At 71.9% G+C, this 113,942-nt stretch carries 96 protein-coding genes and 2 riboswitches (1 of these 98 running past the window's edge); of the genes, 64 read left to right on the top strand and 32 right to left on the bottom strand.

Going from position 1 to position 113,942, the window contains the following annotated elements; all coding sequences use genetic code 11:
* Nucleotides 1-213: 213 nt before the first annotated feature.
* Nucleotides 214-765, bottom strand: a complete 552-nt coding sequence (locus tag ACF062_RS16145) for a hypothetical protein (protein WP_392138583.1) — start codon at nt 763-765, stop codon at nt 214-216.
* A gap of 111 nt (nt 766-876) precedes the next feature.
* On the opposite strand from ACF062_RS16145, the gene tsaB reads away from it, so the two are divergent.
* From tsaB to ACF062_RS16125, 4 genes are read left to right on the top strand one after another with little or no spacing between them, the layout of a single operon-like run.
* On the top strand, nt 877-1,533 hold the full coding sequence (gene tsaB, locus ACF062_RS16140) for a tRNA (adenosine(37)-N6)-threonylcarbamoyltransferase complex dimerization subunit type 1 TsaB (RefSeq protein ID WP_223776241.1): 657 nt from the start codon (nt 877-879) through the stop codon (nt 1,531-1,533).
* A 32-nt stretch (nt 1,534-1,565) separates the two neighbouring features.
* On the top strand, nt 1,566-2,048 hold the full coding sequence (rimI, locus tag ACF062_RS16135; protein ID WP_223779150.1) for a ribosomal protein S18-alanine N-acetyltransferase: 483 nt from the start codon (nt 1,566-1,568) through the stop codon (nt 2,046-2,048).
* Nucleotides 2,041-3,159, top strand: coding sequence for a tRNA (adenosine(37)-N6)-threonylcarbamoyltransferase complex transferase subunit TsaD (tsaD, locus tag ACF062_RS16130; RefSeq protein WP_392138582.1), 1,119 nt, complete (start codon nt 2,041-2,043; stop codon nt 3,157-3,159). The genes rimI and tsaD overlap by 8 nt, the downstream gene beginning before the upstream one ends.
* Complete coding sequence (locus tag ACF062_RS16125) at nt 3,156-3,413, top strand: hypothetical protein (RefSeq protein ID WP_392138581.1); 258 nt, start codon at nt 3,156-3,158, stop codon at nt 3,411-3,413. Before tsaD ends, ACF062_RS16125 begins: the two co-directional genes overlap by 4 nt.
* Nucleotides 3,414-3,416: 3 nt before the next feature.
* On the opposite strand, the gene ACF062_RS16120 is transcribed toward ACF062_RS16125, so the two are convergent.
* Nucleotides 3,417-4,004 (bottom strand): class I SAM-dependent methyltransferase, encoded by a 588-nt coding sequence (locus ACF062_RS16120; protein WP_392138580.1) that lies wholly within the window; start codon nt 4,002-4,004, stop codon nt 3,417-3,419.
* A gap of 22 nt (nt 4,005-4,026) precedes the next feature.
* Nucleotides 4,027-4,785 (bottom strand): TetR/AcrR family transcriptional regulator, encoded by a 759-nt coding sequence (locus tag ACF062_RS16115; protein ID WP_392138579.1) that lies wholly within the window; start codon nt 4,783-4,785, stop codon nt 4,027-4,029.
* Nucleotides 4,786-4,858: 73 nt separating this feature from the next.
* Here ACF062_RS16115 and ACF062_RS16110 point away from each other — a divergent pair, with 73 nt between their 5' ends.
* Nucleotides 4,859-6,373, top strand: coding sequence for an MFS transporter (locus ACF062_RS16110; RefSeq protein WP_392138577.1), 1,515 nt, complete (start codon nt 4,859-4,861; stop codon nt 6,371-6,373).
* Between the two features lie 61 nt (nt 6,374-6,434).
* Here ACF062_RS16110 and ACF062_RS16105 read toward each other — a convergent pair whose 3' ends face one another.
* On the bottom strand, nt 6,435-7,694 hold the full coding sequence (locus ACF062_RS16105; protein WP_392138575.1) for a methyltransferase domain-containing protein: 1,260 nt from the start codon (nt 7,692-7,694) through the stop codon (nt 6,435-6,437).
* A gap of 82 nt (nt 7,695-7,776) precedes the next feature.
* Here ACF062_RS16105 and ACF062_RS16100 point away from each other — a divergent pair, with 82 nt between their 5' ends.
* From ACF062_RS16100 to groL, 3 genes are all read left to right on the top strand, one after another.
* Complete coding sequence (locus tag ACF062_RS16100; protein WP_392138573.1) at nt 7,777-8,703, top strand: polysaccharide deacetylase family protein; 927 nt, start codon at nt 7,777-7,779, stop codon at nt 8,701-8,703.
* A gap of 488 nt (nt 8,704-9,191) precedes the next feature.
* The gene (groES, locus tag ACF062_RS16095; protein WP_017239619.1) at nt 9,192-9,500 is read left to right on the top strand and encodes a co-chaperone GroES; all 309 of its coding nucleotides are present in this window, start codon (nt 9,192-9,194) and stop codon (nt 9,498-9,500) included.
* Nucleotides 9,501-9,616: 116 nt separating this feature from the next.
* The gene (groL, locus tag ACF062_RS16090) at nt 9,617-11,245 is read left to right on the top strand and encodes a chaperonin GroEL (protein ID WP_392138571.1); all 1,629 of its coding nucleotides are present in this window, start codon (nt 9,617-9,619) and stop codon (nt 11,243-11,245) included.
* 236 nt (nt 11,246-11,481) lie between these two features.
* Here the strand turns inward: groL and ACF062_RS16085 are convergent, their stop codons facing one another.
* Nucleotides 11,482-12,255 (bottom strand): SDR family NAD(P)-dependent oxidoreductase, encoded by a 774-nt coding sequence (locus tag ACF062_RS16085; RefSeq protein WP_392138569.1) that lies wholly within the window; start codon nt 12,253-12,255, stop codon nt 11,482-11,484.
* 58 nt (nt 12,256-12,313) lie between these two features.
* Nucleotides 12,314-12,991, bottom strand: a complete 678-nt coding sequence (locus ACF062_RS16080) for an MOSC domain-containing protein (RefSeq protein WP_392138567.1) — start codon at nt 12,989-12,991, stop codon at nt 12,314-12,316.
* 82 nt (nt 12,992-13,073) lie between these two features.
* Here ACF062_RS16080 and ACF062_RS16075 point away from each other — a divergent pair, with 82 nt between their 5' ends.
* The gene (locus ACF062_RS16075) at nt 13,074-14,003 is read left to right on the top strand and encodes a LysR family transcriptional regulator (protein WP_392138565.1); all 930 of its coding nucleotides are present in this window, start codon (nt 13,074-13,076) and stop codon (nt 14,001-14,003) included.
* 80 nt (nt 14,004-14,083) lie between these two features.
* Here the strand turns inward: ACF062_RS16075 and ACF062_RS16070 are convergent, their stop codons facing one another.
* Nucleotides 14,084-14,413: a WhiB family transcriptional regulator gene (locus tag ACF062_RS16070; RefSeq protein WP_392138563.1), complete on the bottom strand. Its 330-nt coding sequence runs from the start codon at nt 14,411-14,413 to the stop codon at nt 14,084-14,086.
* A 389-nt stretch (nt 14,414-14,802) separates the two neighbouring features.
* On the opposite strand from ACF062_RS16070, the gene ACF062_RS16065 reads away from it, so the two are divergent.
* From ACF062_RS16065 to ACF062_RS16050, 4 genes are all read left to right on the top strand, one after another.
* A complete protein-coding gene (locus tag ACF062_RS16065; protein WP_003948568.1) occupies nt 14,803-15,414 on the top strand; it encodes a response regulator transcription factor in 612 nt (203 codons plus the stop codon).
* A gap of 266 nt (nt 15,415-15,680) precedes the next feature.
* The gene (locus ACF062_RS16060) at nt 15,681-16,256 is read left to right on the top strand and encodes a sigma-70 family RNA polymerase sigma factor (RefSeq protein WP_127909693.1); all 576 of its coding nucleotides are present in this window, start codon (nt 15,681-15,683) and stop codon (nt 16,254-16,256) included.
* 127 nt (nt 16,257-16,383) lie between these two features.
* On the top strand, nt 16,384-17,901 hold the full coding sequence (gene guaB, locus ACF062_RS16055; RefSeq protein WP_223776251.1) for an IMP dehydrogenase: 1,518 nt from the start codon (nt 16,384-16,386) through the stop codon (nt 17,899-17,901).
* A 111-nt stretch (nt 17,902-18,012) separates the two neighbouring features.
* Nucleotides 18,013-19,137, top strand: coding sequence for a GuaB3 family IMP dehydrogenase-related protein (locus ACF062_RS16050; protein ID WP_223776252.1), 1,125 nt, complete (start codon nt 18,013-18,015; stop codon nt 19,135-19,137).
* Between the two features lie 71 nt (nt 19,138-19,208).
* Here the strand turns inward: ACF062_RS16050 and ACF062_RS16045 are convergent, their stop codons facing one another.
* Complete coding sequence (locus ACF062_RS16045) at nt 19,209-20,462, bottom strand: nucleotide sugar dehydrogenase (RefSeq protein WP_223776253.1); 1,254 nt, start codon at nt 20,460-20,462, stop codon at nt 19,209-19,211.
* 228 nt (nt 20,463-20,690) lie between these two features.
* On the opposite strand from ACF062_RS16045, the gene ACF062_RS16040 reads away from it, so the two are divergent.
* From ACF062_RS16040 to ACF062_RS16005, 8 genes are all read left to right on the top strand, one after another.
* A complete protein-coding gene (locus tag ACF062_RS16040) occupies nt 20,691-22,400 on the top strand; it encodes a glycerol-3-phosphate dehydrogenase/oxidase (RefSeq protein ID WP_392138560.1) in 1,710 nt (569 codons plus the stop codon).
* A gap of 440 nt (nt 22,401-22,840) precedes the next feature.
* Nucleotides 22,841-24,931 (top strand): serine/threonine-protein kinase, encoded by a 2,091-nt coding sequence (locus ACF062_RS16035; protein WP_392138558.1) that lies wholly within the window; start codon nt 22,841-22,843, stop codon nt 24,929-24,931.
* Between the two features lie 128 nt (nt 24,932-25,059).
* Nucleotides 25,060-27,954, top strand: a complete 2,895-nt coding sequence (locus tag ACF062_RS16030) for a protein kinase (protein WP_392138556.1) — start codon at nt 25,060-25,062, stop codon at nt 27,952-27,954.
* Between the two features lie 185 nt (nt 27,955-28,139).
* Nucleotides 28,140-29,663: a serine/threonine-protein kinase gene (locus ACF062_RS16025; protein ID WP_392138897.1), complete on the top strand. Its 1,524-nt coding sequence runs from the start codon at nt 28,140-28,142 to the stop codon at nt 29,661-29,663.
* 123 nt (nt 29,664-29,786) lie between these two features.
* Nucleotides 29,787-31,349, top strand: a complete 1,563-nt coding sequence (locus tag ACF062_RS16020) for a protein kinase (RefSeq protein WP_392138554.1) — start codon at nt 29,787-29,789, stop codon at nt 31,347-31,349.
* 121 nt (nt 31,350-31,470) lie between these two features.
* On the top strand, nt 31,471-33,222 hold the full coding sequence (locus tag ACF062_RS16015) for a protein kinase (protein WP_392138552.1): 1,752 nt from the start codon (nt 31,471-31,473) through the stop codon (nt 33,220-33,222).
* Nucleotides 33,223-33,364: 142 nt separating this feature from the next.
* Nucleotides 33,365-34,981, top strand: coding sequence for a succinic semialdehyde dehydrogenase (locus ACF062_RS16010; RefSeq protein ID WP_392138551.1), 1,617 nt, complete (start codon nt 33,365-33,367; stop codon nt 34,979-34,981).
* Nucleotides 34,982-35,056: 75 nt separating this feature from the next.
* On the top strand, nt 35,057-36,880 hold the full coding sequence (locus ACF062_RS16005) for a GMC family oxidoreductase N-terminal domain-containing protein (RefSeq protein ID WP_392138549.1): 1,824 nt from the start codon (nt 35,057-35,059) through the stop codon (nt 36,878-36,880).
* A gap of 105 nt (nt 36,881-36,985) precedes the next feature.
* On the opposite strand, the gene ACF062_RS16000 is transcribed toward ACF062_RS16005, so the two are convergent.
* Nucleotides 36,986-38,077: an LAETG motif-containing sortase-dependent surface protein gene (locus ACF062_RS16000; protein WP_392138547.1), complete on the bottom strand. Its 1,092-nt coding sequence runs from the start codon at nt 38,075-38,077 to the stop codon at nt 36,986-36,988.
* A gap of 260 nt (nt 38,078-38,337) precedes the next feature.
* On the opposite strand from ACF062_RS16000, the gene ACF062_RS15995 reads away from it, so the two are divergent.
* The 3 genes from ACF062_RS15995 to ACF062_RS15985 all read left to right on the top strand — a co-directional run bounded on the left by ACF062_RS15995 (nt 38,338) and on the right by ACF062_RS15985 (nt 40,538).
* Nucleotides 38,338-38,703: a hypothetical protein gene (locus ACF062_RS15995; RefSeq protein ID WP_223776263.1), complete on the top strand. Its 366-nt coding sequence runs from the start codon at nt 38,338-38,340 to the stop codon at nt 38,701-38,703.
* A 124-nt stretch (nt 38,704-38,827) separates the two neighbouring features.
* A complete protein-coding gene (locus ACF062_RS15990) occupies nt 38,828-39,679 on the top strand; it encodes a hypothetical protein (RefSeq protein WP_392138545.1) in 852 nt (283 codons plus the stop codon).
* Between the two features lie 148 nt (nt 39,680-39,827).
* The gene (locus ACF062_RS15985; protein WP_392138543.1) at nt 39,828-40,538 is read left to right on the top strand and encodes a hypothetical protein; all 711 of its coding nucleotides are present in this window, start codon (nt 39,828-39,830) and stop codon (nt 40,536-40,538) included.
* Nucleotides 40,539-41,269: 731 nt separating this feature from the next.
* Here ACF062_RS15985 and ACF062_RS15980 read toward each other — a convergent pair.
* Nucleotides 41,270-41,578, bottom strand: coding sequence for a chorismate mutase (locus ACF062_RS15980; RefSeq protein ID WP_392138542.1), 309 nt, complete (start codon nt 41,576-41,578; stop codon nt 41,270-41,272).
* A 480-nt stretch (nt 41,579-42,058) separates the two neighbouring features.
* Between ACF062_RS15980 and guaA the strand changes: the two genes are divergently transcribed.
* Nucleotides 42,059-43,645 (top strand): glutamine-hydrolyzing GMP synthase, encoded by a 1,587-nt coding sequence (guaA, locus tag ACF062_RS15975; protein ID WP_392138540.1) that lies wholly within the window; start codon nt 42,059-42,061, stop codon nt 43,643-43,645.
* 200 nt (nt 43,646-43,845) lie between these two features.
* Here guaA and ACF062_RS15970 read toward each other — a convergent pair whose 3' ends face one another.
* Nucleotides 43,846-44,325, bottom strand: a complete 480-nt coding sequence (locus tag ACF062_RS15970; protein ID WP_392138538.1) for a pyridoxamine 5'-phosphate oxidase family protein — start codon at nt 44,323-44,325, stop codon at nt 43,846-43,848.
* 169 nt (nt 44,326-44,494) lie between these two features.
* Between ACF062_RS15970 and ACF062_RS15965 the strand changes: the two genes are divergently transcribed.
* The 3 genes from ACF062_RS15965 to ACF062_RS15955 all read left to right on the top strand — a co-directional run bounded on the left by ACF062_RS15965 (nt 44,495) and on the right by ACF062_RS15955 (nt 47,428).
* Nucleotides 44,495-45,280 (top strand): class II aldolase/adducin family protein, encoded by a 786-nt coding sequence (locus ACF062_RS15965; RefSeq protein WP_392138536.1) that lies wholly within the window; start codon nt 44,495-44,497, stop codon nt 45,278-45,280.
* 172 nt (nt 45,281-45,452) lie between these two features.
* Nucleotides 45,453-46,718 carry a hypothetical protein gene (locus ACF062_RS15960; RefSeq protein WP_392138534.1) on the top strand — a complete coding sequence of 422 codons (1,266 nt, stop codon included), beginning with the start codon at nt 45,453-45,455 and terminating at the stop codon, nt 46,716-46,718.
* A gap of 161 nt (nt 46,719-46,879) precedes the next feature.
* A complete protein-coding gene (locus tag ACF062_RS15955) occupies nt 46,880-47,428 on the top strand; it encodes a DoxX family protein (protein ID WP_392138532.1) in 549 nt (182 codons plus the stop codon).
* Nucleotides 47,429-47,435: 7 nt separating this feature from the next.
* Here ACF062_RS15955 and ACF062_RS15950 read toward each other — a convergent pair whose 3' ends face one another.
* Nucleotides 47,436-47,675: a hypothetical protein gene (locus ACF062_RS15950; RefSeq protein WP_392138531.1), complete on the bottom strand. Its 240-nt coding sequence runs from the start codon at nt 47,673-47,675 to the stop codon at nt 47,436-47,438.
* Nucleotides 47,662-49,023, bottom strand: a complete 1,362-nt coding sequence (locus ACF062_RS15945) for a PspC domain-containing protein (RefSeq protein ID WP_392138529.1) — start codon at nt 49,021-49,023, stop codon at nt 47,662-47,664. Before ACF062_RS15945 ends, ACF062_RS15950 begins: the two co-directional genes overlap by 14 nt.
* Nucleotides 49,024-49,206: 183 nt before the next feature.
* Here ACF062_RS15945 and ACF062_RS15940 point away from each other — a divergent pair, with 183 nt between their 5' ends.
* Complete coding sequence (locus ACF062_RS15940; protein ID WP_356575542.1) at nt 49,207-50,496, top strand: PspC domain-containing protein; 1,290 nt, start codon at nt 49,207-49,209, stop codon at nt 50,494-50,496.
* The gene (locus ACF062_RS15935) at nt 50,493-51,221 is read left to right on the top strand and encodes a response regulator transcription factor (RefSeq protein WP_320590172.1); all 729 of its coding nucleotides are present in this window, start codon (nt 50,493-50,495) and stop codon (nt 51,219-51,221) included. The genes ACF062_RS15940 and ACF062_RS15935 overlap by 4 nt, the downstream gene beginning before the upstream one ends.
* A 33-nt stretch (nt 51,222-51,254) precedes the next feature.
* Here the strand turns inward: ACF062_RS15935 and ACF062_RS15930 are convergent, their stop codons facing one another.
* Both ACF062_RS15930 and ACF062_RS15925 read right to left on the bottom strand, forming a co-directional pair.
* On the bottom strand, nt 51,255-51,911 hold the full coding sequence (locus ACF062_RS15930; RefSeq protein ID WP_392138527.1) for a hypothetical protein: 657 nt from the start codon (nt 51,909-51,911) through the stop codon (nt 51,255-51,257).
* Between the two features lie 33 nt (nt 51,912-51,944).
* Entirely contained in the window at nt 51,945-53,015 is a 1,071-nt protein-coding gene (locus ACF062_RS15925; protein WP_392138525.1) for an NlpC/P60 family protein, read from the bottom strand.
* A 343-nt stretch (nt 53,016-53,358) separates the two neighbouring features.
* Between ACF062_RS15925 and ACF062_RS15920 the strand changes: the two genes are divergently transcribed.
* Nucleotides 53,359-53,712 (top strand): hypothetical protein, encoded by a 354-nt coding sequence (locus ACF062_RS15920; protein ID WP_392138523.1) that lies wholly within the window; start codon nt 53,359-53,361, stop codon nt 53,710-53,712.
* Between the two features lie 86 nt (nt 53,713-53,798).
* On the opposite strand, the gene ACF062_RS15915 is transcribed toward ACF062_RS15920, so the two are convergent.
* Nucleotides 53,799-55,034 carry an NlpC/P60 family protein gene (locus ACF062_RS15915; protein ID WP_392138521.1) on the bottom strand — a complete coding sequence of 412 codons (1,236 nt, stop codon included), beginning with the start codon at nt 55,032-55,034 and terminating at the stop codon, nt 53,799-53,801.
* A 7-nt stretch (nt 55,035-55,041) separates the two neighbouring features.
* A riboswitch (cyclic di-AMP (ydaO/yuaA leader) is annotated at nt 55,042-55,198 on the bottom strand.
* A gap of 277 nt (nt 55,199-55,475) precedes the next feature.
* Between ACF062_RS15915 and pcrA the strand changes: the two genes are divergently transcribed.
* Nucleotides 55,476-57,992: a DNA helicase PcrA gene (gene pcrA / locus ACF062_RS15910; protein ID WP_392138519.1), complete on the top strand. Its 2,517-nt coding sequence runs from the start codon at nt 55,476-55,478 to the stop codon at nt 57,990-57,992.
* A 26-nt stretch (nt 57,993-58,018) separates the two neighbouring features.
* On the opposite strand, the gene ACF062_RS15905 is transcribed toward pcrA, so the two are convergent.
* Together ACF062_RS15905 and ACF062_RS15900 are read right to left on the bottom strand one after the other, a co-directional pair.
* Nucleotides 58,019-59,593, bottom strand: coding sequence for a peptidoglycan DD-metalloendopeptidase family protein (locus tag ACF062_RS15905; RefSeq protein ID WP_392138517.1), 1,575 nt, complete (start codon nt 59,591-59,593; stop codon nt 58,019-58,021).
* Between the two features lie 216 nt (nt 59,594-59,809).
* On the bottom strand, nt 59,810-60,829 hold the full coding sequence (locus tag ACF062_RS15900) for an esterase/lipase family protein (RefSeq protein ID WP_392138515.1): 1,020 nt from the start codon (nt 60,827-60,829) through the stop codon (nt 59,810-59,812).
* Nucleotides 60,830-61,252: 423 nt separating this feature from the next.
* On the opposite strand from ACF062_RS15900, the gene ACF062_RS15895 reads away from it, so the two are divergent.
* Nucleotides 61,253-61,669 carry a cobalamin B12-binding domain-containing protein gene (locus ACF062_RS15895; protein WP_205036198.1) on the top strand — a complete coding sequence of 139 codons (417 nt, stop codon included), beginning with the start codon at nt 61,253-61,255 and terminating at the stop codon, nt 61,667-61,669.
* Nucleotides 61,670-61,717: 48 nt separating this feature from the next.
* Here the strand turns inward: ACF062_RS15895 and ACF062_RS15890 are convergent, their stop codons facing one another.
* Entirely contained in the window at nt 61,718-63,517 is a 1,800-nt protein-coding gene (locus ACF062_RS15890) for a DUF5691 domain-containing protein (RefSeq protein WP_392138513.1), read from the bottom strand.
* Nucleotides 63,518-63,540: 23 nt separating this feature from the next.
* Nucleotides 63,541-64,962, bottom strand: coding sequence for an SWIM zinc finger family protein (locus ACF062_RS15885; protein ID WP_392138511.1), 1,422 nt, complete (start codon nt 64,960-64,962; stop codon nt 63,541-63,543).
* A 153-nt stretch (nt 64,963-65,115) separates the two neighbouring features.
* Here ACF062_RS15885 and ACF062_RS15880 point away from each other — a divergent pair, with 153 nt between their 5' ends.
* From ACF062_RS15880 to sucD, 7 genes are all read left to right on the top strand, one after another.
* Nucleotides 65,116-66,240 carry an AAA family ATPase gene (locus tag ACF062_RS15880; RefSeq protein ID WP_392138509.1) on the top strand — a complete coding sequence of 375 codons (1,125 nt, stop codon included), beginning with the start codon at nt 65,116-65,118 and terminating at the stop codon, nt 66,238-66,240.
* Complete coding sequence (locus ACF062_RS15875; protein ID WP_392138508.1) at nt 66,237-69,125, top strand: DUF5682 family protein; 2,889 nt, start codon at nt 66,237-66,239, stop codon at nt 69,123-69,125. The genes ACF062_RS15880 and ACF062_RS15875 overlap by 4 nt, the downstream gene beginning before the upstream one ends.
* A complete protein-coding gene (locus tag ACF062_RS15870) occupies nt 69,122-70,291 on the top strand; it encodes a VWA domain-containing protein (RefSeq protein WP_392138506.1) in 1,170 nt (389 codons plus the stop codon). The genes ACF062_RS15875 and ACF062_RS15870 overlap by 4 nt, the downstream gene beginning before the upstream one ends.
* A gap of 133 nt (nt 70,292-70,424) precedes the next feature.
* Complete coding sequence (locus tag ACF062_RS15865; RefSeq protein ID WP_392138504.1) at nt 70,425-71,411, top strand: hypothetical protein; 987 nt, start codon at nt 70,425-70,427, stop codon at nt 71,409-71,411.
* A gap of 132 nt (nt 71,412-71,543) precedes the next feature.
* Nucleotides 71,544-72,779 carry a hypothetical protein gene (locus ACF062_RS15860; RefSeq protein ID WP_392138503.1) on the top strand — a complete coding sequence of 412 codons (1,236 nt, stop codon included), beginning with the start codon at nt 71,544-71,546 and terminating at the stop codon, nt 72,777-72,779.
* A 333-nt stretch (nt 72,780-73,112) separates the two neighbouring features.
* Complete coding sequence (sucC, locus tag ACF062_RS15855; RefSeq protein WP_392138501.1) at nt 73,113-74,291, top strand: ADP-forming succinate--CoA ligase subunit beta; 1,179 nt, start codon at nt 73,113-73,115, stop codon at nt 74,289-74,291.
* A 21-nt stretch (nt 74,292-74,312) separates the two neighbouring features.
* Complete coding sequence (sucD, locus tag ACF062_RS15850) at nt 74,313-75,197, top strand: succinate--CoA ligase subunit alpha (protein WP_127912796.1); 885 nt, start codon at nt 74,313-74,315, stop codon at nt 75,195-75,197.
* Nucleotides 75,198-75,331: 134 nt separating this feature from the next.
* On the opposite strand, the gene ACF062_RS15845 is transcribed toward sucD, so the two are convergent.
* Nucleotides 75,332-76,582, bottom strand: coding sequence for a helix-turn-helix domain-containing protein (locus tag ACF062_RS15845; protein ID WP_392138499.1), 1,251 nt, complete (start codon nt 76,580-76,582; stop codon nt 75,332-75,334).
* A gap of 151 nt (nt 76,583-76,733) precedes the next feature.
* Here ACF062_RS15845 and ACF062_RS15840 point away from each other — a divergent pair, with 151 nt between their 5' ends.
* Entirely contained in the window at nt 76,734-78,554 is a 1,821-nt protein-coding gene (locus ACF062_RS15840; protein ID WP_392138497.1) for a DUF6350 family protein, read from the top strand.
* Nucleotides 78,555-78,592: 38 nt separating this feature from the next.
* On the opposite strand, the gene ACF062_RS15835 is transcribed toward ACF062_RS15840, so the two are convergent.
* Nucleotides 78,593-79,372, bottom strand: a complete 780-nt coding sequence (locus ACF062_RS15835; RefSeq protein WP_392138496.1) for a hypothetical protein — start codon at nt 79,370-79,372, stop codon at nt 78,593-78,595.
* A 271-nt stretch (nt 79,373-79,643) separates the two neighbouring features.
* Here ACF062_RS15835 and purN point away from each other — a divergent pair, with 271 nt between their 5' ends.
* Nucleotides 79,644-80,297, top strand: coding sequence for a phosphoribosylglycinamide formyltransferase (gene purN / locus ACF062_RS15830; protein ID WP_392138494.1), 654 nt, complete (start codon nt 79,644-79,646; stop codon nt 80,295-80,297).
* 11 nt (nt 80,298-80,308) lie between these two features.
* Entirely contained in the window at nt 80,309-81,880 is a 1,572-nt protein-coding gene (purH, locus tag ACF062_RS15825) for a bifunctional phosphoribosylaminoimidazolecarboxamide formyltransferase/IMP cyclohydrolase (protein WP_392138896.1), read from the top strand.
* A gap of 100 nt (nt 81,881-81,980) precedes the next feature.
* Here purH and ACF062_RS15820 read toward each other — a convergent pair whose 3' ends face one another.
* Entirely contained in the window at nt 81,981-82,607 is a 627-nt protein-coding gene (locus ACF062_RS15820) for a hypothetical protein (RefSeq protein ID WP_392138492.1), read from the bottom strand.
* A 255-nt stretch (nt 82,608-82,862) separates the two neighbouring features.
* Here ACF062_RS15820 and ACF062_RS15815 point away from each other — a divergent pair, with 255 nt between their 5' ends.
* From ACF062_RS15815 to ACF062_RS15800, 4 genes are all read left to right on the top strand, one after another.
* Nucleotides 82,863-83,723, top strand: coding sequence for a bifunctional methylenetetrahydrofolate dehydrogenase/methenyltetrahydrofolate cyclohydrolase (locus ACF062_RS15815; RefSeq protein ID WP_219690951.1), 861 nt, complete (start codon nt 82,863-82,865; stop codon nt 83,721-83,723).
* 313 nt (nt 83,724-84,036) lie between these two features.
* Nucleotides 84,037-84,609, top strand: a complete 573-nt coding sequence (locus tag ACF062_RS15810) for a DUF3017 domain-containing protein (RefSeq protein WP_392138894.1) — start codon at nt 84,037-84,039, stop codon at nt 84,607-84,609.
* A gap of 211 nt (nt 84,610-84,820) precedes the next feature.
* Nucleotides 84,821-85,987, top strand: a complete 1,167-nt coding sequence (locus ACF062_RS15805) for a sensor histidine kinase (RefSeq protein ID WP_392138490.1) — start codon at nt 84,821-84,823, stop codon at nt 85,985-85,987.
* 4 nt (nt 85,988-85,991) lie between these two features.
* Complete coding sequence (locus tag ACF062_RS15800; RefSeq protein WP_392138489.1) at nt 85,992-86,696, top strand: response regulator; 705 nt, start codon at nt 85,992-85,994, stop codon at nt 86,694-86,696.
* Here ACF062_RS15800 and ACF062_RS15795 read toward each other — a convergent pair whose 3' ends face one another.
* Nucleotides 86,697-87,029, bottom strand: coding sequence for a hypothetical protein (locus ACF062_RS15795; protein ID WP_392138487.1), 333 nt, complete (start codon nt 87,027-87,029; stop codon nt 86,697-86,699).
* Between the two features lie 442 nt (nt 87,030-87,471).
* Here ACF062_RS15795 and ACF062_RS15790 point away from each other — a divergent pair, with 442 nt between their 5' ends.
* Complete coding sequence (locus tag ACF062_RS15790) at nt 87,472-88,596, top strand: DUF2690 domain-containing protein (RefSeq protein ID WP_392138485.1); 1,125 nt, start codon at nt 87,472-87,474, stop codon at nt 88,594-88,596.
* Nucleotides 88,597-88,973: 377 nt separating this feature from the next.
* Nucleotides 88,974-89,963 (top strand): malate dehydrogenase, encoded by a 990-nt coding sequence (locus tag ACF062_RS15785; protein ID WP_392138484.1) that lies wholly within the window; start codon nt 88,974-88,976, stop codon nt 89,961-89,963.
* 127 nt (nt 89,964-90,090) lie between these two features.
* Here ACF062_RS15785 and ACF062_RS15780 read toward each other — a convergent pair whose 3' ends face one another.
* Nucleotides 90,091-91,566, bottom strand: coding sequence for an MFS transporter (locus ACF062_RS15780; protein ID WP_392138482.1), 1,476 nt, complete (start codon nt 91,564-91,566; stop codon nt 90,091-90,093).
* A 92-nt stretch (nt 91,567-91,658) separates the two neighbouring features.
* Between ACF062_RS15780 and ACF062_RS15775 the strand changes: the two genes are divergently transcribed.
* From ACF062_RS15775 to ACF062_RS15765, 3 genes are all read left to right on the top strand, one after another.
* Nucleotides 91,659-92,594, top strand: coding sequence for a LysR family transcriptional regulator (locus ACF062_RS15775; protein ID WP_392138480.1), 936 nt, complete (start codon nt 91,659-91,661; stop codon nt 92,592-92,594).
* 80 nt (nt 92,595-92,674) lie between these two features.
* The gene (locus ACF062_RS15770) at nt 92,675-92,920 is read left to right on the top strand and encodes a helix-turn-helix transcriptional regulator (RefSeq protein ID WP_392138478.1); all 246 of its coding nucleotides are present in this window, start codon (nt 92,675-92,677) and stop codon (nt 92,918-92,920) included.
* Nucleotides 92,920-93,480: a hypothetical protein gene (locus ACF062_RS15765; RefSeq protein ID WP_392138476.1), complete on the top strand. Its 561-nt coding sequence runs from the start codon at nt 92,920-92,922 to the stop codon at nt 93,478-93,480. The genes ACF062_RS15770 and ACF062_RS15765 overlap by 1 nt, the downstream gene beginning before the upstream one ends.
* A 1-nt stretch (nt 93,481) precedes the next feature.
* Here the strand turns inward: ACF062_RS15765 and ACF062_RS15760 are convergent, their stop codons facing one another.
* Entirely contained in the window at nt 93,482-94,342 is an 861-nt protein-coding gene (locus tag ACF062_RS15760; RefSeq protein WP_392138475.1) for a hypothetical protein, read from the bottom strand.
* Nucleotides 94,343-94,532: 190 nt separating this feature from the next.
* Between ACF062_RS15760 and ACF062_RS15755 the strand changes: the two genes are divergently transcribed.
* The 5 genes from ACF062_RS15755 (at nt 94,533) to ACF062_RS15735 (ending at nt 101,732) form a co-directional block, all read left to right on the top strand.
* Nucleotides 94,533-96,035, top strand: coding sequence for an aldehyde dehydrogenase family protein (locus tag ACF062_RS15755; RefSeq protein WP_392138473.1), 1,503 nt, complete (start codon nt 94,533-94,535; stop codon nt 96,033-96,035).
* 64 nt (nt 96,036-96,099) lie between these two features.
* Nucleotides 96,100-97,647, top strand: a complete 1,548-nt coding sequence (locus tag ACF062_RS15750; RefSeq protein ID WP_392138471.1) for a GMC family oxidoreductase — start codon at nt 96,100-96,102, stop codon at nt 97,645-97,647.
* Nucleotides 97,644-98,777, top strand: a complete 1,134-nt coding sequence (locus tag ACF062_RS15745) for a glycine betaine/L-proline ABC transporter ATP-binding protein (RefSeq protein ID WP_392138470.1) — start codon at nt 97,644-97,646, stop codon at nt 98,775-98,777. Before ACF062_RS15750 ends, ACF062_RS15745 begins: the two co-directional genes overlap by 4 nt.
* Nucleotides 98,777-100,750 carry an ABC transporter permease gene (locus ACF062_RS15740; RefSeq protein WP_392138468.1) on the top strand — a complete coding sequence of 658 codons (1,974 nt, stop codon included), beginning with the start codon at nt 98,777-98,779 and terminating at the stop codon, nt 100,748-100,750. Before ACF062_RS15745 ends, ACF062_RS15740 begins: the two co-directional genes overlap by 1 nt.
* Nucleotide 100,751: 1 nt before the next feature.
* Nucleotides 100,752-101,732, top strand: a complete 981-nt coding sequence (locus tag ACF062_RS15735; RefSeq protein WP_392138466.1) for an ABC transporter substrate-binding protein — start codon at nt 100,752-100,754, stop codon at nt 101,730-101,732.
* Between the two features lie 89 nt (nt 101,733-101,821).
* Here ACF062_RS15735 and ACF062_RS15730 read toward each other — a convergent pair whose 3' ends face one another.
* From ACF062_RS15730 to ACF062_RS15720, 3 genes are read right to left on the bottom strand one after another with little or no spacing between them, the layout of a single operon-like run.
* Complete coding sequence (locus ACF062_RS15730) at nt 101,822-102,556, bottom strand: isocitrate lyase/phosphoenolpyruvate mutase family protein (RefSeq protein ID WP_392138465.1); 735 nt, start codon at nt 102,554-102,556, stop codon at nt 101,822-101,824.
* A complete protein-coding gene (locus ACF062_RS15725) occupies nt 102,553-102,999 on the bottom strand; it encodes a carboxymuconolactone decarboxylase family protein (protein ID WP_392138463.1) in 447 nt (148 codons plus the stop codon). The genes ACF062_RS15730 and ACF062_RS15725 overlap by 4 nt, the downstream gene beginning before the upstream one ends.
* Nucleotides 102,996-103,514, bottom strand: coding sequence for a carboxymuconolactone decarboxylase family protein (locus ACF062_RS15720; RefSeq protein ID WP_392138461.1), 519 nt, complete (start codon nt 103,512-103,514; stop codon nt 102,996-102,998). The genes ACF062_RS15725 and ACF062_RS15720 overlap by 4 nt, the downstream gene beginning before the upstream one ends.
* A 47-nt stretch (nt 103,515-103,561) precedes the next feature.
* Here ACF062_RS15720 and ACF062_RS15715 point away from each other — a divergent pair, with 47 nt between their 5' ends.
* The 4 genes from ACF062_RS15715 to ACF062_RS15700 all read left to right on the top strand — a co-directional run bounded on the left by ACF062_RS15715 (nt 103,562) and on the right by ACF062_RS15700 (nt 107,952).
* Complete coding sequence (locus tag ACF062_RS15715; RefSeq protein ID WP_392138460.1) at nt 103,562-104,968, top strand: PLP-dependent aminotransferase family protein; 1,407 nt, start codon at nt 103,562-103,564, stop codon at nt 104,966-104,968.
* Between the two features lie 153 nt (nt 104,969-105,121).
* Nucleotides 105,122-106,012 (top strand): NAD(P)-dependent oxidoreductase, encoded by an 891-nt coding sequence (locus ACF062_RS15710; protein ID WP_392138458.1) that lies wholly within the window; start codon nt 105,122-105,124, stop codon nt 106,010-106,012.
* 338 nt (nt 106,013-106,350) lie between these two features.
* Nucleotides 106,351-106,746 carry a hypothetical protein gene (locus ACF062_RS15705; protein WP_392138892.1) on the top strand — a complete coding sequence of 132 codons (396 nt, stop codon included), beginning with the start codon at nt 106,351-106,353 and terminating at the stop codon, nt 106,744-106,746.
* A 21-nt stretch (nt 106,747-106,767) separates the two neighbouring features.
* Nucleotides 106,768-107,952: a glutathionylspermidine synthase family protein gene (locus ACF062_RS15700; RefSeq protein ID WP_392138457.1), complete on the top strand. Its 1,185-nt coding sequence runs from the start codon at nt 106,768-106,770 to the stop codon at nt 107,950-107,952.
* 79 nt (nt 107,953-108,031) lie between these two features.
* Here ACF062_RS15700 and rocD read toward each other — a convergent pair whose 3' ends face one another.
* Nucleotides 108,032-109,330, bottom strand: a complete 1,299-nt coding sequence (rocD, locus tag ACF062_RS15695; RefSeq protein ID WP_392138455.1) for an ornithine--oxo-acid transaminase — start codon at nt 109,328-109,330, stop codon at nt 108,032-108,034.
* A 173-nt stretch (nt 109,331-109,503) separates the two neighbouring features.
* A riboswitch (ZMP/ZTP riboswitch) is annotated at nt 109,504-109,594 on the top strand.
* A 40-nt stretch (nt 109,595-109,634) separates the two neighbouring features.
* On the opposite strand from rocD, the gene glyA reads away from it, so the two are divergent.
* From glyA to ACF062_RS15680, 3 genes are all read left to right on the top strand, one after another.
* Entirely contained in the window at nt 109,635-110,918 is a 1,284-nt protein-coding gene (gene glyA, locus ACF062_RS15690) for a serine hydroxymethyltransferase (RefSeq protein ID WP_392138453.1), read from the top strand.
* Nucleotides 110,919-111,253: 335 nt separating this feature from the next.
* Nucleotides 111,254-112,267, top strand: a complete 1,014-nt coding sequence (gene trpS / locus ACF062_RS15685; RefSeq protein WP_392138451.1) for a tryptophan--tRNA ligase — start codon at nt 111,254-111,256, stop codon at nt 112,265-112,267.
* Nucleotides 112,268-112,352: 85 nt separating this feature from the next.
* A complete protein-coding gene (locus tag ACF062_RS15680; RefSeq protein ID WP_223776319.1) occupies nt 112,353-112,937 on the top strand; it encodes a 2'-5' RNA ligase family protein in 585 nt (194 codons plus the stop codon).
* Between the two features lie 24 nt (nt 112,938-112,961).
* Here the strand turns inward: ACF062_RS15680 and ACF062_RS15675 are convergent, their stop codons facing one another.
* Together ACF062_RS15675 and ACF062_RS15670 are read right to left on the bottom strand one after the other, a co-directional pair.
* Nucleotides 112,962-113,717: a decaprenylphospho-beta-D-erythro-pentofuranosid-2-ulose 2-reductase gene (locus tag ACF062_RS15675; protein WP_392138449.1), complete on the bottom strand. Its 756-nt coding sequence runs from the start codon at nt 113,715-113,717 to the stop codon at nt 112,962-112,964.
* Nucleotides 113,718-113,730: 13 nt separating this feature from the next.
* On the bottom strand, nt 113,731-113,942 hold the end of the coding sequence (locus tag ACF062_RS15670; RefSeq protein ID WP_392138447.1) for an FAD-binding protein. 1,168 nt of this gene lie beyond the right edge of the window; only the last 212 of its 1,380 coding nucleotides appear in the window; the start codon falls outside the window, past its right edge; it ends in the stop codon at nt 113,731-113,733.

Here is a 113,942-nt window from a genome sequence, read left to right as displayed (position 1 = left end):
CCTAACCACGTCTGCCCCCGGGAGCCCAGGAGGCATCCATGTCGGCTTCAGAACGTGACGCACAGCCGCAGCCGCACGGGCTGCCGGGACCTCTGGCCGTCTCGGACCCGGCGCACCTGTCGATGAGTGATCTGCTGGCTTCGTGCGCCGCCGCCACGGCCATCTCCACGCCGCCCAGGCATCCGGCGCCCGCCGGACGCAGGCCCGAGGTGGCTACGGAACGACGACGACCTTCTTGCTGATCGTCGCGAACTCCCACATCGCGTTGCCGTGCGCGCGCGACTCGCGGATGCCGCCGGTCTTCTTCGACGGGTCCGGCTTCGGCGTGGAGTTGTCGACCGCGGCGCTGAAGCCGACCGTGATGCCGTCGACGCTCGTGAACCGCACGACGTGCTCGATCGGCACGCCGTCCGTGCCGGTGACGGAGCCGGAGCGGGAGGTGACGGCGTACGTGCCCGGCGCCGGGTCGACCGTGCCCGGCGTCACCTTGAACGTGATCCGCGGGTTTCCCGAGGCCTCGACCAGCCAGACGCGGTCCGCGGCCAGGGAGTACACGACCCGCTCGCCCGCGCCGGACCGCGCCGGCACCGCCGTCGGGTCCGCCTTCTCCTCGGGGCTGCGCGGGGCGGACGCGCCGGGGGACTTCTCGGGACGCTTGCCGAGGTCCTCCGGCACGCTGGCCGAGGCCTGATAGGCGAGGAAGCCGACCGCGGCGACCGCGGCGGCGGTGAGCCCGGCCACAAATCCCGAGCTGCTCCTTGACACCTTGCGCCACCCACCTTTTCGTACTGCGACGACTATGAAGTGACGGTAGCAGGAAGGGCCCCTCATCCCGGGGCGGCCGTGCGGCGGGCGCCGGAGCCGTAGGCTGTTCGCGTGCTCTTGCTCGCTCTTGATACCGCAACGCCCGCCGTCACCGTCGCCCTGCACGACGGCTCCTCCGTCGTGGCCGAATCGAGCCAGGTGGACGCCCGCCGACACGGGGAACTGCTGCTTCCGGCCGTCGACCGCGTCCTCGCCGACGCCGGCCTGAGACTCGACGCCGTCACCGGCATCGTCGCCGGGGTCGGCCCCGGCCCCTACACCGGGCTGCGGGTCGGCCTGATGACCGCCGAGACGTTCGGCCTCGCGCTCGGCGTCCCCGTGCACGGCGTGTGCACGCTGGACGGCCTCGCGTACGCCTGTGGCATCGAGACCGGCCCGTTCGTGGTCGCCACCGACGCCCGGCGCAAGGAGGTCTACTGGGCGCGCTACGCCGACGCGCGCACGCGCGTGACCGACGCCGCCGTCGACCGGCCCGCGGACATCGCCGCCGAGGTCCAGGGCCTGCCCGCCGTCGGCGCGGGCGCGCTGCTCTACCCCGACACCTTCCCCGACGCCCGCGCCCCCGAGCACGTCTCGGCGGCGGCCCTCGCCTCCCTCGCCGCCGAGCGGCTCGCCGCGGGCGAGGAGCTCCTGGAGCCGAGGCCGCTGTACCTGCGCCGCCCCGACGCTCAGGTGCCGAAGAACTACAAGGTGGTCACTCCCCAGTGACCCAGGTGAACGCGGCCGCCGTGCTGCGCGAGATGCGCTGGTGGGACATCGACGCGGTGTTCGCCCTGGAGAAGGAACTCTTCCCGGACGACGCCTGGTCACGCGGCATGTTCTGGTCCGAGCTCGCCCACGCGCGCGGGCCGCTGGCCACCCGCCGCTATGTGGTGGCCATGGACGGCGACCGCCTCGTCGGATACGCGGGCCTCGCCGCCTCGGGCGACCTGGCGGACGTCCAGACCATCGCCGTCGCCCGCGACCACTGGGGCACCGGGCTCGGCGCCCGGCTGCTCACCGACCTGCTCCAGGCCGCCACCGCCTTCGAGTGCGCCGAGGTCATGCTGGAGGTGCGCGTCGACAATACGCGCGCACAGAAGCTGTACGAGCGCTTCGGCTTCGAACCCATCGGCTTCCGGCGCGGCTACTACCAACCGGGCAACGTGGACGCCCTGGTCATGCGTCGCACCGATCCCTCCACCCCCGTATCAGGCGTACAAGGAACCGAGATTCATGGCTGACTCGCGCGACGAACCCCTCGTCCTCGGCATCGAGACCTCCTGCGACGAAACCGGCGTCGGCATCGTCCGCGGCACCACCCTGCTCGCCGACGCCGTCGCCTCCAGCGTCGACGAGCACGCCCGCTTCGGCGGTGTCGTCCCCGAGGTCGCCTCCCGGGCGCACCTGGAGGCGATGGTGCCGACCATCGACCGCGCCCTGAAGGAAGCCGGGGTGAGCGCGAAGGACCTCGACGGCATCGCGGTGACCGCCGGGCCCGGCCTCGCGGGCGCGCTGCTCGTCGGCGTCTCGGCGGCCAAGGCGTACGCCTACGCGCTCGACAAGCCGCTGTACGGCGTCAACCACCTCGCCTCGCACATCTGTGTGGACCAGCTGGAGCACGGGCCGCTGCCCGAGCCGACCATGGCGCTCCTGGTCTCCGGCGGCCACTCCTCCCTGCTCCTGTCCGCCGACATCACCTCCGACGTGCGGCCGCTCGGCTCGACCATCGACGACGCGGCGGGCGAGGCCTTCGACAAGATCGCGCGGGTGCTGAACCTCGGCTTCCCGGGCGGCCCCGTCATCGACCGGTACGCGCGCGAGGGCGACCCGAACGCCATCACCTTCCCGCGCGGGCTCACCGGCCCGCGCGACCCCGCGTACGACTTCTCCTTCTCCGGCCTGAAGACGTCCGTCGCCCGCTGGATCGAGGCGAAGCGGGCCGCGGGCGAGGACGTGCCGGTGCGGGACGTGTCGGCGTCCTTCCAGGAGGCGGTCGTCGACGTGCTGACCCGCAAGGCCGTCCGCGCCTGCAAGGACGAGGGCGTCGACCACCTCATGATCGGCGGCGGTGTGGCCGCCAACTCGCGGCTGCGCGCCCTCGCCCAGGAGCGGTGCGAGAAGGCGGGCATCCGGCTGCGCGTGCCGCGGCCGAAGCTGTGCACGGACAACGGCGCGATGGTCGCCGCCCTCGGCGCGGAGATGGTGGCGCGCAACCGGTCGGCCTCGTCCCTCGACCTGTCGGCGGACTCGTCGCTGCCGGTGACGGAGCCGCACGTGCCGGGCCGCGGCCATGACCACGCGCACGACCACGATCACGTGCACGAGGTCAGCAAGGAGAACCTGTACTCGTGACCGTCGCGCTGATGTGGGAGGCGCGTGCCGCCGACGGGCGGGGCGAGGAACTGCTGGCATGGGCGCGGGAACAGCGGTTCGACGCCGCGCCGCTGCGGCGGGAGTACTTCCGCGCCCCGCAGGACCGCGTCCTCGTCATCACCTGGTGGGACGCCGCGTACGACGCCGACCTTCCGGAGCTGCCGGAACCGGCGCCGGAGTTGGTGACGCGCGCGGTGCACCGCTGGCGGTTCGAGTCGTTGGACGCGGGCTGAGGATCAGCTACTGCGGTACGTCAGCAGGTACCGCCAGAACAGCAGTTGCCGCACGCTGCTGCCGGGCAGGAGGCGCGCTGCCTCGGCTCGGACCTCGGGGAGCGTCATGTCGGGCTGCCGTACGGGGGCCTTGAGCGGTGGCGTGTACGTGCCGCGCAGGCGCTCACCCGCGTACACCGCCGCCCGCGCCACGGCGTTGGCGGGCGACGCCGCGATGTCCCACCACGTCATCCCGCGGTAGCAGCCGAGGACGAGCAGGGTGCCGCCGGGGGCGAGGGCCGCGCGCAGCCGTGTGACCGTGGCGAACGGCATGTGGTGCAGGCTCGCCAGACAGGTGATCACGTCGTAGCGGCCCTCGGGAAGTTCCTGTGCGGTCACGTCCGCCTGCCGGTAGCGGGGGCCTCCGCCGGCCGCCTCGGCCGCGGCGATGACCTCCTGCGACGGATCAAGCGCGTCGACCTCGTAACCACGCGCCGCAAGCCGCCGAGCGAAGCGGCCGGTGCCGCAGCCGACGTCGAGGGCGGTGCGGCCGTGCGGCGGCAGGTGCCTCAGGAGCAGCGGGTGGTAGTGGTCGTTGTGGTCGAAGGGCATGGCGGCGAGCCTGGCACACGGCTCAGTCCGTCGGCTCCCGTCCGGTCTGCTCCTCCCGACCCGCCCGGCTCAGCAACCCGTCGATCACCGCCCCCAGTTGGGCGCTCACGTCGTAGTCATCGGTCAGCTCGGCCCACCGGTCCGCCAGCGCCGCGAGGTGGGGCAGTTCGGCCGCGTCCGCGTCCGTGAGCATGTCGGGGAAGTACCGCTTGCGGCCCGGGTCCTCGGCACGGCGCTCCATCGCGCGGCGGAAGACCAGGTCGCCGTGGACGCAGTGCCACAGGGTCCGGTACGCGCGGACCGCCTCCGCCGGGGTGAGGCCGCACGCGATGCCCGCGCCGACGATCTCCTCGACCATCCACAGGGCGCCCTTGTCGGTGAGGTCGCCGAGGCCGAGCACCTCCACCACCCAGGGCAGCCGCGCCAGCGTGCCGTGCATGTGCAGGGTGACGGCGAGGAGGCGCTCGCGGGGGTCGGACGGCAGGTCGGGGCGCGGGGCCGTGGCGGCGGTGCCGGAGAGCGTGAGCATCAGGAGCTCGTCCTTGTCGCGCACGTGGTGGTACAGGGCCATCGGTGTCGTGCCGACCTCCTTGGCGACCCGGCGCATGCTCAGTGCCGCCACGCCCTCCTCCTGGAGGATGCGGCGGGCGGTGGCGACGATCGTCTCCGGTTCGAGGCGGCGGGGGCGCCCCGCACGGCGCTTCTTCGGCTCGCCGCCCGTCTCGCCGCCCGTCCGCGCGGTTGCCTCTCCGGCTGTCCCTGGGTCCTTCTCTGCTGCCACCCGCCCATTGTCGTGCCTGCCCGCGCGCTCGGGGCTTGCAGAGTTTCTATACGCGTATAGTAATGTGCCGCACATGGTGAACAAGGTGAACTCGAACGCTTTACCAGGGCGTTGGCTGCTGCCGGTGCTGCTCACCGTGCAGTTCCTCGTCTCCCTCGACATGTCCGTCGTCAACATCGCCCTGCCCGACATGGGCGACGACCTCGGCTTCGCCCCCGACTCGCTGCTCTGGGTCGTCAACGCCTACGCGCTCGCCTTCGGCGGCCTGCTCATGCTCGGCGGGCGCCTCGCCGACCTCGCCGGACGGCGGCGCACCCTCCTGTGGGGCTTCGTCGTCTTCGGCGTGGCCAGTCTCGCGGGCGGACTCGCCCTGACGCCGTGGCAGCTCGTCGCGGCGCGCGCGGTGCAGGGCGCGGGCGCGGCGGCGCTCGCACCCGTCGCGCTCGTCCTGATCACCGTCAACTACGCGGAGGGGCCGGCGCGTTCGCGGGCGCTCGGGCTGTGGGGCGTCTCGGGCGCGCTCGGCGGCGCGGTCGGGATCATGGCGGGCGGGGTGCTCACCGACTGGGTGGGCTGGCGTTCCGTGATGCTCGTCAACGTCCCCGTGGTCGCCGCCGCCCTCCTCGCCTCGCGCCACGGGGTGCCCGTCGACCGCCGCACCGGGCCCGCGCCCCGCCCGGACATCACCGGCGCCCTGCTCGTCACGGCCGGAACGGCGGTGCTCGTCCTCGGTCTCGTGCGCACGGAGACGTACGCCTGGGGGTCCGGCACCACGCTGGGCACGCTCGGCGTCGCGGCCGTGCTGCTCGCCGCCTTCGTCGCCGTCGAGGCCCGCAAGCGGGACCCGCTGCTGCGGCTCGGCCTGCTGGGGAGCGGTCACCGGCCCGTGCTCTCGGCGAACGTCTTCTCGCTGCTGATGTCGTCGGGGCAGTTCGCCGCCTTCTACTTCACCTCGCTCTACCTCCAGGAGGTGATGGGGTACGGGGCGACGGCGGCCGGTGCGGCCTTCCTGCCGTTCTGCGCGGGCGTCGTGGCCGGGTCGACGGTCGCGACCCGGCTGATCGGCCGGGCCGGTGAGCGGGCGCTGCTCGTGGCGGGCGGGCTGCTGGGGGCCGCCGGGTTCGGGTGGTTCGCGCTGACCGTCGAGGCGGGTGGCACGTTCCTGGGGTCCATCCTGGGGCCCTCGCTGGTCGCGAGCGTCGGCATCGGCATGTGCTTCGTCCCGCTGGGCACGGCGGCGACCAGGGGCGTGGCACCCGAGGAGACCGGCATGGCCTCCGGGCTGCTCAACAGCTCGCGCCAGCTCGGCGGCTCGCTCGGGCTCGCGGTCCTGGTCACGGTCGCGGCGAACGCCACCGGAACCGGCACCGGCCGGGCCTCCCTCGCGGAGGGGTACGCGACGGCCTTCATGGTCTCCGCGGGGCTCCTGGTGGCAGCCGCGCTGGCGACGGCGGTGCTGCACGGCCGCCGTCCGTCATCGCCCGCGCCGCTGCCTCGGGGCTCCGCCCCGGACCCTGCCGCTCGCGCCGGCGGCCCCCGCCTCGACGCCTCGCCCCGGACCCCGCTCCTCAAGCGCCGGAGGGGCTGACATCCCGGAGCCCCGGAGCCCGCGGCCCGGCTGCGGCCGGTCGCGCGGTTCTCCGCGCCCCTTACGTGGCCGGGTGCCCGAGCAGCATCGTCGGCGCCCCCGCCACCCGGGTCAGGAACACCGTCGCCGCGTTCTTGCCCCGCGGTTTCACCTTCCGCCGCAGTTCCTCCGGCTCCACCGCCGAGCCCCGCTTCTTCACCGTGAGGATCCCGACTTCCCGCTCCCGCAGCAGAGCCTTCAGCTTCTTCACGCCGAAGGGAAGCTGATCGGTGATCTCGTACGCGACGGCGTACGGCGTCGCGTGCAGCTCGTCGGAGGTGACGTACGCGATGGTCTCGTCGATCAGTCCGCCGGCGACCCGGGCCGCGACCTCGGCGACCAGATGCGCGCGGATGACGGCGCCGTCCGGCTCGTACAAGTAGCGTCCGACGGCCCGCACCCCGGGGTCGGGCAGCATCGTGGCGAGCGGACTCCGCAGGGAGGCGCCGCCGGGCAGCAGCGTCGCGCGATGCGAGGCGGGGTGGTCCGTGCCGAACCACAGCACGGCCTCCTTCACGTCACCGCCGTCCGAGATCCACTCGGCCTCGGCCTCGGCGGGGACCGCCTCGTGCGGGATGCCGGGGGCGATCTTCAGCGCGGCGCGCGGGGCCTTGCGGGCCGCCTCGACCGCCCAGGACAGCGGCGGGGAGTAGGACTCCGGGTCGAAGATGCGGCCCCGCCCGGAGGACCGCCGCGCCGGGTCGACGAACACCGCGTCGTACGCCGAGGTGTCCACGTCGGTGACGTCGGCCTCGCGCACCTCGATCAGGCCGGCGAGGCCGAGCGCTTCCGCGTTGGCCCGGGCGACCGCGCACGTCAACGGGTCGCGGTCGACGGCGAGTACGGAGATCCCGGCCCGCGCCAGGGCGATCGCGTCGCCGCCGATGCCGCAGCACAGGTCCGCGAGAGAGCCCACCCCGAGGGCCTTGAAACGCTCCGCGCGATGCGTGGCGACGGAGGCGCGGGTGGACTGCTCGACCCCGTTCGGCGTGAAGAACATCCGGGCCGCGTCCTCGGCGCCGAACTTCGCCGCGGCCCGCGCGCGCAGCCGCGCCTGGGCGAGGGCGGCGGAGACCAGCGGCGCCGGGTAGGTACGGCGCAGCCGGGTGGCGGCGGCGAGCTCCTGCGCGGGTTCGACGTCCCGCACCTCGTCGAGCAGGGCCCGGCCCGTGCCGGTGCGCAGGGCGGCGAAGGCGGCGAGTGGATCGCCGAGGCCGGCGTCGCCGTCGGCGTGGTCGGCTGCGGGGCTGCTCGGCGTGTTCGGGGCGTTCACCTGCCCCATTGTGGGCCAGTCGGTGGATGGTGTGCGGCGGGCGGCGGTGTCGGCCCCCCAGCAGGGCGGTGAACTGCGAGGATCCGGCGCCATGCAACTCGTACGACAAAACGAAGAATCCGCCGGAAGACGGAAGAATCAGACGCGTGCCGTGGTGGCCGCCCTGACCGTCGCGGCGATCACCTCGGGCTGCGTCTCCGAGGGCGACTCCGATGCCGTGCGGCCCGCCCACGGCGTGCAGCCGCTCCAGGCACCGCCCGCCCGGGCCCTCGACTCCTACGCCCGCCAGCTCGGCGCCGCCCAGGCCGCGCGTGTCGCCGCCGCCAAGCGCTGGGGGCTGGCCAAGACACCGCTGACCGCCCCCGAGCCGCCCGCGACCAAGCCGCGGATCAAGGCCCGCAAGGGGTTCGAGGTCAGGGGCCAGGCGAAGCTGCCGCCGGTCTTCACGACGATCCCGACCAAGAAGAAGGTCGTCTTCCTGACCATCGACGACGGCGCCGAGAAGGACCGGGCGTTTCTGCGGATGATGAGCGACCTGAAGATCCCGTACACCGCCTTCCTCAGCAACTACCTGGTCAAGGAGGACTACGGCTACTTCAGGAAGATGCAGGACCGCGGTGTCGTCCTGAACAACCACACCCTCAATCACCCGTACCTGCCGGGGCTCTCGTACAAGCGGCAGCGCCACGAGATCTGCGGCATGCAGAAGGTCATCGAGAAGCGCTACGGCAAGCGGCCCGAACTCTTCCGGCCGCCGTACGGCAACTACAACCGGGACACGCTGCGGGCCGCCAAGTCCTGCGGCATCAAGGCGGTGCCGCTGTGGAACGCGGAGGCCTTCGCCGACCGCATGGACTACCGGGAGTGGGACCGTGACCTGCACCCCGGCGACATCATCCTCACCCACTTCCGGGGCCGCGAGGACTGGAAGGGCACCATGCCCGACATGGTCCGCCGGGTCATGAAGACGGTCACGAGCAAGGGGTACGCGGTGGCCAGGCTGGAGGACTACCTGTGACCCGGCGGGCGCGGGCACGCCGCCGCCTCCTCGCCGGGGCCGTGCTGTGCGGAGTACTCGCGCCCGCGGTGTTGACGTCCTGCGCGGAATCGGTGGACCCGATCGAGCGTCTCGGCAGAAAGGCGGCGGAGAAGATGCCGCGCAAGGAGAGGCCGGGGACGCCCGGCTGCCGGCAGGCCCCGGAGGCAGGGCAGTCGCGCGCCGCGGCAACACCTACGAGGGAACCCGGGGCCCCGGAAACCCGTTGCCCTGGCAAGGCCAGTCCTGTGCCCGCCCGGCCGAAGAGCGCCGCGTCCCCGTGAGGTCCGACGCAGCCGGTTGGCACTCCGCTTGACCGAGTGCTAATCGCCGTCCTAGTCTCGCTTCTGGCACTCCCCGTTGGAGAGTGCCAACAGCGACGGGCAGGTCCGGCACCCGCGACGACGGATCCACCTGGTCGCCACACTCAGACTTGACCCCGTGAGATCTCCGAAGGGGGAGACCGGATCGTGACGACCACCAGCTCCAAGGTTGCCATCAAGCCGCTTGAGGACCGCATCGTGGTCCAGCCGCTCGATGCCGAGCAGACCACGGCCTCCGGCCTGGTCATTCCGGACACCGCCAAGGAGAAGCCCCAGGAGGGCGTCGTCCTGGCCGTGGGCCCGGGCCGCTTCGAGAACGGCGAGCGCCTGCCGCTCGACGTGAAGACCGGCGACATCGTGCTGTACAGCAAGTACGGCGGCACCGAGGTGAAGTACAACGGCGAGGAGTACCTCGTCCTCTCGGCTCGCGACGTGCTCGCGATCGTCGAGAAGTAGTTCACCCGAAGCAGAAGCATTGCTTTCGAGCTGCGCCCCTGGTCACCCCGCTGATTGCCGGGCGGCGAGGGGCGCAGTTCGTTCACCCGAGTTTTCGAGAGGGCTGAATCGCTCCCATGGCGAAGATCCTGAAGTTCGACGAGGACGCCCGTCGCGCCCTTGAGCGCGGCGTCAACAAGCTTGCCGACACGGTCAAGGTGACGATCGGCCCCCGTGGCCGCAACGTCGTCATCGACAAGAAGTTCGGCGCCCCCACCATCACCAACGACGGCGTCACCATCGCCCGTGAGGTCGAGGTCGAGGACCCGTACGAGAACCTCGGCGCCCAGCTGGTGAAGGAGGTGGCGACCAAGACCAACGACATCGCTGGTGACGGCACCACCACCGCCACCGTGCTCGCCCAGGCCCTGGTCAAGGAAGGCCTGCGCAACGTCGCCGCCGGCGCCTCCCCGGCCGCCCTGAAGAAGGGCATCGACGCCGCCGTCAAGGCCGTCTCCGAGGAGCTCCTCGCCACCGCCCGCCCGATCGACGACAAGGCCGACATCGCGGCCGTCGCCGGTCTGTCCGCCCAGGACCCGCAGGTCGGCGAGCTCATCGCCGAGGCGATGGACAAGGTCGGCAAGGACGGTGTCATCACCGTCGAGGAGTCCAACACCTTCGGCCTGGAGCTCGACTTCACCGAGGGCATGGCCTTCGACAAGGGCTACCTGTCGCCGTACATGGTGTCCGACCAGGAGCGTATGGAGGCCGTCCTCGACGACCCGTACATCCTGATCCACCAGGGCAAGATCTCCTCCATCCAGGACCTCCTGCCGCTGCTCGAGAAGGTCATCCAGGCCAACTCCTCGAAGCCGCTCCTGATCATCGCCGAGGACGTCGAGGGCGAGGCCCTGTCGACCCTGGTCGTGAACAAGATCCGCGGCACCTTCAACGCCGTCGCGGTGAAGGCTCCCGGCTTCGGCGACCGCCGCAAGGCGATGCTCGGCGACATGGCCACCCTCACCGGTGCCACCGTCATCGCCGAAGAGGTCGGCCTCAAGCTCGACCAGGTCGGTCTGGACGTGCTCGGCACCGCCCGCCGCGTCACCATCACCAAGGACGACACGACGATCGTCGACGGCGGCGGCAACAAGGCCGACGTCGAGGGCCGGGTCAACCAGATCAAGGCCGAGATCGAGGCCACGGACTCCGACTGGGACCGCGAGAAGCTCCAGGAGCGCCTCGCGAAGCTGGCCGGCGGCGTGTGCGTCATCAAGGTCGGCGCCGCCACCGAGGTGGAGCTGAAGGAGAAGAAGCACCGTCTGGAGGACGCCATCTCCGCGACCCGCGCCGCGGTCGAGGAGGGCATCGTCTCCGGTGGTGGCTCCGCCCTGGTCCACGCCGTCAAGGTCCTGGAGGGCAACCTCGGCAAGGAGGGCGACGAGGCCACCGGTGTCGCCGTCGTCCGCCGCGCCGCCGTCGAGCCGCTGCGCTGGATCGCCGAGAACGCCGGCCTGGAGGGTTACGTCATCACCTCCAAGGTCGCCGAGCTCGACAAGGGCTTCGGCTTCAACGCCGCGACCGGCGAGTACGGTGACCTGGTCAAGGCCGGCGTCATCGACCCGGTCAAGGTCACGCGCTCCGCGCTGGAGAACGCCGCGTCGATCGCTTCGCTGCTGCTGACGACCGAGACGCTGGTCGTCGAGAAGCCGGCGGAGGACGAGGGCGACGCGGGTCACGGCCACGGCCACGGTCACTCCCACTGACCGCTGCGCTCTGCCTGAACGGTGTACCGAGGCCCGGCTCCCCTTGCGGGGAGCCGGGCGTCGGCCCTTTCCGGGGGTGGTTGCTCTGCCTCTGCCGGGTGCGGGTCGTCTCCGGCTGGTCGCGCAGTTCCCCGCGCCCCTGACGGGGCATGGCCCCTTTTTAGGGGCGCGGGGAACTGCGCGAGGACGGACCACGGCCCGCAGACGGCAACGGGAAGCGACCCGGCGGGCCAGGGCTACTGGGGACCGTACTTCCGCCCCGTACGCGACGTGACCCCGCCCAGCAGAGACCTGGGCGTCAGCTTGGCCACGCCCATCAGCGCCTTGTACCGGGGGTCGGGGATCGAGACGACCTTGCCCCGCGCCAAGTCGGCCAGCGCCGCCGCGACCAGCTTGTCCGCGTCGAGCCACATCCAGTCGGGGATGTTGGACGTGCCCATCCCGGCACGCTCATGGAACTCCGTACGGACGAAGCCGGGGCACAGCGCCATCAGCCGCACCCCACTGCCCGCCAGATCCTTCGCCGCGCCCTGCGTGAACTGCACGACCCACGCCTTCGAAGCGCCGTACGTGCCGCGCGGCAGGAACGCGGCGACCGACGCGACGTTCACCACACCGCCCCGGCCCCGCCCACGCATCGATTCCACGGCCGCCGAGGTCAGCCGCAGCACCGCCTCGCAGTGCACCTTGAGCATGGTCAGCTCGTCGGCCATGGGGACTTCGAGGTACCGCCCCTTGTTGCCGAAGCCCGCGTTGTTGATCAGCAGATCGACCGCGTCCCTGCGGTTCGAGAGCCGCTTCTCGACGGCTTCGATGCCCTCGTCCGTCGAGAGGTCGGCGGTGAGCACCTCCGCCTCGACGCCGTGCCGGTCGTGCAGCTCGGTCGCCTGCTCCCGCAGCCGCTTGGTGTCGCGCGCCACCAGGACGAGGTTGTGGCCGTCACCGGCGAGGCGTCGCGCGAAGGCGGCGCCGATGCCGGCGGTTGATCCCGTAATCAGAGCCGTAGTCATGGACCAAGGCTAGTGAGATCCGGTGACGGCTGTGCCGCGCGGACGTCAGGCCTCCGGATCACGAGGCCCCCGCGCCGGAGCGCGCCGCGTATTTGCGCGCCCGCTCGGCCACCTCGGGGTGCAGCGCCTCGCCCGCGTCGAGCAGCCGCGGCAGCAGCGTGTTCTCCGTCATGACGGCGCGGAACTGGAGGGCGACGGTGACTTCGTGCGCCGGGCGGTGCAGGATCTCGATGGCGTCCCCGGCCTTGATCTCACCTGGCTCGATCACCCGGAAATAGGCGCCGGGGACGCCTTCCCGGGTGAACCGCTTCACCCACCCCCGCTCGCCGAGATGGCCCTGGAACGTACGGCAGGGAATGCGGCCGCTCGTCACTTCGAGCACCAGACCGGAGCCGATCCGCCAGCGCTCGCCGATCTTCGCGCCGCTCACGTCGATCCCGGACGTCGTGAGGTTCTCGCCGAAGGAGCCGTCGGGCAGGGACCGCCCGAGCGTGCGCTCCCAGGCGTCGAGGTCCTCGCGGGCGTAGGCGTACACGGCCTGGTCGTCTCCGCCGTGGTGGCGCAGGTCGCTGACCGAGTCACCGGCCAGACCGCTGCCGGCGACGCCCTTGGGGCCCGGTGCGCTCACCTTGACCGGTCCTGCGGCCGGGCGCTTGGCGATGCCGGTGCGGCCGGAGGGGGCGTCGGTGTACGGGACGGCTTCGGAACGGCCCAGGTTCACAGACAGAAGCTTCATGACGTCGCAGCGTAGGCGCAGCGACCCCAAAGGCGCGACCGAATATTTCGCTTCGAGCCCAAGCATCACTTATACTCGGTCCATGATCGAGGCTCGTCATCTCCGTGTCCTGCGTGCCGTGGCCACCACCGGCTCCTTCTCGGCGGCGGCCCGCGAGCTCGGCTGCACCCAGCCCGCCGTGAGTCAGCAGATGAAGGCCCTCGAAGCCTCGACCGGGACGCCGCTGCTGATCCGCACCGGCCGTGAGATGCGCCTGACCCAGGCGGGCGAGGCCCTGGTCAGGCACGCCACGGGCATCCTCGCCGGGCTCACCGCCGCGGAGGAGGAGATCGCCGCCATCGCGGGCCTGCGCGCGGGCCGGGTCCGTCTCGTCTCCTTCCCCAGCGGCAGCTCGACGCTGGTGCCCGGCGCCCTCGCGGCGCTGCGCGCGGCACACCCCGGCACGCGCGTGTCCCTCGTGGAGGCCGAGCCGCCGCGCTCGGTGGAGATGCTGCGCGAGGGCGACTGCGACGTGGCGCTGGCGTTCCGGTACGAGGGGCGGCGTGAAGCGCCTCAGGGCAGGGGCAGTGGTGCGTCCGGCGCCGAGGAGTGGGACGACCTCGTCGTGCGCCCCCTGCTCGCGGACCGGCTCGTCGGGCTCGTACCCGAGGGACACCGGCTCGCGGGGGCCGACGCGGTCACCATCGGGGAGTTCGCCGATGAGTCGTGGATCGCGGGCTGCCCGCGCTGCCGACGGCAGTTGGTGGAGGTCTGTGAGGGGGCCGGCTTCGTGCCCCGGATCGATTTCGCGACTGACGACTATCCGGCGGTGATCGGCCTGGTCGGCGCGGGCCTCGGGGTGGCCGTGCTGCCCGAGCTCGCGATCGAGTCGGTGCGCCCGAGGGGTGCCCGCACGGTGACGGTGGAGCCTGCCGTGCGGCGGGAGATCGTGGCGCTCACGCTGCCGGACCTGGCGCAGGTGCCGGCCGTCGCCGCCACGCTGGACCACCTCGCGCGGGCCGCGGCCCGCTGAGCGCGGCGCACTGAGGGGCCGCGAGGCTCCAGGGACCAGGCGCCACCGGGAAACCGGGCCCAATCCGAAGAAACGTTCCTTCAGTGGTGCGACGGGGTTCTCCCCGGTGACGCGGTCGCCGTGACCAGGCGGTTGCGCGCCCGTCCCATGAGTTCCTCGCGTTCATCCTCCGTCAGTCCGCCCCACACGCCGTACGGCTCGCGCACCGCGAGCGCGTGAGCGGCGCACTCCGCGCGTACCGGGCACCGCATGCAGACCTCCTTGGCGGAGTTCTCTCGTGCGCTGCGCGCCGCGCCCCGCTCGCCCTCCGGGTGGAAGAAGAGCGAGCTGTCGACCCCGCGGCAGGCCGCGAGGAGCTGCCAGTCCCACAGATCTGCGTTCGGTCCGGGAAGGCGGGAGAAATCTGCCATTGCTGGTCCCCTTGAAGCCGTTCTGACGCGGATAGGTGCCCACGACCGTACATCTACTATCTAAGGAGATGAAAATATGACTCATTGCGAATCTAGCCACAGACACCGGTAAATGGGAAGAAAAGCCGCTAAATGGGGCATGGCTTGTGATGAAACATTGAGGGTCTGCCGCGCGCTCTGCTCTGTGTCCGGGCCCTCACGTAGAGTGCCGAAGATGACTGACAGCCCCGTAACTCTTTCGGGTGACCGTCGTTGAGAGGGCGGAGGCGGTTGAAAGAACAAGCGCTCGGGCAGGCGTCCGAGAGCGTCAACCGCACAGGTGACGAATAAGTACCAGCCTGGAGGCTCAAGGTGACGCGCAGCAGCTGTGAGAGCCGCGGAGGACAGTCATGACATCCGTCCTCGTCTGCGACGACTCCCCGCTTGCCCGAGAGGCGCTCCGCCGGGCGGTCGCGACCGTGCCCGGCGTCGAGCGCGTGACGACGGCGGCCAACGGCGAGGAAGTCCTCCGCCGCTGGGGCGCCGACCGCTCGGACCTGATTCTGATGGACGTACGCATGCCCGGTCTGGGCGGCGTGGAGACCGTCCGGCGGCTGCTGTCCGCCGACCCCGGTGCGCGCATCATCATGCTCACCGTCGCCGAGGACCTCGACGGGGTCGCGCTCGCGGTCGCCGCCGGTGCCCGCGGCTATCTGCACAAGGACGCCTCGCGCGCCGAACTGCGCGCGACGGTCACGCAGGCACTCGCCGACCCGACGTGGCGGCTCGCCCCGCGCAGACTGCGCTCGGCCGAGATGGGCGCCGCGCCCACGCTGACCGCGCGCGAGATCCAGGTGCTCGAAGGCATGAGCCACGGCCGGTCGAACGCGGAGATCGGGCGCGAGCTCTTCCTCTCCGAGGACACCGTGAAGACACACGCCAGGCGGCTCTTCAAGAAGCTCGGTGCCTCGGACCGGGCGCACGCGGTCGCGCTCGGTTTCCGCTGGGGTCTGGTCCGCTGAGTGCGCCGCAGCGGGGGCGTGGCGCTCCCCGCCCGCCGCTCGGTGGGCGGGGCGACGGACGCCCGCTTTCGACCTTTTCGAGAGCGGTTGCCGTCGCTTCGCCGCCGATGCCGCATCCTTGAGGTGTGGAGTTCCTCGGGGACGAGTCGATCGAGCGGGAGGGGAGGGCGCAGGAGATGAGTTCCGGCGCACCTGCTCATAACGCTTCAGTGCACAACTACGGACGCGGTGCCACGGATCAGTCGCCACCAAGGCACCATGGACCGATGCGCGATGACAAGACGACGGTGATCGGTGCCCTCGTCCTTCGCGCCGTTGAGGGCGACGAACAGGCCACGCACGACCTGCTGGCGCACGTGCACCCGCTGGCCCTGCGGTACTGCCGCACCCGGCTGTCCCGGCTGCCGGGTGACGCGCGCCACTTCGTGGAGGACCTGGCACAGGAGGTCTGCGTCGCGGTGCTCCTCGCGCTGCCGCGCTACAAGGACACCGGGCGGCCCTTCGAGGCGTTCGTCTTCGCGATCGCCGCGCACAAGGTGGCCGACCTCCAGCGCGCGGCGATGCGCCATCCCGGATCCACCGCCGTGCCCTCCGACGAGATGCCCGAGCGGCCCGACGACTCGCTCGGCCCGGAGGAGCGCGCCCTGCTCAGCAGTGACGCGGAGTGGGCCAAGAAGCTCCTCGCCAACCTCCCGGAGAACCAGCGCGAGCTGTTGCTGCTCAGGATCGCCGTCGGGCTCACGGCCGAGGAGACCGGACAGATGCTGGGCATGTCGCCCGGCGCGGTACGGGTGGCCCAGCACCGGGCGCTGAGCCGCCTGAGGGCGCTCGCCGAGCAGTAGGCGGCCGCCCGCGGGCAGACGTACGAACGTACAAAGAACGCCGATGATCTTGATCGTGGAATGAGACACCCTCCGTTCCCGTTAGCATGGACATCCGCACCGATCAAGGCCATTTGGGGAAGGTGTCATGACTGCAAACGGCGGTTCTTCGACTGGGGTGCCCGAGAAATTCGCGACACTCGGGCTGACCTACGACGACGTGCTGCTGCTGCCGGGCGCGTCGGACATGGCGCCCGACCAGATCGACACCTCCTCGTTCATCTCGAAGAACGTGCGCGTGAACGTTCCGCTGCTGTCGGCCGCGATGGACAAGGTCACCGAGGCCCGCATGGCGATCGCCATGGCGCGCCAGGGCGGCGTCGGCGTGCTGCACCGCAACCTCTCCATCGCCGACCAGGCCAACCAGGTCGACCTTGTGAAGCGCTCCGAGTCCGGCATGGTCACCGACCCGATCACGGTGCACCCGGACGCGACGCTCGGCGAGGCCGACGCGATCTGCGCGAAGTTCCGCATCAGCGGCGTCCCGGTGACCGACGCGGCGGGCAAGCTGCTCGGTATCGTCACCAACCGCGACATGGCCTTCGAGAACGACCGCAGCCGCCAGGTCCGCGAGGTCATGACGCCGATGCCGCTGGTCACCGGCAAGGTCGGCATCTCCGGCGTGGACGCCATGGAGCTGCTGCGCCGCCACAAGATCGAGAAGCTTCCGCTGGTCGACGACGCGGGCGTCCTCAAGGGCCTCATCACGGTCAAGGACTTCGTGAAGGCCGAGAAGTACCCGAACGCCGCCAAGGACGGCGAGGGCCGCCTCCTGGTCGGTGCCGCCGTCGGTGTCGCGGGTGACGCCTTCGAGCGTGCCCAGGCGCTGGTCGCCGCGGGCGTCGACTTCATCGTCGTCGACACCGCGCACGGCCACTCCCGACTGGTCGGCGACATGGTCGCCAAGATCAAGTCGGACGCCCCGGGCGTCGACGTCATCGGCGGCAACATCGCCACGCGCGAGGGTGCCCAGGCGCTCATCGACGCCGGTGTCGACGGCATCAAGGTCGGCGTCGGCCCCGGCTCCATCTGCACCACGCGTGTCGTCGCCGGCATCGGCGTACCGCAGGTGACGGCCATCTACGAAGCCTCGCTCGCCGCCAAGGAGGCCGGTGTCCCGGTCATCGGCGACGGCGGCCTCCAGTACTCCGGAGACATCGCCAAGGCGCTCGTCGCCGGCGCGGACACGGTCATGCTGGGCTCGCTGCTCGCCGGCTGCGAGGAGTCCCCGGGTGAGCTGATGTTCATCAACGGCAAGCAGTTCAAGTCTTACCGCGGCATGGGCTCGCTCGGCGCCATGCAGTCCCGTGGCGACCAGCGCTCGTTCTCCAAGGACCGCTACTTCCAGGAGGGCGTCGCCTCCGACGAGAAGCTGGTGCCCGAGGGCATCGAGGGCCAGGTGCCCTACCGCGGTCCGCTCTCCGCGGTCGTCCACCAGCTGGTCGGCGGTCTGCGCCAGTCGATGTTCTACGTGGGCGGGCGCACCGTCCCCGAGCTCCAGGCCAACGGCCGCTTCGTCCGCATCACGTCCGCGGGCCTCAAGGAGAGCCACCCGCACGACATCCAGATGACGGTCGAGGCGCCGAACTACAGCCGCAGCAAGTAGTCTCCTGCGCTCCACGCGCGCGTGGAGGGGCGGTCCCGCTCACCGGGGCCGCCCCTTCCGTGTGTGTCGGGGATACTGGACAGGCAGACCAAGAGGGAAAGGCCCCACAACGTGACTGAGATCGAGATCGGGCGCGGCAAGCGCGGCCGCCGCGCGTACGCCTTCGACGACATCGCCGTCGTACCGAGCCGGCGCACCCGCGACCCGAAGGAGGTCTCGATCGCGTGGCAGATCGACGCCTACCGCTTCGAGCTGCCCTTCCTGGCGGCCCCCATGGACTCGGTGGTCTCCCCGCAGACCGCCATCCGCATCGGCGAGATGGGCGGCCTCGGCGTCCTGAACCTGGAGGGCCTCTGGACGCGGTACGAGGACCCGCAGCCGCTGCTCGACGAGATCGCCGGTCTTGACTCGGAGACCGCCACCCGGCGCCTCCAGGAGATCTACTCCGCGCCGATCAAGGCCGACCTCATCGGGCAGCGCATCAAGGAGGTGCGCGACTCCGGTGTGGTCACCGCCGCCGCGCTCTCCCCGCAGCGCACCGCCGAGTTCTCCAAGGCCGTCGTGGACGCCGGGGTCGACATCTTCGTGATCCGCGGCACCACCGTCTCCGCCGAGCACGTCTCCGGTGCCGCCGAACCGCTGAACCTCAAGCAGTTCATCTACGAGCTCGACGTGCCGGTCATCGTGGGCGGCTGCGCCACCTACACCGCCGCCCTGCACCTGATGCGCACGGGCGCCGCCGGTGTCCTCGTCGGCTTCGGCGGCGGCGCCGCGCACACCACGCGCAACGTCCTCGGCATCCAGGTGCCGATGGCCACCGCCGTCGCCGACGTCGCGGCCGCCCGCCGCGACTACATGGACGAGTCCGGCGGCCGCTACGTGCACGTCATCGCCGACGGCGGCGTGGGCTGGTCCGGCGACCTGCCCAAGGCCATCGCGTGCGGCGCCGACGCCGTGATGGTGGGCTCCCCGCTCGCCCGCGCCACGGACGCGCCCGGCAAGGGCCACCACTGGGGCATGGAGGCCGTCCACGAGGACGTGCCGCGCGGCAAGAAGGTCGACCTCGGCACGGTCGGCACGACCGAGGAGATCCTCACCGGTCCCTCGCACATCCCGGACGGTTCGATGAACTTCTTCGGGGCGCTGCGCCGCGCGATGGCCACGACGGGCTACAGCGAGCTCAAGGAGTTCCAGCGCGTCGAGGTGACGGTCGCGGACTCGCAGCACAAGCGGTGACACTCCGTACGTCGTAGAAGGGCCCCGGTAGGTGTACCGGGGCCCTTTCTCGTACGTGCACGCGCGTGTGCCTAGAGACGGTGCGCCGCGCCCGCCGGGGTCGCGCCGCGCGTGTCGAGCAGGAGCTGCGCCTTCACGGCCAGGCCTTGCAGGTCGTACGTTCGGTGGTGCTGGAGCAGGATCGTGAGGTCGGCGTCGGCCGCCGCCTCGTAGAGGGTGTCCGCGCGCGGGACGGGACGGCCGAGGATGCTCCAGTTCGGCACGTAGGGGTCGTGGTAGCTGACGGCCGCGCCCAGCTCCATCAGACGGGTCGCCACCTCCTGGGCGGGGGCGCCCTGCTGGTCGGCGAGGTCCGGCTTGTAGGTGACGCCGAGGAGCAGGACGCGGGCGCCGCGGACGGACTTGCCGTGTTCGTTGAGCAGGGTCGCCGAGCGCTGGATGACGTAACTCGGCATGCGGTCGTTGACCTGCTGGGCCAGTTCGACCATGCGCAGGGGGCGGGCGCCGCGGGACGGGTTCGGGATGTCCAGGGGGACGCCGTGGCCGCCGACACCGGGGCCGGGACGGAAGGCCTGGAAGCCGAAGGGCTTGGTCTCCGCGCACCGGATGACGTCCCACAGGTCGATGCCCAGGTCGTGGCAGAGCACCGCCATCTCGTTGACCAGGGCCATGTTGACGTGCCGGTAGTTGGTCTCCAGGAGGTGCACGGTCTCGGCCTCGCGGGGGCCACGGGCGCGTACGACCTTGTCGGTGAGGCGGCCGTAGAACGCGGCCGCCGATTCGGTGCAGGCCGGGGTGAGGCCGCCGATGACCTTGGGGGTGCCCGCGTAGCCGTGCGAGCGGTTGCCGGGGTCGAGGCGGCCCGGGGAGTAGGCGAGGTGGAAGTCGCGGCCGGCGCGCAGGCCCGAGCCGGATTCGAGGATTGGACGGACGAATTCCTCGGTGCTCCCCGGGTACGCGGGGGATTCGAGGATCACGGTGGTGTGCGGGCGCAGGCGCACGGCCAGCGCCCGGGCGGCGTCGGCCACCTGGCTCAGGTCGAGCGAGCGGTCGGCGGCGGGCGGCGTGGGCGCGCAGATGACGGCTGTGCGCACCCGGCCGAGTTCGGCCGGGTCGGTGGTCGGCCGGAAGCCCCCCGAGAGCATCCGGCGGACGTCGGCGGCGGTGAGGGTGCCCTCGGCGCCGTCGCAGGGCAGGCGGCCGCCCGCCAGGTCGGGGGCGCGGGCGGGGTCATAGCCGATGGTGGCGATGCCGCGCGCGACGGCGGCCTGGGCGAGGGGCAGGCCGAGGTGGCCGAGACCGATGACGGCGAGATCTGCGGGCATGGCGGTGGGCCGTCCTCCCAATAGCCGGAGCGGGACGAGCGCGCAAGCCCTGTGGACAAGGCGGACCAGCGCAATGTCAGACTAGGAGTAAATATGACCGTTTTGTGGCATTGCACTGCCATGCCGGTCCGGAGTGTTGTCCACAGGCTGCGGGCGAGATCGGCGGGCGCGGGAGAAATCTGGGCATGATGTGAGTCCGACCACACCCGATCACAGCGGGAGGCAGCGGTGAGGACAGCGACACTGGGGCCGGCGGAGCGTGCCGAGTCACTTGCGGGAATGGCCGAGAGGGAGCTGGACATCCTGGTGGTGGGCGCGGGGGTGGTCGGCGCCGGGACCGCCCTCGACGCGGTGACCCGCGGCCTGTCCACCGGCCTCGTCGAGGCCCGTGACTGGGCCTCGGGCACGTCGAGCCGGTCGAGCAAGCTGATCCACGGCGGGCTGCGCTATCTGGAGATGCTCGACTTCGCGCTCGTCCGGGAGGCGCTGAAGGAGCGCGGCCTGCTCCTGGAGCGGCTCGCCCCGCATCTGGTGAAGCCGGTGCCGTTCCTCTACCCCTTGCGGCACAAGGGCTGGGAGAGGCTGTACGCCGGCTCGGGCGTCGCGCTCTACGACACCATGTCGATGTCCCGCGGACACGGCCGCGGCCTGCCCATGCACCGCCATCTGACGCGCCGCCACGCCCTGCGCGTCGCCCCGTGCCTGAAGAAGGACGCGCTGGTCGGCGCAATGCAGTACTACGACGCTCAGATGGATGACGCCCGCTATGTCGCCACCCTGGTGCGCACCGCGTCGGCGTACGGCGCGAAGGTCGCCAACCGCGCGCGCGTCACCGGCTTCCTGCGCGAGGGCGAGCGCGTGGTCGGCGCCCGGGTGCAGGACGTGGAGGGCGGCGGGGAGTACGAGGTCCGCGCCAAGCAGATCGTGAACGCCACGGGCGTGTGGACGGACGACACCCAGGCGATGGTCGGCGAGCGCGGCCAGTTCCACGTCAGGGCGTCCAAGGGCATCCATCTGGTCGTCCCCAAGGACCGGATCAGCTCCTCGACCGGTCTGATCCTGCGGACCGAGAAGAGCGTCCTCTTCGTCATCCCCTGGGGACGGCACTGGATCGTGGGCACGACCGACACGGACTGGGACCTCGACAAGGCCCACCCCGCAGCCTCCAGCGCCGACATCGACTACCTGCTCGAACACGTGAACACGGTGCTCGCGGTGCCGCTCTCCCGCGACGACGTCCAGGGGGTGTACGCGGGCCTTCGGCCGCTGCTGGCCGGCGAGTCGGACGCCACGAGCAAGCTGTCGCGCGAGCACACGGTCGCGCATCCGGCGCCCGGCCTCGTGGTCGTCGCGGGCGGCAAGTACACGACGTACCGGGTGATGGCCAAGGACGCCGTCGACGAGGCCGTGCACGGCCTTGACCAGCGGGTCGCCGACTGCGTGACCGAGGACATCCCGCTGGTCGGTGCCGAGGGGTACAAAGCGCTGTGGAACGCCCGCGCCAGGATCGCCGCCCAGACGGGTCTTCATGTCGTGCGCGTGGAGCACCTGTTGAACCGATACGGCTCGCTCGCCGAAGAGGTGCTCGAACTCATCACCACCGACCCGAAGCTGGGCGAGCCCCTGCCGGGAGCCGATGACTACCTCCGGGCCGAGATCGTCTACGCCGCGTCACACGAGGGAGCCCGGCACCTCGACGACGTCCTGACCCGGCGGACCCGCATCTCCATCGAGACGTTCGACCGGGGCACGCGCAGTGCCCGGGAGTGTGCCGAGCTGATGGCGCCGGTCCTCGGCTGGGACAAGGACCAGATCGAGCGGGAGGTGCAGCACTACGAGAAGCGGGTGGAGGCCGAGCGGGAGTCGCAGCGCCAGCCGGACGACCTGACGGCGGACGCGGCGCGGCTGGGCGCGCCGGACATCGTGCCGCTCGGTTAGCCGGGCGGATTCAGCCGGGCGGATTCAGAGCGCTGGCCCCGGAGGGCTGTGCGCCGGGGCACGGGCCTTGTCCCACAGGGTTGTTGAGGCTCCATGAGGGAGGACTGACGGCGGGGGCCGAGGGGGCGTGGGGGTGGTGTGGAGCGCTCCCGGGGCAGGAGGGCCGCGGCCTGGGCCTTGCCGGGACCGGTGAGCAGCGGAAGAGTGGCATGCGTGGCCGACGCCGTGCGGTGCGGTGGGCCTGCCGTCGGGCTGATGAGGATCGCCGCCAGGATGACGGCTGCCGGTGAGCGCGGTGTCGGCATGGCACTTCCTCCCGGTACGCGGTCCCTCATGAGGGACGGTGGACCCTGGGCGCCGGCCGGTCCTTGAGTAAGGGACAATGAAGGCTCTGTCAGGGCGGGTTGCTCGGGTAGCAGCGGTAGCAGCAGAGGGGACGCATGTCGGACGCGGAGCAGACGGGTGAGGCCCGTCGGGACAAGAGCGAACGTCTCCTCGCCGGCCGGTACCGGCTGGGAGAGGTGCTCGGCCGCGGCGGCATGGGCACCGTGTGGCGCGCCAAGGACGAGACGCTGGGCCGTACGGTCGCGGTGAAGGAGCTGCGGTTCCCGACGAGCATCGACGAGGACGAGAAGCGGCGGCTCATCACACGGACGCTGCGCGAGGCCAAGGCGATCGCGCGGATCCGCAACACCAGCGCCGTGACGGTCTACGACGTCGTCGACGAGGACGACCGGCCGTGGATCGTGATGGAGCTGGTCGAGGGCAAGTCCCTCGCGGAGGCGATCCGCGAGGACGGCGTGCTCACGCCGAGGCGGGCGGCCGAGGTCGGCCTCGCCATCCTCGACGTGCTGCGGTCCGCGCATCGCGAGGGGATCCTGCACCGCGACGTGAAGCCGTCGAACGTGCTGATCGCCGAGGACGGTCGGGTCGTGCTCACGGACTTCGGCATCGCCCAGGTCGAGGGCGACCCGTCGATCACGTCGACGGGCATGCTCGTCGGCGCGCCCTCGTACATCTCCCCGGAGCGGGCGCGCGGGCACAAGCCGGGCCCGGCGGCCGACCTGTGGTCGCTGGGCGGCCTGCTGTACGCGGCGGTGGAGGGCGTCCCTCCGTACGACAAGGGCTCGGCCATCGCGACCCTGACCGCGGTGATGACCGAGGACGTCGACAAGCCCAAGAACGCGGGGCCGTTGGAGCCGGTCATCTACGGCCTGCTCGCAAAGGACCCCCAGCAGCGGCTCGACGACGCCGGGGCGCGGGCGCTCCTGAGGGACGTCATCCACGCGCCGGAGACCAGGGCGGAGCCGGAACCGGTCGAGGCGACCAAGGTCGTGCCGCTGCCTCCGGTGCCGCCGCAGCCGGCGAAGACCAGCAGGCTGTCCAAGCCGCCCAAGGCGCCCAAGGCTTCCGGGCCGGGCTTGCCGGCGAGGCTGACGAAGAAGGCGGGCGCGAGCGCGGCCGCCGGTGCCGCCGGTGCGTCCGCCGCCTCCGGGTCCGTCGCCGGGCGCAAGGGCGAGGAGGCCGCCGATCGGCTGAAGGGCGCGCTGCGGTCGGTCCGCAAGGCCGCCGCGTCGGCCACGGGGGCCGGTGCCGCGGGCGCCGCGGGCGGTTCCGGTGCGGGCTCGGGTTCCGGGCCGGTGGCCTCCGGCGCGGCCGGGCACAGGAGCGGTGCCGCCGTGCCGCAGGCGCCGAGCGCGCCGCCGCGGACGGCGCCCCGGGTGCCGCCCAAGGCGTCGCTCACCGATGTGGTGCCGCGCCGGACGCTGGTCATCGTCTCCGTGGTGGCCGTACTCGCCGTGCTGGGCACGGTGTTGGCCTTCGCGCTGTCGAACGGCGGCGACGGCGGCTCCGCCCAGGGCGGCAAGGGCGGCGACAAGGCCGCGTCCAGCGGGGCGTCCGGGGGCGGGGACCAGCGCGAGGACGGCAAGGACACCGGCAAGGAGACGGGCGCCAGCTCCGGTTCCGGTTCCGGCTCCGAGGACGACAAGGGGCAGGGGCAGGGCCAGGGCAACGACCCGGGCAAGAACGACGAGACGGACTCGGACGAGGGCGAGGGGCACGACCCCAGCCAGGACGACGGCAAGAAGCCGGGTGACGGCGCGGCGTCGACGTACGAGCACGACCAGGGTTTCAAGATCGGACTGCCGAAGGGGTGGAAGTACCAGTCCACGGGCAGGGCGGGCGCGCGGTTCACCGGGCCCAACAGCCAGAAGCTGCTGATCGGTTGGACGACCACGCCCAAGGACAACCCGGTGAGCGACTGGAAGAACCAGGAGAACTACATGGTCCGGTCGCAGTACGACCGGATAAGGATCGAGAAGGTGGACTTCCGCGGGTGGAACACCGCCGACTGGGAGTTCACCTACGTGGACGGCGGCACGAAGTACCGTTCCGTCGACCGCGGCTTCGTCGTCAACGGCGGGCTCGGCTACGGAATGATGTACACCGCCAAGGCCGATGACTGGAAGAGCGAGCAGCGGCGGGCCGCGTGGCAGACCTTCACGAGGACGTTCCAGCCGAAGTCGTGAGCTGAGATCTCGTATCCCCTCATTGCGGTTCGCCCACGGCACGTATCGTGAATGCTTGCGGTCCGTACACAGCCGTAACGAGCCGCAAGTCGAACGGAATTGACCACCGGGCGGACGGGGGAGGCATCGTGGACGACTATGCGGGACGGGTGCTCGCCGACCGCTACCGCCTGCCGCTGCCTCCCTCGGACGAGTACGAGCTCGCCGAAGCCCGTGCCTTCGACACCTACAGCGGGCAGGAAGTCCTGGTCAGGCAGGTGCCGTTGCCTGAGGTCGTCGAGGCGGAGGTGCTCGACGAGGATGACCTGCCCGAGGGGTTCGTGCCCCGGGCGGGCGCGCGTCCGGGCGGTGCAGGCGTGCGGCGGGCCTCGGCGCGCACGACGCGCAGGCCCACGGATCCGGCCGTGCGGCGCGCGATGGAGGCGGCGCAGACGGCCGCGCAGATTCCGGACCATCCACGGCTCGACCAGGTGTTCGATGTGTTCGCCGAGGGTGGCTCGCTGTGGATAGTCAGCGAGTTGGTGGCGGCGAGGCCGCTGGCGGCACTCCTCGCGGACCGGCCGCTCAGCCCGTACCGGGCGGCGGAGGTCGCGGCGGACGTCCTGGCGGCGCTGCGCGTGCTGCACGCGCACGGCTGGGTGCACCGGAACATCACCGCGCGCACGGTGCTGATCTGCGACGACGGCCGCGTGATGCTGACGGGACTCGCGGCCGGGGCGGCGGAGGAGGCCCTGTGCGGGTACGACCCGCGGCCCGTGGAGGCGGGGGAGGCCACCGGTTCGGCGGGGTCGGTCGGGAACGTGGCCGCGTATGAGGGCGCCTCGGAGGTGCGGTACGAGGACCGAGGGCTGCCGCTTGAGCCCGCTCCGGAGGCGTTCGAAGAGGTCGAGCGGGGCGGGGAGTTCGCGGGGTACTCGCGGGACGGCGGCGCGTCGCGGGCCGCGGTGCGGCGGGCCGGACAGGCCGTGGACGCGGTGGAGGCGGCCGAAGCCGCGGGCTCCGCTCGGGGCGAGGCGCGGGCCGCGCGCGGCGGGCCCATCGCGGCGTATCGCGCGGGGGCCGAGCGGGCCTCGGCCCGGGCCGAGGAGGGGCCGCCGGCCGGGACGGACGCGGGCGGCACCGGGTCTGGTTCCGCGGGTGTGCCGGGCCCTCGGGGCGGTGACAGGCAGCCCGGGACGGCCGGACGGATCTCGGACCCTTATGGAGTCGGCGACACGAAGCCCTGGCACGGTGCGGTTCCGCGCGGCGGCGGCCAGCGGGGCGCGGTGGAGGGCGCCGAGCGCCGTGGGCCCGGCGGGCGGGGCGTTGGCGGACCCTACGAGCCGCGCTCACCCTACGAGTCCGGTGCGCAGCAAGGGCCCCGCGCACCTCATGAGCCGCGCTCACCCTATGAGCCCGGCGCACAGCAAGGGCCCCGTGCACCCCATGAGCCCCGCTCGCCCTATGAGCCGCGCTCACCCTATGAGCCCGGCCGGCAGCAACGGCCCCCTGTACCCCACCAGTCCCCTGCCCACCACCAGCCCCAGCCACCCCACGCACCACACGAGCCCCCCAACCGCCACCAGCCCCCCGCGCCCACCCCCGCCGCCGGCACCCGCGAGGAGCGCTCTGCGTGGGACATGGCCCACGGTGAGGCGGGAGGGGCGCGTGGGCCCGGCACCGCTCTGGCCGCCGAGCGGGCCCGGCACGCGCGCATGGTGGTCGTCGGGGCCGTCACCGAGCGGTGGGCCCCCGAGCAGGCCGGGCCCGTGCACGAGAACTGGCAGCTCGCCGCACCGATCGGCCCCGCCACCGACCTGTGGGCCCTCGGGGCGCTGCTCTTCCGCGCCGTGCAGGGACACGCGCCCTACCCCGAGGACAGCACCGCTGAACTCGTGCAGCTCGTGTGCGCCGAGCCGCCCGCCTTCGCCGAGGAGTGCGGCCCGCTGCGGCCCGTCGTCGAGTCCCTGCTGCGTCAGGACCCCACCGACCGGCTCGACTTCGAGGAGCTGAGCGGCTGGCTCCGCTCCCTGGTGCGCTCGGCCCCGGAGCCGGAGGCCGGGGCGCATGTCGTGCCGGTGCCGCCGTACGACGCGGGACGACTGCCCGTCGTACGCCGTCGCGGCGAGGTCGTGCGCAGGCGCCGCGCCGCCGCGCCCGCCACCACCGGGGGCCACGGCCGCCACAAGCGGGGCAGGGGCAAGGCCGCGCGGGCCCCCCGCGAACCGCAGCGGTTCCGTGAGGCCCCGCCGCGCGAGGCCGAGCCGGTCCGCGAGGCCGGGCCGAAGCGGGCGCCCCGGGCCGCGGGCTCCGCACGGCCTCGTTCGCTCGGGCGGCTGCTGCTCCTGGCCATCCTCGTCGGGCTCGCCGCGGCGATCGCGTACGCCATGCTCTTCCTGCCCAAGGCCGGTGAGAAGGGGGCGGACGGCCGCGCCGGGGCTGTCGGCGAGGCGAGCGCGGGGCCCAGCCACGAGGAGAACGCCGACGAGAGCGGGGACAAGGGCGAGGGCGACGGCAAAGGTGACGGCAAGGCCTCCAACGACCCCAGTTCGCAGGAAGCCCGGACCAACGGACCCAACGACCCCGAGCTACCGCAAGGCTTCACTCTGCGCAAGGACACGGAAGGCTTCCGCGTCGCCGTGGCGCGTGGCTGGGACCGGCAGCCCAAGAACGGGCGCGGCCAGGTCCGTTACGCCCACGGTGGCTTCGAACTGCTCGTGGTGCCGGGGCGCGACACCACGGACGGCTACGGCAGCGACCCCATGAAGTACCAGCGTGAGCACGAGCGCGAGCTCCAGCCGTTCCGCGACTCCTCCTGGGCCACCTCCAGCGGCATGCGCCGCATCGACGTCGGCGGGCGGGCCATGGCGGAAGGTCAGTTCACCTGGCAGGACGGTGAGGGCCGCGAGGTCTACGTACGCAACCTCGCGATGATCGTCGGCGGGAAGTACCACGTGGTGCAGGTGCGGGGACCCGAGGCCGAGCGGGACGAAGTGACACGGCTGTTCGAGCAGGCGTCGAAGACGTACCAGGTCACCGACTAGCCCACGCCGGTACATGCACGGCATGCGTCACATTGAGGTCTCCGTAGGCCCCCTGTGGTTCCTTGCGCGCTCCCCTCTCCTTAACCTGGGCCCTGTCAAGACCATTGCGGGGGAACGTGAATCAGAGCCAGGGCCTGCTCCTCGCGGGCCGCTACCGACTCGGGGAGTCCATCGGCCGCGGTGGCATGGGCCGGGTGTGGCGCGCCCGGGACGAGGTGCTGCACCGTGCCGTAGCCGTCAAGGAGCTGACGGCCGCGCAGTACGTGCAGGAGGCCGACCGCGCGATCCTCCTCGCGCGTACGCATGCCGAGGCGCGGGCCGCCGCCCGGATCAACCACCCCGCCGTGGTCACCGTCCATGACGTCCTGGAGTACGACGACCGGCCCTGGATCGTGATGGAGCTGGTGGAGGGCTGTTCGCTGGCCGACGCCGTCAAGGAGCAGGGCCGCGTCGACGCGGTCGAGGCCGCCCGCATCGGCCTGTGGACGCTCAAGGCCCTGCGGGCGGCGCACGCCGCCGGGGTGCTGCACCGTGACGTCAAGCCCGGCAACGTACTCCTGGCGAAGGACCGGCGGATCCTGCTCACCGACTTCGGGATCGCGGCGATCGAGGGGGACTCGACGATCACTCGGACCGGGGAAGTCGTCGGTTCCGTGGACTACTTGGCGCCCGAGCGGGTCAGCGGCGCCAACCCCGGCCCCGCGTCCGACCTGTGGGCGCTCGGCGCGACGCTGTACACGGCGGTCGAGGGCAACTCGCCGTTCCGGCGCACGTCGCCGATCGGCACCATGCAGGCCGTGGTCACCGAGGAGCCCGCGCCGCCCGGGCACGCGGGGGTCCTCGCGCCCGTCATCAGCGCCCTCCTGCGCAAGGACCCGGCGGCCAGGCCCAGCGCCGAGGAGGCCGAGCGGATGCTCGCCGAGGCGGCGGAGGGCAGGCGGCCGGACACGGCGCGGGCCTATGCGCCGCCGCGGACGCACGCCACGGGCCGGCAGCCGGCCTCTGCGCCGCGGCGCGATGCCGCCACCGTGGCCGAGGGGGCCGCGGGCCGCCCCGCCACGGTGCTCGGCGGGCACTCTCCCGACCCGGCCCGCCCGGCCGACAGGCGCCGCCGCGGGCTCGCCGTCGTCGCGCTCACCGTCGCGGCGGCGCTGCTCGGCGGCGGCGGCGTCTTCGGCTATCTGCACGTCACCGGAGACGGCGGCCAGGAGCGGTCCACAGCAAGCCATGACGCGGGCGAGAGTGTGGGCGGCATCCCCGCGGACTGGCGGCGGGTGAAGGACCCGGGCGGCTTCAGCCTCATGCTGCCCAAGGGCTGGAAGCGCCAGATGGACGGCAACCAGATCGACTACACCCCCGACGGCGGCCGCCGCTTCCTGCGTATCGGCGTCGACAGGGACCCGCAGTACGAGACCTCGTACCTGCACCTGTTGGCGCTGGAGAAGACCCTGCGGCTCCCCGACTACCGGCGGCTGCACCTCAACTCCAACACCTTCCGCGACCGGCCGGGCGCGCTCTGGGAGTTCAGCTGGCGGGCCGGGGCGAACGACACCACGAGGGGTCCGCGCCGCGCCATCGAACAGACGTATCTCAGCCGTGATGGCGTGGAGTACGCCATCTACATGTCGGCCCCCGCCGACGACTGGGACACCGCCCGCGAGCAGTTCGACGCGATGCTGCTGGGATGGCGAGAGGGGCGGAAGGGCTGAGCGCCCGCGTCCGCCCCGAGGCGCGTGGTGCGCCCCCGGCGCGCCCCGGCCAGTGCGGCCGGAACCCGCCAGCCACTGGGTGACACGCATTCCGTTCGCACACGTGTGGGGCATGATGGCCGCATGGGGAGCCTGGGTGACCACGCAGGTGGGAGCAGCGCCCGTGTGATCGCGGGCCGTTACCGCCTGGAGGCGCGGCTCGGCAGGGGCGGCATGGGGGTCGTGTGGCGGGCCACCGATCTGCTGCTCGCGCGCCAGGTCGCCGTCAAGGAACTGGAGCGGGACGAGTCGCTCTCCGACACCGAGGCCACCCAGGCGCGCGAGCGGACCCTGCGCGAGGCGCGGGCGGTGGCGCAGCTGCGGCATCCGCACATCGTCGTCGTCCACGACGTCGTCGTACAGGACGAACAACCCTACATAGTGATGGAGTTGATCGAGGGCGGCTCCCTCGCGGGGCAGATCGCGCGGAACGGACCGCTGGACGCGCAGGCGGTCGCGCGGATGGGCATCAACCTCCTCGGCGCCCTGAGTACGGCCCACGAGGCGGGCATCCTGCACCGCGACCTCAAGCCCGCCAACGTACTCGTGGAGCGGGCCACCGGCCGCGCCGTCCTCACCGACTTCGGGATCGCGCAGGTCAGCGGGGCGACGACGCTCACGGAGGTGGGGTCGTTCGTGGGCTCGCCCGAGTACACCGCGCCCGAGCGCATCGCGGGGGAGCGGACCGGACCGGAGTCGGACCTGTGGTCGCTCGGCGCGCTGCTCGTCACCGCGCTGGCCGGTGAGTCGCCCTTCCGCAGGGACTCCATCGGCGGCGTCCTGCACGCCGTGGTCTACGAGGAGATACGCCCGCCGGACAGCGCGGCGCCGCTCCTCCCGGCCGTCCTCGGCCTCCTGGAGCGCGACCCGCGGCGGCGCCTCGACGCGGCGGGGGCGGAGCGGCTGCTGCGGGCGTACGTCGACACCGGGCACATGCCCGCGCGACCGGTGCACGGCAGGCCGGGCGCCGGGCTCCCGGAGCCGGGCGCGGCGCGCGGCCGTCAGGGGCGGGTCATGCTGATCGCCGGGGCGCTGGCGGCAGCCGTGGCGGGGGCCGGGGTCTCGGCCGCCGCGCTGCTGCTCGGCCGGGACGGGGACGGCGGTACGCCGGCGAACTCGGCCTCGCCCTCCACCTCCGTCAGCGGCCCGACGCCCACCGTGACGGTCACCCAGAGCACCCGTACGCCCCGGCCGTCCACCCCTCAGCCGCCCGACGGCTACCGCCTGGCGAAGGACCCGGAGGGCTTCACGATCGCCGTGCCGAAGGGCTTCGCGCGCCAGAGCGAGGGGCCCCGCGTCTTCTACGTCTCGCCGAGCGGCACCTACCGCATCGGCATCAAGGAGTCCGCGCGGGAGCCCGGCGGCCCGCTCGCCGCGCAGCGCCGCGCGGATGCCGAGGGGCCGCGGACCAACCCCGGTTACCGCGGTGGCGAGATCACCGAGACCACGCGCAACGGCCGCCCGGCCGCCCTCCTGGAGTTCACGTGGGACGGTTTCGAGGAACCGGCCGGCGAGCGGCACACGTACGACCTGTGCTGGGAGGAGGGCGGCCGGATGTACGACGTGTGGGTCTCGGGACCGGCGGCGGAGGCGGAGCAGACGCGGAAGTACTTCGACACGGCGGTGGACACGTTCGTACGCCGGTGACCAGGCACGTACGCGGTCGACTGGACACGTACGTGGACGGTGTCCCGTCGCGTGCATCACCCAGGTCACAAGTGGGGGGCCTGGCTGGAAACGGAGGTACCCGGCAGGGTAGGCATGGGGCATGAGTCATGACGGGGGAGCCTCCTACGGCCCGTACGAGCCCACGAGTTTCGGCTTGCAGCCGCCGCGGCAGCCTGGTGTCCCGGGGCAGTCTGGTGTCCCGGGGCAGCCCGGTGTTCCTGGGCAGTCCGCTGTTCCGGGGCAGCCGGGTGTGGCAGGACAGCCAGGTGTTCCGGGGCAGCCCGGTGTGGCAGGACAGTCAGGTGTTCCGGGGCAGCCCAATCCGTACGCGCAGCCCCACCCCGCCCCCGACCCCGGCGCCGGGCGGCTGATCGCGGGCCGCTACCGGCTGCTCGCCAAGCTCGGCCACGGCGGCATGGGCACCGTGTGGCGCGCCAAGGACGAGACGGTGGACCGCGAGGTCGCCGTGAAGGAGCCGCGCCTGCCCGACCACCTGCCCGAGCGCGAGCGCGCCAACGCCTTCGAGCGGATGCGCCGCGAGGCACGCGCCGCCGCTCGCCTGGACCACCCCTCGGTGGTCAACGTCCATGACGTGGCGGTCGAGGACGGGCAGCCGTGGATCGTCATGGAGCTGGTGCAGGGCCGCTCGCTCGGCGCCGCGCTCCAGGAGGGCACGCTGGACGCCCGTGACGCCGCGCGCATCGGCCTGGAGGTCCTGAACGCCCTGGACGCCGCGCACCAGGCGGGCATCCTGCACCGTGACGTGAAGCCGGACAACGTCATGCTCGGCAGGCACGACCGGGTCATCCTCACCGACTTCGGCATAGCCCAGATCGAGGGCGAGACCAACCTGACCGACACCGGCGGCTTCGTCGGCTCGCCCGAATTCATCGCCCCGGAGCGGGTCCTCGGGCAGCGGCCGGGACCGGCCTCCGACCTCTGGTCGCTGGGCGTCGTGCTGTACGCGGCGACGGAGGGCGTCTCGCCGTTCCGCCGCAGCAACACCCCGGCGACGCTCCAGTCGGTGCTCAACGCGACGCCCGCCGCGCCCGCCTCGGCCTCGGGACCGCTCGCCCGCGCCATCAACGGCCTGCTGGCCAAGGACCCCGCGCAGCGCCCGGACGCCGCGCGGGTCCGCGCCCTCCTGGAGGAAGCGGCCAAGCCGCCGCAGCCCGCGCCGACGCAGGTCGTCACGGTCGCGGGCGGCGGCGACGGACGTAACGGCAAGGGCGTCTTCCTGAGCCGCAAGGCGCTGGCCGTCATGGCCGGAGTGGTCGTCGCGGCGGTGGCGGCGGGCGTGCTGGTGGCGGTGAACCCCTTCGAAGGCGCGTCGCAGGCGGAGGGCTGGAAGAAGCACAAGGCGGCAGTGGTCGCCGCCACCGTCTCCGCGCCGGCGCACTACGTGGAGAGCAAGCCGGAACCGACCGACACGAACGAGAGCTGGATCCGCTACGACGACCCGAGCGGCGCCATCTTCATCACGCTCGACCGCGCCGAGAAGACCGACACGTCCCAGGACATCGCCGGGTCCTCGGCGGCCCAGGCGTACGCCGACATGGAGAAGTTCAAGGAGAGCGGCGAGTCGTTGTTCAGCGACATGGACAGCGATCCCGCGCCGGACGGGAAGACCAAGGAGACCAAGTTCAAGGACCGGGCCGCCGCCGTGAACACGGTCACGTACACCGACTCGCAGACCGAGCTGCCGCACGAGGCCAAGATCTTCTACTACCGGACCAGGTCGGGCGACATGTACCGGCTGTGGATCGACTACCCGGGCAAGGGCGACTTCACGGCCCGCGGCCGCGAGGTCGCGCAGACCGCCATCGCGGAGCTGGAGATCGACAAGCTCTGAAAGGCCCTAGGAGGGGTGCGTGCCGTGACAACGCCCTGATCAGCGGCTTTGTCGCCAGCAATCACTGGCGTCGTGTGAGTTGCTCGTGAAGCCCGTTACCGATGGGTACCCAAAACCCCGACGTGGGCCTACTCTCACGAGCATGACGGACTCGCAGGCCACCGCAGCGCCCCTCGGAACCAACCCGACCGCCCCGGCCCCCGAAGGCGCGCGTACCGCCGCCGACGTGGTCACGCCGGAGCTGATAGCCCAGCTCACCCGTGACGTCATCGGGTCGGGGCGCACGGCCAACCACACGCCGCTCACCGGCGAGAAGCTGGCCGACCTGCCCGAGTCCACCCCCGATGACGTGGCCACCGCCTTCCAGCGGGCCCGCACCGCCCAGATCGCCTGGGCCCGCACCCCGGTGCGGCAGCGCGCGGCCGTCCTGCTCCGCTTCCACGACCTGGTGCTCCAGCGCCAGGCCGAGGTGCTCGACCTGATCCAGCTGGAGACCGGCAAGGCCCGCCTCCACGCCCACGAGGAGATCCAGGCCGTCGCGGTCGCCGCCCGGCACTACGGCCGCAAGGCCCCCTCGTACCTGAGCCCCAAGCGGCACACCGGCGTCGTCCCGACGCTCACCAAGGTCACCGAGAACCGCCAGCCACGCGGCGTCGTCGGGCAGATCGCCCCCTGGAACTACCCGCTCGAACTCTCCATCGGCGACGCGCTCCCCGCCCTCGTCGCGGGCAACGCCCTCGTGATGAAGCCCGACACGGAGACCTGCCTGACCGCCCTGTGGGCCCGTGACCTGATCATCGAGGCGGGCCTGCCGTCCGAGGTCTTCCAGGTCGTCCTCGGCGAGGGCCCGGTCGTCGGCCCCGAGGTCGTCAGGCACGCCGACTACGTCTCCTTCACCGGCTCCACCCGCACCGGCCGCGAGGTCGCGCAGGGCGCCGCGGCCCGCCTGGTCGGCGTCTCGCTCGAACTCGGCGGCAAGAACGCCATGCTGGTCATGCACGACGCCGACGTCGACAAGGCCGCCGCAGGCGCGGTGCGCGCCTGCTTCTCCTCCGCGGGCCAGCTGTGCATATCCATCGAGCGGCTGTACGTCCACGAGTCGATCGCCGACCGGTTCCTGGAGCGCTTCGCCGAGCGGACGAAGGCGATGCGGCTCGGCACGTCCCTCACGTACGGCGCCGACATGGGCTCGCTCGTCGGCGAACGGCAGCTGGAGACCGTGACCCGGCACGTCGAGGAGGCCGTCGCCAAGGGCGCCACGCTGGTCGCGGGCGGCGTCGCACGCCCCGACATAGGCCCGTACTTCTTCGAGCCGACCATATTGGACGGAGTCGAGGCGCCCATGGCGGTCTGCACCGAGGAGACCTTCGGCCCGGTCGTCTCCGTCTACCGTTTCACGGACGAGAACGAGGCGATCGAGCTGGCCAACTCCACGTCGTACGGCCTCAACTCCTCGGTCTGGACGAAGGACGGCCGCCGCGGCCGCGAGATCGCCGCCCGCCTGCGCACCGGCACGGTCAACGTCAACGAGGGCTACGCGCCCGCCTACGGCAGCGTGCAGTCCCCGATGGGCGGCATGAAGGACTCGGGCCTCGGCCGCCGGCACGGCTCCGAGGGCATCCTCAAGTTCACCGAGGCCCAGACCGTCGCCCAGCAGCGGCTGATGCCGCTTGCCCCCTCCTTCGGCCTGGACGACGAGAAGTACGCGGCGTTCATGACCACGAGCCTGAAGGTCATGAAAGCGTTCCGACTGCGTTAGCAGCGCCCCGTAAGAGGCGCGGGGAACCGCGCGAGCAACCACAGACGGCCGCGGGCAATTTGACGAGGAGAGTCGATGTCACAGGAGAGCTCTGCCCGGATCCAGGCGGGCGACGACGAGTATGACTACGACGTAGTCGTCGTGGGCAGCGGCTTCGGCGGCGCCGTGTCCGCGCTGCGCCTGACGGAGAAGGGCTACCGCGTCGGCGTGCTCGAAGCCGGGCGGCGCTTCACGCGGGCGACGCTGCCCAAGAACTCCTGGGACCTGAAGAACTACCTCTGGGCCCCGGCGCTCGGCCTGTTCGGCATCCAGCGCATCCACCTGCTGGGCAACGTGATGGTCCTCGCGGGCGCCGGAGTCGGCGGCGGCTCACTGAACTACGCCAACACGCTCTACGTACCGCCCGCCCCGTTCTTCGAAGACCCGCAGTGGAAGGACATCACGGACTGGCAGGACGAGCTGCGCCCCTACTACGAGCAGGCCAAGCGCATGCTCGGCGTGCGGCTCAACCCGACGACGACGCCCTCCGACGTCCACCTGAAGGCGACCGCCGAGGCGATGGGTGTCGGCGACACCTTCCACATGGCGCCCGTCGGCGTCTTCTTCGGCGACAAGGACGACGCGGACGGTACGGTGACGACGCGGCCCGGCGGCGAGGTCCCCGACCCCTACTTCGGCGGCGCGGGACCGGCGCGGCGGGCCTGCACCGAGTGCGGCGAGTGCATGACCGGCTGCCGGCACGGCGCGAAGAACACCCTCAACGAGAACTACCTTTACCTCGCGGAGAAGGCGGGCGCGGTCATCCACCCGATGACCTCCGTCGTCACCCTCACCGAGGACTCGCGCGGCGGCTTCGCCGTCGGGACGTTGCCGACCGACGCCAAGCGCAAGGGCAAGGGGCGTACGTTCCGCGCCCGCAAGGTCGTCGTCGCCGCCGGTACGTACGGCACGCAGACACTCCTGCACCGCATGAAGGACAGCGGCCTGCTGCCCCGCGTCTCCCCGCGCCTCGGCACGCTGACCCGCACCAACTCCGAGGCGCTCGTGGGCGCCCAGACCACCGACCGCCGCTACCGCGAGCGGCACGGCGCGAAGCGGGCCGACTTCACCAAGGGCGTCGCCATCACCTCGTCGATCCACCCGAACGCGAACACCCACATCGAGCCCGTCCGCTACGGCAAGAAGTCCAACGCCATGGGCAGCCTGACGGTGCTCCAGGTCCCGTACAGCGTGCGGGGCGGCAAGGCGCGGGTCGCCGGCTGGCTCGGCAACGTGGCCCGCCACCCCTCGCTCCTGTTCCGTTCGCTCTCCAACCGGCGCTGGTCGGAGCGGACCATCATCGGCCTGGTCATGCAGTCGCTCGACAACTCCCTGACCACGTACCGCAAGGAGAAGGGCCTAGGGAAGGGCCTGCTCACCGCCCGCCAGGGCCACGGCGCGCCGAACCCCGACCAGATCCCCGAGGCGACGCGCGCGGCGACGCTCCTGGCCCAGGAGATCAACGGCTTCGCGGGTTCGAACATCGGCGAGCTGATGGGCACTCCGCTGACCGCCCACTTCCTCGGCGGCTGCCCCATCGGCGACTCGGCGCAGACCGGCGTCATCGATCCCTACCACCGGCTCTACGGCCACCCGGGGATCTCGGTGGTCGACGGCGCCGCGGTCTCCGCGAACCTCGGCGTGAACCCGTCCCTGACGATCACCGCGCAGGCCGAGCGGGCGATGTCCTTCTGGCCCAACAAGGGCGGCGAGGACCCGCGTCCGGCGCAGGGCCGGCCGTACGAGCGGCTCGCGGCCGTGGAGCCGAAGACCCCGGCGGTCCCGGCGGACGCCTTCGGCGCGCTGAAGCTGCCGTTCCTGGGGATGCCGGCGATGCCGTCGGCGGCGCCCGAGCAGTAGCGGTACTGATAGCGGCACTTGATACACGTAAGGACCTGCGCCCCCCTCCGAGCGCAGGTCCTTCCGCGTGATCAGGTGCCGCTGTGACTTACGCGGCGGTGCCGGCTACGCGGCGGTGTCGGCCTTGCGGCGACGTACGACGAACACCGCGCCCGCGCCGACGACCACGGCGGCGCCGCCGACGAGGCCGATGGTCGGCAGTGCCGAGCTGGAACCGGTCTCGGCGAGGCTGCCGTTCACCGGCCCACTGGCGGTGCCCTGCGGCTGCGGCGCGGCGGTCGCGGTCGCGGACGGCGTCGCCGAGGGCCGCACGGTCGGCGTGAGGGTCGGCTTCGGTGTGCCCGGGTGCTCGGCCTGGTCACCGGGCTTGCGGATGGTCAGCGGCTGGTTCGCGAAGGAGTTGCGCGTGCAGTCCAGCTCGGAGTCCACGTAATCGCCGAGGCCGATCGCGTAGCCCTTGCCGGCCGGGGCCTTGGCGTCGACTTTGAGCCGCAGGTCGATGTCGGCCGTCTCCTCGGCGCCGAGCTCGATGACATCGAAGGCGAGGCCGCCGCCCCCGCCCCTGGTCGACTTCCAGGTCTCGGTCTCGGGGTCGAGGTACTGGAGGGTGGCGTACTTCCGCAGTCGGCTCTGCCCGTCGGCGTTCTTCGACTTGCCGTTCACGAACATGGTCCACTCGACCTCGCCGAGCGGCTCGTCGGTGGGGTTGGTGGCGGACAGCTCGAACGGGTGCCAGCCGCTGCCCGCGACGATCTTCTTGGGGAGGCCGGAGAGCTCGATCTCCAGCACGGAGTCGGGGTCCTGCACGTCGCCGCCCGCGACCTTGCACGGGGCCGGCTTCCTCTCGCCCTCGTCCTCGTCCTCCGCGGTCCCGCCCGCCTCACCCGGTTCCCCCGGCTTCGTCGGCTTCTCGACCGGAAGCTTCGGCTTCGGCAGGGGAGCCTTCTTGGTCGGCTTGTGCGTCGGCTTGTGCGTCGGGTCCTGCGTGTCCTGCGTCGGGTCCTGTGTCGGGGCAGGGGGCTGCTTGGGTGCGTCGGTGGTCGTGTTCGTGGGGGCGGGGGCCTCGCCCTGCCCGGCCGGCGCGCCCACCGAGGAGGCGGGTCCCCCCGTCGCGGACGCGGCCGGCGCGGACAGGAGCGCCAGCGGCGCTACGACAGCCGTGGCGGCCGCTGCTGCCATGGCACGGCGAAGCTTCATGAGACCTCATAAAGTCCGGCGCGCCGCCCGGTCGGCAGCGCGGAAAGGGAAGGTCCCGGCGGTGGGACCGCGGATGTGTCTGTTGTTACTGCATGCATGACCTGTGATCCCTGTGAATGGTTGTCCTTGCTTTCACAGAATTCTTATGTGGTGTGGATCACATGGCTTGTGTCCCTGTGGCGGGGTGCCGTAGAACTGCCCCCGCCCGAGGGGGCGATGGGGATGCGGGGAACCACAGGAGACACGGGGAGGGAAGAGCGTTGGCCATACCCGACGAGGTGTGGAAGCAGTTCGAGAAGGACAGCGAGCGGGACATCCGCTCGACGGCGCCGAAGGAGCCGTCCGCGCGGGCCCGCATGGTGGCAGAAAGGCTGCGGCGCCTCGACGAGGAGGCCGCGCGCCAAGAGGCCGAACGCATGGGGCGGTTGCGCCGTCGGCGCGCGAGGCGTGACGCCGAGCCCGTGCGGTGGCGGCCCGACGACTGGCGCGCGGCGCCTACGGGGCCGCGCCGCGACCCGCGCTCCGAGCGCCGCCGCCGGGTGTGGAGCGTCGTGATCGTGATCGGCGGCATGGCGCTGGCGATCGTGCTGCTCAGTCCGTTCCGGTTCTGGCTCGCGGGCTGGTGAGGCTGAGCGGCTGTTGGGGAGAGCGCACGGCTGTTGGGGAGGGGCGGGGGGAACCGGAAGCGATCTTCTTCCGTCGTAGAAGGGTGGGTCCTCGGCCGGACCGGGAACGTATGGGGGAAAGAACGTGAAGTCAGCTGTGTCGCGAGTCGTGGTGGCCGTGTCGGTCGTGGCCGCCCTCGGGGCGACCGCGGCCTGTGGCGGAAGCGGCGACGACGGCAAGAAGTCGGCGAAGCCGGGCGCGGGTTCCGCGAAGGGCGGTGGCGGCGCTGCCATCCGGTTGGAGAAGGCGGCCCTCGTCGCGGGTGACGTCAAGGGCTACAAGGTGGAGAAGCCGGAGGCCGGCGACGCCTCCTCCGGTTCCGCGGGCGCGGAGCCTTCGAAGGCCCCGAAGGCCCCGAAGGCTCCGGAGGCGGCCGGGAAGACCGACCCCGCCGTGTGCGCCCCGCTCGCCGCGCTCCTCGGCCCCGACGCCGGCCCCGGCGCCGCCAACTCCCCGAAGGCGAAGGCCCATGTCGGCCGCATCCTGACCGGCGCCGACGGCAAGGACCTCACGACGACCGACGTCAGACTGTCCGCCTATGCCGAGGCGGATGCCGAACGCGTCATGGCCGGCCTGCGCGCGGCGTCGAAGTCGAAGAAGTGCGCCACCTTCCGCGTCGGCGGCCACCGCTACTTCGGGGTCAGGCCGCTGCCCGCACCGGACAAGCCGCAGACACCGGACAAGAAGGGGGACGAGGCGGTCTCGTACAAACTCGCCCACCCCAAGGGCGAGTACGTGGCCCGGCAGACGGTCACGGTCGTGCGCGACGGCGGCACACTCGCGGTTTTCGACGCGTCGAACCTGTACGACCCCGCCGGTGTCCAGGACGACAAGGAGGCCGAGCGGAACGGCATGGAGGGCATCGGCACACCCAAGGCGGACGAGGACCCGAAGGTGGCGGCCGCGATCGTCGACGCGCAGCTCCGAAAGCTCTGATTTCACACGCGTTTCACACGCGACCCGTACAACCTTTTCGGTGGTTTCTGATCGTTACGCAAATCGCTGGCAAAGTTGGCGAGTTTGCCGCTTTCATTTCGCCTCGGCGCGGGTCTGTCCCCGCGCCGTGCGAATGAAGGTAGGAAACGTGAAGTCATCTGTGTCCCGGGCCCTCGTGGCCGCGTCCGTCGCGGTCGCGCTGGGCCTGACGGCAGCGTGCGGCAGTGACGACGACGGCAAGAAGCCGTCGGAACCGGCCAAGTCCGCGCAGGACTCGAAGCCGTCCGCCAAGAAGGCGGCCGCGCTGTCCGCCGCCGACCTGGAGAAGGCGGTGCTGGCCAAGGGCGACCTCAAGGGCTACAAGATCGAGAAGCTGTCCGCCGCGGACATGCCGGCACAGACCGTGGCCGCCGCCCCGGCGACCTGCCAGCCGCTCGCGGACATGTTCATGTTCGCCACCGACCCGGCGTCGAAGGCCCGCCTCGGCCGGACCATGACCGGTCCCGACGAACTGGACGCCACGATCATCACGCTCGCGCTGCTCGCCCATGAGCAGGACGACGCGGAGAAGGTCATGGACGGTCTCCGCACGGCCACGCAGAAGTGCAAGGCGTACGAGCACGCCGGCTCCAAGTACCGCGAGGTCGCGGCGCTGACCGCCCCGAAGACGGGCGACGAGGCGGTCTCGTACAAGGTCGTGGGTCTCATCGAGGGCCAGAAGACGCCGATGAGCTTCACGGTGGTGCGCAGCGGTTCGACGCTTGCCGCCTTCTACTCGATCAATCTGCTCAAGCCGAAGGAGTTCGGCGTGCCGGAGAAGATCGTCGAGGCGCAGGTCGCCAAGGTCGAGAAGCTGTAGGTCGCGAGTCGCCGCCTGCAAGCGCGAAGGGCCCCGCGGGACGGATCCGCGGGGCCCTTCGCTGTCGGCACCGACGTCAGGGCGGCGTCGGTGCCTCGGGGCGGCGCCGGGGGAGTGCGCCGCAGTTCAGTGCGCCGGTGGCCGACCCGGCGCACTGAGGGCGCGCGCGTGGTATCGACCAATGGCAGTGAGGCGATGGACGGACCCCGCGGCCCGCCCTCCCAGGCATCGTGCTCGATGGGTTCTCGGGGACGCAACCATTTCGACGCATCTATTTCGACCCCATCTATAGCGATCTATAGCGATAAGGGTCGGGGGGCCGGACGGCGGATTCCGGACAGGGCCGGAGACCGGGGATCGGGGCGACACCGCGGCGGAGGTGTGAGGTAAGCGGGCTGCGGCGCTGGGATCGCGGCGGCAGGCGGCAGGCGGTTCGGGGTTCGAGGTCCGTCGGGACGGAGGCCGGTCGGCCCCGGGCGTCCCCGGAGCCGACCGTTCTCTTGGGTGACCGGGCTGCTGTCCCCTGCCGTCCGGTCACGTCACTGAAGCGAGGTCCCACGGCGTACGACATGATCCGTACGCCTCATCGCTCCAGCGGAGCCACGCGTGGTTCTTGCGGCCCGCCCCTGGCTGGCACGGACATCGGGACCAACGAAGCCCGGCCGGAACCGGTCACGCGCCGTACGGGTGAGAAGCGATCCGAACTCGGGTCCGGTCCGCAGGACGCCTGCTCAGACACGGCCGCGGCTCAGCTCCAGGAGCGTCATCGCGAGCGTCGTGCCGGGCTTGCCGAGCGCGTCCCTGTAGTGGGCGAGGATCTCCATCTCCCGGGAGAGGTTCACGCGGCGCCCGCCCGAGGTGATCCGGGCCTCCTGGATCACGGCCGAGACGGCCATCCGTTCCTGGACGAGGCCGATGATCCGGTCGTCGAGCGCGTCGATCCGCTCACGGGCGTTCTCGATCACACCGGCGGCTTCGGGGGTGCGGGCGCCGGTCTTCTCGGCGGGGGTGGTGGCGGTGGCAGTGGTGGTGGCGGTCATGTGGGGCTCCTCGTGATTGTCGGGTTCGGGGTCCGGGTTCGGGGTTCGGGTTCCTGAGGTGGCGGTGATTCCCGTGATCCGTTGATCCGTTGATCCGTCGACGGATGAGGTGCCCCGGAGCGACAAGGCCCGGAAATGACAGAACGCCCCGGGCCTTGTCGGCCCGGGGCGCCTGGGAAGTCGCTTGTCAGTGGATCAAGCAGCTCGACCATGGCAGCCGGCGGGCCGGTTGCCATAGGTAAAGAGGAAGGCGAGGTGCTTGTTCACGGGGCCAGTATGCCCCCACGCCCGTGGGCCGGGTCAATCCGTCCGGCGGGCGGCTCGGATACTGAGACGGCTGTCCAGACGGCGCTCGCCGGGGGCAAGGTCCGTCGGATGCGACGAGGAAGGCCACGTCGAGCCCGGTAGAATCGACAAAACAGACCCCCTGCACACGCACTGAGCCTCTCGCTCAACGCTCAACGCCGGAAGGCCGCCGCCGTGCCATCAGCGCCCCACGCTGCCGCCGCTCCCGACACCGTTCTGGTCGTCGACTTCGGAGCGCAGTACGCCCAGCTCATCGCCCGTCGCGTCCGTGAGGCACGGGTCTACAGCGAGATCGTGCCGAGCACGATGCCCGTCTCCGAGATGCTCGCCAAGAAGCCCGCGGCGATAATCCTCTCCGGCGGCCCCTCCTCGGTGTACGCGGAGCACGCGCCCACCCTGGACCGCGCCCTCTTCGAGGCCGGCGTCCCCGTCTTCGGCATGTGCTACGGCTTCCAGCTGATGGCGGCCACCCTCGGCGGCACCGTCGACAACACCGGCGCGCGCGAGTACGGCCGTACGCCGCTCGCCGTCTCCAAGGCCGGCTCCACCCTGTTCGAGGGGACGCCCACCGAGCAGTCCGTGTGGATGTCGCACGGCGACGCGTGCAGCGCGGCGCCCGAGGGCTTCACGGTCACCGCGTCCACGGACGTCGTGCCGGTCGCCGCCTTCGAGGACGACGAGAAGAAGCTGTACGGCGTGCAGTACCACCCCGAGGTGATGCACTCCACGCACGGCCAGCAGGTCCTGGAGCACTTCCTCTACCGCGGCGCCGGCCTCAAGCCGGACTGGACGACCGACAACGTCATCGACGAGCAGGTCGCCGCGATCCGCGAGCAGGTCGGCACCAAGCGCGCCATCTGCGGCCTGTCCGGCGGTGTGGACTCCGCCGTCGCCGCCGCCCTCGTGCAGAAGGCCATCGGCTCGCAGCTGACCTGCGTGTACGTCGACCACGGTCTGATGCGCAAGGACGAGACCGAACAGGTCGAGAAGGACTTCGTCGCCGCGACCGGCGTGCAGCTGAAGGTCGTCGACGCCCAGGAGCGGTTCCTCGCCGCCCTCGCCGGGGTCTCCGACCCCGAGGAGAAGCGGAAGATCATCGGCCGCGAGTTCATCCGGGTCTTCGAGCAGGCCCAGGCGGAGATCATCGCCGAGGCCCCCGGCGACCAGCCGGTCGAGTTCCTGGTCCAGGGCACGCTCTACCCCGACGTGGTCGAGTCCGGCGGCGGCACCGGCACGGCGAACATCAAGTCCCACCACAACGTGGGCGGCCTCCCCGAGGACCTCGAGTTCAAGCTCATCGAGCCGCTGCGCAAGCTGTTCAAGGACGAGGTCCGGATGGTCGGCGCCGAGCTCGGCCTGCCGGACGAGATCGTCCAGCGCCAGCCGTTCCCGGGCCCCGGCCTCGGTATCCGCATCGTCGGTGAGGTCACCAAGGAACGCCTGGACCTGCTGCGCGAGGCCGACGCCATCGCCCGTGAGGAACTGACGAAGGCCGGTCTCGACCGCGACATCTGGCAGTGCCCGGTCGTGCTGCTCGCGGACGTCCGCAGCGTCGGCGTCCAGGGCGACGGCCGCACCTACGGCCACCCGATCGTGCTGCGCCCCGTCTCGTCCGAGGACGCCATGACGGCCGACTGGACGCGCATGCCGTACGACGTCCTCGCCAAGATCTCGACCCGCATCACGAACGAGGTCGCCGATGTGAACCGCGTGGTCCTCGACGTCACGTCGAAGCCGCCGGGGACCATCGAGTGGGAGTGACCTCCCGCACGCCCTGAACGGCGCCGTCCACCTCCCCCGAGGCAGACGGCGCCGTTCGCTTTGCGGGGTGTGCGGTGCAAGGTGTGCGGTGCGGGGGTCTTCGGGGTGCGGCGCTGGTCGGGGTGCGGGAAGCCGCCGGCTGGGAGATCGCCGGGCGGGAGGCCGCCCGGCGGGAGGTCGCCGGGTGGGAGGTCGCCGGGTCAGGTCCGGCGCGTCGTCCGCAGCGGCGCGCCCGGCTTCCACAGATGCACCGCCAGGTACTTCCCGTCCTCGATGTACGTGCGGACCACCTCCGTCAGCTCGGTGCGGAAGAGATGGAACGCCGTCGGATCCGGCGGATTGACCGCGTCGGCATACCGCGCGACGACCTGTGGGTCCCGCACCTCGACCGCCCGGCCCGCGATACGGACGTCGCCGTCCGCCATCTCCGGATCGGACCCCGGATTCGACTGGAGCGCGAAGCGCGGGTCCCGGCGCAGGTCCAGCGCCTTCCGGGAGCCGGGCATCATGCCCAACCACAACTCCCCGGACAGAAAACGGACTTCCAGCCCGCTGGTACGCGGCGACCCGTCCTTGCGCAACGTGGCGAGGACATGGTGCGTGAACACCCCGAAGCGCTTCTCGACGATCTCGGCGAGTCCGGGCTCCGCCACGGCGAAGGCTTCCCAGTTGTACGACATGCCTTGAGTGTGGCGCCGATACCAGACATCTCCTGTCGCCTTTGCACGCCCCACTCTCCTGGTCTTCCACGCTCCCGCGCTCCCGTCCCTCCCACCGGGCGGCGCCCCCCTGTTCACCTGCACGTACCACCGGTACCTTCCGCCTCGTACAGCCAGGGATGGAGGACACATGCAGGCGCCCACACCGATACCCGTCGAACGGTTGCAGTTCGCGATGCCGCCCGTGCACGACTCGCCGGCGGACGAACGGCGGTACCGGAAGGAGCGCCTCGCCGGAGCGCTGCGGATCTTCGGGCGGCTCGGGTACGAGGACGGGGTCTCCGGGCACATCACCGCGCGGGACCCGGAGCACACGGACTGCTTCTGGGTGAACCCCTTCGGGATGCCCTTCAAGCACATCACCGTCAGCGACCTCGTCCTCGCCAACGCCGAAGGGCAGGTGGTCGAAGGGCGGTATCACGTCAACCAGGCCGCCTTCACCGTGCACGCCCAGGCGCACCTGGCCAGGCCCGACGTCGTCGCCGTCGCCCACTGCCATTCGCTGCACGGGCGCGCGCTCTCCACGCTCGGTGAACTCCTCGACCCGATCACCCAGGAGGCCTGCGCCTTCTACGAGAGTCACGCCCTGTACGACGGTTACACGGGCGTCGTCGTGGACGCCGAGGAGGGGCACCGGATCGCGACCGCGCTCGGCGGCCACAAGGCGGTGATCCTGCGCAACCACGGCCTGCTCACCGTGGGGGACTCCGTCGACGCCGCGGCCTGGTGGTTTCTCTCCATGGAGCGCTCCTGCCAGGTCCAGTTGAGCGCACGGGCCGCGGGCCGCCCGGTGATGATCGGCCACAAGCAGGCGGTGCAGACCCGCGAGCAACTCGGCAGTGACCTGGTCGCGTGGATCAACTACCAGTCGCTGTGGCAGGACATCAGCCGTAGCGAACCGGACCTGCTGGCCTGAGCCACCGGCCGGCCTCCTCGACCACCCCGTCAACACGCGTGTGGCCCATTCACCCCCGCTGACCTGACCCGTGGGATTCGTTCGCCTTTCAGTGCGGCACAATTCCCCTTCTCTGCAAGGAAGTTCACGACAGGCCTCACAGGCGTCGAGGCTGGGGAAGGCGGCGTACGCGGTGGCGGTGCAGGAGGCGAGACAAGATGCGCACGGGGGAGGGTGCACGTGCGGCGGCTGCCCACACGGCGCGCGCGAGGGGCACCGGCGCGCCGTGGCCGCGTTCCTCACCAGACGGGACGAACTGGCGGCCGGGCAGGGGCTGCCCGCAGCCGTCGCCCACTCTGCGGGCGCGTCGCGCCAGTGGGTGTCGGACGAGCTGACGCAGTCCGCCCGGACCGTCGCCGAGCGCGGCAGGGAAGAGGGCGAGGCCTGGCTGCGGCGCCTGTGGACACGCACACTCGGTGTCGTTTGGGGCTCCTTCGCCGTCCTCCTCCTCGTCCAGGCGTTCACCGCGATCGGCGCCGGCTGGACGGCGGCGCGTACCGCGGGCCTACTCGCCGGGCTGGTCGTGGGCGGGCTGCTGACCGGCGCGGCATACGTCCACCGGGAGCGCGGCGGCGTCCTCGCACCGGTCATCGGCGAGGACAACCGGCTCTCCACGTCGCGTGCCGTGGCGGCCTGCTGGGTGCTCCTGGTCGTCTTCTCGGTGCTGGTCCTCGCCGGGCAGCTGGCCCTGGCCTCCGGGCACGGGCGACGCGACGAGCTGATCGCCGGGCTGGAACTCGGCCGCGCCGCGGGGGTCGTGACCGTCCTCGCCGTGGTGTGCGGGGTCGCGGTCCTCGTCCGCAGGGTCGTCGGCCTGCGCGTCCTGGGCCAGCGGCTCCAGAAGGTGCCCGCGGACCGGCCCCGGGCCGCCGACCCGCTCACCGACGACGCGGGTCGCGGCAGTTTCACCGACGCGCAGTACGTCCTGGTCAGCGCCGTCGCCGTGGTCTTCGCCGCCGTCCGCCTCGCGCGGCGGCCCGAGCAACTGCCCGATCTGCCCTGGGGACTCGCCGTACTGGTCCTGGTGTCGGCCGCGACATACCTCGCGGGGAAGTACTCCGAAGGCGGCCGTCCCGTGATCCTCTCCGTCGTCCGGGCGCGGGAGGCCGGTGATCTCGACGCCCCGATCCGCACCGGCGACGACATCGAGATCCGCGGCGCGGGCTTCGTGCCACCCGGTGCGGGTGACGCGGACCGGCTCGCCCGCATGGTCGTCCGGATCGGCGCCGTGCATGTCCACGTACCGCTCGTGCCGGTGCCCGGTGGCTTCAGCAACCCGGCCGACACGACGCTGACCGTGCCCGTCCCGGTCGATGTCGAGCCGGGCCGTGTCGACGTGCAGGTCGTCACCGCCGCGGGTGTGGAGACGAACCGCGTCACGATCGACGTCACGGACTGAGCCCACACCCCCAGCCATCGGCCGACCCACTTCGGCTGACGCATCAGACCCCCCTTGACGTCGATGTTCGGTGTCGTGAAATTCCCGCCGCAGAGCGGTGAGCAGCGGACCCTTCTCCTACGTATGGTCGGAAGACGGGCTACGGGAGAGGCGGCACAGCCATGGCTCACGGCATGCGGACGGACAGCCACACCGGATACCGACGGCGGGACGACTGGCGGCGGTCCGCCACCCGCTATGCCCTGCTCCCTCTGCGGATCTTCCTCGGCGTCACCTTCATCTACGCCGGCCTGGACAAACTCACGGACAGCACCTTCATGCGCGCCGACGGAGTCGGCTCGATCGGCGCGACGATGGAGGGCGTCCGCGACATCTCCGCGATCCCCGCTCTGGTCGACCTCTCCCTCAAGAACCCCGTCGGCTTCGGCTACGCCATCGCCCTAGGTGAACTGATCGTCGGCATCGGCACCCTGCTCGGCCTGTTCGCCCGCGTCGCCGCTCTGGGTGGTGCGCTGATCTCGCTCAGCCTGTGGCTGACCGTCAGCTGGGCCGAGGAGCCCTACTACTACGGCAACGACTTGGCGTACCTGATGGCATGGCTGCCGCTGGTGCTCGCCGGGGCCTCCGTCCTCTCCGTGGACGCCATGCTCGCCGCCCGCCGAGGGGACCCCTGGGACTCCGCCAAGCCCTGGGCTCGCGGCCACCGATGATTGGGGCTTACTCCCGCGGCTCCTCGCCGCCCCGGGTGCGGCCGCTGCGACGGGCCGGGCCGTGCGGGCGTATCCCATGGATCGCCGCCGCCACGCCCGCGACCAGCAGGCCCACCATCACCAGGGGGAGCGCCACGAACCACGGCGCTTCCCACGCGCCGCCCGCGTCGCCCACGTACACGACGGCGACCGCCAGCAGGGAGAGGCCTGCCACCAGCTTGCCGGGGTGAAGTTCATGACGTAGCACGGGCCACCTTCGCTTGTCCGACGCCCACTTCGAGCCGCAGATCGATCGTGCCGCCGTCCTTGCCACCGGTGGGCGGCTTCAGCGTCACCTTCTTCTCCCGGCCCGGTGCGATGTCCAGGTCTTTGCCCTTGTCGTTCGGCAACACGATGTCGCCGACGCCCACTTCCGCGTGCAGCCGCACGGTGGCGTCCTTCGGCACGATCACCCTGAGGTCACCCGCGCCGGCCTCGGCGCTGATCTCCAGCGTCCGGCCCTTGCCGACGTCGATCTTGCTCAGGTCGAGTGTGCCCGTACCGAGACCCAGTTCGTACTGGGGGCGGACGTCCGCTGTCGTCGCCGGTATCCAGTCGGTGCGGGCGTAGTGCGTCGTGATGTTCTTCGGGAGGGCCGCCGTGGCCGCGAGGAGCCCGGCGGTGAGCACCGCGAGCACGATCGAACCCGCCCCCGTGCGCCCCAGGAAGGCGCTGATCGCGATGCCGAGACCGAACACCGCGAGCGCGCAGGCCAGGCCGGTCTGAAGCGTCGTGCCGAGGGGCTGGCTCTCCCAGGTCAGGCCGGTGCCGAGACCGCCGGCGACCAAGGCGAAGAGGAGCACCCAGCCGCCGATCCACCGCGGCCCGCGCGGCTTGGGCGGCGGGGCGGCAGCGGTCTCGGCGCGGGGCACGCCTTGGTGGCCCGTCGGCTGGTAGGCGATGTCGAGGCCTTCCGGCCCCCAGAAGTAGCCGGAGAGCCCGTCGTGTGTGCCGTCCTTGACGATCGGGTCACGCCACCAGGAAGGACTCCCGGCGACGGGCGGGGCCTTCGCCTCGGGCGGGGCGTCCGCCGCGGCCTGTGCGGCGACCGGGTCCGAGTCCGGGGCCCCGCGCTGCTGCGACCAATACCCCGCGCCCGCGAGGAGAAGGGTCAGGACGGCGGCGAAGGTGAGCGCCCCGCCGTTGTTCAACAAGGTGAGGAAGACGCCGCAGCCGACGAGCGCGAAGAGCACGGCCGTCAGCGCCTGGCCGTCCACCCGGCCGGAGAGGAGCCTGCGCGCCTCGTTCTCCTCCTCGTCCTCGTACGGCACGAAGAGCCAGGCGAAGCCGTAGAAGACCAGGCCGAGGCCGCTTGTGATGGCGAGGACCGCGACGCCGATGCGGAAGATCACCGGGTCCATGTCGCAGTGCCGCCCGAGCCCCGCGTACACGCCGCCGAGCCTTCTGTGCCGACGGTCGCGGCGGAACTTGCGCTCCTCCACGGGCAGGCCCGGCTCATGACCGGCCGCGGGAGCGTCCGGCGCGCCGTACGCATCGCGCAGGGCGTCGCGGATGGCGGCCTCGGTCTCCGTCTCGGCGGGCTGCTGATCTGTCATGTGTCCATGGTGACCGCCCCGAGCCCGCCGCGGCAGTCGGGAAGACCCTGGCCCGACCCTGATATCTCCCCTGAGACTCCTCGGGCTCGCACCCTGACAGGGGCGGGGCAGGGGTCGAGATCAGGGAAGTCTCGGGGATCGACCCTGATGCCCCCGTCCGCGCCCGCGTGTGAATATCGAGGCATGCCGGAAGCCGCCGCACCTCCCCTCGACGACGTCCGACCGCTGCGCAAGCTCTACCGCAGCGGTGACGGGCGTTGGCTCGGCGGTGTCGCACGCGGTCTCGCGGGACATCTCGGACTGCCCGTGATCTGGGTCAGGCTCGTCTTCGTCGGCCTGTTCACGGCGGACGGCCTCGGCGCTCTGCTGTACGCGGCGTTCTGGTTCTTCGTCCCGCTCGGTATCGGCGGTGTCGACGCCGAGCGGCCACCCGCGGCCGTCACGAGCGAGACATCCGCCGACGGCCGCCGCAGACTCGTGGCCCGCAAGCCGGACAAGGGACAGATCGTCGCGCTCCTCGCGATGGTCGTCGTCTCCATGGTCTTCGTCGGCAACGTGGACCTGGACGGCTCGACCAAGGCGTATGTCGTCCCCACCCTGCTCGTCGCCGCGGGCGTCGCCCTGGTCTGGCGGCAGGCCGACAACGCCCGCCGGGCCCGCTGGATGGCCGTGGGCAGGCGCAGACGCACCCTGACGCTCGCCCGCTCGGCCGCCGGTGTCCTCCTGGTCGGCGCCGGGGTGACCGGCATCTTCGTGCTCCAGGGCTCCGCCGCCCACCTGGGCGCCGTGCTCCAGGCCGCCCTCGCGGTGCTCGTCGGCATCGCGCTCCTCGCCGGCCCCTATCTCGTCCGCATGGCGCAGGACCTCTCCGAGGAGCGGCTGATGCGCATCCGCGCCCAGGAGAGAGCCGAGGTCGCCGCCCACGTCCATGACTCCGTCCTGCACACCCTCACCCTGATCCAGCGCAACGCGGAGAGCCCGGGCGAGGTGCGCCGCCTCGCCCGGGCCCAGGAGCGCGACCTGCGGGCCTGGCTCTACAAACCCGAGGGCAACGGCAAGGACGAGGACGAGGAGCCCGACACCCTCGCCGAAGCGGTGCGCCACAGCGCGGCGGAGGTCGAGGACAAGCACGGCGTCCCGATCGAGGTCGTCGTCGTCGGCGACTGCCCGCTCGACGACCGCCTGACCGCGCAGATGCAGGCCGCGAGGGAGGCCATGGTGAACGCCGCCAAGTACGGTGGCGAGGGCGGCGCGGTGCAGGTCTTCGCCGAAGTCGAGGGAGAGACGGTGTTTGTGTCCGTCCGGGACCGCGGCCCCGGATTCGACCTGGACGCGGTACCGGACGACCGCATGGGCGTACGAGAATCGATCATCGGCCGCATGCAGCGCAACGGCGGCACGGCGCGACTGCGCGCGGTGCCGGGCGGCGGCACGGAAGTCGAGCTGGAGATGGAGAGGACGGCGACGACATGAGCGACGCGACCGAGGCGGGGGAACCCGCGGAGCCGACCGGGTCGGACGAAGGCGGTGCGGGCGGGCGTCGTGTGCGAGTCGTCCTGGTCGACGACCACCGGATGTTCCGCACCGGGGTGCAGGCGGAGATCGGCCGGACCGAGATCACGGGCGTCGAGGTGGTCGGTGAGGCCGCCGACGTCGACCAAGCGGTCACGGTCATCACGGCCGCGCGCCCCGAGGTCGTCCTCCTCGACGTGCACCTCCCCGGGGGTGGCGGCGTGGAAGTGCTGCGCCGCTGCGCGCCGTTGATGTCCGACGCGGAGAACCCCGTGCGCTTCCTGGCGCTCTCGGTGTCCGACGCCGCCGAGGACGTGATCGGTGTCATCCGGGGCGGTGCCCGCGGCTATGTCACCAAGACCATCACGGGCACCGACTTGGTCGACTCGATCTTCCGTGTGCAGGACGGCGACGCGGTGTTCTCGCCGCGGCTGGCGGGTTTCGTGCTGGACGCCTTCGCCTCCACCGACGCGCCCCCGGTCGACGAGGACCTGGACCGGCTCACGCAGCGCGAGCGGGAGGTCCTGCGGCTCATCGCGCGGGGGTACGCGTACAAGGAGATCGCCAAGCAGCTCTACATCTCCGTGAAGACGGTCGAGTCGCATGTCTCGGCCGTCCTGCGGAAGCTCCAGTTGTCCAACCGCCATGAGCTGACGCGGTGGGCGACGGCGCGACGGCTGGTCTGAGGGGGCATGGCCTGCGCGTGAGACCTGCGGGCCTCAGTGCGGGATGCCGCCACGTGCCGGGGCCGGTGTCGGGGCAGGGGCGGCGCCGAGCCTCCGCAGGGCCCAGCGGTAGTGGCCGAGGGCCTTGGCCGCGCCCAGCAGGCCCGTCAGCCACAGGATCAGGCCGACGCCCATGCCGAGGACGACGTCGGCGTAGGTCTGGCGGCCAGGTTCGGCGTAGGCGGCCGACGCGAAGGACACCCACAGGCCGAGCGCGCACACGGCGAGGGAGGACAGGATCCAGAGGAGGCTGAGGCCGGGGGCGCGCAGCCGGGCGTCGGACGCCGGGTGGCGGTCCAACGTGACCCAGGCATCGGCGAGTTCCCGTATCCGCCGGTCGCGGCGGATGCTGAAGACGACGCCGACCACAGCGGGGGCCAGCGCCGCGAGGCCGAGGACCGCGAGGACCGGGCCGAGGATGATGCCCGTGGCGTCCTCGTCCTCGATGAGTTTGACCGGCTGCATCAGCAGCGCCCAGCCGATGACGGCAGCGGCTCCGCACAGCCACAGGAAGAGGAGCCGGTGCACTCCCAGATGCCGCCTGCGCAGTTCATGAAGGGCCAAGCCGCGGTCGGTCAGCAGGGCCTGCCGGTCGGGCCAGGTGCGCAGATACGGGGGCGGGGGAGGTGGCGGCAACGTACGGCTGGGCATGGACCCGACAGTACTGCGAGCCGCCGGGTCACTTCACGCCACCCGCGTGGCACCGGCGAACGGCATCTGGTCGATCGGGGCGAGCCGGACCCGGGCGCTCGGGTTGGGGGCGTGGATCATCTGGCCGTTGCCCACATACATGCCGACGTGGGTGATGCCCGAGTAGAAGAACACCAGGTCACCGGGGCGCAACGCGGAGCGCGGGATACGCTCGCCCGCCGCGATCTGGGCGTAGGTGGTGCGGGGCAGCGACACACCCGCCGAGCGGTACGCGGCCTGGATCAGCCCTGAGCAGTCGAAGGCGCTCGGGCCCGTCGCGCCCCACACGTAGGGGCTGCCGATGGCTTTGTACGCGTAGGAAACGGCGGTGGCGGCGCGGGCGTTGGGCGCCTTGGCGGCGCCGCTCGGGGGTGTGTCACGGGCCTTGGAACGGTCGGCCCGGCCGCTGTGACCGCCCTGGTCCTCGTCCGCGAGCTTCGCGAACTCCACGCGCTGTTCCTCGGTGAGCCGGGCCAGCAGCCGCTTGGCCTCGCCGAGCTTGCCGGTGACGGTCTTCTTGTGCTTCTTCAGGTCCGCCTGGCGTGCGCGGAGGGTGGCCAGAAGGTCGTCGGCCTCCGTACGCAGCTGGTCGAACTCCCGGAGCTTCTTGCGTACGCCGCCGATGGCCGCGGCCTGCCGGCTGCCCGCCCGGTCGGCGAGGGAGGCGCGGTCCAGGAACTGATCGGGGTCCGAGGAGAGCGCGAGTTGCACGGAGGGGTCGATGCCGCCCGCGCGGTACTGCGCTGTCGCGTACGAACCCAGGCTGTTGCGGGCGGCATTGAGTTTCTCCGCCTTGCGGGCCGCCTCGTCGCGCAGCTCGCCGAGCGATTCCTCGGCCTTCTCGGCCTTCTCCTTCGCGCCGTTGTACTTCTCGGTGGCGATCTCCGCCTCGCGGTAGAGCGCGTCGACCCTGGACTTCACCTCGGAGAGGCCGGGCCGGGGATCCGCGTGCCCGGAGCCGTCGAGCGCGGTCACCGAGGCGGCTCCCGCGAGGGCGAGGGTGACGGCGGTGCGGGCCGTGTGGCCGCTGAGCGAGCGCTGTCGGGGCTTGCGGTGCGCTGCCACGGAGGAGCTCCTTACCTGGCCGGCGGCGGCCCGCAAAGGGGGAGCGGGCCGCCGCCGGGTTTCTCGGCGGTGGTGGCCGACTGCCGCCCTGAGCGGGGCGGCGGTGGGGAGCCGGTCACCTGGTGAGGACGCTAAACGTGGGCGTCACGGCGTGGAGGTGGATTGTGCGCAACTGCCGGAGAAGGTCGGAATCGTTACTGCGCCTGTCCGTGCTGCTGACGGGTCGGTGACGGCTTGGCGGACGGCCGTGACCAATGTGACGGTTCGCGCCCTGGCGGCCCGGCGGAGGGTGCTATGGGGCCGCCTGCGGGGAGCGGTACGGGTCCGGGCTAGGCTCCGGCCCATGGACGTACTCATCCATCTCTTCGTCGGCCTGCACATCATCGGCATCGCCTCGCTCCTGGGCGGCTTCCTGACCCAGATGAAGCAGATGGGCCAGGGCACCGCCCGCTTCGGTCCCGCGATGCTGCACGGCGCGCTGATCATGCTCGTCACCGGCGTCGCCCTCGTGGGTCTCAACCAGGCGGACGGCAACGCGGTCAACAACATCAAGATCGGCATCAAGATGGCCGTGCTGATCGTGATCCTCGCGCTGGTCTATGTGAAGCGGGACGAGGAGAAGATCGACAAGGGTGTGTTCGGCGCGGTGGGGCTGCTGACCACGGCGAACATCTTCATCGCCGTGCTGTGGACCTGATCCCCGCAACCGGCCCTCTACGCGCGCGTGGCCCGCGCTCCTTCGGGAGTGCGGGCCACGCGCGCGTAGAGGGTGACTTTCCGCGGCTATGCCGGGCGCACCACGCTGTGGATCGGCATGTAGTAGATCGATTCGACGCGGACCTTGGCGCCCGGCTTCGGGGCGTGGATCATCTTGCCGCCGCCGATGTAGATCCCCACGTGGCTGATGTCGTCGTAGAAGAAGACCAGGTCGCCCGGCTCGGCGTCGGCGGTCTTCACGGTCGTGCCGGCCTTCACCTGGTCCCAAGTGGTGCGGGGCAGGGTGATCCCCGCCGCCTTCCAGGCGTCCTGGGTGAGCCCGGAGCAGTCGTAGGAGTCGGGCCCGGTCGCGCCCCAGACGTACGGCTTGCCGATCTGTGCCTCCGCGAAGTCGATGACCTTCGCGGCCTTGGTGGCGTAACTCCCGTCGGTGCTTCCGGAGCCCGAGCCGCCACCGGAGCCCGAGCCCTCGCCAGAGCCCGAGCCTGAACCCGAGCCGGCGCCGGAACCCGATCCGGAGTCCTGGCCCTCTCCCTGCCCCTGCTCCTCCCGCTCCTTCCGGGCCGCCTCCTCCGCCTTGCGCTTGCGCTCCGCCTCGGCGGCCTCCTTGCGGGCCAGCTCCTCGGCCTTGCGCTTGGCCTCGCGCTCCCTCTTCCGCTCGATCGCGGCGAGCCGGGCCTTCTCCTCGGCGGTCAGCTCCGAGAGCAGTTCACGCGCCTCGCCCAGCTTCTTCTGGACGGTCTCCTTGCTCGTCCTGAGATCGTCCCGCGAGTCGCTCAGCGTCTCCACGCTCCGCGCGGCCTTCGTACGCTGCTTCGTCGCCGACACCTGCTGAGCCTGGTAGTCGTCGACGGCCTTCTTCTGCCGCTTGGTCAGCCGGTCCGCCAGGTGGTTCTGGTCGAAGAAACCCTGCGGATCCTTGGCGAGCATCATCGTGGCGGTGTGGGAGACGGCCCCGGTGCGGTACTGGGCGGCGGCGATGGAGCCGAGCTCCTGGCGCGCCTCGTTCAGCCTGTCCGCGCGCTCGGCCACGTCGTCGAGCAGCCGGTCGGCCTTCTTGCGCTGCTTCTCGGTCTTCTCCTTGGCCGAGTTGTACTTCTGGGTGGCCACGCCCGCCTGGTGGTACAGGTCGTCGACCTTCTTCCGCACCTCTTCGAGGCTGGGCTTCGCCGGTGCGGAGGGGGCCGCCTGCGCCGTCTGTGACAGGAGCGCCACGGAGGTGAAGGCGGCCGTCGTGATGCCGACGGCGGGGGCGGTGCGTATTCCGGCTGTCCGGGTCCGCGGCTTGCGGTGCGACGCCAAGGGAGGCGACTCCTTCCGTAGACCGCCTACCGGGTTAGCTGTCGGGTTCGGGCGGATGGTCCGGAAGGTTGCCCTACGGTCCCGTACTGCGTACGGGACCGATTCACCCCAGGTTTTCGGTGGGTCCCCGGCTCCGAACAGGTCGGACTCGGCGGAGGCAACCCGTTCCCGGCGGGATTCGCCGGTGGGAGGACGAGCGGCCCGCGGAGCACGCTAGCCAACTCGTGTGGCGCGTGTGAAGGTTGATGTTCGTTATGCCCGATACATTTCCGTTACTTTCCGGGGCACCGGGGCCGGGCAGGCGGCGCTGTCGCGGAGCGTGACCAGGTGTGGGCGTGGCGTAGGTGAGGCGTAGGCAGGCGCAAGCCGGACGGGCTTCGGGAGGAAGGTGGCCGGAACCCGGGGCGGGTTGTCAGTGGGGCCGCCTAGACTCGGGAGGCGATGAGCAGCCTCTTTGATGACAGCTTCCTGGCGGACCTGCGGCCTTCCCGGGCCACGGACGAAGAGCCCCCGCCGCCGCCCGAGGACAGCGCTCCGGAACCGGTTCCGGACGACTTGTTCGACGGGAAGTTCGACGTGCCCATGACCCGGGACACGCACTACCGCGACGGGGCCCCGCGCCCGGTCATCGACCCGGCGGCGCTCCTGGAGGGGCTGAACGAGAACCAGCGTGCGGCGGTCGTGCACGCCGGCTCCCCGCTGCTCATCGTGGCCGGCGCCGGTTCGGGCAAGACCCGCGTGCTGACCCACCGCATCGCGTATCTCCTGGCGGAGCGCGGCGTGCACCCGGGGCAGATCCTCGCGATCACCTTCACGAACAAGGCCGCGGGCGAGATGAAGGAGCGCGTCGAGCAGCTCGTCGGCCCCCGGGCCAACGCGATGTGGGTCTCGACCTTCCACAGCGCCTGCGTCCGCATCCTGCGCCGCGAGTACAAGAAGCTCGGCTTCACGTCCTCCTTCTCGATCTACGACGCCGCGGACTCCAAGCGTCTGATGGCCCTGGTCTGCCGCGACCTGGACCTCGACCCGAAGAAGTTCCCGCCGAAGTCCTTCAGCGCCAAGATCTCGAACCTGAAGAACGAGCTGATCGACGAGGAGGACTTCGCCGGACAGGCCGCTGACGGCTTCGAGAAGACCCTCGCCCAGGCCTACGCCATGTACCAGTCACGCCTGCGTGAGGCGAACGCGCTGGACTTCGACGACCTGATCATGACGACGGTCCACCTCCTGCGCGCCTTCCCGGACGTCGCCGAGCACTACCGCCGCCGCTTCCGGCACGTCATGGTCGACGAGTACCAGGACACCAACCACGCGCAGTACGCCCTGGTGCGCGAGCTGGTCGGCCCCTCCGGTGGCGAAGGTGACGACCCGGCGGAGCTGTGCGTGGTGGGTGACGCGGACCAGTCGATCTACGCCTTCCGCGGCGCCACGATCCGCAACATCCTCCAGTTCGAGGAGGACTACACCGACGCGACCACGATCCTCCTGGAGCAGAACTACCGCTCCACGCAGACGATCCTGAGCGCCGCGAACGCGGTCATCGAGCGGAACGAGAGCCGCCGCCCGAAGAACCTGTGGACCAACCAGGGCGCGGGCGCCCGCATCACCGGCTACGTGGCAGACACCGAGCACGACGAGGCGCAATTCGTCGCCGACGAGATCGACCGGCTCACGGACGCGGGCGACGCGAAGGCCGGCGACGTCGCGATCTTCTACCGCACGAACGCCCAGTCGCGTGTCTTCGAAGAGATCTTCATCCGCGTCGGCCTGCCCTACAAGGTCGTCGGCGGCGTCCGCTTCTACGAGCGCAAGGAGGTCCGCGATGTGCTGGCCTACCTGCGCGTTCTCGCCAACCCCGAGGACGCGGTCCCGCTGCGCCGTATCCTGAACGTCCCCAAGAGGGGCATCGGCGACCGCGCGGAAGCCATGATCGACGCGCTCTCGCAGCGCGAGAAGATCTCCTTCCCGCAGGCGCTGCGCCGCGTCGACGAGGCGTACGGAATGGCGGCCCGCTCGACCAACGCCGTCAAGCGGTTCAACACGCTCATGGAGGAGCTGCGGACCGTCGTCGAGTCCGGCGCGGGCCCGGCCGTCGTCCTGGAGGCCGTACTCGAACGGACCGGCTACCTCGCCGAGTTGCAGGCCTCGACCGACCCACAGGACGAGACCCGTATCGAGAACCTCCAGGAACTCGCCGCCGTCGCCCTGGAGTTCGAGCAGGAGAACGCCCAAGCGGCCGGTGCCCAGGAAGACGGCCAGGCGGAAGGCCCAGCGGAAGGTGACGAAGGGGCCGCCGCCCCGGCCGGCACGCTCTCCGACTTCCTGGAGCGCGTCGCGCTCGTCGCCGACTCCGACCAGATTCCGGATGAGGAGGACGACGGCTCCGGAGTCATCACCCTCATGACGCTCCACACCGCCAAGGGCCTCGAATTCCCCGTGGTCTTCCTGACCGGCATGGAGGACGGCGTCTTCCCGCACATGCGCTCTCTCGGGCAGGTCAAGGAGCTGGAGGAGGAGCGCCGCCTCGCCTACGTGGGCATCACGCGCGCGCGCGAGCGGCTCTATCTGACGCGGTCCTCGATGCGCAGCGCCTGGGGCCAGCCCTCGTACAACCCGCCGTCGCGCTTCCTCGAAGAGATTCCGGATACGTATCTGGACTGGAAGCGGAAGGGCTCTGTCGGCGCCCTCGCGTCGTCGGGTCCCGCCGCGGGCATCGCCTCGTCGCTGTCCTCGTCGCGTTCGCGCACGGGCGGCGCGCAGGGCTTCGCCACGCGCCGCGCCTCGGAGAAGCCGGTGGTCTCGCTGGCGGTCGGGGACCGGGTCACGCACGACCAGTTCGGCCTCGGGACCGTGGTCGGAGTGAAGGGCACGGGTGCGAACGCCGAGGCGACGGTGGACTTCGGCGAGCCCAAGCCGAAGCGGCTCCTGCTGCGGTACGCGCCGGTCGAGAAGCTGTAACGCCTCGGGCGGCGGCCGGAGTTACGTTACGTCGGGTCGAGGTCGTGGCTGCGCAGCCACGGCAGCGGGTCGATCGCCGAGCCGCCGCTGGGGCGCACCTCGAAGTGCAGATGCGGTCCCGTGGAGTTGCCGGAGTTGCCGGAGAAGGCGATGACCTCGCCCGCCTTCACGGGCCCGGTGGAGATCTTGTGCGTGGAGAGGTGGCAGTACCACGTCTCCGTGCCGTCCTTGGCGGTCACGATCGCCATGTTGCCGTAGGCGCTGTTCCACTTCGTGGAGACGGTGCCGTCGGTCGCCGCGAGGACTTCCGTGCCGTACGACACGGGGAAGTCGATGCCGGAGTGGGCGGACATCCAGTTGACACCGGCCTGGCCGTAGTAAGCGCTCAGTCCGTGCTGCTTGACCGGCAGGGAGAACTTGGGGCGGAGCCGCTCCTTGCGTGCCGCCTCCGCGGCCGCCTTCTTCTCGGCGGCCACCTGCTCGGCCTTGAGGTCGATGCGCTCCTGCGTGCGGCTCGCGCGGTCCGCGAAGTCACCGGCGTCCGCGGAGAGGTTCGCCAGCTGGGTGTCCAGCTTGTTGTTGGCGGTGGAGGGCTTCACGGACGTGGTGTCCGGGGCCGAGGCGGTCGTGTCCTTGGCCTCGTCCCCGCCGAAGCTGCCCACGGAGGCGGCGGCCACCCCGGCGACGCCCATCACGCAGGCGGACGGCACGGCGACGGTGAACAGGGCGGAGCGCTTGGCGGGGGTGCGGCGGCGGGTCCGGGACCGGCCCGCGCCGGAGCCGCCGTTCCTGCCGCGGGCGGCGGCGCGTGACCCCGGAGCCGGGCTTTCCGAAGCCGGCTCGGGCTCCGTGGCCGTGTAGGGGGCGTCGGCGGCGATCTCGTACTGCTCGGTGAGTTCGTACGGCTGCGGATTCTCGGATTCCGCGGTGTCGTACGGGTGGGGCGCGTCGTGCGGCTCGTGCGACGTGTCGCGCGCCCCTTGGTTCGGGTGCGCGCCGTTTGCTTCGTGCGCTTCGTTTGCCTCGTGCGCCTCGGATGTCCCGTGCGTTTCGTCGGGGGAGTTCCACGCCGCGGCGTCGAACGTGCCCGTCTCGAAGGCGCCCGTCTCAAAGGTCTGCGTCTCGAAGACCTGCGTCTCCCACTGGCCGGTCGAGGGCCCCTGGTTCCAGGCGGTGGCGTCCCACTGACCCGAGCTGTCCGGGCCCGGCTGGGCCGGAATGTCGGCGAGGTGCTGGTAGTCGCCGGTCGTCCACGCGGAGGTGGTGTCGTAGCTGCCGGTGTCGTACGCGACGGCGTGGTGCTGCCCGGCGTACGCGTCGTAGTCGGCCGTCTGCTGCTGCGTGGTCGTGGTGGTCGCCCACTGGCCCGTGCCGTACTCGGTGCCGGGCATGTCGCCGAAGAGCGGATCGGTGGCGAACGTACCGGTGTCGAAGCTGCCGGTGCTGAAGCTGCCGGTGTCGAAAGCGCCGGTGGAGTGGGCGTCGTAGCCGTAGCCGCCGTGCTCGGCGCTGTGTGGATCGTACGTCGCGTAGTGCGCGTAGTCGGCGCCAGGTGCCGAGGGCTGGGGAGTCGAGCTCCCCGACGGGTGACGGTCGTTCACCAACTTCTCTTTCGCCTCGGCAGCAGGGGCAGAGCAGTGCGGCGACTGTACCCGGCGGTATACGGGCGCGACAATCTTCGGCAGGTTTCGCCCTCTCAGGAAACGGGCATTCGGCCGTCTTTCGGGGGACTGTGGGCACAGCCTTGGCCCTGCGTTCGAGTTGTGTTCGAGGTCCGGGGGCGTGGATCGGGTCCGTGACCCGATGCCCGGCCGTGGTCAGGCGACCGTGAGTCCGCCCGGTTCTTGCCTCGCGTCGGTTCCTGGATTCGTCAGGTCGAGTGCCTGACGTACGCCGTTCGCCACCGCCGGGTGCACCGGCAGGGCGAGATGGCCGATTCCGGTTACCCGGATGTTCTGCGCGAGCAGGTCGGGGTGGTCTACGCACGCCGTTTCCGGCGGGTCCATGATCTGGTCCAGGTCGCTCCAGAAGCTCACGAACTGGGTGCGGCAGTCCGGCGCCGGTTCCCTCAGCTCCTCGATGACGGCGGAACCCGGGCGCATCTGCCGCACGATCGGATGCGCGTCCGCGAGCGGCGCGACCCGCGTGCCCGCGTGCGGAGTGCCGAGCGTGACCAGTGTGCGTACGCGTATGTCGCCGCCGAGGCGCTGCGCGTAATAGCGGGCGATCAAGCCGCCGAGGCTGTGCCCGACGATGTCCACCCGGCGGTGGCCCGTGCGCTCGCAGAGTTCCTCGACGTGGCGGCCGAGCAGCTCGGCGGCGGCAGGGACGTCACAGGTGAGCGGCGAGTAGTTGAGGGACTCCACGCGGCGTCCGCCGTCCTGGGCGAGGGCGCGGCGGAGCAGGACGAAGACGGAGCGGTTGTCGATGAAGCCGTGCAGGAGAAGAACCGGAGGCCTGTCGTCGGCGGGGAGGCGAGGGGCGTCGGGCGGCGGCTGGACGGGGGCCGTCCGGCGCTCCTGGGCGATGCCCGAGGGGTAGAGGACGAGGTGGCCCGCGAGGATCGCCAGTTCCAGGGCGGTCGACTTCAGGAGGGCCAGGGAGATGCGGCCTGCCGCTTTGGCGTGCAGGGCAGTCAGGGAAGGCAGCCGGGGCAGGGTGGGCAGCGAAGGCAGCGTCGGTAGTGCGGGCAGCGTCAGCAGTGCGGGCAGCGCCGACAGCGGGGGCAGGGCGGGCAGGGCCGACGGCGTCAGGAACGCGGGCAGGGTCGGCAGCCCGGTCAGGTCTGGCAGCGGAAAGCCGCGGAAGCGAAAGGGGCGGGCGCCTGTGACCGGCATCGTCGACCTCCCGACGGCGCGCGGGAGGGCGTCTTCGTCCCCCGTGCGCCCTAGGGGGAGTCGTGGGCGAGGAGTCGGCTCCGCGAAGGCGCGCGGTGCCGCCGTGGTGTGGCGGCTCCGTACCCCCGTGACGTCGCCGGTGCACCGGACCACCATGCCGTGCGGCTGACGGCATGGTGGTGCGGCGATCTCGTTGCGGCTCCCCTCGCGCCTGATCCGGGTGCGGAGCGTGAACCCCTGGTTGGTGGACGGCGCGCAGCGAACATGTCCCAACGTGTGATTTCCCCCTCCCTCTCCACCGTGAAACTGCCGCTTGCGCGATGCTGTGGATAACGTTCGTTCACTTCCCCGGCCGGTGTGGTGCGGGGTATCTGTGCTTGGACAGATGGTTGTCAGTACGGATATCGGTACATGGAGGCAGTGATGGGTGTGGCAGCCGGGCCGATCCGCGTGGTGGTCGCCAAGCCGGGGCTCGACGGGCACGACCGCGGGGCCAAGGTGATCGCGCGGGCGCTGCGTGACGCCGGTATGGAGGTCATCTACACCGGGCTGCACCAGACGCCCGAGCAGGTGGTGGACACCGCGATCCAGGAGGACGCCGACGCGATCGGCCTCTCCATCCTGTCCGGGGCGCACAACACGCTGTTCGCGCGGGTGCTCGAACTTCTGAAGGAGCGGGACGCGCAGGACATCCTGGTCTTCGGCGGCGGGATCATCCCGGAGGCGGACATCGCGCCGCTGAAGGAGAAGGGCGTCGCGGAGATCTTCACCCCCGGAGCCACCACGACCTCGATCGTGGAATGGGTGCGGGCCAACGTGCAGCAGCCCGCCGGGGCCTGAAACCTGCGCGGTCCCAGGGCGGTGGTTCCGGGGCTCCCGCCTGCCTCCTCACGTGCCCCCGCCCTCCGTGCGGGGTTCGGGGAGCGGCGGGAGTTCGTCGCGTATGGCCGCGCGCAGGCGCAGCGTGGTGACCAGGCGTTGGAACGCCTCCGACCAGTAGCTGCCCGCGCCCGGTGACGCGTCCTCCGGTTCGTCCGGGATCGCGGTGAGCGCCTCCAGGCGGACCGCTTCGGAGGGGTCGAGGCAGCGCTCCGCGAGGCCCATGACCCCGCTGAAGCTCCAGGGGTAGCTGCCCGCGTCCCGCGCGATGTTCAACGCGTCGACGACCGCGCGGCCCAGCGGCTCGGCCCAGGGGACCGCGCACACCCCGAGCAGCTGGAACGCCTCGGACAGGCCGTGCGCGGCGATGAAACCTGCGACCCACTCCGCCCGGTCCGCCGAGGGCAGCGAGGCGAGGAGCTTGGCGCGCTCGGCGAGCGACACGGCTCCGGGGCCCGCGGCGTCCGGGGACGCGGGCATGCCGAGCAGGGCCCTTGACCAGGCCGCGTCCCGCTGGCGCACGGCCGCGCGGCACCACGCGGCGTGCAGCTCGCCGCGCCAGTCGTCGGCCACCGGGAGCGCCACTATCTCGGCCGGCGTGCGATTCCCCAGCCGGGTGCGCCAGGTGGCGAGCGGGGCGGCCTCCACCAGCTGGCCCAGCCACCAGGAGCGCTCGCCCCGGCCGGCCGGGGGTTTGGCGACGACGCCGTCCCGCTCCATGCCCGCGTCGCACTCGTGCGGGGCCTCGACCGTGAGGGTCGGCGTGCTCGACACGTGGTCCACGGCCACGCAGGAGGCCGCCCGCGCGGCCATCCGCCCGGCCAGTGCCGAGTCGGGGAGCGCGGAGAGCAACTCCGCCGCCGTGGACCGGACGTTTCGGCTGCGGTCGGTGAGGGCCTGCTCGAGGAACGGCTCGTCCGCGGCGGACAGGCCCGTGCGGAGCGAATCGAGGAACATCAGGCGGTCCTCCGCGCGCTCCGTCGGCCAGGTCGTGGCGAGCAGCTGCCGCGCGGCATGGGCGTCGCGTGCGCGGAGCGTGGTCAGGAGCGCGACCCGTTCGGCGAAGAGGCCCTCTTCCCACAGCTGCCGGACCTTGGGCGCGTCGTCCGTGGAGGGCAGGGCCACGCCGCCTCCCGGAGTGGCCCGGAGCGCGAACTTCCAGTCCGGGTTCAGACGGGCCAGCCACAGGGCCCTGGGGCCCGCGAAGGCGAGCGCCTGGGGACGCAGGTCCGTACGGCCGCGCGCCGCGTTCAGGAGGGCGGGGAGCAGTTCGGGCGGCGCGCCGTACCCCCGGGCGTTGGCCAGGGCGAGCCACTGGGGGAGCAGTTCCATCAGGTCCGGCGTCGCGCCGCGTCGGCCGCCGCTCCCGAGGCCGGGCTGGTCGGTGAGCAGCGTGGCGAGCCTGCGGCGGGCCGCGGGCGGCACCGGCGGCCTCGGGTCCCGCGCCGCCGGCTCGGGCGGGGTGGCGGCCGGTGCCGGGCGCAGTCCCGCCCTGCGGCGTACCGTCTGCACCGCCGCCTCGTCGAGGAGGGCGAGCGGTGGCTCCTTGCCGGGGGTGTGGAGCGGGTCGGGCAGCGCGCGGCGGTCGGTGCCGAGCAGCGCCGCCGTGATGAGGTCCTCCCAGGCGACGCGGGGGGACGTCGAGGCGGCATCGGGCGGGCGTACGGAGGCGGCATCGAGTGCCCGGGGGGTCCCGGCTGCCGGGGGTGTCACGGGTGCCGTCACCGTCCCGGTTGCCGTCGGTGTCCCGGGCGTCGAGTGTGTCCTGGGCGCTGTGTGTGCCCCAGGCGCCGTGGGTGTGGTCGGCATCTGCTCCTCCTGGCGTTCGTCGGTCACCACAGCGGCACCGTCTCTTCCGCGTCCCGTGGCCAGGCCGTCAGCGGGGTGAAGCCCTGGTGGCCGCACTCGCCGAACACCGTCAGCGGTGCTCCTCCGGACAGGGCGACCAGCCGCCACAGGCCCGGCCCGGACGCGGCGGCGGGCGTCACCGGCAGCGCCGATCCGCCGCCCGCGTCGGCCAGTTGCCACGCGCCGTCGGCCTGGGCCGGTATGACCTCGGAGAGCGTCACCGGCCAGGACTCCAGCCACGGGTCATGACGGAGCGCCTCGCCGTAGCGCGCGGCCGCCTCGTCCGTCCGTACGCCCGGTGGCCGCTCGGCGGTGGGTGCCGGGGCGCCGAACTGTTCGCCCAGGTCGGCCCGTAGCTGCCGCGCGCCCGGGTATCCCGTCAGCTCCGCGTCGAGCGCGAGGCCCACCGGCAGGGCGAGCGCGGGGGCGCGGCCGGCCGCTCCGTAGGAGAGGAGCAGCGCGGTGCGGCCGGAGTCCGTGCCGTACAGCCAGACGCGGCGCGTGGTGAGTTTGCTGTCGGCGGTGTCGTACTGCGCGAGGACCAGCCAGCGGTCCCGCAACGGTGGGCCCTCCGGTCGAGCGGGCAGGCCGACGCGGGCGCGGACCGTGGCGGCCAGGCCGGACGGCAACGCGTCGCGGTGGAGCCAGCCCTGGTCGAGGAGGTGCAGCAGGGCGCACTCCTCCAACAGGCGTACCGGCCAGCCAGGCCCCGACGAGGGTATGGACCCCAACTCCCTTACGCGCGCCGCCAGTCCTGGAGCCTGCGCGTCGACCATGCGGGCCGCTGTCTCCTCCCACAGGCCGTACCCCGCCTGTTCGGCGGAGGCCGTGCCGGAGCGCAGCAGGTCGGACAGGCGCTGCTCCAGCTCCGTCACCCCCGCCGTGACGCGCTCGGCCCGCTTCTCCGCTCTTCTGCGGGCCGCCTCAGGGTCGGCCGACGCGGGGGGCGCGGCCTGCGAACTCCGCTTGACCTCCGCTCTTTTGCGGCGGGACGCCAGCCATTCCTCGGCCCACTCGGGCGGCTCACCGTCCGGCACGGTGCCGTCCGCGCCCGCCCAGAGCAGCAGCAGTCCCAGCGCGTGTTTGCACGGGAACTTGCGGCTCGGGCAACTGCACTTGTACGCCGGACCCGCCCCGTCCGCTGGGCCCGCCCCGTCCGCTGGGCCCGCTGTGGCTGTGACGCCCGCGATACCTGTATTGCCTGTGACGCCCGCGATGTCGATGAGTGTCTGATACGGCTTGCTGCCACTGCCCTTGCACAGTCCCCACACCGCCCCCTCGCCGGAACTGCCCGTCTCCGACCACGGTCCGGCGACGCCCAGTTTGCTTCCCGCCTTGCGTGACGAGGCGTCAGGCGCCAGTGCCAGCACCTGGTCCACCGTCCAGCGCACCCCCTGCTGAGTCATGTCTCGAAGGTAGGCGCCACCACTGACAATCGCTCTGGCGGCAGGGATTTGGGCAGGTCAGCGCCGTGCGCGGGTCGATTGTCAGTGGCGTGGTGCACGGTGGAGACACATCCGGGCCAGATGTGCCCGGACGAGCTGGAGGGGGATCGCTCCATGACCGTTTCCATCGACCCGACGGCGTCCGCGACCGCGAATCAGGACACGGTCCTGAGACCGCACGCGGAGCACGCCTTCGCCGCCGAGCTGGCCGCCCTCGCCGCGCAGGACGACCGGCCGCGGCCGCAGCGGTGGAAGCTCTCCCCGTGGGCCGTGGCGACGTATCTGCTCGGCGGCACGCTGCCCGACGGCACCGTGATCACGCCGAAGTACGTGGGGCCGCGCCGCATCGTCGAGGTCGCCGTCACCACGCTCGCCACCGATCGCGCCCTGCTGCTGCTCGGTGTGCCCGGCACCGCCAAGACCTGGGTGTCGGAGCATCTCGCGGCCGCGGTCAGCGGGGATTCGACGCTGCTCGTGCAGGGCACGGCGGGCACCCCGGAAGAGGCCATCCGGTACGGGTGGAACTACGCCCAGCTCCTCGCCCACGGCCCGAGCCGCGACGCGCTCGTGCCGAGCCCCGTGATGCGGGCGATGGCCGACGGGATGACGGCGCGCGTCGAGGAGCTGACCCGCATCCCCGCCGACGTGCAGGACACGCTCATCACGATCCTGTCGGAGAAGACGCTCCCCATCCCCGAGCTGGGCCAAGAGGTCCAGGCCGTACGGGGCTTCAACCTCATCGCCACCGCGAACGACCGCGACCGCGGGGTCAACGACCTGTCGAGCGCCCTGCGCCGCCGCTTCAACACCGTCGTGCTGCCCCTGCCGGAGAGCGCCGACGCCGAGGTCGACATCGTCTCGCGCCGTGTCGATCAGATCGGCCGCTCGCTCGACCTGCCCGCGGGCCCTGAGGGCCTGGACGAGATACGCCGTGTCGTGACCGTCTTCCGCGAGCTGCGCGACGGCGTGACGGCGGACGGGCGTACGAAGGTGAAGTCGCCCAGCGGCACGCTGTCGACGGCCGAGGCGATCTCCGTCGTCACCAACGGCCTCGCCTTGGCGGCCCACTTCGGGGACGGCGTCCTCCGCCCCGGCGACGTGGCGGCGGGCATCCTCGGCGCCGTGGTGCGCGACCCGGCGGCGGACCGCGTGATCTGGCAGGAGTACCTGGAGACGGTGGTGCGGGAGCGGGACGGCTGGAAGGACTTCTACCGCGCGTGCCGAGAGGTGAGCGCATGACGGGGGCGGGCGGGACGCTGCTGCTCGGGGTGCGGCACCACGGGCCCGGGTCGGCCCGCGCGGTGCGTGCCGCGCTCGACGAGGCGCGGCCGGACGTCGTCCTCGTCGAGGGACCGCCGGAGGCCGACCCCCTGGTGCGGCTGGCCGGTGACGAGGGAATGCGGCCGCCGGTCGCGTTGCTCGCGCACGTCGTGGACGAGCCGGGTCGCTCGGCGTTCTGGCCGCTCGCCGAGTTCTCTCCGGAGTGGGTGGCGATCAGGTGGGCCGTGGAGCGGGATGTGCCGGTCCGCTTCATCGACCTGCCGGCGGCGCACTCGCTGGCGCGGGCGGAGAAGTCTGACGAGTCCGACGAGCCAGACGAGTCCGACGAGCCTGGTGAGTCCGACGAGCCTGATGTGCCCGAGGGGGGTGGTGTGCCTGAGGAGGGTGAGGACGCCGTACGGATCGACCCCATCGCAGTCCTCGCCGAGATCGCCGGATACGACGACCCCGAGCGCTGGTGGGAGGATGTCGTCGAACACCGGGAGGCGGGCGGTGACGCGTTCGCGCCGTTCGAGGCGGTGAGCGACGCGATGGAGGCGCTGCGCGAGGTCTACGGAGACGGCGGGCACAGCCGTGACCTGGCCCGCGAGGCCCATATGAGGCTCCAGATGCGCGCCGCACAGAAGGAGTTCGGCCCCGATCGCGTGGCGGTGGTGTGCGGGGCCTGGCATGTGCCCGCGCTGCGGTGCAAGGCCACCGTGGCCGCCGACCGGGCGCTGCTCAAGGGGCTCCCGAAGGTGAAGGCCGAGATGACGTGGGTTCCCTGGACCCACCGCCGCCTCTCCCGCGCCAGTGGGTACGGGGCGGGGATCGCCTCCCCCGGCTGGTACGGCCACCTGTTCGCCGCGGCCGACCGGCCCCTGGAGCGCTGGATGACGAAGGTCGCGGGGCTCCTGCGTGACGAGGACCGGCTCGTGTCGTCCGCGCACGTCATCGAGGCGGTACGGCTCGCCGAGGCGCTGGCCGCGATGCGGGGGCGGCCGCTGGCCGGGCTCAGCGAGACGACCGACGCCGTGCGGGCGGTGATGTGCGAGGGCTCGGACGTGCCGCTCGCCCTCGTGCACGACAGGCTCGTCGTCGGGGACGTGCTGGGGGAGGTCCCGGAGTCGGCGCCCGCCGTGCCGCTCCAGCGCGACCTCACGCGTGCGCAGCGCAGGTTGCGGCTCAAACCGGAGGCGCTGGAGCGGGAGGTGGAGCTCGACCTCCGCAAGGAGACGGACGCGGCCCGCAGCAGGCTGCTGCACCGCCTGCGGCTCCTCGGCGTCGACTGGGGTCGGCCGCAGCGGTCCCGGGGGAGCACGGGGACGTTCCGGGAGACCTGGCGGCTGCGGTGGGAGCCGGAGCTGTCCGTGCGGGTCGCGGAGGCCGGGGTGTGGGGGACCACGGTCCTCGGCGCGGCCACCGGCAAGGCGTCGGCCGACGCGGTCGGGGCGGTGGGCCTCTCCGATGTCACCGCGCTCGCCGAACGGTGTCTGCTGGCGGAGCTGCCGGAGGCGTTGCCCGTCGTGATGCGGGTGCTCGCCGACCGGGCGGCGCTGGACGCGGACGTCGGGCACCTCGCGCAGGCCCTGCCCGCCCTCGTGCGCTCGCTTCGCTACGGAGACGTGCGGGGGACGGACACGGGGGCTCTCGGCGAAGTCGCCCTCGGACTAGCCGAGCGGGTTTTCGTGGGGCTGCCGGGCGCCTGCGTGGGGCTCGGCACGGACGCGGCCCTGGAGATGCGGGGGCATGTGGACGCCGTCCACCAGGCGGTCGGGCTGCTCGGGGAGTTCCGCGCGGGCTCTGCCGATGAGTCCCCTGCGGGCTTCGCCGAGGCCGGGCGTGAACGGGACGGCGTCACAGGGGCACCGGCTGCCCCCGGCGGGATGCCGACGGGCCGTGCCCGTGGGGGAGGACGGGCCGCTCCTGGCGGGGAGGGCGCGGACGGGGCATCGACAGACGGCACGCGAGGGGGAGGATCGGCCGCTTCTGGTGGGGAGGGTGCGGGCGGGGTACGGGCGGATGGTGCCCGAGGGGGAGGATCGGCCGCTCCTGGCGGGGAGGGATCGGGCGGGATGCCGGCAGACGATGGCCGAGGGGAAGGGGCGGCCGCTTCCGGCGGGGAGGGCCCGCACGGGATTCGGGCGGACGGCGCCCGGGGGAGAGGGCGGTGTGCTCCTGACGGGGAGGGTACGGACGGGATACCGGCGGATGGCACCCGTGGGGGAGGACGGGCCGCCCCCGGCGGGGAGGGCCCGCACGGGATGTCGGCGGACGGTGCCCAGGGGAGAGGGCCGGCCGTCCCCGGCAGGGACGGCGTGCACGGGATACGGGCGCGATGGGGCTCCGTGCTGCGTGTGATCGCGCGGCGGGAAGCGGTTGCCGGGGTTGTGCGGGGGCGGTGTGTGCGGCTGTTGTTGGACGGTGGGGAGTTGGCGGGCGACGAAGTCGCCCGGTTGATGGGGCTCGCCCTGTCACGGGGGAGTGAACCGGCCGAAGCCGCCGCCTGGATCGAGGGCTTCGTCGGGGGCGGGTCCGGGGGCGGGATGCTCCTCGTGCACGACGAGCGGCTGCTCGGCCTGGTCGACGACTGGCTGAGCGGCGTGTCGGACGACGCCTTCATCGACGTACTGCCGTTGCTGCGGCGCACGTTCTCGGCGTACGAGCCCGGGGTGCGGCGGACGTTGGGGGAGCTGGTGCGGCGTGGGGCGCCGGGGGCCGGGCCCGTGGTGGGCGGGGGCGGTGTGCCCGGCTTCGGCGAGGTGATCGACGCCGCGCGCGCGGACGCCGCCGTACCGACCGTGCGGCTGCTGCTCGGCATGGCACAGAGGGAGAGCGACGACACGGTGGGGGTGGCGGGATGACCGGCATGACGGATGAGCGGCTGCGGCGTTGGCGCCTCGTGCTCGGCGGGGACAGCGCCGACGGGACGGGACGCGCGCTCGCCGGGCAGGACGCGGCGATGGACAGCGCACTCACCGCGCTCTACGGCGCGGGGAACGGGAAGGAGGGCCGGGGGCGGGACCGTTCGGCGGGGCTCGGCGGATCCGCGCCGTCCGTCGCGCGCTGGCTCGGCGACATCCGGACGTACTTCCCCTCGTCCGTCGTCCAGGTCATGCAGCGCGACGCCATCGACCGGCTCGGGCTCTCCACGCTGCTCCTGGAGCCCGAGATGCTGGAGGCCGTCGAGGCGGACGTGCACTTGGTCGGCACGCTGCTCTCCCTCAACAAGGCCATGCCGGAGACGACCAAGGAGACCGCGCGGACCGTCGTGCGCAAGGTCGTCGAGCAACTGGAGAAGCGGCTCGCGACCAGGACCCGCTCCACGCTCACCGGCGCGCTCGACCGCAGCGCGCGCGTCAGCAGGCCCCGCCACCACGACATCGACTGGAACCGCACCATCGCGGTCAACCTCAAGAACTACCAGCCGGAGTACAGGACGGTCGTCCCCGAACGGCTCATCGGGTACGGGCGGGCGTCGCAGTCCGTGAAGAAGCACGTCATCCTCTGCGTCGACCAATCGGGCTCGATGGCGGCGTCCGTCGTCTACGCCTCGGTGTTCGGGGCCGTCCTCGGCTCCATGCGCTCGCTGAACACACGCCTCGTCGTCTTCGACACCAACGTCGTGGACCTCACCGAGCAGCTCGACGACCCGGTGGACGTCCTGTTCGGCACCCAGCTGGGCGGCGGGACGGACATCAACCGCGCCCTGGCGTACTGCCAGTCGCAGATCACCCGGCCCGCCGAGACGGTCGTCGTCCTCATCAGCGACCTCTACGAAGGCGGCATACGCGACGAGATGTTGAAGCGGGTCGCGGCGATGAAGGCCTCCGGAGTGCAGTTCGTGACGCTGCTCGCGCTCTCCGACGAGGGGACGCCCGCGTACGACCGCGAGCACGCGGCGGCGCTCGCCGCGCTGGACGCGCCGGCCTTCGCCTGTACGCCGGACCTCTTCCCGGAGGTGATGGCCGCGGCGATCGAAAGGCGCCCGCTTCCCATACCGGACATCAGTATGGGGAACCGGACATGACTGCCCATCGGTGGCAGGGGGCTTGCGCGACGGCGGGCGTCCCGTGCGAGGATCGACGCGCCTCACCCGCGGAGCGACGCGTTCCGCCGCGCCGTGAGACGGACCTTCCCCTCAGCAGAGGACTCTCCCCGCCTTGACTCCCGCTTCCGCAGCCGCTCCGTCCGGAGCCGCCGTGCGCCTCGCGTGCACGGTGACCGGGCGACGTGCGCTGCGCGTGGCGCTGGTGCTGGGTGGGTTGCTGGGGTTGCTGGTTCTCGGGCTCCTCTTCGGGGAGCGGGCGCAGGCGGTGGAAGGCGTTCCGTCGCGCCCCTTGGAAGGGGTCCAGTCGGCGCGGTCTGCCGAGCCGGTTCCGGTTGCCCGGCACTCGGGCGGCGCGGCCGTCACCGAGTCGATCACTGACCCTGCGGCCACCGAAGCCGCAGCCGAAACCGAGGCGGCAGCCGAAACCGCAGCTGAGCCCGCCACAAGGCCGGTGACCCGGGCCGCCGCCCTGCGGTACAGCATCGAGCCGGTCGTGAAGCCCGAGGTGCCGCGAACCGAACTCCCGGTCGGCAAGGCCGTGGATGACGTCACCGACGCCCTGCGCGAGACGCCGCCGCCGGCCCGGTGGATTCCGGAGCCGCAGCTTCCGGGCGTCGGCGACGGGGGCGACGGCGACGGGGAGGGCCCCGGCCGCGACGCCGATCCCGCCCCGGCTCCCGGAGCCACGCCTGCGCCCATGCCCGCGCCCGACGCCGCTTCGGAGGGCGGGGCGCGGGGCGACGACGGTTCCGCTTCCGGGCCGAAGCACCGTGCCGAGCGGTGGGCCGGGCCGCGGGCAGAGTCGCCGTACGCCACCGCGGCCTGGCTCCCGGGCCACCGCGTCGGCGCCCACAGCGGCAGCGGCAAGGCCGTGGGTGAATACGGCGCGGGCCACACGCCCTCGCCCTCGCCCGCCGCTCCCGGAGGCCGGCTCGGCAACGCCACCGCCGTGGACGGCAACGCGTCGCGCCACGGCGATCAGTGCGCCGCCGCGCTCGACAGCCGCGCGCCGGTCCGGCTGCTCGCGGGGCCCGGGCGTCCCGCGGACTCCGCGCCGATCCGCGACCGGCACCGCGACATCCCCGAATTCCCTGGCTAGGGCAGCCCTTTCCCCGCGATGACCTGCCGCGCGGGGGCGGGACAGGTCTGCCCGCCGGCCGCCGGACTCCTGCGAAGGACTCCCGCGGACCGGATCCACAGCCAGAGCAAGAATTCGAAGGATCACGCGAGCATGAACAAGAACATCCGTCGTTCCATCGTCATAGCCGCCGGTGTCACCGGTGCGTGGGCGCTCGGTTCCGCCGTCGCCAGCGCCGACGAGCTGCCCCAGCACTCCGTCGCGCTCCCGGACCAGGCGTCGGACGCGGTCTCCGACGTCACCGACGAGGCCACCGGCATCAAGGCCCAGGAAGCGAAGGCCACGGCCAAGGCCAAGGTGTCCGGTATCCATGACAAGGCCTCCAAGGCCTCCAAGGCCTCCAAGGCCACCGGTGGCTCCACCACGGCCAAGGCCGAGAAGGCCGCGACCCAGGCCAAGAAGACCGCGGCCAAGACCACCGCCCAGGCCGAGAAGAAGACCGCGCTCACGGGCCACCTCCAGGACCAGGCCCGCCAGTACGTCGACGGCGCGCTCCCGCAGGTCGACGCGGCGGACGAGGTCGACTACCTGTTCGGCCCCCTCTCCGCCTTCGCCCCGGATCTCACCCAGGCCCCCGCCGAGGCCCAGGGCGCCGCCGCGCACGCCCCGGCCTACGCCGAGCACACCACCGCCTACGTCGAAGGCACCGCCACCTACGCCCAGAACACAGGCGCCTACGCCGAGGGCACCGCCGCCGACACCCAGGGCGCCGCCACCACCGCAACGACCGCCACCATCGCCGCCGCCTCGCCGATCGTCGACGAGACCGCCGCCGCCGTGCTGCCGCCCATCGCCGCCACCGCCGTCGAGGGGCTCCTGCCCGTCGCCGGGCAGGCCGTCGGGGACGCGTCGTACCTCGCGCAGGGCGTGGTCGGCGACGTGCAGCCGTTCGCGGCCGGGGTCGTCGGACAGGTGCCGCCGTTCGCGCAGACGGTCGTGGACGAGGACGTGCGGCCGTTCGCCGGCGGCGTCGTCGGCTCGGTCACGCCGCTCGTGCAGACCGTCGTGGACCAGGTGAACCCCGTCGTGGGGGGCGTCGGCGGCAGCGCGGACAACCTGGCGCAGGGCGTCACGGGTGACGTACGGCCCTTCGCAGGCGGCGTCGTCTCACACGTCCAGCCCTTCGCGCAGGACCTGACCGGCACCGTCACCCCCGACGCCCAGGCGCTCGCCGGCAACGCCGTCACCGGCGTCCAGGGCGTCGGCGCCGACGTCGCGCCGGACTACCTGCCGACGTACGACTCGATCGCGTCCTACACCCCGCACGCGCCGCAGGCCCCGCAGGCCCCGCAGACCCCCCAGGCCCCGTACACGTCGTACACCGCCTGATCGCGGGAGCAACTGGAGCGACTGAAGTAAACGGGCGGCCCCTGACGCAGCGGGGGCCGCCCGTTTGCCGTGGTGACCGCCGCGGCCGGTCGTGGCCCCTCTCGCCGTAAGGGGCGGCTCTGTGACCGTCATCACCGCCCAAATGTGATCTGCGATTTAGGGACCCACGGCCCACGGCGATAACCTGCGAGACGGACATGCCGCGTATCGGACTCCGTCCTACGCCTCCCTTGTGACAGCGCAGTCACGTTGCCCTTCGCGGCACGCCCACGCAGACAGCTGACACCAAAGCAGCGAGATCGCAGCGAGATCACGGATTAGGGACGGACGCGCGTGGACCTGTTCGAGTACCAGGCGAGGGACCTCTTCGCCAAGCACGGTGTACCGGTGCTGGCCGGTGAAGTCATCGACACGCCTGAGGCGGCGCGCGAGGCCACCGAGCGACTGGGCGGCAAGTCGGTCGTCAAGGCGCAGGTGAAGGTCGGTGGCCGCGGCAAGGCCGGCGGCGTGAAGCTGGCGGCGAACCCGGACGAGGCCGTCGCTCGCGCGACGGACATCCTCGGCATGGACATCAAGGGCCACACGGTCCACAAGGTGATGATCGCCGAGCTTTCTCCGGAGATCGAGGCGGAGTACTACGTCTCGTACCTCCTCGACCGCACCAACCGCACCTTCCTGGCCATGGCCTCGGTGCAGGGCGGCATGGACATCGAGGAGGTCGCGGAGAAGACCCCCGAGGCCCTCGCGAAGGTCCCGGTCAACGCCGTCGAGGGCGTGAACATCGAGAAGGCCCGCGAGATCGTGGCCCAGGCGAAGTTCCCGGCCGAGGTGGCCGAGGGTGTCGCCGAGGCCATGGTGACCCTGTGGGAGACCTTCGTCGCCGAGGACGCGCTCCTCGTCGAGGTCAACCCGCTGGTGAAGACCAAGGACGGCCGCATCCTGGCCCTGGACGGCAAGGTCTCGCTCGACGAGAACGCCGACTTCCGCCAGGCCGACCACGAGGCCCTTGAGGACAAGGACGCAGCCAACCCGCTCGAGGCTGCCGCCAAGGCCAAGGGCCTCAACTACGTGAAGCTCGACGGCGAGGTCGGCATCATCGGCAACGGCGCGGGTCTCGTCATGAGCACCCTGGACGTCGTCGCGTACGCCGGTGAGGCGCACGGCGGTGTGAAGCCCGCCAACTTCCTCGACATCGGTGGCGGCGCCTCCGCCGAGGTCATGGCGAACGGCCTGGAGATCATCCTCGGCGACTCGGACGTCAAGTCCGTCTTCGTCAACGTCTTCGGTGGCATCACCGCGTGCGACGAGGTCGCCAACGGCATCGTGCAGGCCCTGGAGCTGCTCGCCTCCAAGGGCGAGAAGGTCGAGAAGCCGCTGGTCGTGCGCCTCGACGGCAACAACGCGGAGCTGGGTCGCAAGATCCTGAGCGACGCCAACCACCCGCTCGTGCAGCGTGTGGACACCATGGACGGCGCGGCCGACAAGGCCGCCGAGCTCGCGGCCGCGAAGTAAGGGACGAGGGACAGAACAGCCATGGCTATCTTCCTCAACAAGGACAGCAAGGTCATCGTCCAGGGCATGACCGGTGCCACGGGCATGAAGCACACCAAGCTCATGCTGGGTGACGGCACGAACATCGTCGGCGGCGTGAACCCGCGCAAGGCCGGCACGTCCGTCGACTTCGACGGCACCGAGGTTCCGGTCTTCGGCACCGTCAAGGAGGCCATGGAGAAGACGGGCGCCAACGTCTCCGTCCTCTTCGTGCCGCCGGCCTTCTCCAAGGCCGCCGTCGTCGAGGCGATCGACGCCGAGATCCCCCTCGCCGTCGTCATCACCGAGGGCATCGCCGTCCACGACTCCGCCGCCTTCTGGGCGTACGCGAAGTCGAAGGGCAACAAGACCCGCATCATCGGCCCGAACTGCCCCGGTCTCATCACTCCGGGCCAGTCGAACGCCGGCATCATCCCGGGCGACATCACGAAGCCGGGCCGCATCGGCCTGGTCTCGAAGTCCGGCACGCTGACGTACCAGATGATGTACGAGCTGCGTGACATCGGCTTCTCCTCGGCCGTCGGCATCGGTGGCGACCCGGTCATCGGCACGACGCACATCGACGCCCTGGAGGCGTTCGAGGCCGACCCCGACACCGACCTGATCGTCATGATCGGCGAGATCGGCGGCGACGCCGAGGAGCGTGCGGCGGACTACATCAAGGCCAACGTGACGAAGCCGGTCGTCGGCTACGTCGCGGGCTTCACGGCGCCCGAGGGCAAGACCATGGGCCACGCCGGCGCCATCGTCTCCGGCTCCTCCGGCACCGCGCAGGCCAAGAAGGAGGCCCTTGAGGCCGCGGGCGTCAAGGTCGGCAAGACGCCGACCGAGACGGCCAAGCTGGCACGGGCCATCCTGGCGGGCTGAGCTCGCTTCAGGCGTTGAAAGTGGGCCCGCATCTCTGTTGAGGTGCGGGCCCACTTCGTGTTTTTCACCTGCGGGCCGACGGGGGCCGGTCGCGCGATTCCCCGCGACCCTGGAAGGGGCCCCTTCCAGGGGCGTTATTCCGGCTGCGGGGCCAGGCGGTGGCGGCCCGTCGTCAGTTCCGCGCGGAGCTTCTCGCGCAGTTTCGTGTCCTGGTACGTGAGAGGGCCCGGGCCCATCCGGGCCGGTACGCCGCTGACGGCCTTGCCCGGGGACTGCGGCGGCTCGTACCGGGTCGGGGCCGTGCGCAGGGTCAGGGCCGTGGCCCCGACGATCAGGGTCGTGAGGGCGATGGCCGCCCGGGTCCAGAGGCGGGCGCGGCGCTCACCGGTGATCCGTACGCGTTCCGGCTTCGGCGACCGGAGCTTCTCCGTGGCGGCCAGTTCGCCGAGGCGCCGGTGCAGGGTCTCGGGGTCGGCCAGGTCGGGCAGCCGCTCGGCGATGACCTCGCGCGCGTACAGCAGGCGGTTCGCGGTGGTGGGCGTGCTCGCCTCGGTCTCGGCCGCCGTGTCGGGCAGGTCGAGGCCGAGGCCGTCGTAGAGCAGCAGGGCGCGGCGCTGGGCGGGCGACAGGCTCAGGAGTACGCCGAAGAGGACGCGGTCGGCCGGTTCGGCGGGCGGGGCGTCCGGGAAGTGCAGGCGCGGCCGGAAGCGGTGCCAGGGCGACATCGCGTACTCGTGCGCGGCGGCGCGGACCCAGCCTGCCGGGTCACGGTCCACGGCCACCTCCGGCCAGCGGTGCCAGGCCTGCTGGAATGCCCGTTCGACGGCTTCCTGGGCGAGGGTGCGGCGCCCGGTGAGCAGATAGGTCTGGCGGACCAGGGCGGGGGCGGTGTCCTCGCAGAGGGCGTCGAAGGCCTGGGCAGGAGTGAGATCCGCCCGGCGCGCGGGGGCCGGGCCGCGGTGGGGATGGCCGGTCACCGCGGCCGGGGCAGCGGCCACGGCGGTGGGTGTCTGGGGCCCCGCCGCGCGCTTGGCGGGGGGCTCGGGCCGCGTCGTCGACCTCGCGGCCTCCGCGGGCTGCGTCCGCGGGTTCCGGCGGGCGGGCGAGGCGCCGGGGGTGGCCTTGGGTGCGGGTGCGGTCTCCTTGGGTGCCGCCTTTTCGGGTGCCGCCTTTCCGGTCTGTTCCTCGGCGACCGCGGTCAGGAATTCCGCGTACGCCTCATGGGTGCGGCCCAGGGGGTGCGTGCGGCCCCTTTCCCAGGAGCGGACCGTTTCGCGCGAGACGCCCAGCTTCGCGGCGAGGGCGGCCTGGCTCAGCGACTTCGCCTCGCGCAGCCTGCGGCGTTCCTTGGGGGACGGCAGAGACGTGGCAGGGCTCTGGGGCATGTCGGACTCTCCGCACCGTGGGCCGACGTGCGGCGGAGGGCAGGGCGCAGCCGAGCCGCCGAACGAAAAAGTACATAAACGTATATTGGGCGACACATCCGGTATTCGCCTGTTACGAGGAGAAAGCGCGTGTCGTTGGGAGCATGGCCGGGTGACCCAGACGACCGATCACAGCGCCTCGCCGCCCCTCGTGAAGCTGTTGAGCGAACAGTCCCGTGACCGTTCCCCCGGATTGGCGACCTGCCTGGCGGGCGGGGCCGTCGCGGCGGGCCTCGGTCTCGGCTCGCTCGCCGTGCTGGTGATCGCCCTGTGGATCAGCTCGCCGTATCCGGACAGCGGCCCCGACGGGGCCCTGCACATCGCGGCGAGCCTGTGGCTGCTCGCCCACGGCACGGAGCTGGTCCGGGCGGACACGCTCTCGGGGGCGTCCGTGCCGGTCGGTGTGACGCCGTTGCTGCTCTCCGCCCTGCCGGCCTGGCTCGTGTACCGGGCGGCGCGGGACGCGGCCGACCCGGAGGACCTGGGCCACCCGGTGGGCACGGCGTGGTGCGGGGTGGTGAGCGGCTATCTGCTGGTCGGCGTCGCCGCGACGGTGTACGCGTCGGGCGGTGAGCTGCGGCCGGATCTCCTCGACGCGCTGCTGTACCTGCCCGTCTTCGCGGCGGGCGCGGCGGCGTGCGGGGTGTGGGCGGCGCTCGGCCGCCCGCGCGGCCCCCTCCCGGCTCCCCTGCGGCCCCCGCTCGCCGTTCTTCCCCGGGTACTGCGGGCTCTTCTTGTACGCGGGCTCTTCGTACGCGGCGGAACGCTCGCCGTGGCGCGGGCCGGGGCGGCCGGGGCGGTGGCGCTCGTCGGCGGCGGCGCGCTGCTGGTCGCGGTGGCGCTCGTGCTGCGCGCGGGGCCGGTGACGGAGGCGTTCGCGCAGGTCACGGAGGTGCGGTCGGGGCAGTTCGCAGTACTGCTGCTGGCCCTCGCGCTGGTGCCGAACGCGGCGGTGTGGGGCGCGGCGTACGGCCTCGGCGCGGGCTTCGCGGTCGGCGCGGGAAGCGTCGCCACCCCCCTCGCCGTGGACGCGGGCCCGCGGCTGCCGCGGATCCCACTGCTGGAGGCGTTGCCCGAGGCGGGGCCCGGGACGCCGTTCGACTGGGCGGTGGGGGTGGTGCCGGTGGTGGCGGGGCTCGTGGTGGCGTGGTGCACGGTCCAGTCGGCGGCGCCCGACTTCGGGGAGCGGGACGAGGCCTGGTCGCTGGGGCGCACGGCTGCCGGGGCGGCGGGGGCGGCGGTGGTGTGCGCGGTGGCCACGGCGGGGCTCGCGGCGTCGGCGGGCGGGCCGATGGGCGTGGCGGTGCTCGCGGAGTTCGGGCCGGTGTGGTGGCGGACCGGGGCGGCGGCGCTGTGCTGGACCCTGCCGATCGCGGTGCCGACGGCGGTGATCCTGCGCGCGTGGCGGCTGCGGAAGCGGTCGGGCGCGGGGCGCGGGGCGGGGGCGGCGGTGCCCGGGGCCGGGGAGAGGGAGAGGTCCGGGACGGGCGGCGGTATCAGTACCGGCGGCGCGGCGGGGCGCGGGGGGAGGGCGGGGAAGGGGAACGGGACCGGGAAGGGGAGTGCGAACGCGGCGGCACGGTCCGACGCGGGGGAGGCCTCCGGCGCCGGACGCCGGGCGTGGACGCTGCCGTCCCCCCGAGGGGCGCGGCTCCCGCGGCCCCGGCTGCCGCGCTGGGGACGCCCCGGCCTGGGCCTGCCCCGCCTCGGACTCTCCCGCGTGGTCCTCGCGCGGCGCGGCGGCGCCCCGGCCGAGGTGACGACGCACGCCCCGGCCGCCGCCTCGGGCCCGGCCCCGGCTCCGCCTCCCGGGACCACCACCGACCGGCACGGCTCCGAGCGGTACCCCTTCTTGCCGACGGCCGAGGAAGCGTCCGGCGAAGCCCGTCGGCGGGCGCTGAGAGAGGCCGGGGAACGGCCCTCCGAGCCGTGAGACAGCCGTGAGACACCGGTGAGGCAGAGGGGCAGCGGTCAGTCGTCGTCCTGCTCGCCGAGGAGCGGACGCAGCTGCTCGGGCAGGAGATCCTCGCAGGACTGCTTCGACGTGGTGGTGAGCGCGTCGTCCACGCACGTGTAGTAGTCGCGGTACACCAGCTGTGCCGTGAAGGTCCCCGCCACCATGACCAGCGCCAGCGCGCCCGTCACCAGACCGCTGATCGCGGCCGTCGTCTGCGGCCGCGTGGACGACGGCTCGCCCTGTGCCCGACCGCCCTGGGCGGCGCCGGCCGCGGGCCGCGTCGGGTCCGGCGTACGCGGCTTCGCGCGCAGCGACTGGATGGCCCACATCAGCGCGAGGGCGCCGAGCAGCAACGCCACGTACCGCCAGCCGAACAGTGCGAAGAAGAAGGCCCACATGCCCGAGAGCAGGGCGTAGCGCGCGCGGCGCTGGGACGGGTCCGTCGGGTCCCAGCGCAGGCCACCGCCGCCGGGACCGGAGGGGCCTTCCTGGCCGGGGCCGCCCCGCTGACCGGGGCGCTCGCCGAAGCCGCCCGGGGAGCGGCCGGGCTGCCGGTCGCTCCACTGGCTGCCCCAGGGAGAGCCGTGGCCCTCACCGGAGCCGTCGGGCGAAGAGCCCTCGGGGCCGTCGGTGGGGCGGCGTGGCTGCCACGGCCGGTCCGGAGTCCCCTCCGGCGGCGGCGCGAAGGGGTTGTCGTCGTCCTTGCCCGTGCCCTGGGAGCCCGAGCCCCGGGACTCCGGTCCCTGGGAGTCGGAGTCCTGCGGTGGAGACGAAGGGCGGCTACGGTCCGGCATCTGGTGTGCGTCTTCCCCTTGGTAGAGCCGTGGTGGAGAGCCGTGGAGCCCGCATGCGGCACCGCGTGCGGCTCGGCCACCCGGCGATCGTCGGTATTGGCGCCTTTTCCACAGACGCTACCTTCCGCGCGCGCCCCCGTCCCGTGAGGGGCGGTTCCGTGTGCCGGTATCGTTGCTGACGGTCGGCCGCTTCGTAGAGTTCCCCGTATCGCGGGGCTCGAAGCCTTCGTACGACCGTACAAAGACGCACCTCCCGAGAAAGGGCCCCGCTGTGGCCGAAAGCGCCGTGGCCGAGAGCGCCGTGGTCGCGCGCCCCAAGCGACTCGTCGTGCTGGTCTCCGGGTCGGGGACGAACCTCCAGGCCCTGATCGACACCATTCACGCCGAGGGCGCGCAGGCCTACGGCGCCGAGATCGTCGCCGTCGGCGCCGACCGCGAGGGCATCGCGGGCCTGGAGCGCGCCGAACGCGCCGGGATCCCGACCTTCGTCTGCCGGGTGAAGGACCACGCGACCCGCGACGAGTGGGACCTGGCCCTGGCCGAGGCGACGGCCGCGCACGGACCGGACCTGGTGGTCTCCGCCGGGTTCATGAAGATCGTGGGGAAGGAGTTCCTCGCGCGCTTCGGCGGGCGGTTCGTGAACACCCACCCCGCCCTGCTGCCCAGTTTTCCGGGGGCCCACGGCGCGCGCGACGCGCTCGCGTACGGCGTGAAGGTCACCGGCTGCACCGTCCACTTCGTCGACGACGGCGTCGACACCGGCCCGATCATCGCCCAGGGCGTGGTCGAGGTCAGGGAAGAGGATGACGAGAGCGCTCTGCACGAGCGCATCAAGGAAGTCGAGCGCACGCTGCTCGTCGATGTCGTGGGGCGTCTGGCCCGGCACGGCTACCGCATTGAGGGACGAAAGGTTCTTATCCCGTGACCGCCGAAGCTATGAACGCTGCCGACTCGAACGCCGCGCGGCGCCCCATCAAGCGCGCGCTCGTCAGCGTCTACGACAAGACCGGCCTCGAAGACCTCGCGCGCGGGCTGCACGAGGCGGGCGTCGAGCTCGTGTCGACCGGATCGACCGCCTCGAAGATCGCCGCCGCGGGCGTCCCCGTCACCAAGGTCGAGGAACTAACCGGCTTCCCCGAGTGCCTGGACGGCCGGGTCAAGACCCTGCACCCCAAGGTCCACGCGGGCATCCTCGCCGACCTGCGCCTGGCGGACCACCGCGACCAGCTCGCCGAGCTGGGCGTCGAACCCTTCCAGCTCGTCGTCGTGAACCTCTACCCCTTCAAGGAGACCGTCGCCTCGGGCGCCACTCCCGACGAGTGCGTCGAGCAGATCGACATCGGCGGCCCCTCCATGGTCCGCGCCGCCGCCAAGAACCATCCCTCCGTCGCGGTCGTCACCGACCCGAAGCGGTACGCGGACGTCCTCGCGGCGGTCAGGGCCGGTGGCTTCGACCTGACCGCGCGCAAGCGGCTCGCGGGAGAAGCGTTCCAGCACACGGCCGCGTACGACGTGGCGGTGGCCGGCTGGTTCGCCGCGGACTACGCGGCCGTGGACGACTCCGGCCACCCCGGCTTCCTCGGCGCCACGTACGAGCGCAAGAACGTCCTCCGCTACGGCGAGAACCCGCACCAGGGCGCCGCCCTCTACGTCGACGGCACGGGCGGCCTCGCCGAGGCCGAGCAGCTGCACGGCAAGGAGATGTCGTACAACAACTACACGGACACGGACGCCGCGCGCCGTGCCGCGTACGACCACGACGAGCCCTGCGTCGCGATCATCAAGCACGCCAACCCGTGCGGCATCGCGATCGGCGCGAACGTCGCCGAGGCGCACCGCAAGGCGCACGCCTGCGACCCGCTCTCCGCGTTCGGCGGTGTCATCGCGGTGAACCGCCCGGTGAGCAAGGAGATGGCGGAGCAGGTCGCCGACATCTTCACCGAGGTCATCGTCGCGCCCGAGTATGAGGACGGCGCCCTCGACGTCCTGACCAAGAAGAAGAACATCCGCGTGCTGCGCGCCCACCGGGCGCCGGCGAACCCGGTCGAGGTCAAGCAGATCGACGGCGGCGCGCTGCTCCAGGTCACCGACCGGCTCCAGGCCGACGGCGACGACCCCGCCAACTGGACGCTCGCCACGGGCGACGCGCTGAACGCGGGCGAGCTCGCCGAGCTGGCGTTCGCCTGGAAGGCGTGCCGCGCGGTCAAGTCCAACGCGATCCTGCTCGCCAAGGACGGCGCCTCGGTCGGCGTCGGCATGGGCCAGGTCAACCGCGTCGACTCCGCGAAGCTCGCCGTCGAGCGGGCGGGCGAGGAGCGGGCGCGCGGTTCCTACGCCGCGTCCGACGCGTTCTTCCCCTTCCCCGACGGCCTGGAGATCCTGACCTCGGCGGGCGTCAAGGCCGTGGTCCAGCCCGGCGGTTCGGTCCGCGACGAGCTGGTCGTGGAGGCGGCGAAGAAGGCGGGCGTCACCATGTACTTCACGGGGACGCGGCACTTCTTCCACTGAGCGGCACCTGACGTACGTATGACCGTATGACGGTGGCCGCGTCCTTCCCCTCGGGGAGGACGCGGCCACCGGTCGTGCCCCGTACGGAGGGCCAAGTCGTTCAGTAGCGCGGGCGGTTGAACCACGCGGTGCCGCTGGGGACGACCGGCGCCACCGTGATGATGACGGCGAAGACGACCCAGATGAGCGGGCCGATGATCGCGCTCGCCAAGCCGGTGTCCAGGCCGATGAAGAGCATGATCAGGCCGACGACCCCGCCGAGCGCGCCGTAGACGACCGTGGTGATCCGGACGCCCTGACCACCCCGGCTGAACTTCACGCCGAGTGTGATGGAGAGGGCCGCGAGCCCGGCCGCGATCAGGGCGGCGATGATCGCGATCCCGGCCACCGCGTCCCCGGCCTCGCCCATGCCGGAGAGGCCCAAGTCCTCGCCACTGTCACCGGCGTCGCTGGCGATCGCACCCGCGTAGAGGTAGATGATGGCGAAGAGGATCTGCACCGCCGAGATGAGGAACAGGAAGACGCGCGCGGTGACCAGGAGGCCCGGCATCGACTGCGGCATCATGTTGCCGCCCGGGTAGCCGGGGTAGGCCGGCTGCTGCGGGTAGCCGTAGCCCTGCTGGGGCGGGACGCCGGGCGGGCCCTGCTGGGGATAGCCGTACCCGGGAGCGGCCGGGGGCTGCTGGGGCGGCTGCCCGTAGGGGTTGTTCGGGTCGCCGTAACTCATGGCGGTCTTCCTCCGTCGGGTAGTGCGGGGACGACGCGGCACATCACGGAGGTAGGTCTTACAGATGCGGTCCGTCCCCCCGACACTGCCCGCGGCACTGTGCCGCTTATCGTTCTTTAGGCGCGGCTTATTTGTCCAGCCGCATTCCGTATGTGTTGTGCAAGTGCAACCTCGCTGATCAGCCGGTGGGCCGCCATGCGGCCGAGGGGGCGCCCTGATTGGTACCGGGCGGGTCTCATCCGGGAAGATGGGGTCATGACCGCCCAGATTCTCGATGGCAAGGCCACCGCAGCCGCGATCAAGTCCGAACTGACCGCCCGCGTGGCGGCCCTGAAGGAGAAGGGCGTCACGCCCGGACTCGGTACCGTCCTGGTCGGTGACGACCCGGGCAGCCAGAAGTACGTCGCGGGCAAGCACCGCGACTGCGCGCAGGTCGGCATCGCCTCCATCCAGCGCGAACTGCCCGCCACCGCCTCCCAGGAGGAGATCGAGGCGGTCGTCCGCGAACTCAACGAAGACCCCGCGTGCACCGGTTACATCGTCCAGCTGCCGCTGCCCAAGGGCATCGACGAGAACCGCGTCCTGGAGCTCATGGACCCGGACAAGGACGCCGACGGTCTGCACCCGATGAACCTCGGCCGCCTCGTCCTGAACGAGCCGGCGCCGCTGCCGTGCACTCCGTACGGCATCATCCGGCTGCTGCGGCAGCACGACGTGGAGATCAAGGGCGCCGAGGTCGTGGTCGTGGGCCGCGGCGTGACGATCGGCCGGCCGATGCCGCTCCTGCTCACCCGCAAGTCGGAGAACGCGACGGTCACGCAGTGCCACACCGGTACGCGTGACCTGGCGGCGCACCTGAAGCGGGCCGACATCATCGTGGCCGCGGCGGGCGTCCCGCACCTCATCAAGCCCGAGGACGTGAAGCCGGGCGCGGCCGTCCTGGACGTCGGCGTATCGCGCGACGAGAGCGGCAAGATCGTCGGCGATGTCCACCCGGGTGTCGCCGAGGTCGCCGGATGGATCTCCCCGAACCCGGGCGGGGTGGGCCCGATGACCCGCGCCCAGCTCCTGGTGAACGTCGTCGAGGCCGCCGAGCGAATCGCTGCCGCGAGCTGACCCGGGAAGGGGCGAGCAGCTCATGAACGCAGAACCCGAGCGGGGGGCCAGGCCGGCTCCGCGGCGCCCGGAGGCTCCGGTGCCCCCGAAGACTCCGGGGACCTCGGAGATGCCGGAGGCCCCGGAGATCGCGAAGGCTCCGGAGGCTCCGGAGATCGCCAAGGCTCCGGGTTCCCCAAAGGTGACCGAGTCGTCGGGGGCTTCCGCGGGGGTGGGGGTGGCGGAGGCTTCCGGGACCCCTGAGACCTCCGGGACCCCTGAGACCTCCGGGACCGCTGAGGCCCTCGGGGCCGCAGAGACCTCCGAGGCCCCAGTGACCCCCGGCGCCTCCGAAGCCTCCGGCGTCACAGACACCCCTGGCACCTCCGGAGCCCCCCGCGTCACCGTGACCCCCGGCGCCTCCGAAGCCCCCGGCGCCACAGCCGCCCCCGAGACCCCCGAGACCGTCCAGGCAAAGGGCGCCGTCAGCGCCCCCGGTCCCGATGGGCAGCCGCGGAAGGTTTCGCGTCGGTTTCCGCTGTTCACTCGGGACACCGCGCGGCCCGAGGGCGGCGGCCGTGCGGCGTCCGGGGACGCGCCCGCGCCCGCCCGGCAGTGGCCGCTGCTCGGGGTCGCCTCGCTGGTCGGGCTCGGGCTGCTGCTGACCGCGCTCGACGTGTTCCGTGTCGGCACCATGCTGGTCGGCCTCGCGCTCGTCGGCGGTGCCCTGCTGCGGTGGGCCGTGCCGGACGTCGGCATGCTGGCGGTGCGCTCGCGCTTCACGGACATGGTCACCTACGGGGCGCTCGGCACCGCCATCGTGCTCCTCGCGATGATGGCGCAGCCCGAACCGTGGCTGGAGATCCCCTTCCTGGACGACACGCTGCACTTCACGATCAGCAGCTAGCGCCCGGCGCCCCCCGCGACGGTGGCCCGTCCTCCCCCGAAGCGCCGGGCCACCGCCGGTCCACGACGTTACGGGCGGCACGGTGGGCGCGTCGTCAGCCGCCCGGCTGACATCCGGATGCTCCGGCGGCGGTAGCCGCGCGGTTCCTGCAACTTCCGCGGTACCGCCCATGGTTGACGTCCGCCGCCCGCACCGGGGTTACGCTGCGGCGATGCGGATCCGCCCCCTCGTCGTCGACGCGCTCATCGCGGTCGCCCTGACCACGGTGGCCGTGCTGCTCGGCCAGGAGTCCGTACGGCAGGGCTGGCCGGAACTCGATGCCACGGGATACGCGTTGGTGGTACTGGCCAACGCTCCGGCGGTGCTGCGCGGCAAGGCGCCGGTGGCCGTGCTCCTCTTCATCTACGTGGTGTGGATCGTCTACGTACTGGCCGGTTACTGGCCCGTCCTGAACACGTTCGCGCCCATGCTCGCCGTCTACACGGTCGCGTCGGTGCGGCCCACCCGCGTCTCCCTGCCCTGCGCGGCCCTGATGGGCACCGTCTGGATCTTCGCGGGAGTGGTGAGCGGCGGCGCCGGGATGCCGTCCGTCGTCGCCCAGGCCATCGGCTTCCCGCTGGTGATCTGGCGCTTCGGATACGCCGCCCGCCGCACCGCCGAACTGGCCCGCCAGCTCAAGCGGGAGCAGGACGAGCGGGCCCGGCGCGAGGTCGCCGAGGAGCGGGGTCGGATCGCCCGCGAACTGCATGACGTGGTCGCCCACCACATGTCGGTGATATCCGTGCAGGCGGGCCTCGCCACGTTCGTCTTCGGCTCGGATCCGGCCACGGCGCGCGCCGCGCTCACCACCATCTCAGGGACGAGCGGCGAGGCACTCGAAGAGCTGCGCCGCATGCTGCGGGTACTGCGCGCCGAGGACGGCGAGCGGGACGGCGACGCGGCCCCCGAGGCGCCGATGCCTGGGCTCGCACGCCTGGACGACATGGTCGGGCGGGTCCGCGCCGGGGGCGTCCCCGTCACCCTGCGCGTCACGGGCACCCCGCGGCCGGTGGCCCCCGGTGTCGAACTGTGCGCGTACCGCGTGGTGCAGGAGGCGCTGACCAACGTGATGAAGCACGCGCGGGGAGCGGGCGCGGTCGTCGAACTCGCCTACCGCGCACGGCACATAGAGGTTTCGGTCATCGACGACGGGAAGGGGGTGAATCGAGACAGAGTGCGAACCGGCAGTGGACACGGCTTGCTTGGGATGCGGGAGCGGGCCAAGCTCTACGGCGGGACGATCAGCATCGGCCCGCTGAGCGAGGGGGGATTCGCCGTGCGGCTCACCCTGCCGACCTCGGCGCAGGCCGCGGCTTCGGGGGACGACGGGGCGGAATGACCGGATGACCGGCTCCATCAAGGTACTTGTCGTCGACGACCAGTTCCTCATCCGCGCGGGACTCGTCGGCCTGCTGCGTGCCGCGCCCGGCATCGAGGTCGTCGGCGAGGCGGGCGACGGCGACGAGGCCGTCGAGCTCGCCGCGCGGACCCGGCCCGACGTCGTCCTCATGGACATCCGGATGCCGGGCATGAACGGCATCACGGCCACCACGAAGATCCTCGCCCAGGCGCCCGAACCGGCGCCGCGCGTCCTGGTGCTGACCACCTTCGACCTCGACGAGTACGTGTACGGGGCGCTGCGCGCGGGCGCCTCCGGGTTCCTGCTGAAGGACTCAGGCCCCGACCGGCTGCTGGCCGCGGTGGCCGCGGTCGGCTGCGGTGACGCGCTGTTCGCGCCGAGCGTGACGCGGCGCCTCGTCGAGGCGTTCTCGCGGCAGGCCTCGGGGTCGGGGCCCGGCGGCGACGAGTGCCGGCCGCCGCCGGACCTCGCGGCGCTGACCCTGCGTGAGGTCGAGGTCCTGAAGCTGATCGCGCGCGGCCTGACCAACGCGGACATCGCCGAGCGGCTCTACATCAGCGAGGCCACCGTCAAGACGCACCTCAACCGCACGATGAGCAAACTCGGCCTGGACAGCCGGGCGCAGGCGGTCGTGGTGGCGTACGAGACGGGGCTCGTCACGCCCGGGATGGGCGGGGCGGGCGGCTGATCAGCAGGTGACGACCTTGCCGTAGGAGCCGCGGCCCCAGTTCCACTCCCACTGCTGCTTGTGCTGGTAGGTGAGGCAGCGCGAGTCGGGGCCCCAGTCGATGACGACCTTCAGGTGCATGGCCCGGCCGCAGAGGTTGGTGACCTTCACGTACTTGCGGTGCTTGATGACGTCCCGCTTGACGCAGGCCGGGGCCGTCCCGCGGATCGCGTGGGCCGTGGCGGACGCGGGGGTCGCCGGGGCCGCCGTGGCCGCGGGGGAGGTGGCGAGGGCGGTGCCGAGGAGGGCGGCTGCGGTGATCAGGCCGCCGGCGAGGCGTTTGCCGTACTGCATGTCCGGGTTCCCTTCGTGAGGAGGCGCGGTCCGCTGCTGCGGGCGCCGCCTCACGACTCTGCCGACCCTGTCCGGCCCGCTGCCACGAACTCGGCCGAAGTACGTCCTTTCGGGTAAGAGAGACGGCGCCCGTCCTCTCCCCCGTGGGAGGACGGGCGCCGCCGTTCAGGGAGGGGTGTTTCCTATGGAATCTCCCGATGTAAGCGGTGCGTTCCGCTCGAGATCCAGAGTCATGGACGCGCCAATCTCGTTCAAGGGATGCCAGGTCCCTGTGGCACGGAGGTGACCATTCCGCAACGGTGTTCTCGGCCTGCAACGAGCCTGCCCCGATGTCTGTGACGCGTCCGTGGCCCATAACGAACCCGTGCGCCTGTGCCCCGGGAACTGACATCCTGGCTTTGCGCATCCCTCTGGGTAGTTCCGGAGGGGAATAGGGGGAGCAATGCCTCGTTGGAAGGCGCTACCAGATGAACTCGACCCGGAAGTCAGGGAGTTCGTCGGCCGACTGCGCGCGCTCGTCGACCGCAGCGGCCTGAGCATCGCGGCCGTATCGGACCGGACCGGCTACAGCAAGACGTCGTGGGAGCGCTATCTGAACGGGCGGCTGCTCGCGCCGAAGGGCGCGGTCGTCGCGCTGGCCGAGGTCACGGGCACGCAGCCGGTGCATCTCATCACCCTGTGGGAGCTCGCGGAGCGGGCCTGGAGCCGTTCCGAGATGCGGCACGACATGACCATGCAGGCGATACGGATCTCGCAGGCGCGGGCGGCTCTGGGGGAGTTGGGGGCCGACGCGGCCGCGGGCACGGCCAAGAAGTCGCCTTCGGGGGCCGCCGCTCCGGGCGTCGCGAAGAAGGGCAAGTCCGCGCGGCCGGCGCGCAATGGCACCGCGGGCGTCGGGGGCCTGACCGGTGTGGCCGGGCCGGCGGGGGTCTCGCCCACCGTGCCGCCGCAGGCCACGTCCTCCTCGTACGGTGATGCCTCCGCGTCGCCCTTCGGCACGGCGGGTGCCGGGGTGCCTCCGGCCGCCGGGCCCGTGCCCGCCGGGGTCTCGCCCGACGGGCAGCGGCGCAGGCGGAAGGCGACGATGTTCCTCGCGGGCGTGGTCGGTGCGCTCGTCGTCATCGCGGTCGCCGTCCTCGTCCCCGGGCTCGGGGACGACGGCAAGGGCGGCGAGGCGGCCAAGTCGTCCGTGACGCCGAGCAGCAAGGGGGACGCGAAGCTGCCCGACGGGGTGGAGTGCCGCGGGGCCGACTGCGCGGGCAAGGACCCAGAGAACATGGGCTGCGGCGGGGAACTGGCGAAGACGACCTCGCGGGCCACGGTGGGCAGGGCGCTGGTCGAGGTGCGGTACAGCAAGACGTGCGGGGCCGCGTGGGCCCGGATCACCCAGGCGTCACCGGGCGACGAGGTCACGGTCACGGGGTCGGGCGGGGGCGCGTCCGCCGAGCAGAAGGGCACGGTGGACGAGGACTTCGACGCGTACACGCCGATGGTGGCGGTCAAGACGGGGACCACGGCGAAGGCTTGCGCGGTGTTGGCCTCGGGGCAGACCGGCTGTACGAAATAGCTCCAGGAAGCAGCTGTACGGAGTAAGGCGGCGGGCGGGGTGGAAAAAGGTGGGCGCCGCGCGCATGAGATGAAGGTGCGCGGGCAGGCGCACCGTACCCCCACGGGAGTGGTCAACACCCCCACGGCGGCCGCCACGCTCCCTCCCCCGAGGTGGCGGCCGCCCCCGGGGTGACGCTGTGGGCGGGGCCACACGGACCCGGCGGCGAGGGGTGGCCGGGGCGCGATAGCCTGACGGGCGGATCTCTCTTGATGCCAAGAGATCGATCATCGAGAGGCGATCGAGAACTCGAAGAGGCGTCGGCGGGGATCCAGGAATCAGGGGATCCAGTACGAGGGACACGGGACCCCACCGCCAGCTGTCTTACGGAGATCGCCATGACCCGCACTCCCGTGAATGTCACCGTCACCGGCGCGGCCGGCCAGATCGGCTACGCGCTGCTCTTCCGCATCGCCTCCGGCCACCTGCTCGGCGCTGACGTGCCGGTCAACCTGCGCCTTCTCGAGATCACGCCGGCGCTGAAGGCCGCCGAGGGCACCGCCATGGAGCTCGACGACTGCGCCTTCCCGCTGCTGAACTCCATCGAGATCAGTGACGACCCGAACGTCGCCTTCGACGGCGCCAACGTCGCGCTGCTCGTCGGCGCCCGCCCCCGCACCAAGGGCATGGAGCGCGGTGACCTCCTGGAGGCCAACGGCGGCATCTTCAAGCCGCAGGGCAAGGCCATCAACGACAACGCCGCCGACGACATCAAGGTGCTCGTCGTCGGCAACCCGGCCAACACCAACGCGCTCATCGCGCAGGCCGCCGCCCCGGACGTACCGGCCGAGCGCTTCACCGCGATGACCCGTCTGGACCACAACCGCGCCCTGTCGCAGCTGGCGAAGAAGACCGGCTCGTCGGTCGCCGACATCAAGCGCCTGACCATCTGGGGCAACCACTCGGCCACCCAGTACCCGGACATCTTCCACGCGGAGATCGCCGGCAAGAACGCCGCCGAGGTCGTCAACGACCAGGCGTGGCTCGCCGACGACTTCATCCCGACCGTCGCCAAGCGCGGTGCCGCGATCATCGAGGCCCGTGGCGCCTCGTCGGCCGCCTCCGCCGCCAACGCCGCCATCGACCACGTCCACACGTGGGTCAACGGCACGGCCGAGGGCGACTGGACCTCCATGGGCATTCCGTCCGACGGTTCGTACGGCGTTCCGGAGGGGCTCATCTCCTCCTTCCCCGTCACCGCCAAGGACGGCAAGTACGAGATCGTCCAGGGCCTGGAGATCAACGAGTTCTCGCGTGCGCGCATCGACGCGTCCGTCAAGGAGCTCGCCGAGGAGCGCGACGCCGTGCGCGGTCTCGGCCTCATCTGACGTCACCCCGCGGGGTGCCCCGCCCCCGGCAGCCGTGCACCGGCCGCCGGGGGCGGTTCCCGTTCCGGGTGTTCACCGGTTCGCGGGACCGGGGCACTCTTCGCCCGGCCCGTGCCCGTGAGCCGCGTCAGCTTGCGCCGCATGCACGACCATCCGCCCCGGCGACCGCGCTGGAGTGGTTCTGCCCGCCGTGCGACGTCTGTCCCGAACCGGATCCGGACTTGCCGTAGCCCGCCGTCACCACCGCCGCCGCGGCGACCACCACCAGCGCCACCACCCGCAGGGCCGCCGCCATGCCGTCCGCGAAGCCGCCCGAGGCGTGGGCGGCGAGCGTCGTTCCGGTGACGGCCACGCCGAGCGCGGCGCCCACCTCGCGGGCCGAGGTGCTGAGGCCGGAGCCGAGCCCCGCCTGGTGGGCCGGGAGCGAGCTGACGACACCGAGCGTGAGCGCGGGCATGCACAGGCCGGTGCCCGCCGAGATGACCAGCAGCCAGCAGGCGTACAGCGCGTAGGGGGTCGACGCCCCCGCGGTGGACGCGCCGAGCAGGCCGAGACCGATCAGGAGCAGCCCGCCGCCCACCACGGCTCGGGGCCGGCCCGACCAGCGGGCCGCGAGCCTGGGGACCAGAGCCATGCCGACCGTGAGGGGGATGATGGCGAGGCCCGCGCGGGCGGCGCCGTACCCCTTCACGTACTGCAAGTACTGCGAGTTGACGTAGAAGAGCGAGAAGAGCCCGAAGAAGCACGCGGCCGTCCCGAGCGACGCCGCGCGCAGCCGCCGTGAGCCGAAGACCCGGGGGTCGAGAAGCGGGGCGCGCGAGCGCAGGGCGTGGGCGGCGAACGACGCGACGAGCACGGCGCCCACCGCGAAGGCGGCCAGGATGCGGGCGGACGTCCAGCCGTACAGCGGGCTCTCGATGATGCCGAAGAGGAGGGCGAAGAGCCCGCCGGTCAGCAGCAGTGTGCCCACCGGGTCCGGTGCGGGCGCGTCAACGGCCTTGTCCGTACGGGGGGTCGTGCGGGCGACCGCCGCCGCGAGCAGTGCGGCGAGCGGCACCATCACCCAGAACAGCGCGCGCCAGGACAGGTACTGGCCGATCAGCCCGCCGCCGAGGTTGCCGGCCAGCCCGCCGAGGCCGACGGCGAGCGTCCAGGCGGCGAGGGCGCGCGGCCGGTGCGCGGGCGCGGCGACGCGCAGCAGGATCGACATGGTCGCGGGGGTGATCAGCGCCGCCCCCGCGCCGGACACGCCGCGCCCGGCGATCAGCACCGCCGGGGTGCTGGCGAGCGCGCTGAGCGTGGCCCCGGCCGCGAAGAGACCGAGCCCGCAGAGCAGCGCGCCCTTGCGGCCGTACCGGTCGCCGAGCGCGCCGGCCGGGATCAGGAGCCCCGCGAAGACGATGACATACGCGTCGACCGTCCACAGCAGCTCGCTGGAGGACGGGTGCAGGGAGGACGAACTCAGCTGCGGGACGAGGAGGTTGATGGCAGCGACCATGCTCTGCGCGACGAGGACGCAGGCGCAGAGGGCGAGCAGGGCCGACCGCGGCAGCGCGGGTCGGGGGGCGGGCGGCCGGATCGTGGTGCGGGCAGGCGAGAGCAAGGCTCCTCCTGGGGAGCGTCGTGACGTGGGATGTGCGGCCACCGTAGGCTCAGGTCCGACCTGCTTTCCAGTGCAACTTTCGCAAGGAATGAATGCGCGTGACGCAATCCAGCCGCGGACCAGGTGTGCCCGGTGCGGGAGGGGCGGGGCTCGACCTCAATCTGCTCCTCGCCCTCGACGTCCTCCTCGACGAGCAGAGCGTGTCCGGTGCCGCCCGCCGCCTGCACCTCTCGGAGCCCGCGATGAGCCGTACGCTCGGCCGCATCCGCAAGGCCCTCGGCGACCCCGTCCTCGTACGCGCGGGGCGGCAGATGGTGCCGACGCCGCACGCGCTCGCCGTCCAGGCCGAGGTGAGCGCCGTGGTGGAGCGGGCCCGCGCGCTCTTCGCCGGGCCCGGCGCCGTCGACCTGCGTACGGTCTCCCGCACGCTGACGATCCTCGGCAACGACGCGCTCGTCGGCGCCTACGGCCCCGCGCTCTTCGCCCGCGCCGCGCGGGAAGCGCCGGGCGTCCGGCTCCGCTTCCTGGGCGAGAGCCACGAGGACGCGCCCCTGCTGCGGCAGGGCACCGCCGACCTGGAGCTGGGCGTGATCGGTGAGACCGCGCCCGAGGTGCGCGTGGAGCACTTCCGTGACGACCGGATGCTCGGTGTCGTACGGCCTGAACACCCGTTGCTGCACGGCGAGCTGACGGTGCGTCGATTCGCGGCGGCCGACCATGTGACCGTCTCGCGCCGAGGGCGTCTGACCGGACCGCTGGACGCCGCGCTCGCCGAACTCGGCCTGAGCAGGCGGGTGGTCGGCAGCGTGGGGACCTTCGCCGCGTCCGCCTTCATGCTGCTGCGTACGGATCTGGTCGGCCTGGTCACGTCATGGGCCCGCCCCCTGACGGACACGCTCGGCCTCGTCACCTTCGAGATCCCCCTCGACCTGCCGCCGCTGCCGCTCGGCATGGCCTGGCACCCCCGGCACGACGCGGATCCGGCGCACGCGTGGCTGCGGGGGTGTGCGCGGGAGTTGCTCATGTGACGGGGGAGTCGCTGGGGGTGGAAGGTCGTGGGCGGCGGCTTCTCTTGCTGACCTGCTCACGAATGTAGTACTTCTTATACATGAGCGAGCAAGTGCACAACAGATTGGCGATGGTGCGCGCCGAGCGGAAGGTGTCGCGTCAGAGCCTGGCCGAGGCAGTGGGGGCCCACTACCAGACCATCGGCTACATCGAGCGGGGGCAGTACAACCCGAGCCTCGACCTCGCACTGAAGATCGCGAAGTTCTTCGGGCTGCCCGTCGAGGCGCTGTTCTCCCTCGAACCGTTTCGCCCGCTCACGGACCAGGTTTACGGGAGGAACCAGTGATGACGACCAGTGACCAGCGCCCTTTGACCAACTACGACCGGCGGATGTACCGGCTGATGAACCGGCGTGAGGCGGCGCCGTTCCACGCAACGGCTGCCCGCAGGCGTGCCTGGGTGGTCGGGCACATCGCTCTGACCGCCGTGAGTGCCGTGGCCTGGCTGTTCGCGGTCGTCGGGGACGAGCGATGGGCCACGTGGACCATGCTCGGGCTGCTGCTGCCCTGGTGCTTCGCGACCGGCGTCATCAACAGCTCGACGCGCGGCCTGCTCGAACTGCGCGTGCGCGCGCTGGACGAGCGTCAGCGCGCCGAGAGGGTCCGGGTGGCGGCCGTCGCTCACCGCGCCATGCTGTGGGTGCTCCTCGCCGCCACCGTCGGCTCGGGCGCCGCCGCTCTCTCCGGTCTGGAGCTCAAGGGGCTCGTCTTCCCCGTCCTGTTCAGTGCCTTCGTCGTGCACTGGCTGATGCCGCTCTGGGTGGCGGGCCTCACGGCGAGGGACGAGCCGGACCTCGACGAGGACGATGACATCGTCGAGGTCGCCGGAGCCGCCGGAGCCGCCTGAGTCACGCCTTCTGGAGGCGTTCCTTCAGCTTCGCCACGTCCACCGACTCCTTCGGCGACGGCGTCCTGGCCGGCACCGGCTCGCCGTAGTCGGTGAAGTCCGTCGTCGTCCGCTCACCGCCGTCGTCGTTCTCCACGGACTTGACCAGGCGCGGCCTGCCTTCGGCCGCGATGTACATCGTGTTCTTCCTGCCGTCCTCCGTCTCGGTCAGCGGGATGACGTCGATGCCGTCGACCGTCGTGGGCTCGCCCTTCTTCGGCGACTTCGCGTCGTCGGCGTCATCGGCGTCCTGGATTTCCCGCTGGAGTTCCTTCAGGTCACAGACTCCGACGGCGTCCTTGAGCATGGCGTCGCCGGTGGTGCCGTGGATGTAGCGGCCCTTGAAGAGCTCGGCGGCGGCCTTGCCGTCGCCGCCGGGGACCTGGGTCTTCCAGAACGCCTCGTCCGGCTTCATCCACACCTTGTCGCCGCGTTTGACCAGCTCCAGCGAGGCGCCGCCGGCCTCCTTCATGGTGCCGGCGCAGTTGTCGTCGCGATCGAGGGTCAGTTCGAGGGACATCGGGTCGTCCGAGTCCGCGTCGGCGTCCGACTCCGCGTCGCGGCCGCCGCTCTTCGCGGCGGTGTCTCCGCCCGTCCGCTTCATCGACATGTGCACCGACCGCGCGTCCAGCAGCTCCTGCTTCGCCTTGTCGGAGATCTTCTGGGCGCTCATGCCCGCGAGACCGTTCCCGCCCCCGCCGCCCGCCTTGCGGCCGTCACCGTCGCCGCCATCGCCGTTCGACGAACACGCGGGTACGGTCAGCAGCGCGACCGCGCAACACAGCGCACCGCTCCAGACGCGCTTCCGGGAAACTCGGGACATTCGGCTCATTGCGTCACCTCCGGTGACAGAACGTGTATCGACTGTGCGTTTCGCCCCGAGTGCCCACCCGCGCAGTGACACAGCGCACTTTCAGCCACCGGGCGGCATGGTTTCCCCGCCCCCGGGCAGGTGCTCCCGGCTACCGCGAGTGACAGGCGGTGCAGATGACCAGAACGGAAGGCAAACGGGCGTGTCCGCACAACAGACCATCCATGTGGGCGGAGAGTGGCTGAGCGCCGCCTCCGGCGCCACCCGCGAGATCCTCGACCCGGCGGATGCCAAGCCGTTCGCGCTCATCGCCGAGGGCGGGACCGAGGACGCCGACGCGGCCATAGCCGCCGCGCGCAAGGCCTTCGACGAGGGGCCGTGGCCCACCACGCCCGTCGCCGAGCGTGCCGCCCTGCTGCGCAAGGTCGCCGACCTCCTCGTACGCGACCGGGAGGAGATCGGCCTCCTGGAGAGCCGCGACGCGGGCAAGACCCTCGAAGAGGGCCGCGTGGACGTGGACTGCGTCGCCGACGCCTTCCGCTACTTCGCCGACCTGGTCATCGGAGAGGGCGCCGGGCGCGTCGTCGACGCGGGCAGCGACGACATCCACAGCGTCGTCGTGCACGAGCCCGTCGGTGTCTGCTCGATGATCACGCCCTGGAACTACCCGCTCCTTCAGGCCAGCTGGAAGATCGCCCCGGCGCTCGCCGCCGGCAACACCTTCGTCATCAAGCCCAGCGAGGTCACCCCGCTGACGACGGTCGCCCTCATCGACCTGCTCGTCGAGGCCGGTCTGCCCGCCGGTGTCGCCAACATCGTCACCGGCCCCGGCCACACCGTCGGTGCCCGCCTCGCCGACCACCCCGACGTCGACCTGGTCTCCTTCACCGGTGGCCTCGTGTCCGGCACCAAGGTCGCCCAGGCCGCCGCGCTCGGCGTGAAGAAGGTCGCCCTGGAACTCGGCGGCAAGAACCCCAACGTCGTCTTCGCCGACGCCTGCGCCACCGAAGAGGGCTTCGACACCGCCGTCGACCAGGCGCTCAACGCCGCCTTCATCCACAGCGGACAGGTCTGCTCCGCCGGTGGCCGCCTCATCATCGAGGAGTCCGTCCGCGAGCGCTTCGTCACCGAACTCGCCGACAGGGCCCAGCGGATCAAGCTCGGCCGCGGCACCGAGGACGGCGTCGAGTGCGGCCCCCTCGTCTCGCAGCAGCAGCGCGAGAAGACCGAGATGTACGTCGCCTCCGCCCTGGAGGAGGGCGCCGTGCTCCGCTGCGGCGGCAAGCGCCCCGAGCCGAGCGACGTACGGCCCGCCACCGGTTACTTCTATGAGCCCACCGTGCTCGACCAGTGCCACCGCGAGATGAAGGTCGTACGCGAGGAGGTCTTCGGGCCCGTCCTGACCGTCGAGACCTTCCGCACCGAGGATGAGGCCGTCGCGCTCGCCAACGACACCGAGTACGGCCTCGCGGGCGCCGTGTGGACCGCCGACTCCGGCCGCGCCCGCCGCATGGCCCGCCGGATGCGCCACGGCACCATCTGGATCAACGACTTCCACCCCTACCTGCCGCAGGCGGAGTGGGGCGGCTTCGGCAAGAGCGGCGTCGGGCGCGAGCTCGGCCCCGCCGGACTCGCCGAGTACCGCGAGTCCAAGCACATCTACCAGAACCTGGCCCCGCGCCCCGTCCGCTGGTTCGCGGGCTGAGGCCACCCACCCCATTACGCGCAAGCACCTTGCACGACCTCGCAGGAAGAGGAGTAGCCACCCCATGGCTGAAACCCCCCAGTCCGCAACCGAGTTCGACTACGTGATCGTCGGCGGCGGCACCGCGGGATCGGTGATCGCCTCCCGCCTCACCGAGAACCCGGACGTCACCGTCGCCGTCATCGAGGGCGGCCCGAGCGACATCGACCGTGAGGACGTCCTCACGCTCCGCCGCTGGCTCGGCCTGCTCGGCGGCGACCTCGACTACGGCTACACGACCACGGAACAGCCACGCGGCAACTCCCACATCCTGCACAGCCGTGCCAAGGTGCTCGGCGGCTGCTCCTCCCACAACACCCTGATCTCCTTCAAGCCGCTGCCGTCCGACTGGGACGAGTGGGAGGAGGCCGGGGCCACCGGCTGGAACGCCAAGGCCATGGACCCCTACTTCGGCAAGCTGCGCAACAACATCGTGCGCGTCGCCAAGAAGGACCAGAACCAGATCGCCACCGACTGGGTCGAGGCCACCAAGACCGCCCTCGGCGTCCCCGAGGTCGTCGGCTTCAACGACAAGCCCTTCGACGAGGGCGTCGGCTTCTTCGACCTCGCGTACCACCCGGAGAACAACAAGCGCTCCTCCGCCTCCGTCGCCTACCTCCACCCCCACATGGAGGCCGGTGACCGCCCGAACCTCCACCTGTTCCTGGAGACCTGGGCGACCAAGCTGGAACTGGACGGCAAGACCGCGCGCGGCGTCCACGTACGGATGAAGGATGGCGCCAAGGCGCTGCTCACCGCCCGCCGCGAGGTGCTGGTCTGCGCCGGCGCCGTCGACACCCCGCGCCTGCTCATGCACTCCGGCATCGGCCCGAAGAAGGACCTCGAAGCCCTCGGCATCCCGGTCGTGCACGACCTGCCGGGCGTCGGCGAGAACCTCATCGACCACCCCGAGTCGGTCATCGTCTGGGAGACCAACGGGCCGATCCCCGGCAACTCCGCGATGGACTCGGACGCAGGTCTGTTCGTGAAGCGGGACCCGGACCACAAGGGCCCGGACCTGATGTTCCACTTCTACCAGATCCCGTTCACCGACAATCCGGAGCGTCTCGGCTATGAACGCCCGGAGCACGGCGTGTCGATGACGCCGAACATCCCCAAGTCCCGCGCCCGCGGCCGCCTCTACCTGACGTCGGCGGACCCCGAGGTCAAGCCCGCCCTCGACTTCAAGTACTTCGAGGACGAAGGCGACTACGACGGGCAGACCCTCGTCGACGGCATCAAGCTGGCGCGCAAGGTCGCACAGGCCGAGCCGTTCAAGAAGTGGCTCAAGCGCGAGGTCTTCCCCGGCCCCGACGTCACCGACGACGCCGAGATCGGCGAACTGGTCCGCAAGGCCGCGCACACCGTCTACCACCCGGCCGGCACCTGCCGAATGGGCGCTTCCACTGATGAACTCGCCGTGGTCGACCCGGAGCTGAGGATCCGGGGCCTGGCAGGAATCCGTATCGCGGACGCATCCGTCTTCCCGACGATGCCCGCCGTGAACCCGATGATCGGAGTGCTCATGGTCGGGGAGAAATGTGCCGAGATCCTTGGTGGTGACGGCCGATGAGCGAGGCCACCGCGACGATCGCGGACACGGCTCAGGCGCCCGCCGAAGGGCCCGTCTTCGCCGTCAAGAACCTCTGGAAGGTCTTCGGCCCCAGGGCCGAGCGGATACCCGGCGACACGGAGCTGCACGGCCTGAGCCCCGCCGAGCTGCGTGAGCGGACCGGCTGCACCGCCGCTGTCCGCGATGTGTCCTTCGAGGTCAACAAGGGCGAGGTCTTCGTCGTCATGGGCCTGTCGGGCTCCGGCAAGTCCACCCTCGTACGCTGCCTGACCCGGCTCATCGAGCCCACCTCCGGCGAGCTGTCCATCGACGGCGAGGACGTCCTCGCCATGGACAAGGCCCGCCTGCGCGAACTGCGCCGCCACCGCGCCGCCATGGTCTTCCAGCACTTCGGGCTGCTGCCGCACCGCTCGGTCCTCGACAACGTCGCGTACGGCCTGGAGATCCAGGGCGTCGGCAAGGCCGAGCGGCGCGCCAAGGCCCTCGAAGTCGTCGAGAAGGTCGGCCTCCAGGGGCTCGAACAGCGCAAGCCCGGCCAGCTCTCCGGCGGCCAGCAGCAGCGCGTCGGACTGGCCCGCGCCCTCGCCGTCGACCCCGAAGTCCTGCTGTTCGACGAGCCGTTCAGCGCCCTCGACCCGCTGATCCGCCGCGACATGCAGGAGGAGGTCGTCCGCCTGCACCGTGAAGAGGGCCGCACGATGGTCTTCATCACCCACGACCTCAGCGAGGCACTCAAGCTCGGCGACCGCATCGCCCTGATGCGCGACGGCCGCGTCGTCCAGCTCGGCACGCCCGAGGAGATCGTCGGCTCCCCGGCCGACGACTACGTCCGCGACTTCGTGCGCGACGTCGCCCGTGCCGACGTGATCAGCGTCCGCAGCGCCATGCGGCCCGCCGAGGGCGACGAGGAGACCACGGGCGCGGCCCTCGCACCCGACGCCAAGGTCACCGAGGCCATCGAGGCCGTCGCTCGCACCGGCTGTCCGGTGCGCGTGATGGACGGCGCGCGCTGCCTGGGCGTGGTCGACCACGCCGGGCTGCTCGCCGTGGTCGCCGGTACCACCGTGGTCGCGGGTACCACCGCGGCCCCGGCGCCAAACGTCCCCGGCAAGGGCGAGGTGGTCGCCTGATGGCCACCGCCACCGCCTCCGGTCCCGTCCGCGATACGGGAATCGGCGCCCTCCTCCGCCACCGCGCCGTCGGCAAGGTCCTGCTCCTCGCCGTCGCCGCGGCCGTGATCGTGCCGATCCTCAACGCCAAGTGGGCCTCCGGCGCCTGGCCCGACGCCCTCACCGTCGACCTGACCGAGCCGCTGGGCAAGACCACCGACTGGATCATCGACAACCGCGACAGCCACCCGCTGTTCACCTACTTCTTCGGGCACGTCAGCAACGCCATCGTGCTCTCCGTGCGCGGCGTCTACCTGGTGCTGCTGGGCGCCGGCTGGGCCGGCGTGACCGTCGCCGCCGGGCTCATCGCCTGGCGCGTGGCGGGCGTCAAGCTCGCCGTCATGGCGTCCGCGTCGTTCGCCGTGTGCGGGCTGCTCGGCATGTGGGTGCCGACCATGCAGACCCTCGCCCTGATGATCGTGGCGGTCCTCGCCTCGGTCGTGGTCGGCCTGCTCCTCGGCCTCGCGGGCGGGCTCAGCGACCGCGTCTTCCGCATCCTGCGGCCGGTCCTCGACACCATGCAGGTGCTGCCCGCGTACGCCTACCTGCTCCCCTTCGCCCTCGTCTTCGGCATGGGCGTCCCGGCGGCCGTCCTCGCCACGGTCGTGTACTCGGCGCCGCCCATGGCCCGGCTCACCGCGCTCGGCCTGCGGGGCGCCGACAGCGGCGTCATGGAGGCGGTCACCTCGCTCGGCGCGACCGGGCGCCAGCGCCTGCTCTCGGCGCGCCTGCCGCTCGCCCTCAAGGAACTCCTGCTCGGCGTCAACCAGACGATCATGATGGCGCTCTCCATGGCCGTCATCGCCTCGGTGATCGGCGCGGGCGGCCTCGGTGACCGCGTCTACCAGGCACTCTCCACCGTCGACGTCGGCCAGGCGCTCGCCGCCGGCATCCCGATCGTGCTGCTCGCCGTGGTCCTTGACCGGGTGACCGGAGCCGCCGGTGAGCGCATGGGCACGCAGACCGCCGAGGCCGACGCGTCGCCGCTGCGCGGCTGGCGCGGCTGGTCGCTGGTGGCCGCCGTGACGGTCGCCGCCGCGCTCGCCGCCCGCTTCGCGGACCGCGTGGACTGGCCGACCGGCTGGGTCGTCAACATCGCCCCGTCGGTCAACACCGCCAAGGACTGGATGGTCGACCACCTGTACACCGACGTACCCGTCGTCGGCGGCACCGCGGACTGGGCGGCCCACTTCACCACCTGGATCCTCAACCCCGTCCGCGACGGTCTCCAGGGCCTGCCCTGGTGGTCGGTCCTGCTGATCGTCGCCGCACTCGCCTGGCTGATCGGCACCTGGCAGACGGCGCTCACCGCCGTCGCCGCGATGGCCGCGATCGGTGTGCTCGGCGTCTGGAACAAGTCCCTCGACACGCTCTCGCAGGTCCTCGCCGGTGTCGCCGTGACGCTGGTCCTCGGCTTCGCCATCGGCGTCCTCGCCTCCCGCAGCAAGCGGTTCGAACGCATGCTCCGACCGGTGCTCGACGTCTTCCAGACGATGCCGCAGTTCGTGTACCTGATCCCGGTCGTCGCCCTCTTCGGCATCGGCCGGGCCCCCGCGGTCGCCGCCGCCGTGGTCTACGCGCTGCCCGCCGTCGTCCGCATCACCACGCAGGGCCTGAGCCAGGTCGACGCCGCCGCGATGGAGTCCTCGCGCTCGCTGGGCGCGACCAGCTGGCAGCAGCTGCGCAAGGTCCAGCTGCCGCTGGCCCGCCCGGCGCTCCTGCTCGCCCTCAACCAGGGCGTCGTCCTGGTCCTCGCCGTCGTCGTCATCGGCGGTCTGGTCGGCGGTGGCGCGCTCGGCTACGACGTGGTGTTCGGCATCGCGCAGGGCGATCTGGCGACCGGCCTGGTGGCCGGTGCCGCGATCGTCTGCCTCGGCCTGATGCTCGACCGGGTCACGCAGCCCACCGAGCGCCGCGTCAAGAAGGGAGCGTGACATGCGCACTCGTACGCATGTGATACGTACGCGTGTCCTGAGCGCCGTCACGGCCGGCGGCGCGCTGCTCGCGCTCTCCGGCTGCGGCGCCGCCGACATGACCAAGCAGGCGTCGCCGTACGCGAACGCCGCCGGGGCCAAGACGGTGACCCTCTCGGTCCAGTCCTGGGTCGGCGCGCAGGCGGACGTCGCCGTCGCCGAGTACCTGCTCAAGAACGAGCTGGGCTACCGCGTCGACAAGGTCCAGATCGACGAGGTCCCCGCCTGGGACGCCCTCAGCCAGGGCCGCGTCGACGCGATCATGGAGGACTGGGGCCACCCCGAGCAGGAACAGCGCTACGTCAAGGACAAGAAGACGATCGTCCCCGGCGGCGACGTCGGCGTGACGGGCCACATCGGCTGGTACGTCCCCACGTACTTCGCCAAGAAGCACCCGGACGTCACCGACTGGAAGAACCTCAACAAGTACGCCGACCAGTTCCGCACCTCCGAGAGCGGCGACAAGGGCCAGCTCATGGACGGCTCCCCGTCGTACGTGACGAACGACAAGGCCCTGGTCAAGAACCTCGGCCTGGACTACGAGGTCGTCTTCGCGGGCTCGGAGGCGGCGCAGATCACCCAGATCGAGCAGTTCGCCAAGCAGAAGAAGCCGTTCCTGACGTACTGGTACAAGCCGCAGTGGCTGTTCGAGAAGGTGCCGATGACGGAGGTGAAGCTGCCTGCGTACAAGGAGGGCTGCGACGCCGACCCGGCCAAGATCAAGTGCGCCTATCCGCACACGCCGCTCCAGAAGTACTTCAACGCGGACTTCGCCGAGAAGGGCGGTGACGCCGCGAAGTTCCTGAAGAACTTCAAGTGGTCGGAGGAGGACCAGAACGAGGTCTCCCTCATGATCGCGGACCAGAAGATGTCGCCGGACGCGGCGGCGAAGAAGTGGGTCGAGAAGAACGAGGCGAAGTGGCGGGCGTGGATTCCTGAGTAGGCGTCCACGAGGGCCGTCCCTGTGTGCCGGGCGCTTTGTGGGCAAGGCGCCCGGCACAGCCGTGTCAGGGCCGGTCCGTCAGCCCGGGCTCAGGGGCGGGCCAGCTCGTCGGCGATGTCCCGCAGTGCCGTCAGGCTCCGGTGCAGCAGGCCGGGCCCGAACGTGATCCGCGTGGCGCCCAGCTCCCCCAGCTTCCGCGGGGACGGGCCGACCGGCTCCGCCACCATGTTCAGGGGGCCCTCGATGCCCGCCCGCAGTGCGGGGATCGCCTCGGCGGGGGCCAGGATCGGGTACACGCAGTCCGCGCCGGCGGCCACGTACAGGCGGGCCCGCTCGATCGCGGCCTCCGGCTCAGGGACACCCCTGAGGAACGTGTCCACGCGCGCGTTGACGAAGAGCCGGTCGCCCGCGGCGGCCCGTACCTCCGCGAGGAAGTCGGCGTGCTCGGCGGGGTCCTTGAGCGTGCTCGTCCCGCCCTCCCCCTTGACGGAGTCCTCCAGGTTGCAGCCGACCGCCCCGGTCGCGAGGAGCCGCTCCACCAGCTCCTTCGGGGCGAGGCCGTAGCCGCCCTCGATGTCCGCGCTCACGGGCACGGAGACGGACCGCACGACCCGTGTGACCGCCGCGAACATCTCGTCGGGCGGCACCTGCCCGTCCTCGTATCCGAGCGAGAGCGCGATCCCCGCGCTGGGCGTGGCGAGCGCGGGGCTGCCCGCCTCCTCGAAGACCCGGGCGCTCGCGGCGTCCCACGGTCCCGGCAGGATCAGCGGGTCGCCGGGCGCGCGGTCGTGGTGCAGGGCGCGCAGGGTGTCGACGGCGTTCATGAGAAGGTCCCCCCGGGTTCGATGCGACGGCTGACCATCAGCCGGTTCCAGCTGTTGATGACGGCGATCAGGCCGAGCATATGGGCGAGTTCGGCCTCGTCGAAGTGCTGGGCGGCCCGCTCGTACACCTCGTCCGGCACGAACTCCTCGGTGAGGACGGTGACGGCCTCGGTCAGGGCGAGGGCCGCGCACTCCCGCTCGTCGAACAGCGCACCGGCCTCCTCCCACGCGTCGAGCAGCGCGATCCGCTTGGCGCTCTCGCCGTTCTTGAGGGCGATCTCCACATGCATGTCGAGGCAGAACGCGCAGGCGTTGATCTGCGAGGCCCGGATCATCACCAGCTCGGCGAGGGCCGGGTCGCCGAGGCCCCGCTTGGCGGCGGCGCTCAGCGCGGACATCGCGGAGGCGACGCCCTTGTCCAAGTAGGTGGTACGAGCGGTCACTTGATGTCCCCGGCCTTGTAGTGGCCCGGCACCTGGCGCGTCGAGACGCCGAAGCGGTTCCACGCGTTGATGACGGCGATCGCGGCGATCAGCTGGGTCAGCTCCGCCTCGTCGAAGTGCTGGGCTGCCCGCTCGTACACCTCGTCCGGCACGAAGCCGTCGGTCAGGACGGTGACCGCGTCGGTCAGCTCGATCGCGGCCACTTCCTTGGCCGTGTAGAAGTGCCGCGACTCCTCCCAGGCGCTGAGCTGGATGATCCGCTCGACGCTCTCGCCCGCCGCGAGGGCGTCCTTGGTGTGCATGTCCAGGCAGAGCGCGCAGCGGTTGATCTGCGAGGCGCGGATCTTGACGAGTTCGTAGATCACCGGGTCGAGCCCCTTACGGGCCGCCGCGTCGAGTTTGATCATGGCCTTGAAGACCTCGGGGGCGTGCTGCGCCCAGGCCAGGCGGGGGGTGTGCTCGTGGACGTACTCCTTCGTGGCGGTGGTGGTGGCGGGGTGCTCGGTCGTCGTCATGACGACGACCCTACGGGCGTGGTCGCCCACCGGTATGGTCCATTTCCATGGGAGAATCTTGGGCCACTCTGGGCGTCGACCTGCACCTGGAGACGGGCGGTGACGCCGCCCGCGGCGGCGTGCGCAAGGGCCTGACCGACGCCCTGCGCGAGGCGGTCCGCGGCGGCCGCCTCGCCCCCGGCACCCGGCTGCCCTCGTCCCGCTCCCTCGCCGTCGACCTCGGCATCGCCCGCAACACCGTCGCCGACGCCTACGCCGACCTCGTCGCCGAAGGCTGGCTCACCGCCCGCCAGGGCTCGGGCACGAGTGTCGCCGAGCGTCCGGTCGCGCCGCCGGTGCGGCCCGCGCCCGCCCGCAGGCCCGCCGGGGCGCCGACGTACGACCTGCACCCCGGCACCCCCGACCTCTCCTCCTTCCCGCGCGCGGAGTGGCTCAAGGCGGCCCGCCGCGCACTGGCGGCGGCGCCCAACGCCGCGTTCGGGTACGGCGATCCGCGCGGCCGCATCGAACTGCGCGAGGCCCTCGCCGGCTACCTCGCGCGGGCCCGGGGCGTGTCCGCGGACCCCGACCGCGTCGTCATCACCGCGGGGTTCGTGCACGGCTTGTCCATCCTCGGCCGGGTCCTGCGGGCACGCGGGCTGCGGGACGCGGCCGTGGAGTCGTACGGCCTGGACATCCACTGGAACCTCCTGCACCGCGCCGGGCTGCGCACGGCCCCGCTCGCCCTCGACGGCCTCGGCACGGACGTCGCGGGGCTGGCGGGCGGGCCGGCGAAGGCGGTGCTGCTCACCCCCGCCCACCAGTTCCCGATCGGCTCGCCGCTGCACCCCGACCGGCGCGCGGCGGCCGTGGACTGGGCGCGGCGCGAGGGCGGGGTGATCCTGGAGGACGACTACGACGGCGAGTTCCGCTACGACCGCCAGCCCGTCGGCGCGCTCCAGGGCCTCGACCCCGAACACGTGGTCTACCTCGGCACGGCAAGCAAGTCCCTCGCCCCCGGCCTGCGTCTGGGCTGGATGGTGGTGCCCTCGGGGCTGCGCGACGAGGTCGTCGGCGAGAAGGACGCCGCCGGGTGGTCGGGCAGCGCACTCGACCAGCTGACCCTCGCGGAGTTCCTCACCTCGGGTGCGTACGACCGTCATGTCCGCGCCGCCCGCCTGCGCTACCGGCGCCGCCGCGACCAATTGGTGGCCGCCCTCGCCGAACGGTCCCCCGAGACCCGCGCCACGGGCATCGCCGCGGGCCTCCACGCGGTCCTCGAACTCCCGCCGGGCACCGAGCGGTCCGTCGTCCAGGCCGCCAACTGGGAGCGGCTCGCGGTCCAGGGGCTCTCCCGCTTCCGCCATCCGCTCGCGGCGGTGCGGCGGCAGGACGCGCTGGTCGTGGGGTACGGGACGCCCGCGGAGCACGCGTGGGCGGGGGCGCTGGAGGCGTTGTGCCGGGTGCTGCCGTGACGTGGCGGGACGGGTACGTCCTCGTCCGGTGGGCCCGAGCCCAAAGCCCTAGAACCCCTCGGCCCTGCGGCTGATCCCGCCCCTGAGGCGCCCAACTAGCGTTCCCCGCAAGCGGAACGGGCTCCCGGCCCGCCGCCGGAGAAGGGGGAAAGCATGACGACAACGTCTGTGCCGGCAGAGGGTGCGGCAAGGAAGGTCACCGTGCTCGGGCTCGGTGACATGGGATCAGCGATCGCCCGGACATTCGTGGAGCACGGATTTCGCACCACGGTCTGGAACCGGACCGCGTCCAAGAGCGCGCCACTGGTCGAGGCGGGGGCCACCGCGGCCGCCACGGCGGCGGAGGCGGTGGCGGCGAGCCCGCTCGTCGTGATCTGCCTGCTCGACGGCACGGCGGTCGACGAGGTGCTGGCCTCGGTCGACACGGCGGTCGCGGGCAAGGTCCTGGTGAACGTCACGAGCGGCTCTCCCGCCCAGGCGCGGACGTACGAGCGCTGGGCGGGCGAGCGCGGCGCGGAGTACATCGACGGCAAGGTCATGGGCGACCCGCCGGACGTCGGCAAGCCCCACGTCGTGTTCCCGTTCAGCGGCTCCCGTGCCGCCTACGAGGCCCACGAGCCGACGCTGCGGGTGCTGGGCGGCGTCGCGTACCACGGCGAGGACGCCGGCGCGGCGGCCGTGGAGTTCATGGCCCAGGTCGCGATGGGCTTCGAGCTGCTCATCGGATTTCTCCACACGCTCAAGCTGGTCCAGGCGGAGGGCGTCGACGTCACCGAGTTCACCGACCGCCTCGCGGCTTCGGTCGCCGCTTACCCGCCACTGCTGACCTCGATGGCCGAGGCGGTCAAGAGCGGCGAGTACGGGCCGGACCTCGGCTCGCTCGACGTCCAGGCCGCGCTGATGGACGACCTGATCAGCCACCGGGAGTCCGTCGGCGTGGAGTCGGTACGGATGCGGGAGGTCAAGACCCTGATGACCCGCCGCATAGCCGAGGGCCACGGCGACCAGGGCTTCTCCAGCCTGTTCGAACTGCTGGGGAAGTAGGCCGGGACGAGGCGCGCCCCCCCGCCAGGAGCCGGACGGTCCGGTGCGGCCCGGCCGGGCGGGGGTGCACCCCCGTCAGGGGCGCGGGGAACGGCGCGAGCAACCACGACGCGCCCGCAGGGGATGGTCGAGGGAGGCCAACGAGGCCGCAGAGACGCAGGCCACTAGGCTGACCGCCGATCACCCGCACCGACATCCACGGGGGAGCAGAACGGATGGCCCAGCAACAGCCGCCGACGGCCCAGCAACAGATACGGACGCCCGAGCAACAGCCGCCGACCGAACAAGCGGACCGGCAGCAGCCGCCGCAGCGGACCGAACAGCCGCAGCCGGCACGGATGAAACAGACGAAGCCGCGCCGCCTGCGGTCCAGCACGGTCGTGCTCGGCGGCATGGGCGTCCTCGCGGCGGCCCTGACTTCCTGCGGCTCGGAACCGGACCGCCGCTGCGTGGACCGGGACAGCTACGACGGCTACCTCGGATACAAGATCGTCAGCGACAAGCACTGCAAGACGACCGCCGGGTCCTCCACGGGCAAGGGCCGCAAGTCGAACACCGGCTCCTACGGCACCGGCAAGACCCCGGGCCGCATCGACCCCGCCTGGTACTACGACGCCGAGGTCGACGGCCGCTACGCCGACCTGGGCACCTTCAGCCGCAGCGAGGCCGTGGACCGCGACGGCTTCGGCTGCTCGGGCGACGGCAGCGGCGGCAGCGGCAGCAGCGGCGGCTGACCGGCAGGGACCCCGCACACCATGGAACGCCGCACCATCGAACCCCGTCCCGGCTGGCAGCGGACCGTCGAGGACCAAGGGCTCATCTACCCCCTCACCCGCTACCCCGACGACACCCTGCGCCCCTACTGGGACGAGAGCGCCTACTACGTCTTCTCGCTCCCCGAGGTCGAGGCACTGGAGGAGGTCGTCGAGGAACTCCACGCGATGTGCCTGGCCGCAGCCGCGCACCTCGTCGACCACGACCGCCTGGCCGACCTCGGCATCACGGACCCGCGCGTGGCGGACGCCGTCACCGAGGCCTGGCACCGCCGGGCCGAACTCCCCTCCCTCTACGGCCGCTTCGACCTGCGCTACGACGGCACGGGTCCGGCCAAGATGCTGGAGTACAACGCCGACACACCCACCTCCCTCGTCGAGGCCGCGAGCCCGCAGTGGTTCTGGATGGAGGAGCGCTTCCCGGGCGCCGACCAGTGGAACTCCCTCCACGAACGCCTCGTCGACGCGTGGAAGAAGCAGGCCGCCCTGCTTCCGCCCGGCGGCCCCCTCTACTTCGCGCACTCCGCCGCCGACGAACTCGGCGAGGACCTGATGACCGTCGCCTATCTGCGCGAGACGGCCCAACAGGCGGGCCTCACCACGGACTCCATCTCCATGGAGGACATCGGCTGGGACCGCCTCTCGCGCCGCTTCGTCGACAAGAAGCTCCGCTTCATACGCTCCTGCTTCAAGCTCTACCCGTGGGAGTGGCTGACCACGGACCGCTTCGCGCCGCACGTCCTGGAGACCCTCGACAACGGTGGCGGCACCGGCTCGACGCTGTGGATCGAACCCGCCTGGAAGATGCTCCTCTCCAACAAGGCACTCCTCGCCGTCCTCTGGGAGCTGTACCCCGGCCACCCGAACCTGCTCCCCGCCTACCTGGACGGCCCCCGCGAACTGGCCACCACGCGCGGCTACGTCGCCAAGCCCCTCCTCGGCCGCGAGGGCGCCGGCGTCACGGTGCACGAACCGGACTCCGCCCCCGCCCGGCTCGAACAGCCCTGCTGCTACCAGGAATTGGCCCCCCTGCCGGACTTCGACGGCAACCGGGTCGTCCTCGGCGCCTGGGTCGTCGAGGACGAGGCGGCCGGGCTCGGCATCAGGGAGTCCTCGGGCCTGATCACGGACGAGTACGCGCGGTTCATCCCCCACGTGATCCTCTGACCCGAGCCGGAAGGGCCCGAGCCGGAAGGGCCCGAGCCGGTCGGCAGGGTTTGGCCGGGCGGGGCAGTGCCCCGCCCCGTCAGCTCAGGACCGCCCGCAGCTGGTCGAGCCCCCAGTCCAGATCCTCCTTGCTGATCACCAGCGGGGGAGCGATACGGATCGTCGCGCCATGCGTGTCCTTGACCAGCACCCCGCGCTCCATCAACTTCTCGGACACCTCCCGGCCCGTGCCGTGCGACGGGGCGATGTCGACGCCCGCCCACAGCCCGCGCCCACGCACCTCCGTCACCTTCCCGGCCCCGGTCAGCAGACCCAGCTCGGCGTGCAGATGGTCGCCCAGCTCCGTGGCCCGCTGCTGGAACTCGCCCGTCGAGAGCATGTCGACCACCTCAAGGCCCACGGCACAGGCGAGGGGGTTGCCGCCGAACGTCGACCCGTGCTCGCCCGGCCTGAACACCCCGAGGACATCGGCGTCCGCGACCACCGCCGACACCGGCACGACCCCGCCCCCGAGCGCCTTGCCCAGCAGATACACGTCCGGCACCACGCCCTCGTGCTCACACGCGAAGGTCCGGCCCGTCCGGCCGAGCCCCGACTGGATCTCGTCCGCCATGAAGAGCACCCCGCGCTCGCGGGTCAGCTCCCTGACCCCCGCCAGATACCCGGCGGGCGGCACCAGCACCCCTGCCTCGCCCTGGATCGGCTCCAGGAGCACCGCCACCGTCTTGTCGGTGACCGCGGCCCGCAGCGCCGCCAGGTCCCCGTACGGCACGATCTCGAACCCCGGTGTGTACGGCCCGAAGTCCGCCCGAGCCTCCTCGTCCGTGGAGAAGCTGACGATGGTCGTGGTCCGGCCGTGGAAGTTCTCGGCCGCGACGACGATCTTCGCCCGCCCGTCCGGCACGCCCTTGACCCGGTACCCCCACTTGCGCGCGGTCTTCACGGCCGTCTCGACGGCCTCCGCGCCCGTGTTCATCGGCAGCACCATCTCCTTGCCGCACAGCTCGGCCAGGCGCGTACAGAACTCGGCGAAACGGTCGTGGTGGAAGGCCCGCGAGGTCAGCGTCACGCGGTCCAGCTGCGCCTTGGCGGCCTCGATCAGGCGGCGGTTGCCGTGCCCGAAGTTGAGCGCGGAGTACCCGGCGAGCATGTCGAGGTAGCGGCGCCCCTCGACATCGGTCATCCAGGCGCCCTCGGCCGAGGCGACCACGATGGGCAGCGGGTGGTAATTGTGCGCGCTGTGCGCCTCGGCCGACGCGATGAACTTCTCGGTGGCCGAACCAGTGGCCGAACTGGTGGCCGAGCCGCCGATCGTCCCCGACGAGGGTGCTGACGAACCTGCGGAAGGTGACGCAAAGGGGGTTGGCATAGTCGACACGGGGTCTCCGTTCGTCCTGCGGCGCGGCGCGATGGTGGCGGCCGGGTGGTCCAAGTTCTGCCGGGTGGTGCACGTTCTGCCTGGTGTTCCGAGTGCGCGGTCCTATCGTTCCATCGTCGCTCGCATCGCGGACGAAGAAACCTGCCGTAACGGCGTGCCAGCTATGGTGGCTCCAACAGCACGGCGACTGGCGCACGGGGAATGAACCCCGAGGAAGCCGTGCGAGGCAGAACCTTCGAGGTGCCGCCCGCCTGGGCACCCCGGGACCACGACCGGACACTCACCGCTCGCCCCGGAGGACGCCATGACTCTCCCTTCCTCTTCCGCTCAGCATCACCCCGCCCTCGCCGCCGAGGACCCGGAACTCGCCGCCCTCGTCGGCGCCGAGGAGCAGCTCCAGGCCGACACGCTGCGGCTGATCCCCAGCGAGAACTACGTCTCCTCCGCCGTCCTCGAAGCCTCCGGCACCGTCCTTCAGAACAAGTACAGCGAGGGCTACCCGGGCCGCCGCTACTACGAGGGCCAGCAGAACATCGACCCCGTCGAGCTCCTGGCCGTGGCTCGCGCCAAGGCCGTCTTCGGCGTCGAGCACGCCAACGTCCAGCCCTACTCCGGCTCCCCCGCCAACCTCGCCGTCTACCTCGCCTTCGCCGAGCCCGGCGACACCGTGATGGGCATGGCCCTGCCCATGGGCGGCCACCTCACCCACGGCTGGGGCGTCTCCGCCACCGGCAAGTGGTTCCGCGGCGTGCAGTACGGCGTCCGCCAGGACACCGGGCTCATCGACTTCGACGAGGTCCGCGACCTCGCCCTGAAGGAACGCCCCAAGCTGATCTTCTGCGGTGGCACCGCCCTCCCTCGCACCATCGACTTCGCCGCCTTCGCCGAGATCGCCCGCGAGGCGGGGTCCGTCCTGGTCGCCGACATCGCGCACATCGCCGGCCTGATCGCGGGCGGCGCCCACCCGTCACCGGTGCCGCACGCCGACGTGATCTCCACGACGACCCACAAGACCCTGCGCGGCCCGCGCGGCGCCATGCTCATGTCCCGCGAGGAGCACGCCAAGGCCATCGACAAGGCGGTCTTCCCCGGCCTCCAGGGCGGCCCGCACAACCAGACCACCGCGGCCATCGCGGTCGCCCTCCACGAGGCGTCCCGGCCCTCCTTCCGCGACTACGCCCACGCGGTCGTCGACAACGCCAAGGCCCTCGCCGAGGCCCTGCTCGCCCGCGGCTTCGACCTGGTCTCGGGCGGCACCGACAACCACCTGATCCTGATGGACCTCACCCCCAAGGACGTACCGGGCAAGGTCGCCGCCAAGGCCCTCGACCGGGCCGGGATCGTCGTCAACTACAACACCGTGCCGTTCGACCCGAGGAAGCCGTTCGACCCCTCGGGTGTCCGCATCGGCACCCCGTCCCTCACCTCCCGCGGTCTGGGCACAGAGCACATGGCGACCGTCGCCGACTGGATCGACCGCGGTGTTGCCGCCGCGGGCACCGGTGACGAGGCCGCCCTGACGAAGCTCAGGGCCGAGGTCGCCGACCTGATGTCCGCCCACCCGGCCCCGGGTCTGCCGACGGACTGACGCCCGCCCCTCACTCCCGGCGCCAGGACACCTCCTGGACGTCCACGATCTCCTGCCGGGGGCCCGGGTCCGTGACCCGAGGCTCCCGGCGCCGGAGCAGCAGCACCCCGGCGGCCCCCGCCACCGCGCCGCCGGCCGCGGCGGCGGTATCCCGGCCCTGCCGTCGGCCGAGGGGCGCCGGAGCCCTTCGGCGGCTCGGTCCTCGGCACTGTGTTCCTCGTCTCATCGGCCACCGTGTGTCCTCACACTCTTGATACACCGGACGGGTGTGATCGGTTCCCGCCCGTCCCCAGCCTGTTTCCGAGCTATGAGACTCACCTGAGAGAATGGGCCCCATGGCCTCTGAACGACCTCGTGTGCTCTCCGGAATCCAGCCCACCGCCGGCTCGTTCCACCTCGGCAACTACCTCGGCGCCGTCCGCCAGTGGGTGGCGTTGCAGGAGTCCCACGACGCCTTCTACATGGTGGTCGACCTGCACGCGATCACCGTCCCGCAGGACCCCGCCGAGCTGCGCGCCAACACCCGGCTCGCCGCCGCCCAGCTGCTCGCCGCCGGTCTCGACCCGGAGCGCTGCACGCTCTTCGTCCAGAGCCACGTGCCCGAGCACGCCCAGCTGGCCTGGGTCATGAACTGCCTCACCGGCTTCGGCGAGGCCTCCCGCATGACGCAGTTCAAGGACAAGGCCGCCAAGCAGGGCGCCGACCGCGCCTCGGTCGGCCTGTTCACGTACCCCGTCCTCCAGGTCGCGGACATCCTGCTGTACCAGGCCAACGAGGTCCCGGTCGGCGAGGACCAGCGCCAGCACGTCGAGCTCACCCGTGACCTCGCCGAGCGTTTCAACGGCCGCTTCGGGGAGACGTTCACGGTGCCGTCGGCGTACATCCTCAAGGAGACGGCGAAGATCTACGACCTTCAGGACCCGTCGATCAAGATGAGCAAGTCGGCGTCCACGCCGAAGGGGCTCATCAACCTCCTCGACGAGCCCAAGGCCACCGCCAAGAAGGTCAAGAGCGCCGTCACCGACACGGACACGGTCATCCGCTACGACGTGGCCGACAAGCCCGGCATCAGCAATCTCCTCAGCATCTACTCCACGCTCACCGGCACCGGTATCGCCGAACTGGAGCAGAAGTACACCGGCAAGGGCTACGGTGCGCTGAAGACCGACCTCGCCGAGGTCATGGTCGAGTTCGTGACCCCGTTCCGGGACCGCACCCAGGAGTACCTGGACGACCCGGAGACGCTCGACTCGATCCTGGCCAAGGGCGCGGAGAAGGCGCGTGCCGTCGCCGCCGAGACCCTCGCGCAGGCGTACGACAAGGTGGGCTTCCTGCCCGCCAAGCACTGAGCTGCACCGGACCGAGCACGACAAGCGCACCGCGCTGCCCGGAGGGCTGCGCACCCGCCCATCGACACGACGACAGGAGTACGACGTGGGGACCGTAACGATCGGCGTCTCGATCGCGGTCCCGGAGCCACACGGCAGCCTGCTCCAAGAGCGGCGCGCGGGCTTCGGGGACCCCGCGGCGCACGGCATCCCCACCCACGTCACCCTGCTGCCTCCTACTGAGGTGGAGGCTTCCGCGCTGCCCGCGGTCGAGGCGCATCTCCTCTCGGTCGCGGCGGCCGGTCGCTCCTTCCCGATGCGTCTGTCCGGGACGGGCACCTTCCGCCCGCTGTCGCCCGTCGTCTACGTACAGGTGGTGTCGGGCGCGGCGGCCTGCTCCTGGTTGCAGGAGCAGGTGCGGGACGCGTCGGGGCCGATGGCGCGCGAACTGCAGTTCCCCTACCACCCGCATGTCACCGTGGCGCACGGCATCGCCGAGGAGGCCATGGACCGGGCGTACGAGGAGCTTTCGGAGTACGAGGCCGAGTGGTCCTGCACCGGCTTCGCCCTGTACGAGCAGGGTTCCGACGGCGTCTGGCGCAAGCTGCGCGACTTCGACTTCGGCGGCGGCCCGATGGTGCCCCCGCAGACGCCCTCCCCGGCCGCCCGGGGCACGCTGCCCGCTCACTGACCGGGGGCGCCGCGGTGGCCGCCCTCAGATCGGCAGCCGCCGGAACACCTGCCTCGGCACGTGCCGCAGCGCCGCCATGACCACCCGCAGCGCTCCGGGCACCCACACCGTCTCCGAGCGGCGCCGCAGGCCGGTCTCGATGGCCTCCGCCACCGCCTCCGGAGTGGTCGCCATGGGGGCCTCCTCCAGGCCCGCCGTCATCTTCGAGCGCACGAAGCCGGGTCGGACCACCATCACGTGCACCCCGGTGCCGTACAGCGCGTCGCCGAGGCCCTGGGAGAAGGTGTCAAGGCCCGCCTTGCTGGAGCCGTAGATGAAGTTCGAGCGGCGTGCCCGCTCGCCCGCCACCGAGGAGAGCACCACCAGGGAGCCGTGCCCCTGGGACTGGAGCGCCCGCGCGCAGACCAGACCCGCGGAGACCGCCCCGGTGTAGTTGGTCTGGGCGACGCGGACCGCGGCCAGGGGGTCGTCCTCGTCGCGCGCCTGGTCGCCGAGGATGCCGAAGGCGAGCAGCACCATGTCGATGTCGCCCTCGGCGAAGATCTTGCCGAGGCTCTCCTCGTGGGCCTCGGAGTCGAGCGCGTCGAAGGCGACGGTGCGCGCGTCCGCACCCATGTCGCGCAGCCCGGAGGCGGCCTTCTCCAGGGCGGGGGACGGCCGTCCGGCCAGCCACACCGTACGGGTGCGGCGGGCGACGAGGCGGCGCGCGGTGGCGAGTCCGATCTCGGAGGTGCCGCCGAGGACGAGCAGGGACTGGGGGGTGCCGAAGGCGTCTTTCATGAGGTCCGGTCTCCTAGAGGGCGAGGCGGCGGGAGAGGTCCGAGCGGAACACGCCGCGCGGGTCGAGATCGGCCCGCAGCGCGCGGAAGTCGTCCAGCCGGGGGTACATGGCGGCGAGCATCTCGGGCCGCAGCCGCGAGTCCTTGGCGAGGTAGACGCGTCCGTCGGCGGCGGCCACCTCCTCGTCGAGTTCGTCGAGGAAGGCGCTGAGCCCCGGCAGGTTGG

The organism is Streptomyces sp. NPDC015345 (genome assembly GCF_043078805.1).
GTDB lineage: Bacteria > Actinomycetota > Actinomycetes > Streptomycetales > Streptomycetaceae > Streptomyces.
The sequence above is the reverse complement of the archived record's forward strand: the minus strand, read 5'-3'. Positions and strand labels throughout refer to the sequence as shown.

What these genes read in the sequence shown, in the direction of transcription:
- rimI (WP_223779150.1), top strand. Translation starts at nt 1,566, where the DNA reads ATGCGCTGGTGGGACATCGACGCGGTGTTCGCCCTGGAGAAGGAACTC.
- tsaD (WP_392138582.1), top strand. Translation starts at nt 2,041, where the DNA reads ATGGCTGACTCGCGCGACGAACCCCTCGTCCTCGGCATCGAGACCTCC.
- ACF062_RS16120 (WP_392138580.1), bottom strand. Translation starts at nt 4,004, where the DNA reads ATGCCCTTCGACCACAACGACCACTACCACCCGCTGCTCCTGAGGCAC.
- ACF062_RS16110 (WP_392138577.1), top strand. Translation starts at nt 4,859, where the DNA reads ATGGTGAACAAGGTGAACTCGAACGCTTTACCAGGGCGTTGGCTGCTG.
- ACF062_RS16105 (WP_392138575.1), bottom strand. Translation starts at nt 7,694, where the DNA reads ATGGGGCAGGTGAACGCCCCGAACACGCCGAGCAGCCCCGCAGCCGAC.
- ACF062_RS16100 (WP_392138573.1), top strand. Translation starts at nt 7,777, where the DNA reads ATGCAACTCGTACGACAAAACGAAGAATCCGCCGGAAGACGGAAGAAT.
- groL (WP_392138571.1), top strand. Translation starts at nt 9,617, where the DNA reads ATGGCGAAGATCCTGAAGTTCGACGAGGACGCCCGTCGCGCCCTTGAG.
- ACF062_RS16085 (WP_392138569.1), bottom strand. Translation starts at nt 12,255, where the DNA reads ATGACTACGGCTCTGATTACGGGATCAACCGCCGGCATCGGCGCCGCC.
- ACF062_RS16080 (WP_392138567.1), bottom strand. Translation starts at nt 12,991, where the DNA reads ATGAAGCTTCTGTCTGTGAACCTGGGCCGTTCCGAAGCCGTCCCGTAC.
- ACF062_RS16075 (WP_392138565.1), top strand. Translation starts at nt 13,074, where the DNA reads ATGATCGAGGCTCGTCATCTCCGTGTCCTGCGTGCCGTGGCCACCACC.
- ACF062_RS16070 (WP_392138563.1), bottom strand. Translation starts at nt 14,413, where the DNA reads ATGGCAGATTTCTCCCGCCTTCCCGGACCGAACGCAGATCTGTGGGAC.
- ACF062_RS16065 (WP_003948568.1), top strand. Translation starts at nt 14,803, where the DNA reads ATGACATCCGTCCTCGTCTGCGACGACTCCCCGCTTGCCCGAGAGGCG.
- ACF062_RS16060 (WP_127909693.1), top strand. Translation starts at nt 15,681, where the DNA reads ATGCGCGATGACAAGACGACGGTGATCGGTGCCCTCGTCCTTCGCGCC.
- guaB (WP_223776251.1), top strand. Translation starts at nt 16,384, where the DNA reads ATGACTGCAAACGGCGGTTCTTCGACTGGGGTGCCCGAGAAATTCGCG.
- ACF062_RS16045 (WP_223776253.1), bottom strand. Translation starts at nt 20,462, where the DNA reads ATGCCCGCAGATCTCGCCGTCATCGGTCTCGGCCACCTCGGCCTGCCC.
- ACF062_RS16035 (WP_392138558.1), top strand. Translation starts at nt 22,841, where the DNA reads ATGTCGGACGCGGAGCAGACGGGTGAGGCCCGTCGGGACAAGAGCGAA.
- ACF062_RS16025 (WP_392138897.1), top strand. Translation starts at nt 28,140, where the DNA reads ATGGGCCGGGTGTGGCGCGCCCGGGACGAGGTGCTGCACCGTGCCGTA.
- ACF062_RS16020 (WP_392138554.1), top strand. Translation starts at nt 29,787, where the DNA reads ATGGGGAGCCTGGGTGACCACGCAGGTGGGAGCAGCGCCCGTGTGATC.
- ACF062_RS16015 (WP_392138552.1), top strand. Translation starts at nt 31,471, where the DNA reads ATGAGTCATGACGGGGGAGCCTCCTACGGCCCGTACGAGCCCACGAGT.
- ACF062_RS16010 (WP_392138551.1), top strand. Translation starts at nt 33,365, where the DNA reads ATGACGGACTCGCAGGCCACCGCAGCGCCCCTCGGAACCAACCCGACC.
- ACF062_RS16005 (WP_392138549.1), top strand. Translation starts at nt 35,057, where the DNA reads ATGTCACAGGAGAGCTCTGCCCGGATCCAGGCGGGCGACGACGAGTAT.
- ACF062_RS16000 (WP_392138547.1), bottom strand. Translation starts at nt 38,077, where the DNA reads ATGAAGCTTCGCCGTGCCATGGCAGCAGCGGCCGCCACGGCTGTCGTA.
- ACF062_RS15980 (WP_392138542.1), bottom strand. Translation starts at nt 41,578, where the DNA reads ATGACCGCCACCACCACTGCCACCGCCACCACCCCCGCCGAGAAGACC.
- ACF062_RS15970 (WP_392138538.1), bottom strand. Translation starts at nt 44,325, where the DNA reads ATGTCGTACAACTGGGAAGCCTTCGCCGTGGCGGAGCCCGGACTCGCC.
- ACF062_RS15965 (WP_392138536.1), top strand. Translation starts at nt 44,495, where the DNA reads ATGCAGGCGCCCACACCGATACCCGTCGAACGGTTGCAGTTCGCGATG.
- ACF062_RS15955 (WP_392138532.1), top strand. Translation starts at nt 46,880, where the DNA reads ATGGCTCACGGCATGCGGACGGACAGCCACACCGGATACCGACGGCGG.
- ACF062_RS15945 (WP_392138529.1), bottom strand. Translation starts at nt 49,023, where the DNA reads ATGACAGATCAGCAGCCCGCCGAGACGGAGACCGAGGCCGCCATCCGC.
- ACF062_RS15940 (WP_356575542.1), top strand. Translation starts at nt 49,207, where the DNA reads ATGCCGGAAGCCGCCGCACCTCCCCTCGACGACGTCCGACCGCTGCGC.
- ACF062_RS15935 (WP_320590172.1), top strand. Translation starts at nt 50,493, where the DNA reads ATGAGCGACGCGACCGAGGCGGGGGAACCCGCGGAGCCGACCGGGTCG.
- ACF062_RS15930 (WP_392138527.1), bottom strand. Translation starts at nt 51,911, where the DNA reads ATGCCCAGCCGTACGTTGCCGCCACCTCCCCCGCCCCCGTATCTGCGC.
- ACF062_RS15920 (WP_392138523.1), top strand. Translation starts at nt 53,359, where the DNA reads ATGGACGTACTCATCCATCTCTTCGTCGGCCTGCACATCATCGGCATC.
- pcrA (WP_392138519.1), top strand. Translation starts at nt 55,476, where the DNA reads ATGAGCAGCCTCTTTGATGACAGCTTCCTGGCGGACCTGCGGCCTTCC.
- ACF062_RS15900 (WP_392138515.1), bottom strand. Translation starts at nt 60,829, where the DNA reads ATGCCGGTCACAGGCGCCCGCCCCTTTCGCTTCCGCGGCTTTCCGCTG.
- ACF062_RS15895 (WP_205036198.1), top strand. Translation starts at nt 61,253, where the DNA reads ATGGGTGTGGCAGCCGGGCCGATCCGCGTGGTGGTCGCCAAGCCGGGG.
- ACF062_RS15890 (WP_392138513.1), bottom strand. Translation starts at nt 63,517, where the DNA reads ATGCCGACCACACCCACGGCGCCTGGGGCACACACAGCGCCCAGGACA.
- ACF062_RS15885 (WP_392138511.1), bottom strand. Translation starts at nt 64,962, where the DNA reads ATGACTCAGCAGGGGGTGCGCTGGACGGTGGACCAGGTGCTGGCACTG.
- ACF062_RS15880 (WP_392138509.1), top strand. Translation starts at nt 65,116, where the DNA reads ATGACCGTTTCCATCGACCCGACGGCGTCCGCGACCGCGAATCAGGAC.
- ACF062_RS15875 (WP_392138508.1), top strand. Translation starts at nt 66,237, where the DNA reads ATGACGGGGGCGGGCGGGACGCTGCTGCTCGGGGTGCGGCACCACGGG.
- ACF062_RS15870 (WP_392138506.1), top strand. Translation starts at nt 69,122, where the DNA reads ATGACCGGCATGACGGATGAGCGGCTGCGGCGTTGGCGCCTCGTGCTC.
- ACF062_RS15860 (WP_392138503.1), top strand. Translation starts at nt 71,544, where the DNA reads ATGAACAAGAACATCCGTCGTTCCATCGTCATAGCCGCCGGTGTCACC.
- sucD (WP_127912796.1), top strand. Translation starts at nt 74,313, where the DNA reads ATGGCTATCTTCCTCAACAAGGACAGCAAGGTCATCGTCCAGGGCATG.
- ACF062_RS15845 (WP_392138499.1), bottom strand. Translation starts at nt 76,582, where the DNA reads ATGCCCCAGAGCCCTGCCACGTCTCTGCCGTCCCCCAAGGAACGCCGC.
- ACF062_RS15835 (WP_392138496.1), bottom strand. Translation starts at nt 79,372, where the DNA reads ATGCCGGACCGTAGCCGCCCTTCGTCTCCACCGCAGGACTCCGACTCC.
- purH (WP_392138896.1), top strand. Translation starts at nt 80,309, where the DNA reads ATGAACGCTGCCGACTCGAACGCCGCGCGGCGCCCCATCAAGCGCGCG.
- ACF062_RS15820 (WP_392138492.1), bottom strand. Translation starts at nt 82,607, where the DNA reads ATGAGTTACGGCGACCCGAACAACCCCTACGGGCAGCCGCCCCAGCAG.
- ACF062_RS15815 (WP_219690951.1), top strand. Translation starts at nt 82,863, where the DNA reads ATGACCGCCCAGATTCTCGATGGCAAGGCCACCGCAGCCGCGATCAAG.
- ACF062_RS15805 (WP_392138490.1), top strand. Translation starts at nt 84,821, where the DNA reads ATGCGGATCCGCCCCCTCGTCGTCGACGCGCTCATCGCGGTCGCCCTG.
- ACF062_RS15800 (WP_392138489.1), top strand. Translation starts at nt 85,992, where the DNA reads ATGACCGGCTCCATCAAGGTACTTGTCGTCGACGACCAGTTCCTCATC.
- ACF062_RS15795 (WP_392138487.1), bottom strand. Translation starts at nt 87,029, where the DNA reads ATGCAGTACGGCAAACGCCTCGCCGGCGGCCTGATCACCGCAGCCGCC.
- ACF062_RS15790 (WP_392138485.1), top strand. Translation starts at nt 87,472, where the DNA reads ATGCCTCGTTGGAAGGCGCTACCAGATGAACTCGACCCGGAAGTCAGG.
- ACF062_RS15785 (WP_392138484.1), top strand. Translation starts at nt 88,974, where the DNA reads ATGACCCGCACTCCCGTGAATGTCACCGTCACCGGCGCGGCCGGCCAG.
- ACF062_RS15775 (WP_392138480.1), top strand. Translation starts at nt 91,659, where the DNA reads ATGCGCGTGACGCAATCCAGCCGCGGACCAGGTGTGCCCGGTGCGGGA.
- ACF062_RS15770 (WP_392138478.1), top strand. Translation starts at nt 92,675, where the DNA reads ATGAGCGAGCAAGTGCACAACAGATTGGCGATGGTGCGCGCCGAGCGG.
- ACF062_RS15765 (WP_392138476.1), top strand. Translation starts at nt 92,920, where the DNA reads ATGACGACCAGTGACCAGCGCCCTTTGACCAACTACGACCGGCGGATG.
- ACF062_RS15760 (WP_392138475.1), bottom strand. Translation starts at nt 94,342, where the DNA reads ATGTCCCGAGTTTCCCGGAAGCGCGTCTGGAGCGGTGCGCTGTGTTGC.
- ACF062_RS15750 (WP_392138471.1), top strand. Translation starts at nt 96,100, where the DNA reads ATGGCTGAAACCCCCCAGTCCGCAACCGAGTTCGACTACGTGATCGTC.
- ACF062_RS15745 (WP_392138470.1), top strand. Translation starts at nt 97,644, where the DNA reads ATGAGCGAGGCCACCGCGACGATCGCGGACACGGCTCAGGCGCCCGCC.
- ACF062_RS15740 (WP_392138468.1), top strand. Translation starts at nt 98,777, where the DNA reads ATGGCCACCGCCACCGCCTCCGGTCCCGTCCGCGATACGGGAATCGGC.
- ACF062_RS15735 (WP_392138466.1), top strand. Translation starts at nt 100,752, where the DNA reads ATGCGCACTCGTACGCATGTGATACGTACGCGTGTCCTGAGCGCCGTC.
- ACF062_RS15730 (WP_392138465.1), bottom strand. Translation starts at nt 102,556, where the DNA reads ATGAACGCCGTCGACACCCTGCGCGCCCTGCACCACGACCGCGCGCCC.
- ACF062_RS15720 (WP_392138461.1), bottom strand. Translation starts at nt 103,514, where the DNA reads ATGACGACGACCGAGCACCCCGCCACCACCACCGCCACGAAGGAGTAC.
- ACF062_RS15715 (WP_392138460.1), top strand. Translation starts at nt 103,562, where the DNA reads ATGGGAGAATCTTGGGCCACTCTGGGCGTCGACCTGCACCTGGAGACG.
- ACF062_RS15710 (WP_392138458.1), top strand. Translation starts at nt 105,122, where the DNA reads ATGACGACAACGTCTGTGCCGGCAGAGGGTGCGGCAAGGAAGGTCACC.
- ACF062_RS15705 (WP_392138892.1), top strand. Translation starts at nt 106,351, where the DNA reads ATGAAACAGACGAAGCCGCGCCGCCTGCGGTCCAGCACGGTCGTGCTC.
- ACF062_RS15700 (WP_392138457.1), top strand. Translation starts at nt 106,768, where the DNA reads ATGGAACGCCGCACCATCGAACCCCGTCCCGGCTGGCAGCGGACCGTC.
- glyA (WP_392138453.1), top strand. Translation starts at nt 109,635, where the DNA reads ATGACTCTCCCTTCCTCTTCCGCTCAGCATCACCCCGCCCTCGCCGCC.
- trpS (WP_392138451.1), top strand. Translation starts at nt 111,254, where the DNA reads ATGGCCTCTGAACGACCTCGTGTGCTCTCCGGAATCCAGCCCACCGCC.
- ACF062_RS15675 (WP_392138449.1), bottom strand. Translation starts at nt 113,717, where the DNA reads ATGAAAGACGCCTTCGGCACCCCCCAGTCCCTGCTCGTCCTCGGCGGC.